This window comes from Paraburkholderia sp. A1BS-2L (assembly GCF_051125205.1).
GTDB lineage: Bacteria > Pseudomonadota > Gammaproteobacteria > Burkholderiales > Burkholderiaceae > Paraburkholderia.
Map to the genome: position 1 here is coordinate 973590 of NZ_CP120428.1, position 114835 is coordinate 1088424.

Annotated in this window: 98 protein-coding genes, 1 tRNA gene and 3 pseudogenes (1 of these 102 running past the window's edge); 49 read left to right on the top strand and 53 right to left on the bottom strand. The window is 66.5% G+C overall.

All coding sequences use genetic code 11. The annotated features are described in order from the left end of the window. Positions 1–610 precede the first annotated feature (610 nt). From P5W98_RS04340 to P5W98_RS04365, 6 genes and pseudogenes are all read right to left on the bottom strand, one after another. The gene (locus tag P5W98_RS04340; RefSeq protein WP_156992751.1) at positions 611–766 is read right to left on the bottom strand and encodes a hypothetical protein; all 156 of its coding nucleotides are present in this window, start codon (positions 764–766) and stop codon (positions 611–613) included. A 562-nt stretch (positions 767–1328) separates the two neighbouring features. Further along, positions 1329–1691, bottom strand: coding sequence for an HNH endonuclease (locus P5W98_RS04345; RefSeq protein WP_434662032.1), 363 nt, complete (start codon positions 1689–1691; stop codon positions 1329–1331). Between the two features lie 10 nt (positions 1692–1701). Then, positions 1702–1855, bottom strand: a pseudogene (locus tag P5W98_RS04350) (IS6 family transposase); the annotation flags it as partial. Between the two features lie 849 nt (positions 1856–2704). After that, positions 2705–3874: an IS91 family transposase gene (locus tag P5W98_RS04355; RefSeq protein ID WP_434718073.1), complete on the bottom strand. Its 1170-nt coding sequence runs from the start codon at positions 3872–3874 to the stop codon at positions 2705–2707. Between the two features lie 18 nt (positions 3875–3892). Continuing rightward, positions 3893–4768, bottom strand: a complete 876-nt coding sequence (locus P5W98_RS04360) for a tyrosine-type recombinase/integrase (RefSeq protein ID WP_434718074.1) — start codon at positions 4766–4768, stop codon at positions 3893–3895. Between the two features lie 447 nt (positions 4769–5215). Beyond that, positions 5216–5788, bottom strand: coding sequence for a Spy/CpxP family protein refolding chaperone (locus P5W98_RS04365; RefSeq protein ID WP_434718371.1), 573 nt, complete (start codon positions 5786–5788; stop codon positions 5216–5218). 231 nt (positions 5789–6019) lie between these two features. On the opposite strand from P5W98_RS04365, the gene P5W98_RS04370 reads away from it, so the two are divergent. Together P5W98_RS04370 and P5W98_RS04375 are read left to right on the top strand one after the other, a co-directional pair. Next, complete coding sequence (locus tag P5W98_RS04370) at positions 6020–6751, top strand: response regulator (RefSeq protein WP_421023434.1); 732 nt, start codon at positions 6020–6022, stop codon at positions 6749–6751. Next, a complete protein-coding gene (locus tag P5W98_RS04375; protein ID WP_421023435.1) occupies positions 6735–8051 on the top strand; it encodes an ATP-binding protein in 1317 nt (438 codons plus the stop codon). Before P5W98_RS04370 ends, P5W98_RS04375 begins: the two co-directional genes overlap by 17 nt. 82 nt (positions 8052–8133) lie before the next feature. On the opposite strand, the gene P5W98_RS04380 is transcribed toward P5W98_RS04375, so the two are convergent. Both P5W98_RS04380 and P5W98_RS04385 read right to left on the bottom strand, forming a co-directional pair. Then, positions 8134–8400, bottom strand: a complete 267-nt coding sequence (locus P5W98_RS04380) for a double-stranded DNA-specific endonuclease (RefSeq protein WP_028219326.1) — start codon at positions 8398–8400, stop codon at positions 8134–8136. Positions 8401–8584: 184 nt separating this feature from the next. After that, positions 8585–10279: a sensor domain-containing diguanylate cyclase gene (locus P5W98_RS04385; protein ID WP_434662038.1), complete on the bottom strand. Its 1695-nt coding sequence runs from the start codon at positions 10277–10279 to the stop codon at positions 8585–8587. Between the two features lie 333 nt (positions 10280–10612). Here P5W98_RS04385 and P5W98_RS04390 point away from each other — a divergent pair, with 333 nt between their 5' ends. Both P5W98_RS04390 and P5W98_RS04395 read left to right on the top strand, forming a co-directional pair. Further along, complete coding sequence (locus P5W98_RS04390) at positions 10613–12385, top strand: ABC transporter permease (protein WP_434662040.1); 1773 nt, start codon at positions 10613–10615, stop codon at positions 12383–12385. Between the two features lie 30 nt (positions 12386–12415). After that, on the top strand, positions 12416–13771 hold the full coding sequence (locus P5W98_RS04395; protein WP_421023439.1) for an ABC transporter ATP-binding protein: 1356 nt from the start codon (positions 12416–12418) through the stop codon (positions 13769–13771). A gap of 62 nt (positions 13772–13833) precedes the next feature. Here P5W98_RS04395 and P5W98_RS04400 read toward each other — a convergent pair whose 3' ends face one another. From P5W98_RS04400 to P5W98_RS04410, 3 genes are all read right to left on the bottom strand, one after another. Next, a complete protein-coding gene (locus P5W98_RS04400; RefSeq protein ID WP_434662041.1) occupies positions 13834–14346 on the bottom strand; it encodes a hypothetical protein in 513 nt (170 codons plus the stop codon). 59 nt (positions 14347–14405) lie between these two features. Then, positions 14406–15035, bottom strand: coding sequence for a hypothetical protein (locus tag P5W98_RS04405; RefSeq protein WP_434662043.1), 630 nt, complete (start codon positions 15033–15035; stop codon positions 14406–14408). Positions 15036–15260: 225 nt separating this feature from the next. Next, a complete protein-coding gene (locus tag P5W98_RS04410) occupies positions 15261–16397 on the bottom strand; it encodes a sigma-54 interaction domain-containing protein (protein ID WP_434662044.1) in 1137 nt (378 codons plus the stop codon). Between the two features lie 397 nt (positions 16398–16794). Here P5W98_RS04410 and P5W98_RS04415 point away from each other — a divergent pair, with 397 nt between their 5' ends. The 5 genes from P5W98_RS04415 (at position 16795) to otsA (ending at position 21182) form a co-directional block, all read left to right on the top strand. Continuing rightward, positions 16795–17148 (top strand): hypothetical protein, encoded by a 354-nt coding sequence (locus P5W98_RS04415; protein WP_421073804.1) that lies wholly within the window; start codon positions 16795–16797, stop codon positions 17146–17148. Positions 17149–17469: 321 nt separating this feature from the next. Then, positions 17470–18855 (top strand): sigma-54-dependent transcriptional regulator, encoded by a 1386-nt coding sequence (locus tag P5W98_RS04420; protein WP_421023444.1) that lies wholly within the window; start codon positions 17470–17472, stop codon positions 18853–18855. Between the two features lie 123 nt (positions 18856–18978). Further along, positions 18979–19197, top strand: a complete 219-nt coding sequence (locus P5W98_RS04425; protein ID WP_434718372.1) for a hypothetical protein — start codon at positions 18979–18981, stop codon at positions 19195–19197. Positions 19198–19340: 143 nt separating this feature from the next. Beyond that, complete coding sequence (locus tag P5W98_RS04430; protein ID WP_434718373.1) at positions 19341–19577, top strand: hypothetical protein; 237 nt, start codon at positions 19341–19343, stop codon at positions 19575–19577. Between the two features lie 162 nt (positions 19578–19739). Continuing rightward, positions 19740–21182 (top strand): alpha,alpha-trehalose-phosphate synthase (UDP-forming), encoded by a 1443-nt coding sequence (otsA, locus tag P5W98_RS04435; protein WP_421023447.1) that lies wholly within the window; start codon positions 19740–19742, stop codon positions 21180–21182. 118 nt (positions 21183–21300) lie between these two features. On the opposite strand, the gene P5W98_RS04440 is transcribed toward otsA, so the two are convergent. From P5W98_RS04440 to P5W98_RS04480, 9 genes are all read right to left on the bottom strand, one after another. After that, positions 21301–21858, bottom strand: a complete 558-nt coding sequence (locus P5W98_RS04440; RefSeq protein ID WP_421023448.1) for a glycine zipper domain-containing protein — start codon at positions 21856–21858, stop codon at positions 21301–21303. 163 nt (positions 21859–22021) lie between these two features. Next, entirely contained in the window at positions 22022–23461 is a 1440-nt protein-coding gene (locus tag P5W98_RS04445; RefSeq protein WP_434718374.1) for an MFS transporter, read from the bottom strand. A gap of 113 nt (positions 23462–23574) precedes the next feature. Beyond that, positions 23575–24078: a YbhB/YbcL family Raf kinase inhibitor-like protein gene (locus P5W98_RS04450; RefSeq protein ID WP_421023450.1), complete on the bottom strand. Its 504-nt coding sequence runs from the start codon at positions 24076–24078 to the stop codon at positions 23575–23577. A gap of 179 nt (positions 24079–24257) precedes the next feature. Then, positions 24258–24707 carry a very short patch repair endonuclease gene (locus P5W98_RS04455; protein WP_421044176.1) on the bottom strand — a complete coding sequence of 150 codons (450 nt, stop codon included), beginning with the start codon at positions 24705–24707 and terminating at the stop codon, positions 24258–24260. A 33-nt stretch (positions 24708–24740) separates the two neighbouring features. Beyond that, a complete protein-coding gene (gene dcm, locus P5W98_RS04460) occupies positions 24741–26066 on the bottom strand; it encodes a DNA (cytosine-5-)-methyltransferase (RefSeq protein WP_434662052.1) in 1326 nt (441 codons plus the stop codon). A 94-nt stretch (positions 26067–26160) separates the two neighbouring features. After that, positions 26161–26427 (bottom strand): hypothetical protein, encoded by a 267-nt coding sequence (locus P5W98_RS04465; protein WP_421023453.1) that lies wholly within the window; start codon positions 26425–26427, stop codon positions 26161–26163. A 125-nt stretch (positions 26428–26552) separates the two neighbouring features. Then, the gene (locus tag P5W98_RS04470; protein ID WP_434662054.1) at positions 26553–26828 is read right to left on the bottom strand and encodes a hypothetical protein; all 276 of its coding nucleotides are present in this window, start codon (positions 26826–26828) and stop codon (positions 26553–26555) included. A 75-nt stretch (positions 26829–26903) separates the two neighbouring features. Continuing rightward, positions 26904–26978: transfer RNA gene (locus P5W98_RS04475), tRNA-Arg, on the bottom strand. Positions 26979–27156: 178 nt separating this feature from the next. Continuing rightward, a complete protein-coding gene (locus tag P5W98_RS04480; RefSeq protein ID WP_213296839.1) occupies positions 27157–27339 on the bottom strand; it encodes a rubredoxin in 183 nt (60 codons plus the stop codon). Between the two features lie 230 nt (positions 27340–27569). Between P5W98_RS04480 and P5W98_RS04485 the strand changes: the two genes are divergently transcribed. Both P5W98_RS04485 and P5W98_RS04490 read left to right on the top strand, forming a co-directional pair. Next, positions 27570–27983 carry a DUF4399 domain-containing protein gene (locus tag P5W98_RS04485; RefSeq protein ID WP_434718375.1) on the top strand — a complete coding sequence of 138 codons (414 nt, stop codon included), beginning with the start codon at positions 27570–27572 and terminating at the stop codon, positions 27981–27983. A 144-nt stretch (positions 27984–28127) separates the two neighbouring features. Next, positions 28128–30056: an ATP-binding cassette domain-containing protein gene (locus P5W98_RS04490; protein WP_434662056.1), complete on the top strand. Its 1929-nt coding sequence runs from the start codon at positions 28128–28130 to the stop codon at positions 30054–30056. 346 nt (positions 30057–30402) lie between these two features. Here P5W98_RS04490 and P5W98_RS04495 read toward each other — a convergent pair whose 3' ends face one another. After that, positions 30403–30693, bottom strand: coding sequence for a nucleotidyltransferase family protein (locus tag P5W98_RS04495; RefSeq protein WP_434662058.1), 291 nt, complete (start codon positions 30691–30693; stop codon positions 30403–30405). 341 nt (positions 30694–31034) lie between these two features. Between P5W98_RS04495 and P5W98_RS04500 the strand changes: the two genes are divergently transcribed. From P5W98_RS04500 to P5W98_RS04510, 3 genes are read left to right on the top strand one after another with little or no spacing between them, the layout of a single operon-like run. Next, on the top strand, positions 31035–33026 hold the full coding sequence (locus P5W98_RS04500; protein WP_421023458.1) for a DNA topoisomerase IV subunit B: 1992 nt from the start codon (positions 31035–31037) through the stop codon (positions 33024–33026). 42 nt (positions 33027–33068) lie between these two features. Beyond that, positions 33069–35390 carry a DNA topoisomerase IV subunit A gene (parC, locus tag P5W98_RS04505; RefSeq protein WP_434718376.1) on the top strand — a complete coding sequence of 774 codons (2322 nt, stop codon included), beginning with the start codon at positions 33069–33071 and terminating at the stop codon, positions 35388–35390. Between the two features lie 24 nt (positions 35391–35414). Continuing rightward, the gene (locus tag P5W98_RS04510; protein WP_421023460.1) at positions 35415–35873 is read left to right on the top strand and encodes a CopD family protein; all 459 of its coding nucleotides are present in this window, start codon (positions 35415–35417) and stop codon (positions 35871–35873) included. Between the two features lie 47 nt (positions 35874–35920). On the opposite strand, the pseudogene P5W98_RS04515 reads toward P5W98_RS04510, so the two are convergent. After that, positions 35921–36604 (bottom strand): annotated as a pseudogene (locus P5W98_RS04515) (substrate-binding domain-containing protein); the annotation flags it as partial. 12 nt (positions 36605–36616) lie between these two features. On the opposite strand from P5W98_RS04515, the pseudogene P5W98_RS04520 reads away from it, so the two are divergent. From P5W98_RS04520 to P5W98_RS04530, 3 genes and pseudogenes are all read left to right on the top strand, one after another. Then, positions 36617–37276, top strand: a pseudogene (locus tag P5W98_RS04520) (MFS transporter); the annotation flags it as partial. 82 nt (positions 37277–37358) lie between these two features. Further along, positions 37359–38612, top strand: a complete 1254-nt coding sequence (locus P5W98_RS04525) for a Zn-dependent hydrolase (RefSeq protein ID WP_434718377.1) — start codon at positions 37359–37361, stop codon at positions 38610–38612. Positions 38613–38636: 24 nt separating this feature from the next. Then, positions 38637–39665: a histone deacetylase family protein gene (locus P5W98_RS04530; protein WP_434718378.1), complete on the top strand. Its 1029-nt coding sequence runs from the start codon at positions 38637–38639 to the stop codon at positions 39663–39665. Between the two features lie 60 nt (positions 39666–39725). On the opposite strand, the gene P5W98_RS04535 is transcribed toward P5W98_RS04530, so the two are convergent. The 4 genes from P5W98_RS04535 to P5W98_RS04550 form a co-directional block, all read right to left on the bottom strand. Beyond that, positions 39726–42086: a bifunctional diguanylate cyclase/phosphodiesterase gene (locus P5W98_RS04535; protein ID WP_434718379.1), complete on the bottom strand. Its 2361-nt coding sequence runs from the start codon at positions 42084–42086 to the stop codon at positions 39726–39728. A 399-nt stretch (positions 42087–42485) separates the two neighbouring features. Continuing rightward, positions 42486–43388: a PhzF family phenazine biosynthesis protein gene (locus tag P5W98_RS04540; RefSeq protein WP_434718380.1), complete on the bottom strand. Its 903-nt coding sequence runs from the start codon at positions 43386–43388 to the stop codon at positions 42486–42488. Positions 43389–43468: 80 nt separating this feature from the next. Further along, positions 43469–43933, bottom strand: coding sequence for a RidA family protein (locus P5W98_RS04545; RefSeq protein WP_421023467.1), 465 nt, complete (start codon positions 43931–43933; stop codon positions 43469–43471). Positions 43934–43994: 61 nt separating this feature from the next. Beyond that, a complete protein-coding gene (locus P5W98_RS04550; RefSeq protein WP_434718381.1) occupies positions 43995–45194 on the bottom strand; it encodes a PLP-dependent aminotransferase family protein in 1200 nt (399 codons plus the stop codon). 202 nt (positions 45195–45396) lie between these two features. Here P5W98_RS04550 and P5W98_RS04555 point away from each other — a divergent pair, with 202 nt between their 5' ends. The 8 genes from P5W98_RS04555 to P5W98_RS04590 all read left to right on the top strand — a co-directional run bounded on the left by P5W98_RS04555 (position 45397) and on the right by P5W98_RS04590 (position 54828). Further along, positions 45397–46890 (top strand): PLP-dependent aminotransferase family protein, encoded by a 1494-nt coding sequence (locus P5W98_RS04555; RefSeq protein ID WP_434718382.1) that lies wholly within the window; start codon positions 45397–45399, stop codon positions 46888–46890. Between the two features lie 129 nt (positions 46891–47019). Beyond that, a complete protein-coding gene (htpG, locus tag P5W98_RS04560) occupies positions 47020–48933 on the top strand; it encodes a molecular chaperone HtpG (RefSeq protein ID WP_434718383.1) in 1914 nt (637 codons plus the stop codon). Positions 48934–49099: 166 nt separating this feature from the next. Then, complete coding sequence (locus P5W98_RS04565; RefSeq protein WP_434718384.1) at positions 49100–49783, top strand: chorismate--pyruvate lyase family protein; 684 nt, start codon at positions 49100–49102, stop codon at positions 49781–49783. Next, positions 49780–50280, top strand: a complete 501-nt coding sequence (locus tag P5W98_RS04570) for a DNA-deoxyinosine glycosylase (protein WP_434718385.1) — start codon at positions 49780–49782, stop codon at positions 50278–50280. The genes P5W98_RS04565 and P5W98_RS04570 overlap by 4 nt, the downstream gene beginning before the upstream one ends. A 155-nt stretch (positions 50281–50435) precedes the next feature. Then, positions 50436–51356, top strand: a complete 921-nt coding sequence (locus P5W98_RS04575; RefSeq protein ID WP_421044153.1) for a spermidine synthase — start codon at positions 50436–50438, stop codon at positions 51354–51356. A 315-nt stretch (positions 51357–51671) separates the two neighbouring features. Further along, positions 51672–51914 carry a DUF3311 domain-containing protein gene (locus P5W98_RS04580; protein WP_434718386.1) on the top strand — a complete coding sequence of 81 codons (243 nt, stop codon included), beginning with the start codon at positions 51672–51674 and terminating at the stop codon, positions 51912–51914. After that, a complete protein-coding gene (gene mctP / locus P5W98_RS04585; protein WP_421023479.1) occupies positions 51911–53461 on the top strand; it encodes a monocarboxylate uptake permease MctP in 1551 nt (516 codons plus the stop codon). The genes P5W98_RS04580 and mctP overlap by 4 nt, the downstream gene beginning before the upstream one ends. Positions 53462–53598: 137 nt before the next feature. Then, positions 53599–54828, top strand: coding sequence for an FUSC family protein (locus P5W98_RS04590; protein ID WP_434718387.1), 1230 nt, complete (start codon positions 53599–53601; stop codon positions 54826–54828). Between the two features lie 55 nt (positions 54829–54883). On the opposite strand, the gene P5W98_RS04595 is transcribed toward P5W98_RS04590, so the two are convergent. The 5 genes from P5W98_RS04595 to P5W98_RS04615 all read right to left on the bottom strand — a co-directional run bounded on the left by P5W98_RS04595 (position 54884) and on the right by P5W98_RS04615 (position 60192). Then, on the bottom strand, positions 54884–55315 hold the full coding sequence (locus P5W98_RS04595; RefSeq protein WP_421023481.1) for a VOC family protein: 432 nt from the start codon (positions 55313–55315) through the stop codon (positions 54884–54886). Between the two features lie 335 nt (positions 55316–55650). Then, positions 55651–56610 (bottom strand): transaldolase, encoded by a 960-nt coding sequence (gene tal / locus P5W98_RS04600; RefSeq protein WP_434718388.1) that lies wholly within the window; start codon positions 56608–56610, stop codon positions 55651–55653. Positions 56611–56815: 205 nt separating this feature from the next. After that, positions 56816–58033, bottom strand: a complete 1218-nt coding sequence (locus P5W98_RS04605; RefSeq protein ID WP_421079183.1) for a benzoate/H(+) symporter BenE family transporter — start codon at positions 58031–58033, stop codon at positions 56816–56818. Positions 58034–58122: 89 nt separating this feature from the next. After that, complete coding sequence (locus P5W98_RS04610; RefSeq protein WP_434718389.1) at positions 58123–59295, bottom strand: vWA domain-containing protein; 1173 nt, start codon at positions 59293–59295, stop codon at positions 58123–58125. 45 nt (positions 59296–59340) lie between these two features. Continuing rightward, entirely contained in the window at positions 59341–60192 is an 852-nt protein-coding gene (locus P5W98_RS04615) for an AAA family ATPase (RefSeq protein ID WP_421079184.1), read from the bottom strand. A gap of 390 nt (positions 60193–60582) precedes the next feature. Between P5W98_RS04615 and P5W98_RS04620 the strand changes: the two genes are divergently transcribed. Both P5W98_RS04620 and P5W98_RS04625 read left to right on the top strand, forming a co-directional pair. Beyond that, complete coding sequence (locus P5W98_RS04620; protein ID WP_213296775.1) at positions 60583–60948, top strand: c-type cytochrome; 366 nt, start codon at positions 60583–60585, stop codon at positions 60946–60948. A 76-nt stretch (positions 60949–61024) separates the two neighbouring features. Next, positions 61025–61408, top strand: a complete 384-nt coding sequence (locus P5W98_RS04625; RefSeq protein WP_421023486.1) for a c-type cytochrome — start codon at positions 61025–61027, stop codon at positions 61406–61408. Positions 61409–61574: 166 nt separating this feature from the next. Here P5W98_RS04625 and P5W98_RS04630 read toward each other — a convergent pair whose 3' ends face one another. The 3 genes from P5W98_RS04630 to rsxB all read right to left on the bottom strand — a co-directional run bounded on the left by P5W98_RS04630 (position 61575) and on the right by rsxB (position 63653). Continuing rightward, entirely contained in the window at positions 61575–62009 is a 435-nt protein-coding gene (locus P5W98_RS04630; RefSeq protein WP_421023487.1) for a DUF1841 family protein, read from the bottom strand. Positions 62010–62106: 97 nt separating this feature from the next. Further along, positions 62107–62751 (bottom strand): endonuclease III, encoded by a 645-nt coding sequence (gene nth / locus P5W98_RS04635; RefSeq protein ID WP_421044146.1) that lies wholly within the window; start codon positions 62749–62751, stop codon positions 62107–62109. Next, a complete protein-coding gene (gene rsxB, locus P5W98_RS04640) occupies positions 62748–63653 on the bottom strand; it encodes an electron transport complex subunit RsxB (protein ID WP_434718390.1) in 906 nt (301 codons plus the stop codon). The genes nth and rsxB overlap by 4 nt, the downstream gene beginning before the upstream one ends. Before the next feature lie 394 nt (positions 63654–64047). On the opposite strand from rsxB, the gene P5W98_RS04645 reads away from it, so the two are divergent. Further along, positions 64048–64680, top strand: a complete 633-nt coding sequence (locus P5W98_RS04645) for a TetR/AcrR family transcriptional regulator (RefSeq protein WP_421044144.1) — start codon at positions 64048–64050, stop codon at positions 64678–64680. Between the two features lie 73 nt (positions 64681–64753). On the opposite strand, the gene P5W98_RS04650 is transcribed toward P5W98_RS04645, so the two are convergent. From P5W98_RS04650 to P5W98_RS04660, 3 genes are all read right to left on the bottom strand, one after another. Further along, positions 64754–66031 (bottom strand): polyhydroxyalkanoate depolymerase, encoded by a 1278-nt coding sequence (locus P5W98_RS04650; RefSeq protein WP_434718391.1) that lies wholly within the window; start codon positions 66029–66031, stop codon positions 64754–64756. Positions 66032–66318: 287 nt separating this feature from the next. Next, entirely contained in the window at positions 66319–68196 is a 1878-nt protein-coding gene (locus P5W98_RS04655; RefSeq protein WP_434718392.1) for a glycoside hydrolase family 15 protein, read from the bottom strand. A 115-nt stretch (positions 68197–68311) separates the two neighbouring features. Then, positions 68312–68470, bottom strand: a complete 159-nt coding sequence (locus tag P5W98_RS04660; RefSeq protein ID WP_421023493.1) for a DUF3096 domain-containing protein — start codon at positions 68468–68470, stop codon at positions 68312–68314. A gap of 136 nt (positions 68471–68606) precedes the next feature. On the opposite strand from P5W98_RS04660, the gene P5W98_RS04665 reads away from it, so the two are divergent. Continuing rightward, a complete protein-coding gene (locus tag P5W98_RS04665) occupies positions 68607–69896 on the top strand; it encodes a lactonase family protein (protein WP_434718393.1) in 1290 nt (429 codons plus the stop codon). 81 nt (positions 69897–69977) lie between these two features. Here the strand turns inward: P5W98_RS04665 and P5W98_RS04670 are convergent, their stop codons facing one another. After that, positions 69978–74762, bottom strand: coding sequence for a DNA translocase FtsK (locus P5W98_RS04670; RefSeq protein WP_434718394.1), 4785 nt, complete (start codon positions 74760–74762; stop codon positions 69978–69980). A 309-nt stretch (positions 74763–75071) separates the two neighbouring features. Beyond that, positions 75072–75749, bottom strand: a complete 678-nt coding sequence (locus P5W98_RS04675; protein ID WP_421023496.1) for an META domain-containing protein — start codon at positions 75747–75749, stop codon at positions 75072–75074. Between the two features lie 290 nt (positions 75750–76039). On the opposite strand from P5W98_RS04675, the gene purT reads away from it, so the two are divergent. From purT to P5W98_RS04695, 4 genes are all read left to right on the top strand, one after another. Then, positions 76040–77266 carry a formate-dependent phosphoribosylglycinamide formyltransferase gene (purT, locus tag P5W98_RS04680; protein WP_434718395.1) on the top strand — a complete coding sequence of 409 codons (1227 nt, stop codon included), beginning with the start codon at positions 76040–76042 and terminating at the stop codon, positions 77264–77266. Positions 77267–77492: 226 nt separating this feature from the next. Continuing rightward, entirely contained in the window at positions 77493–77639 is a 147-nt protein-coding gene (locus tag P5W98_RS04685) for a DUF6726 family protein (RefSeq protein WP_421079570.1), read from the top strand. Positions 77640–77726: 87 nt separating this feature from the next. Next, on the top strand, positions 77727–78158 hold the full coding sequence (locus P5W98_RS04690; protein ID WP_434718396.1) for an MliC family protein: 432 nt from the start codon (positions 77727–77729) through the stop codon (positions 78156–78158). Positions 78159–78701: 543 nt separating this feature from the next. Then, positions 78702–80183 (top strand): DEAD/DEAH box helicase, encoded by a 1482-nt coding sequence (locus P5W98_RS04695; protein ID WP_421044136.1) that lies wholly within the window; start codon positions 78702–78704, stop codon positions 80181–80183. A gap of 101 nt (positions 80184–80284) precedes the next feature. Here the strand turns inward: P5W98_RS04695 and gluQRS are convergent, their stop codons facing one another. Together gluQRS and P5W98_RS04705 are read right to left on the bottom strand one after the other, a co-directional pair. After that, positions 80285–81232, bottom strand: a complete 948-nt coding sequence (gene gluQRS / locus P5W98_RS04700) for a tRNA glutamyl-Q(34) synthetase GluQRS (RefSeq protein ID WP_434718397.1) — start codon at positions 81230–81232, stop codon at positions 80285–80287. Positions 81233–81250: 18 nt separating this feature from the next. Then, on the bottom strand, positions 81251–82144 hold the full coding sequence (locus P5W98_RS04705) for a sulfurtransferase (RefSeq protein ID WP_434662093.1): 894 nt from the start codon (positions 82142–82144) through the stop codon (positions 81251–81253). A 199-nt stretch (positions 82145–82343) separates the two neighbouring features. Here P5W98_RS04705 and dnaE point away from each other — a divergent pair, with 199 nt between their 5' ends. Then, on the top strand, positions 82344–85922 hold the full coding sequence (dnaE, locus tag P5W98_RS04710) for a DNA polymerase III subunit alpha (protein WP_434718506.1): 3579 nt from the start codon (positions 82344–82346) through the stop codon (positions 85920–85922). Positions 85923–85989: 67 nt separating this feature from the next. Here dnaE and P5W98_RS04715 read toward each other — a convergent pair whose 3' ends face one another. Continuing rightward, entirely contained in the window at positions 85990–86802 is an 813-nt protein-coding gene (locus P5W98_RS04715; protein ID WP_434662095.1) for a glycosyltransferase family 2 protein, read from the bottom strand. Positions 86803–87186: 384 nt separating this feature from the next. Here P5W98_RS04715 and msbA point away from each other — a divergent pair, with 384 nt between their 5' ends. Beyond that, the gene (gene msbA / locus P5W98_RS04720; RefSeq protein WP_434662443.1) at positions 87187–88941 is read left to right on the top strand and encodes a lipid A export permease/ATP-binding protein MsbA; all 1755 of its coding nucleotides are present in this window, start codon (positions 87187–87189) and stop codon (positions 88939–88941) included. 116 nt (positions 88942–89057) lie between these two features. Here the strand turns inward: msbA and P5W98_RS04725 are convergent, their stop codons facing one another. After that, positions 89058–90332: an O-antigen ligase family protein gene (locus P5W98_RS04725; protein ID WP_434662097.1), complete on the bottom strand. Its 1275-nt coding sequence runs from the start codon at positions 90330–90332 to the stop codon at positions 89058–89060. A gap of 265 nt (positions 90333–90597) precedes the next feature. Between P5W98_RS04725 and P5W98_RS04730 the strand changes: the two genes are divergently transcribed. Then, positions 90598–91680, top strand: coding sequence for a glycosyltransferase family 4 protein (locus tag P5W98_RS04730; protein ID WP_421023504.1), 1083 nt, complete (start codon positions 90598–90600; stop codon positions 91678–91680). A gap of 186 nt (positions 91681–91866) precedes the next feature. Further along, the gene (locus tag P5W98_RS04735; RefSeq protein WP_421023505.1) at positions 91867–92178 is read left to right on the top strand and encodes a DUF4148 domain-containing protein; all 312 of its coding nucleotides are present in this window, start codon (positions 91867–91869) and stop codon (positions 92176–92178) included. A 131-nt stretch (positions 92179–92309) separates the two neighbouring features. Here the strand turns inward: P5W98_RS04735 and mnmH are convergent, their stop codons facing one another. Continuing rightward, on the bottom strand, positions 92310–93386 hold the full coding sequence (mnmH, locus tag P5W98_RS04740) for a tRNA 2-selenouridine(34) synthase MnmH (protein ID WP_434662100.1): 1077 nt from the start codon (positions 93384–93386) through the stop codon (positions 92310–92312). Between the two features lie 115 nt (positions 93387–93501). Here mnmH and P5W98_RS04745 point away from each other — a divergent pair, with 115 nt between their 5' ends. Further along, positions 93502–93846 (top strand): hypothetical protein, encoded by a 345-nt coding sequence (locus tag P5W98_RS04745; RefSeq protein WP_434662102.1) that lies wholly within the window; start codon positions 93502–93504, stop codon positions 93844–93846. A gap of 71 nt (positions 93847–93917) precedes the next feature. Here the strand turns inward: P5W98_RS04745 and rng are convergent, their stop codons facing one another. The 9 genes from rng to upp form a co-directional block, all read right to left on the bottom strand. Beyond that, positions 93918–95387, bottom strand: coding sequence for a ribonuclease G (rng, locus tag P5W98_RS04750; RefSeq protein WP_421023508.1), 1470 nt, complete (start codon positions 95385–95387; stop codon positions 93918–93920). Positions 95388–95395: 8 nt separating this feature from the next. Further along, positions 95396–96019: a Maf family protein gene (locus tag P5W98_RS04755; RefSeq protein ID WP_421023509.1), complete on the bottom strand. Its 624-nt coding sequence runs from the start codon at positions 96017–96019 to the stop codon at positions 95396–95398. 142 nt (positions 96020–96161) lie between these two features. Continuing rightward, the gene (rlmH, locus tag P5W98_RS04760) at positions 96162–96632 is read right to left on the bottom strand and encodes a 23S rRNA (pseudouridine(1915)-N(3))-methyltransferase RlmH (RefSeq protein ID WP_213296718.1); all 471 of its coding nucleotides are present in this window, start codon (positions 96630–96632) and stop codon (positions 96162–96164) included. A gap of 123 nt (positions 96633–96755) precedes the next feature. Further along, positions 96756–97223: a ribosome silencing factor gene (gene rsfS / locus P5W98_RS04765; RefSeq protein ID WP_421023510.1), complete on the bottom strand. Its 468-nt coding sequence runs from the start codon at positions 97221–97223 to the stop codon at positions 96756–96758. Positions 97224–97225: 2 nt separating this feature from the next. Continuing rightward, positions 97226–98020, bottom strand: a complete 795-nt coding sequence (locus P5W98_RS04770) for a nicotinate-nucleotide adenylyltransferase (protein ID WP_421023511.1) — start codon at positions 98018–98020, stop codon at positions 97226–97228. A 4-nt stretch (positions 98021–98024) separates the two neighbouring features. Then, positions 98025–98999: an oxygen-dependent coproporphyrinogen oxidase gene (gene hemF, locus P5W98_RS04775; protein WP_421023512.1), complete on the bottom strand. Its 975-nt coding sequence runs from the start codon at positions 98997–98999 to the stop codon at positions 98025–98027. 363 nt (positions 99000–99362) lie between these two features. Then, positions 99363–100637 (bottom strand): phosphoribosylamine--glycine ligase, encoded by a 1275-nt coding sequence (gene purD, locus P5W98_RS04780; protein ID WP_421023513.1) that lies wholly within the window; start codon positions 100635–100637, stop codon positions 99363–99365. Between the two features lie 187 nt (positions 100638–100824). Further along, entirely contained in the window at positions 100825–101553 is a 729-nt protein-coding gene (locus P5W98_RS04785; RefSeq protein WP_421023514.1) for a YebC/PmpR family DNA-binding transcriptional regulator, read from the bottom strand. A gap of 574 nt (positions 101554–102127) precedes the next feature. After that, positions 102128–102778: a uracil phosphoribosyltransferase gene (upp, locus tag P5W98_RS04790; RefSeq protein WP_434662107.1), complete on the bottom strand. Its 651-nt coding sequence runs from the start codon at positions 102776–102778 to the stop codon at positions 102128–102130. A gap of 332 nt (positions 102779–103110) precedes the next feature. On the opposite strand from upp, the gene P5W98_RS04795 reads away from it, so the two are divergent. From P5W98_RS04795 to P5W98_RS04845, 11 genes are all read left to right on the top strand, one after another. Beyond that, a complete protein-coding gene (locus P5W98_RS04795) occupies positions 103111–103890 on the top strand; it encodes an SDR family oxidoreductase (protein WP_421023516.1) in 780 nt (259 codons plus the stop codon). Between the two features lie 74 nt (positions 103891–103964). After that, complete coding sequence (locus P5W98_RS04800; protein ID WP_421023517.1) at positions 103965–104354, top strand: methylglyoxal synthase; 390 nt, start codon at positions 103965–103967, stop codon at positions 104352–104354. Positions 104355–104410: 56 nt separating this feature from the next. Further along, entirely contained in the window at positions 104411–105385 is a 975-nt protein-coding gene (locus P5W98_RS04805) for a quinone oxidoreductase family protein (protein WP_434662109.1), read from the top strand. 187 nt (positions 105386–105572) lie between these two features. Further along, a complete protein-coding gene (locus P5W98_RS04810; RefSeq protein WP_421023519.1) occupies positions 105573–106634 on the top strand; it encodes an esterase/lipase family protein in 1062 nt (353 codons plus the stop codon). A gap of 118 nt (positions 106635–106752) precedes the next feature. Then, positions 106753–107670, top strand: coding sequence for a lipase secretion chaperone (locus P5W98_RS04815; protein ID WP_434718398.1), 918 nt, complete (start codon positions 106753–106755; stop codon positions 107668–107670). 185 nt (positions 107671–107855) lie between these two features. Next, positions 107856–107981 carry a potassium ABC transporter ATPase gene (locus P5W98_RS04820; protein ID WP_421023521.1) on the top strand — a complete coding sequence of 42 codons (126 nt, stop codon included), beginning with the start codon at positions 107856–107858 and terminating at the stop codon, positions 107979–107981. Then, entirely contained in the window at positions 107978–108070 is a 93-nt protein-coding gene (gene kdpF / locus P5W98_RS04825; RefSeq protein WP_027819619.1) for a K(+)-transporting ATPase subunit F, read from the top strand. The genes P5W98_RS04820 and kdpF overlap by 4 nt, the downstream gene beginning before the upstream one ends. Further along, positions 108067–109872: a potassium-transporting ATPase subunit KdpA gene (gene kdpA, locus P5W98_RS04830; protein WP_434718399.1), complete on the top strand. Its 1806-nt coding sequence runs from the start codon at positions 108067–108069 to the stop codon at positions 109870–109872. Before kdpF ends, kdpA begins: the two co-directional genes overlap by 4 nt. Before the next feature lie 16 nt (positions 109873–109888). Next, on the top strand, positions 109889–112000 hold the full coding sequence (kdpB, locus tag P5W98_RS04835; RefSeq protein ID WP_434718400.1) for a potassium-transporting ATPase subunit KdpB: 2112 nt from the start codon (positions 109889–109891) through the stop codon (positions 111998–112000). 44 nt (positions 112001–112044) lie between these two features. Then, the gene (gene kdpC / locus P5W98_RS04840) at positions 112045–112635 is read left to right on the top strand and encodes a potassium-transporting ATPase subunit KdpC (protein ID WP_434718401.1); all 591 of its coding nucleotides are present in this window, start codon (positions 112045–112047) and stop codon (positions 112633–112635) included. 134 nt (positions 112636–112769) lie between these two features. Beyond that, on the top strand, positions 112770–114835 hold the 5' portion of the coding sequence (locus tag P5W98_RS04845; protein WP_434718402.1) for a DUF4118 domain-containing protein. 766 nt of this gene lie beyond the right edge of the window; 2066 of the gene's 2832 nt are visible here — the first part of the coding sequence; the start codon lies at positions 112770–112772; its stop codon lies beyond the right edge, outside the window.

Here is a 114835-nt window from a genome sequence, read left to right on the forward strand (position 1 = left end):
TGGGGCCATTGACCGCTTGTGGGGTGCGCCGTGACAAGGCGGCGCTTTTTCCAGTGGGTGAACGCCCCAATGATCACAATGGGCCCGACTATGGGTGGCGGCTTCGGTATCGCATGGGGACCTGCCAGGCGCAACTGCCAGGCGCAACTGCCAAGCGCAACTGCCACTGACGGCGCAGCCCCTCCAACCGCGACCGCTCGTAACGGTGCTCCGCGCGCGCAAGCGCAGCGAGGGACGTCGCTGGATCGTGCTCCAGGCGTTGCAGATCTATGACGCAGAGAATCCGATTTGCGCCATGCGCGCGGCGCCTTCGATTGGCGTGTTAGCCGTTCCACGACTCGACGTTCAGGACGATCCGTGCAGCCCGCTGCACATCCCATGTGGATGGCGACGGGCTTTTAAATCGTGTGCGCGGGCGCTTTGGTGCACGCTCAGGGGGGGAGAAATGCAGACGTTCTTTCCGTGCAGCAATCCGGCGTGCGACGAGGGATTGGAAACGCTCAAACACGAGTTTGGCACTGCCTGCCAGCAGTGCGCGTGGTGCCGCGGGACGGGTGGCGACTGGCGCGAGAGCGCCGAGGACGACGCCGCCTGTCTTTGACGGCGGGGCTCAGCCGTTCAGTTGCGACTCAACGTTGAGGACAATCCGGGCGACCGGGTTGTTGTCGGCGGAATCCGGAGCGAACTTGATCTGGGCGAACGTGACAGCAGCGAAAGCGACGACGACGAGGGCAGCAGATGCGGCGATGCGGGGAATGTATTTCACAGGGACTTCCTTTCGAGGTGTAGGCAGAAACTGGCGAAGCTGACAGGGGGCCGAATCACTTCGGCGCCATGACTGTCGATAACCGGCAAGGCCGCACACGGGGTCCGATCGCGCCTGGCGATCTGGACCGCACTGCAAAAAGAGGGGCGACCCAAACCCAGCCACTATAAAGGTTTTACCCGTGTGTGCAGTGCGACACCCGGTCGCCGGTGGGTGCTTAATTCTTGAGCAGCGTTTCGTGATTGAAAGGTCTATGTAGGCCGTAACGAGCAGTGCGGCACTGTGCTTTAGACCACCATCGGCAATGTGTTAAAAATAGGCTTAACATGGGATACGCACGCCACCAATGGCGCGTAGGAGATTCCATGGACCATTACATTGTGCTAGCCGTGATTCTGCTAGTCCCTTCGATCGCGTTTGCGTCCGTGCTTTATACGGGCACGCACAAACGCCATTGAAGGCCAGTGGTGAGACTTTGCCGCTGGTTCAGGCGGCACGGGAAATCGGACGACCACCAGCCAGCCACGTAAGGCTCCCGGCGGGAACCCGCAAGACCTTCAGGCTAATTGCGCAGCTTGGAGGAGCGCTCCGTCTTCTTCGCAAGGAAGCGCTGGTAGTGCGCCCCCAGGTAGACAGCCTGTTCTGCCGTGGGTGTCTTGCGCAGGCGCGTATGGTCCCCCGCCAGACGGGCACGTTTTGCCGCGTCGATCGCATCGGAGAAGAGCAGCTCGCCAGTCTCGGGATGGACAGACATAAGGTAGCAGTCGTAGATCTTGTCCAAAGTGCACGCGAGCACCAAGCCATTGCTCGGGTCCAATTTCTCTACATCGGTGCTGTCCGTCCATGGATTGGCATGACTCGCGACCAGCGCTCCCAAGGTGTAAGCGCCAGTCACTGCGCACTGGCCTTCCCACAGTTCGATCATGTCCTTGAGGCGCCGTTACGTCGCGCCTGGCGCTGAGCATGAAGTTTATTGTCTGGCGGCTCGCCCGAACCACCGCCCGAAAGCGATTCCAGCGTTTGACAAACTCCGGCGCAAAGCGCCGCACCATGCAGGATCTTCGTGTGCGTGAGCGAGAGACTCCGTTCACCATCGTTTCGACCCGTAGAACTGAATGATCTTGTCACCAGCGCGGCCTTGTGGGGCTGCGATCGGAGCCGTGCGTATAGATTTAATGTGCTCTACGGCCGGCGCCGATGGCAACGCGAGCCTGCAAGCGAGGTACGGGGCCTTCTTGAGGTCCGCGCCTGCTCAAGTGTCGGTGGCAACGAAACCGTTACCGCCCGGCACCCCTCCCTGTGTCGGCTCTGTGCTCGCAAGCAGCTTTGCATGCGCCAGAGCTAGCAACGTCTCAATTCGCCCCCCTCGCATGGTCGCCCTCGGGCTGGCAGGGTTGACAGGACGACGCGCTTTTAAACTTTCGGCGTATCGCGGTTATGTTTGCAGTAGCTCAGGCAGGAGGCCGCAGCACAGTAGCGCATCTCCATCGAATGACTGGACTCGGCGGCGCCTGGGTCGTTCGAACCTGCATGGTGGCTCTCTCTTGGTGGTCGGCTAGCGCCTGACGCGGTCGGCCGGACCCGTTAAGGGTTATTCGATGCCTGCCCTCGTTGCCATTACGGTGAGCGCGCGATGACGCGTGCGGGCAGGCGGCGAATAAGCCTCGAGGGAGGAAACCGCGGAGTGATCCGAGGCGGTGGTAATTCTCGAAGGCTATGGCGATTGATGGCCCGGCGTCCTCAGCCTTGTTAGAGCGAGGCGGCCCAAACGGGATGCTGGAAGTGCCATGGTGCCTGGACGACGCGGAGTATTGGCGCGATGGCGGTGGTGAAGTGGACGTGTGAGGGAGAGCTTGATATGGCGGGCACGAACGTCCGCTCGCAGGCCGCGTTGCCGCAAGGCCGACGTTCGTTCTGGTAGGCACTGAACCGTAGCAATCATGTTGCGGCCCGCGGGATGGGTGGCGCACGGATCGGTGCGGTGCGCGCGAGAATGTCGATGACGATCATCGGGGCACCGCAGTGCCGGCAGATGAAGGTGGGCGGAGTGTCGATGACGGTGTGGTCGGATGGCGTGTCGAACTCCGGCACGACGTGCAGCAGCTCACGCACCTTCGCGAGACTGGCGCGACGCACCGGGTTGGCGAGCAGGCCGTAGTGGCGGATGCGATGGAAGCCGCCTGGCAGCACGTGCAGCAGGAAGCGACGCATGAACTCGCCGGCCTCCAGCGTCATGGTCTTGTAGCGGGTACGTCCCGTCGCACGGTAATCCTTCCAGCGGAAGGTCACGCCGCGCTCATCGAAGGCGAGCAGACGCTGGTTGGAGATCGCGACGCGGTGCGTATAACGCGAGAGGTATTCGAGTACGGCTTGCGGCCCGGCAAAGGGACGCTTGGCGTACACAAACCATTCGCAGGCACGCAGGGGCGCGAGCCACCGGGCGAAGGCGGTCGTATCGGCGAGCGCTGCATACTCGCCGAAGAACTGCAGTTCGCCGCGGTGGTGAACCGCCTGGAGGGCTTCGAGGAAGCGGCGCCGGAACAGGCGCGAGAGCACGCGCACCGGCAGGAAGAAGCCGGGCCGGCAGGCGATCCAGCGCTCGCCGTCGGGCGACAGCCCCCCGCCCGGGACGATGCCATGCACGTGCGGATGATGCGTGAGTGCCGAGCCCCAGGTATGCAGCACGAGTGTCGCGCCGATCTGGGCGCCGAGGTGTTTCGGATCGGCGGCGATCGTGCGCAGCGTGTCTGCGGCGATGTCGAACAGCAGCCCGTAGATGACCCGCTTGTTGTACCAGGCGATCGCGCTGATGGCCGCGGGCAGCGTGAAGACCACGTGATAGTACTCGAGCGGCAGCAGATCGGCCTGGCGTGCCTCGAGCCAGCGGCGTGCGGCACTGCCCTGGCACTTCGGGCAATGGCGGTTGCGGCAGGAGTTGTAGGCGATCTCGGTGCGCGCGCAGCCGGTACAGCGCAGCACATGTCCGCCCAGTGCCGCGCTGCGGCACTGTTCGATGGCTGACATGACCTTCAGCTGCCCGAGGCTCAGGCGTACCGTACGTCGCCACGCCGGACCGTGGGCGCGGAAGATGTCCGCGACCTCCAGCACGGGGAGTGCATCACAGGGCTAGTTGGCTGGCAGGCGCTCCAGGGGACTGGTGACTTCGCGCAGCAGGTCGGTGGCCACCTGCGCGTAAAGTGCGGTGGTCTCGAGCTTCTTGTGGCCGAGCAGCACCTGGATCACGCGGATGTCGACCTTCTGCTCGAGCAGGTGCGTGGCGAAGCTGTGACGCAGCGTGTGCATCGAGACGCGTTTGTCGATCTGCGCGGCTTCGGCGGCAGCATGGATGGCACGGTTGAGCTGCCTCGGCGTGAGCGGATCAACGGGGTCGAGCCCGGGAAACAGCCATCCGCCGTCAGGCATCTTGCCCTGCGCACGGGCCACGCGCCACCAGACGCGCAGGCGCTCGAGCAGCACCGGTGAGAGCATCGCGTAGCGGTCCTTACGGCCCTTGCCTTGTTCGATGCGCAGCGTCATGCGTTGGCTGTCGACGTCGGTGACCTTGAGCGTCACCACTTCGCTGGCACGCAGTCCGGTGCCGTAGGCGACCGAGAGGGCCGTCTGGTGCTTGAGGTTGCCCGTGGCGGCGATCAGCCGCCGCACTTCATCGGGGCTGAGCACGACCGGCAGCGTGCGGGGCACGCGCACCGGCTGCATCCGGGCCATGAGTTCCGGCTCGCGGAGCGTGATCTCGAAGAAGAACTTCAGCCCGGTGATCGCGGCGTTCAGCGAAATGGGTGACGTGCCGTGATCGACGAGATGCAGTTGGTAACCCCGCAGGTCCTCGACGGTGGCGGTATCAGGCGAGCGCCCGAGGTATCGGGCGAACTCGCGTACGATGCGCAGGTAGTTGGCTTGCGTCTTCGGAGCAAGCTGGCGCATGCGCATGTCGTCGATCATGCGCTGACGCAGCGGGCTGACGGCTGGTTGGGAGGAGGTCATGATTCGGCTCCTGTTGAAGAACGAGGCGGATTGCCTCATTCGCCAACATAAAACCGCGTGACCGGCTTCACCCTAACCTCCAGTGTTGGACCGGAGCCCCTACCGCGCGAGCGGTTTCGTTCATCGACCCACAACGGCCATCTGCTGTGCCGCATAGCGGTCAGTCGAACGCCCTTGAAAGGGTCTCCCCGAATGGCTAGGGCGGCGGTAAGCACCGCCGTTCAACTGTCACCATGGCTGCGCCGCGTTTTAACCGGCAAGCGTTTTATCCGGCAAGCGTCTGAATGCGACGGTTCGTAGTGAGTCGGGGACTCTTTGTCATGCTTTGCTCTAACTATGTATTTCAGGCCAGGGGTAATAATTCGCATCCCGCGGCGTTGTGCCGATGTAGTGCCAACGGTTGGCGCGCCAGCCGGCGCGCCGCCCGCGCTGCGCCTCGAGAGGCGCTTACTGCGCCGGCGCCGACGCCGCGCCCGGGTTCTCCTTCTGGTACTGCTCCCAACGCTCGCGCATCTTCTCGCGGCGCTGTTCCCTCTTCGCGAAGCGCTCCTTGAACGCAGAGCTCACCGTGGTCTTCTGCTGATCGTTCAGGCCGTTATAGAAGGCGAGCCACGCTTGCGCGGTCTGCTCGCGCAGTTGCGCGTCCTGCTGCTCGACTCTCTGATGCGTGGCGTGCAGCGCGCTCATGTCGAGGATCGGCTGGCTCTTCATCGAGTCGAACTGCTGCTTGATCTGCTCGCGGTTCTTGCGCATGGCTTCGTGGTTCTGCTTCATCGTGTCGAGCGCGGCTTGCCATTGCTTTTCCTGCGCGGCGTTCAGGTTCAGCTTGTCGTGCAGCTTCTTGAAACCCGTCATGAAGTCGCCGCGCGTGCCGTGGCCGTCATGCATGCGCGGGCCGCCGTGCATCATGCCGGGGCCGGCAGGGGGAGGCGGCGTTTGAGCGTTGGCGGCGGTGGCGCCGAAGCTGAGCGCAAACGTCGTGGCGGCGATGGCGAGAAGGCGCGAAGGGGTCTTAATCATGGTGAAGCTCCTGACAAATCCTTGAAGGTGTCCGGTCTGGCACGGCGCCAAGGGAAGTCGATGGCGTTCGCAACCGGTGTCCCTAGCGTATCGAGCAGACCCGCCCCGCGTGTTACCGCCCTGGCCGCCGGCATTACGCAACATTACGTGCGCCTTTCGCGGTAACACCCTGTAACCCAAAGCGCGTCCGTGTAAGCAAACGGCTTTCTCGCGCGCGTTAAACTTCGTCCCATGGCTACTCAAATTCTGGTCGTCGACGACGACGTCGAACTGCGCGACCTGCTGCGCGACTATCTGGCGCGGCAGGGGATCGAAGTGTCGGTGCTGCACGATGCGGGCTCGCTCGAGCGGCGGCTCGAGCGCGAGCGCCCCGACCTGATCGTGCTCGATCTCATGATGCCCGGCGTGGACGGGCTCACGGCGCTGCGCAAGCTGCGCGCCTCGGGCGACGATATTCCCGTGATCATGCTGACTGCGCGCGCGGACGACGTGGACCGCATCGTCGGCCTCGAGCTTGGCGCCGACGACTATCTCGGCAAGCCCTTCAACCCGCGCGAGCTGCTCGCGCGCGTGCAGGCCGTGCTGCGGCGGCGCCGCACGGTGCCCTCGGCCGCCGCGCCCGAGCAGCGCGAGCCGTTCTCGTTCGGCCGCTTCGTGCTCGACTTCCAGTCGCGCACGCTGCAGCAGGAGGGCAAGCCCATCATGTTGTCGGGCAGCGAGTTCGCGCTCCTGAAGATCTTTGTCAATCATCCGATGCGCACGCTCACGCGCGAGCGCCTGCTCGAGCTGCTGCATGGTCCGGAGTACGACGGCACCGACCGCGGCATCGACGTGCAGGTGTGGCGCCTGCGCCGCATTCTCGAGACCGACCCGTCCACGCCGCGCTTCATTCAGACAGTGCGCGGCCGTGGCTACGTCTTTGTGCCGGATGGCGAGCAGGCCAGCCATGCGCCGGCCGGTTGATTCGCTGTTTGGGCGGTTCGCGCTGCTGTTCATCGGCGTTCTGCTCCTGTCTCACGTCGCATGGTTCGCGCTCATGCGCCTCGAGCGCGACCAGATGCAGTCGCGCTACGCGGTGGAAGAGGCCGTGTTCCTCGTCGATGCCGTGCGTCAGCACGTGCAGCGCGAGCCCGATCAGCCGCTGCCCTCGCGCGTGCAGCTGGTCGACCCGGCGAGCGTCGCGGTGCCCGCGATCAAGCCCGACATGCCCGCCGGTCTGCGCCGCTTCATCGACGACCTGCGCGACCGCATGCCGACCGGCACCGACGTGCGCATCGGCCCGCCCGGGCATCCGCCCATGTTGTGGGTGCGCGGTCCGCAGGATGCGCGCTGGATCGTGGTGCCAGCGCAGCCGCTGCGCCCGATGCGCCCGATCGACCGCGCGGTGCCGTGGTTCATCATCATTTTCACGGCGGCGGTGAGCGCTGCGCTGGTGGCCGCCTGGATGCTCCAGCAGCCGCTGCGCGCGCTCGCCCAGGCGGTCGCGCGCTTCGGCCGCGGCCAGCCCGTGCCGCCCTTGCCCGAGCGCGGGCCGCGCGAGATGCGCCAGCTCACGCGCGGTTTCAACCAGATGGTGAAGGAGGTCGAGCGCACCGAGAAAGACCGCGCGGTCATGCTCGCGGGAGTCGCGCACGACCTGAAGACGCCGCTCGCGCGCTTGCGCCTGCGCGCCGAGATGATGGACGAGCAGAAGGTCCGTGACGGCGTGGTGCGCGACGTGGCTTCCATGGCGCATATCGTCGACCAGTTCCTGGTGTTCGCGCACGATGGCGCCGACCGCAGCGAGCCCGTTGAAGTGGACGACCAGTGCGAGCGCATCGCGCGCAACTACCGTACAGTCGGCGGCGAGACGCTCGTGATCGAACGCCGCCTGAATGCGGGAGCGGTGTTCCGCCTGCCCGCGGCCACGCTCGAGCGTGTGGTGTCGAACCTGCTCGACAACGCGCACGCCTACGGCGCGCCGCCCGTGGTGATCGAGACTGCGCGCGGGGCGCAGGATTTCACGCTCACCGTGCGCGACCACGGCGGGGGCATTGCCGACCAGGACCTCACGCAGGCGAGCCGCCCGTTCGTGCGGCTCGATCCGGCGCGCGGCGGCAACGGCCATAGCGGCCTGGGTCTCGCGATCGTCGAGCGGCTCGTGCGCCGCGCGGGGGGGGAGATCGCCATCGGCAATGGCGAGAGCGGCGGCCTCGAAGTGCGCATGGCGTTTCCGTTCGAAGTGGTCGAACGCACGGTTGCCGAGGCGGCGCAGATCTGGTGAGCGCCGGCGTGCGGCGCATATTGGCGGGGGAGAGTGCGGCGGGCAAGGCCGCCGGATGTCACGTGATATGCGTGCGGGTGCGTCAGGCCGAGAACAGCGTGTCGAGCGCGGCGGCGGCCTCGCTGTCCACGGTGTTGTAGACGACGCTATCGGCCTCGAAGATGTAGTGCGTCGTGTACTTGCCGAGGCGGGCAAGAATTTCTTCCTGAACCAGCTCGGGTGCGGCTTCGAGCTTCAGGTACCACGCGGTCGATGACAGGCGCGTCTGAAACGCTCCGTATTCGACCATCAGCTGGTCGAACGCGAGAGCATCCTGATCGCGGCAGACGATGACCAGATTTCCCTTCATGCATGCCTCCTATGTGCTGAGCGACTTGCCACGGCGATGCGCGCCGCATGATGCCGCGCGCTCGGATCGTTCGATGATACCGCGTTGGAGAGGAAAGCCCTGGACGGGTTCCACAATTAAGTGAGTGGTGACTTCCCCTCCTCATGCGTGAGCGCGCCTGAGCGCGCGCGGACGGTGGCGCGGATTACCAGGTCGCCGTGGCGGTGCGCGGCGGCGCGGCGCCGTCCGAAGCCATCGCTTCGCAGCGGTCGCGGCCTCCCGCCTTCGCCATATAGAGCGCGAGATCGGCGCGGCTCATCAGGCGTTCGGGCTGGTCCAGGGCCGCCGCGAGCTCCGTGATGCCGATGCTCACGCTCAGATACGCCTCGCTGGGCAACCCGGTGCAGACGTTCGCTTTCACGTGGCGGCGCAGCCGCTCGATCACGTCTTGTCCGGCGGCGAGCGTGGTGGCCGGCAGCAGGATGCCGAACTCCTCGCCGCCGAGCCGCCCGACCGCGTCGTCGGAGCGCAGCTCGGTGCGGCAGGTCTCGACGAAGTGCTGTAGCGCGCGGTCGCCGGCCGGGTGGCCGAAGCGGTCGTTGATCTGCTTGAAGTGGTCGAGGTCGGCGATCGCCATGCAAAGCGGCTTGCCGCTCGCGTAGGCCGCGTCGATTTCGTGGCGCAGCAGGTCGAGGAAATAGCGGCGCGAGAGCGCGCCCGTGAGCGCGTCGTGGCGCGCCTCGGCGGCCAGCAGCGAATTGGCGGCCTGCAGTTGTTCCGCGAGATCCCGGCTTGCGCGATGCAGGCGCCGCTCGCGGACCCACGAGATCGAGATCACGGCGGCGAGCGTGACGGAACCCGCCAGCGTAAAGAAGATCAGCAGCCGGTCGCGCCGGTGATTCGCGAGCAGTTCGGGCCACGCATTGAGCGGATCGACGAGATGGGCGGTGAGCCCCGAATTGAGCCCGCCACGCTGCTCGTAAAGCGCCGGGGTGCGCTGGCGGGGCAATTCCACGAGCGCCTGTGCCGCACTTTCCGATATCCACGGCGCTTCGTGCGCCGCCGCCTCGCCGGCGCCATGCAGCGGGAGTTCGCTAAAGCGTTCGCGCAGATAGGTGTTCACGCGGTCGACGGCGTTCATCTCCTGCACATGGGAGCCGGGCATGGCGAGCCCTTCGAGCTTGCTGTCGTGCGCCATGACGATCACGCCGTTGCTGTCGGACACAAAGGTGCCCGGGTGGGTGACCCAGTGGCGCAGCCGCGCGATGCTGACCTTGGCCAGCACCGCGCCCACCAGCAGGCCGTTGTCGTACACGGGCGCGGCCACGAAGATGCCCGGCTCGCCGCTCGAGGTGCCGACGCCATAAGTCTCGGAGAACGCGCCGAGCAGGGTGTCGCTCAGATAGTTGCGCGCCCGCATGTCGACGCCCACGTAGGAGATTTTCTCCATGGCGTTGCTCGACGCGATGCAGATGCCGTTGTTGTTCACGAGCCAGATGGCGTCGAAGCCGGAGAAGCCCTGGGCGTCGTGCAGGAAGCCGTTGACGGCCGCGAGCGTGGGAGCGTGCTGCAATGCTTCGCGCCGCACCAGTTCCGTGGACGTGCGCGACGCGGCATAATTCCCGGCCTCGACCAGCGCCTGCTGCACCACGCGGGTTTCGGCCATGGTCGCGGGGATGGCGCGCGACATCGAGAGATCGCTCGCGATGACCTCGGCCATGTTGTCGACGACCGAGCGCGTCATCTGCCGCTGCACGCGAAGCGCGGTGTCGAGCTCCTGGCGCATCATGCGGTTGGCGAGCCCGCCCGCGACCAGCCAGCACACGAGCGCGAGCGCCACGACAGCCGCCGCCGTGACCACGGGGGGCAAGGCGGCTTGACGCAAGAGTCTCCTGTTCATTGGCCTTCTGGTTCGGTCAGGCGCATGGCGCGCAGGGTGCAGATGGTGCGTTAGCGGGCGCGATGCCCGGCGTCCCGGTAAAGCGGGGGCAATCGGTGAAACATTAGGGGGCTGCGTGTGACAACCGTTTTACAGGTCGCCGCCGTTGCCGTGCGACGATTTTAACTCTCGAATGGAGCGATGGAGCCCGCGGACGCCTTGGGGCGGGCCGTGTCGATGCAACTCGCATGCTTCGCCATGAGGCGCAGGCATCGGACGCGAGGTTGAATCTGTCATGAAGGTTGTGTAGTGTCGTGCCGTTTCGGAAGCGGGCAAGCACGGGAGAGCGCCTGAATGGACTTCAGATTCAACCTGAACCGTACGGCCAACGCCTCGGCGTGGCGCGTGCTGCCCAATCGCTGGGACTTCGTGGCGTTCCCGCTGATCATCTGTTTGATCGCCATGGCCGTGGTGGGCTTTCACGAGACCATGGCGCCCATCGCCACGCTCAAGACGCAGACGATCTCGCTCGACCCGGCCAACCTGCCCGAGTACGCCATGCGCACCACGCTGCGCATGCTCGCGGCCATGGTCGCCTCGCTCGCGTTCACGCTGGTCTACGGCACGCTCGCGGCCAAGAGCCGGCGGGCGGGCCAGGTGCTGGTGCCGATCCTCGACATCCTGCAGTCGGTGCCGGTGCTCGGCTACATCTCGTTCACGGTCACCTTCTTTCTCGCGCTGTTTCCCTCGCGCGTGCTGGGCGCGGAGCTTGCGGCGATCTTCGCGATCTTCACGAGCCAGGCGTGGAACATGACCTTCAGCTTCTACCAGTCGCTGCGCACGGTGCCGCGCGATCTGGACGAAGTCTCGCGCGGCTTTCACCTCACGGGCTGGCAGCGTTTCTGGAAGCTCGAAGTGCCGTTCTCGATGCCGGGCCTCATCTGGAACATGATGATGTCGATGTCGGGCGGCTGGTTCTTCGTGGTGGCCTCCGAGGCGATCACGGTGGGCAACAACACGATCACGCTGCCGGGCATCGGCGCGTACCTGGCGCAGGCGATCACGGAGAAGAACCTGCACGCGGTGGGCTGGGTGATTCTCACGATGACCGTGGTGATCCTGGCCTACGACCAGTTCCTGTTCCGCCCGCTGGTGGCGTGGGCCGACAAGTTCCGCATGGAGAACACCTCTTCGGGCGACGCGCCCGAGTCGTGGCTGCTCGACCTGATTCGCCGCACGCATCTGATTCATCAGTCGCTCGTGCCGATGGGCTGGTTCTTCGCGAAGGCCGCGCGCGTGCCGTTGCGGCTGCCCGCCGCGCTGACCTCGTCACTGACGTCCATCGCGGCGCCCGCTCCGGCGCGCGGCGAAGGTCTGCGCGCGAAGATCGGCGATGTTATCTGGGCCGTGTTCGTGATCGCGCTCACGGTCTACGTGGTCTGGCGCGTGGTCGCGTTCGTGCGCACCGGCGTCACGCTCGACGAAGTCGGCCACGTGCTCGTGCTCGGCCTCATCACGCTGTTGCGCGTGGTGCTGCTAATCGCGATTGCCTCGGTGATCTGGGTGCCGCTCGGCGTGCTGATCGGCCTGCGTCCGGCGCTGGCCGAAAAGGTGCAGCCGCTCGCGCAGTTCCTCGCGGCGTTCCCGGCGAACCTGCTGTTCCCGGTGTTCGTGATCGTGATCGTGCGCTTCCATCTGAACCCGGACATCTGGCTCTCGCCGCTGATCGTGCTCGGCACGCAGTGGTATATCCTGTTCAACGTGATTGCGGGCGCCACGGCGTATCCGAACGACTACAAGGAAGCGGCCAGGAACTTCCGCATCCGCGGCTGGCAGTGGTGGCGCCAGGCGATGCTGCCGGGCATTTTTCCGTACTACGTCACGGGGGCGATCACGGCCTCGGGCGGCGCGTGGAACGCGAGCATCGTGTCCGAGTTCGTGCAGTGGGGCGACACCAGGGTCGCTGCGCACGGCCTGGGTGCGTATATCGCGCAGATGACAGCAGCCGGCGACTATCCGAAGATCATTCTCGGCATTGCCGTGATGTCGCTGTTCGTCACGCTGTTCAACCGCGTGCTCTGGCGTCCCCTCTACACTTACGCGGAGTCCCGGCTGCGGCTCGACTGATCGAATAATCGAAGGCTCGAAGGTAAAGCGATGCAAAACCCCAAGACCCTAAGCACTACGACTACGCTGGGCGACGCGCAGAGCGTCCCGATTCCGCCGCGCGTCGGCGAGGAAATCCTGCGCGTGCAGAACGTGTGCCGGGGCTTTAACAAGACCCAGGGCGAGTTGCTCGTGCTCGACGACGCCAATCTCTCGCTGCGCGAAGGCGAAATCGTCGGGCTGCTCGGCCGCTCGGGCTCGGGCAAGTCCACGCTGCTGCGCATCATCGCGGGGCTGATTTCTCCGACCTCCGGCGAGGTTGCGTGGCGCGGCAAGCCGCTCGAAGGGCCGGCCGAAGGCGTGGCGATGGTGTTCCAGACCTTCGCGCTGTTTCCGTGGCTCACGGTGCTGCAGAACGTGGAAGCGGGCCTCGAAGCGCAGGGCGTGGGCGCGCGCGAGCGCCGCGAGCGGGCGCTGGCCGCCATCGACCTGATCGGTCTGGACGGCTTCGAAAATGCCTACCCGCGCGAGCTTTCGGGCGGCATGCGCCAGCGTGTAGGCTTCGCGCGCGCGCTCGTGGTGGACCCGATGCTCATGCTGATGGACGAGCCGTTCTCGGCGCTCGACGTGCTGACAGCCGAGACGCTGCGTACCGACTTGCTTGATCTCTGGACGCAAGGGCGCTTGCCGATCAAGTCGGTGCTGATCGTCACGCACAACATCGAGGAAGCGGTGTTCATGTGCGACCGCATTCTGGTGTTGTCTTCGAATCCGGGGCGCGTGGTGGCCGAGATCAAGGTGCCGTTTAAGCACCCGCGCAACCGTCTGGACCCGGCGTTCCGCAAGCTCGTGGACGACATCTACGCGAAGATGACCGCCCGCCAGACCGGCGAGGCCACCCGCAAGGGGCTCGAGCTCGGCAGCTGGCTGCCGCGTGTGTCGACCAACCTGATGGCCGGTCTGATCGAAACGCTGGCGGCGGCGCCTTATCACGGCCGCGCCGACATGCCGGAAATCGCGCGCTCGCTGCACCTGGAAGTGGACGACCTGTTCCCGATCGCCGAAGTGCTCCAGCACCTCGGTTTTGCCGACGTGCGCGAAGGCGATGTGCTGCTTACGCCGCCCGCGCGCGTGTTCGCGGAATTCGGCACGCAGGAGCGCAAGATGATGTTCGCCGAGCATCTGCTGCGCCAGGTGCCGCTCGCGGCGCGCATCAAGAAGGTGCTCAACGAGCGCCCCGGGCACCGCGCGCCGCGCGTGCGCTTCGAGCAGGAACTGGAGGATTTTCTTTCGGACGGCGCCGCGGAAGAGACGCTCGACACCGTGATCGACTGGGGCCGTTATGGCGAGATCTTCTCGTACAACGACCAGTCGGAGATCTTCAGCCTGGAGGACGTGGAGTCCTGATCGGGCTGGACTGAGGCGCGTTCCACGCGCAATTCAGGTGCGCTTCAGGGGCGTTTCAGAGGCTATTGCAGCGTGCCCCAGCGCTCCACGGCCGGCTCGGCCGTGGCCCATTTCCAGCCGCCCTGGTCGTGGCAGGTGCTGGCCGTGTACCACTGCTCGGGCGCGTCGGCGGCTTCGCCGTCCTGCACCGAGAACACGAACTCCTTGCACAGCGCGAGCGCCGACGCAAAGGCGCGCGTCACGCGCACCTGGCCGTGACCGTTTTCCACCGGCAACTGGTGCTTGATGCGCCAGATGTCCATGGCGCCCACGGGCAGCCGCCCGGCCGTTTCGGCGAGCATTTCCTGCTGGTCGGCGTGCATGCTCTTCATGAAGCGGTTGACGGCCTCGTCGGTGGCCGCCTGCACCGCAATACCCACGCCCAGGCCCACTGCCGGGTTCGCCGTCACGATGCCGGTGGCGGCCGCCGCCGCGGCGCCGCTGGCCGAGCCGATCGACGAGCAGCCGCTCGACGCGAGCGCGACGCTCACGCATAGCGCGGCAAGCGCGACGACACGCGCAGCCGCACGTGGCATGACGTGTGCAGTGGCGCGCGGGATGCAGTGCCTGCGCATATCGAAGTCGTGCGCCCCGCTCATTGTAGCGCGCCCCAGCGGTCGGTCGCCGGCTCCGCCGACGCCCATTTCCATGTCTCGCCGTCGCGGCAGACCGAGGCCACATAGAACGCGCTGGAGGCCGCCGCGTCCCTGGTCGCGTTCTGATCGACGGAGAACACGATTTCCTTGCAGTCGAGCGCGCCGGTGCTGATCGTGCGGCTTACCGTGACGCGGCCATGCGCATCGTCCTCGATGGGAAACGAATGGCTGATGGACCAGGGCGCCACGCCGCCCACGTCGAGCGGGCCGGCGGCCTTCGCAATGCTGTCCTGGGTGTTGCGGTGTACCACGCGCTCCGAATACTGCACGCCGGCCTTCGCGGCGGCCACGGCGCCAAGGCCGATGCCGGTGGCGACCGCCGCGTTGCTCGTCACCTTCGAGGCGATGGCCGCGCCGGCAATGCCGGCGCCCGCCTGTGCGCCTTCGGAGTAGAGCGAGCTGCACGCGGAGCAGGCGAAGCTCGCCACGGCGGCGAGCAGCGTGAGCGATACCGTGCGTCGCCAGTGGGCACTCGAAGCGTGGGTGCGGGAGCGTGTCGCGATGGCTGAAGGCGCGATTCGCGGGGCCGACGTTGGTGCATTGCACGCCAGAGCACTTCGTTCTTGCATGTCATTTTCCCTGCCGCTAGCGGCTGGAAGCTGCCCGGCGCGGGCCTCCAGCACGTTTTCGTGCTGCGGATTGTGCAGGATGGCCTATACGAAGGGGATAGGGAAAGTGCAAGAAATTGCAAAACGTCGTGCGCCGTTTGTTGTTACATGCTTGCGTGCGCCACCATCGTGTTCGTTCTGAATCGATGCGTTCGTGCTGGCGTGTGGGTATCGACCTCAGTGGGTTTAGTGTGCGTTGTCCGTTTCGTCATCGCTCGTGCTTTCGTCGGGCGTGCTGGTGTCGCCGTCCTCGGCGCCGTAGCTGCCGAGCCGGTTGTAGAGCGTCTTCAGGCTCACGCCAAGCGTGCGCGCCGCGAGCCGCTTGTCGCCGCCGCAGTACTTGAGCGTGCCGAGGATGATCTGCTTTTGCGCGTCGGCGAGCGGCGTGCCGATCCACACGCTCATCGAGTCACCCTGGTTGACGGGCTTCTTCACGCGCGGCACGAGCTGCGGATGGGCGATCTCGACGGTCTTCTCCGCAAGGATGAACGCGCGGTACACGGCGTTCTTGAGCTCGCGCACATTGCCGGGCCACGACCAGTTGCGCACGGTCTCGAGCGCGCGCTTGCTAAAGACCTTTTGCGTGCCGCTTTCCTCGTTGAGTTCGGTGAGAAAGAGTTGGGCGAGCAGCTCGCGGTCGCGCTCGCGCTCGCGCAGCGGGGGCGCGCGCAGCGGAAACACGGCGAGGCGATACATCAGGTCCTCGCGCAGCGCGTTCTCTTTCACGGCGCTCACCGGATCGCGATTGGTGGCCGCGATGATGCGCACGTCGCCGCGTATCGCCTCGTTGCTGCCGACCGGATAGTACTCGCCGGTTTCGAGCGCGCGCAGCAGCTTGACCTGATGCAGCAGCGACATCTCGGTGACTTCGTCGAGGAACAGCGTGCCGCCGCGCGCATGTTCGAAGTGGCCGTCGCGGGCCTGCACGGCGCCGGTGAAGCTGCCTTTTTCGTGGCCGAACAGCTCGGCTTCGATCAGATCGTCGGGAATCGCGCCGCAGTTCACGGCGATGAACGGGCCGTCGCGGCGGGTGCTTTGCGCGTGGATCGTGCGCGCCACGAGTTCCTTGCCCGTGCCCGACTCGCCGACGATCAGCGCGGTGGCGTCGGTGAGCGCGACGCGCTCGATCTGCCCGTAAAGCTCGCGCATGATTGCCGACGAGCCGTACAGCAAGCCGTACGACTGCAAGCCGGCAACACGCGGGCCGGCAACACGCGGGCCGGCCGGGTCGCTGCGGCGCGCGTCGTTGCCCTTCTCGTGGCGCCCTTCGGCGCGCTCATCGTCTCGTTCGGCGGCGGGCAAGCCCGGCTCGATTGACGCCATGGCGTAGTCGTCCTGCATATTGGGGTGTGCGGCCAGAAGCCGGAAAACGCTCGCGATGCCAGTCGTAGAGGCGCGCGGTGCGTGGGCGAGGTCCGGGAGTGAAGCCGGCAGGCCGCTATCATCGGTTATACCGCAGTCTGTCTTGACAGGCCGCCCAGGACGTGCGCGGGCGATGCGGCGCCGACGGCTTCGGAATCTCCATCCCGTAAACATTTAACCATTGCCGCGCCTTGCACGGCAATGGACTCGCTCCCATGGCATGTCTCATGCTGTGCAACTCGGACCGGCGCAGCGCGTCTACGTTACTAGCGGGCGCGTATCCTGCGTGGCGTCTGGCCCGCGCAGGCCGAACTGTTCCGAACCCGCTTCGCCGGCGACGAAATTGGGAGAATGCGATATGGCAAGAAACAAGCCTGGACTGATTGGAACCCTGTTCGCGGTGGGTGCGCTGGGCGCGACGGCAGGGATGCTGGCGTTGCGCTGGTCGCAACGGCATCGCATGCAGCGGCAGAGTTTTTATCGCGATCTGAGCCGCTGGGAAGGCGAGGGCGGCGCACTGGTTGAGAACGGCGCGGGCATGCCGGGCGTGGCTGCTGCGGATAGCGGCGGCGCTAGCATGGCCGACCCGATCAAAGCCGCTCGCACGGTCAGCAAGACGGCGCGCGAGGCCCCCAACGGCGTGTCGAACGACGACCCGGGCGCGGCCTGGCCGTTTCCGCACGGAGGCAGCGACCCGGTCACGCGACACTGAAATCGCATGCGGTAACGGGTGCGCTGGCCGTGCTGTCGTACGTCGACAGGGCGCCGACAAACGTGCGCAAGCCTATCTCGATTAAGTCTATAATGGTCATATCCACAACAATCGAGGTTCGGGTTGCGTGCTGGCTGCGGTATTGTTGCGTAAGTGCAGCTAAAACCGCTCAATCGCCGTCTTGAGCGCCCCCGACCGTTTCGTACTCCCCTGCAGCGCGACAGCATGCGCCGCGAAATTTGCGGCGCGGGCTCACGTTGCCTCGCGGCCCGTGCTTGCCGCGCATGGGAGCCATTCATCTTTCAGGGCTGACGAGACGCGATGCCACATGTATTGATTGTCGATGACGATGCGCAAACCCGCGAAGCGCTCGCCGCCGTGGTGGCCGAAGACGGACTCACCACCGCGCAGGCCGGCGACCTGCGCGAGGCGCGCATCCAGCTGATCCGGCAGATGCCGGACGTCGTCTTCACCGATCTGAAGCTGCCCGACGGCAGCGGCACGGACCTGTTCCAGGACCTCGACCCGCGCTCGGGCGTGGAACTCGTTGTCATCACCGGTCACGCGAGCGTGGAAACGGCGGTCGATGCGCTCAAGTCGGGCGCCATCGACTATCTGGTCAAGCCGATCAACCTTCAGCGCGTGAAGGCGATCCTCAACCGCCTGCCGCGCGCGGGCGACCTCAAGGCCGAAATCGGCACGCTGCGTGGCGAGCTGCGCCGCATGGGGCGCTTCGGTCTCATGATGGGCAATTCGCCGGCGATGCAGGAGGTCTACGACCAGATCAGCCGCGTCGCACCTACGCCCGCGTCTGTGATGCTCGTGGGCGAGTCGGGCACGGGCAAGGAAGTGGCGGCCCAGACCATCCATCAGCTGAGCCTGCGCCGCAAGCACGAATTCCTCGCCGTGAACTGCGGCGCGATCTCGCCGAACCTGATCGAGTCGGAGATGTTCGGCCACGAGCGCGGCTCGTTCACGGGCGCGGATCGTCAGCACAAGGGCTATTTCGAGCGCGCGAACGGCGGCACGCTGTTCCTCGACGAAATCACCGAAATGCCGATCGAGCTCCAGGTGAAACTGCTGCGCGTGCTGGAGACCGGCATGTTCATGCGCGTGGGTACCACCAAGGAGATCGAGACTGACGTGCGCCTGATCGCGGCGACCAACCGCGACCCGGAGCAGGCCGTCGAGGAGGGCAAGCTGCGGCTCGACCTCTACCATCGGCTGAATGTGTTTCCGATCAGCCTGCCGCCGCTGCGTGAGCGCGGCAAGGACGTGGAACTGCTCGCCCAGGCGTTCCTCGACGAGCTCAACGAACGCCACGGCACGAAGAAGCAGTTCCCCGCGGCGGTGCGCGAGACGCTGGCCGGCTATCCGTGGCCGGGCAACGTGCGGGAGCTGAAGAACTACGTGCAGCGCGCGCACATCATGGCCGGCACCGAAGGCGATCTCACGGCGGCCGTGCCGCTGCAGATCTCGATTTCGAAGCCCGTGGCGGGCACGGCGGTGACGATTCCGTTCGGCACCTCGCTCGCCGATGCCGATCGCCAGTTGATTCTCGCGACGCTGGAGCAGTGCGGCGGGGTGAAGACGCGTGCGGCGGAAATTCTGGGCATCAGTCTGAAGACGCTTTATAACCGGCTCGTCGAGTACGGCAATGAGAGCGGCAAGGGCGACGCGCCCGCACGCGCCGCAGGCTGCGCCTGAGCGCCTGCGCCCGGCGACGGCCGCGCGCAGCCACGCGCGCGGCTCTGCACGGGTTTGCGCTCGGACAGATGCGCTGGTATGGGGTTTGTGACCTGCTCTGTGCAACCTCACGAGGAGCCACCGATGCTGACCTGCCGATTACCGAATCCCGCCGATCCTCCGCGCATGCCGCCGTCGCTTGCGCATACGCCGCAGCCCGACGACCCCCCGCCCAGCGAACCCGACGCGCCCGACGCGCCGCCCATCGGCGATCCGCCGCCCGAGCCCGGCGAAGCGCCGCGCGCCGATGGGCCGGGCACCGATGGGCCGGGCACCGCTGCGTCGCCGAGGCAAGTTCTCTGATTTCGCTGATACTCGTGCTTTTTATGTACGAGTTACAAACGCTTCGCCATTTTTACCGGCATTTTCACGCGACGGCCCCTAGACTGTAAGCACACCGCCGCCTTGGCCGCCGGTTCGCGGCCAAGGCCTCAGGAGGCATCGATATGAGACATCCCGCCATGCGCCGTTCGGCGCGCTACACGGGCAAGCGCGGCCCGCGCGACACCGCGCAAAAGAGCGGCGATCCCCCTGCCGGTCCGGCTTCCGGCGCCACCCACGATCCCGCCGGACAGAACCGCCCGGCACCCGGCGTGCCGCCCGATGGCGACCACAATCAGGGCGGCGCGCGCGCCGAGGGACTCGACTACCAGCGCGATCTGGGGTCCGAACAGGACGCATGATTTGCCGGGCTGGCCGGGCGCGTGGAGCGCATGCGGCTTGCACTTGCCGTGCGAGCCCGCCCTTCACTGCGATTCGCGTCTGGGTTCACGGGAGGCACGACTCTTGCGTGAGTTGTTCTTGCACCGTCCCCTGGACCCAACGAAACAGGAGGTACACCCGTAATGGGCAGACTGATCGTGGTATCGAATCGCGTTGCACCGACACAGGAAGGGCGCCCCGCAGCTGGAGGGCTGGCGGTCGGCGTGCTCGACGCGCTGAAGGAAACCGGCGGAGTCTGGTTCGGCTGGAGCGGCGAGACCGTGACGGAGCAGGCGGCCCCGGTCATCGAGCAGCAGGGCAGCGTCACGTACGCCACGGTGGGCCTCACCCGGCGCGACTATGACCAGTACTACAAAGGTTTCTCGAATACGACGCTCTGGCCCACCTTTCACTATCGCAACGACCTCGCGCGCTACGAGCGCCAGGAATACAGCGGCTATCTGCGGGTGAACGCGACGCTCGCGCGTCAGTTGCAGCCGCTGCTCCAGCCCGACGACATCATCTGGGTGCACGACTATCACCTGATCCCGTTCGCGCGCAGCCTGCGCGAGCTCGGCGTGAAGAACCCGATCGGCTTTTTCCTGCATATTCCGCTGCCGGTGCCGGAAGTGATGCGCTCGGTGCCGCCGCACGAGGAGCTGATGCGCTTCATGTGCGACTACGACGTGGTGGGCTTCCAGACCGACGCCGACCGTCAGGCGTTCCTCGACTACGTGGAACGTGGCGGCCATGGCACGTCGAGCGAGGACGGCATGGTCCACGCGTGGGACCGCTTCCTGAAGGTGGGCACCTACCCGATCGGCATCTATCCCGACGCGATCGCGAAGTCCGCCGTGCAGTTCTCCGACCGCAAGCCGGTACGCAGCCTGCGCGACGCCATGCGCGGGCGCAAGCTCATCATGAGCGTCGACCGGCTCGATTACTCGAAGGGGCTTGCCGAGCGCTTCCAGGCGTTCGAGCGCATGCTGCTGAACGGTCCGGGCTGGCATGGCCGCGTCTCGCTCCTGCAGATCGCGCCGCCCACGCGCTCCGACGTGCAGACCTATCAGGCGATCCGCCGCAATCTCGAAGGCGAGGCGGGTCGCATCAACGGCCGTTTCGCACAGCTCGACTGGACGCCGATCCAGTACCTGAACCGCAAGTACGAGCGCGATCTGCTGATGGCGCTGTTCCGCCAGGCGCAGGTGGGCTATGTCGCGCCGCTGCGCGACGGTATGAACCTGGTTGCGAAGGAGTACGTCGCATCGCAGGACCCCGAAGATCCGGGGGTGCTGGTGCTCTCGCAGTTCGCGGGCGCTGCCGAACAGTTGCCGGGCGCGCTGGTCGTGAATCCTTACGATCTGAACCAGACCGCCGAGGCGCTCGAGCGCGCGCTCTCGATGCCGCATGCGGAGCGCCGCTCGCGCTACGAGGACATGATGGCCTTGCTGCGCGAGAACAATCTCTCGGTGTGGCGCGACAACTTCCTCGCCGACCTGCGCAGCGTGGCGACGGCGGCTTCCGTCACCGCGAAGGCGCGCAGCGCCGCACCGGTGAAGGCCGCTACGACGAGCAAGGCGAACTGAGCCCGCGCGCGCTGATTGCACCAGGTGTGCCGGGCGCGCACGGCGCGAGCGCAACGATTCGGGCACGGCCGCGCGCCGTACCCGATGTGCCGCCGGCTTTCATCGGCAGCCGGCGTTTTCAGGCCCGCTGTGCGCCCGTCTGGCCATAGGGCGTGGGTGTCCGGGTCGGATCGAAGTCGGCCCAGTGGCCACCGCTCCATTGCCCCGAGGCGCGCTCGAGATCGTCGGCGCCGCCTTCGCGCAAGACCTCCGCAGCTGTTGCCTGATTCTCGGCGCTCACGTGCACGGTGAGCAGCACGCCCGACTGGCGCGCTTCACGATGCACGCGCTCCTCGTGCTCGGCATGGTGCTGCCAGCCCGCACCGATGCGTGCGCCAAGCCACGCACCCACGATCGCTGCAATCGCGGTGGACGGCAGCGATGCCATCAGCAACGCGCCGAACAGCGCGATGCCCACCACGGCGCCCGCGACCGCGCCGATGACGAGATTGCGCTTGCGGTGCGTCGATGCGGCGCTCGCGTGCACGGTATGCGCCATATGGCGCGCGTGCTGTCCGCGCGGATTGACGAAAAACAGGTTGACGTCTTCTTCGATGAAGCCGCGCGCGAACAGCTTTTCGGCTACGGCTTCGGCGGCGGGGAAGGTCGTGAACCGGCCAGCGACGATCAGAGACATGGGAATCCCCCTTTGCAAGGTTGACTCGCCTGGAGAACGGCGCCGAACCCTCGGCGGATGCCGGGGGCCGGCTACCATGCATCCATGTTAGTGCATGTTCGAGCGGGCTACCGGCGTACGGCCGATGCAGCGGGCCTGGCTGGGAACGGGGAGGGGTGTGTCGTTATTCCAGCGTGGCCGCGCCGCGCCCCGGCACGAGCCGCAGCACGCTCACCACCGCAGCAATGGCCGCGAAAGCGGTCGCCACATAGAGCGCCACGGTCGGCCCATGCTGCGGCGCGATGCCGAAGATCAGCGCGACCAGCGCCGCTCCGAGCGTCTGGCCGATGAGCCGCGCCGTGCCGAGCATGCCGCTCGCGCCACCGCTGCGCTCGCGCGGCGCGGCGGAGAGAATCTGCCGGTTGTTGGGCGACTGGAAAATGCCGAAGCCCGCGCCGCACAACGCCATGCGCCAGCTGATCTCGACGATGGTGGGCTGCGCGTGCAGCGTCGCGAGCGAGGCCAGCGAAACGAGCCCGAGCGCAAACAGCGCGAGCCCCACGCCGCCGAGCATGCCGGCCGGATAGCGGTCGGAGAGCACGCCCGCGAGCGGCGCCGCGCCGATGATCACGAGCGGCCAGGGCGTCATGAGCAGGCCCGTCTGCACCTGCGAAAAGCCGAAGGTCTCCTGCAGCAGAAACGGCAGCGCGACGAACGCGAGCATCTGCGCGCAGAACGAGCAGATCGAGGTGCCGATCGATAGCGCGAACACCGGGTTGGCGAGCAGGTCGACGGGCAGCAGCGGCGCGGGCTGCGTGAGTTGGCGCCGCACGAAGAACCAGCCGATCACGAGCGCCCCTGCGAATTCGAGCGCGACCCACGCGCGGCGCTCGCCGTGGCCGAGGCCATCGACAGCGAAGATCAGGAGCCCGAAGACGAGGGCGTTGAGCACCGCGCTCAGCAGGTCGTAGGGCGCGGGGTGCCGTTCGTTGACGGGCAGCGCGCGCAGGCCCAGCACGAGGGCCGCGATGCCGATCGGCACATTGATCGCGAACAGCCACGGCCACGAAGCGATCGCGAGCACGCCCGAAGCGAGCGTCGGGCCGACTGCGGAGGCGATCGCCACCACCATCGCATTGATGGCGATGCCGCGCCCGAGTTGCGCGCGCGGATAGATCATGCGCACGAGCGCGGTGTTCACGCTCATAATGCCGGCGCCGCCGAAGCCCTGCACCGTGCGCGCGATCGCGAGCTCAGGCAGCGAGGTCGCGAGCGCGCAGCCGAGCGAAGCGAGCGTGAAGAGCGCCATACCCCACAGGTAGACGCGCCGGTAGCCGATGCGGTCGCCGAGCGAGGCGAGCGGGAGCAGCGAGATCGTCACCGAAAGCTGATACGAGTTGACGATCCAGATCGAGCTCGCGGGACTCGCATTGAGATGATGCGCGATGGTCGGCAGCGCGACGTTGGCGATCGCGCCGTCGAGCACGGCGAGCGTGATGCCGAGCGCGACGACGAGGATCGCGTAATAGCGTTGCGGGAAGGGCAGCCCGGTCTCGAAGTCGTCGGAGGGATCGGCGGGGCTGGCGGGACCGGCGCGCGAGGCGGCAAGCGTGGATGTGGGCATCGATGAGAGGGGCGGCGCGCGTCAAGCCTGACGTGCGCCGCCGGACGTTTTCATGGTGCTGCGTTGTGTCGTGTTGCGGCGCGCTGCGTGCGCAAGCCGCGGTGACTTCCGCGTTACTTCAGCTCGTAGAGCCCGACCCAGGTGGTCGAGTCCATCTCGTTCAGGTGCGTCATGAAGCGGGCGACTGCGTTGGTGGTTTCCGGCGTGACCGGCAATTGCGCGACCTTCAGCGCATGGATTCGGAAGATGTAGCGGTGCGGCTTGTCCCCGCGCGGCGGCGCGGCGCCCCCGAAGCCCACCGTGCCGTAGTCGTTGCGCACCTGCACCGCGCCTTGCGGCAACAGGCTGCCATCGGCCTTGCCCGCGTTGAGCGCGAGCGAGCGCACGTCGGCCGGGATGTTGACGACCACCCAGTGCCAGAAGCCGCTGCCCGTGGGCGCGTCCGGGTCGTAGACGGTCAGCGCGAAGCTTTGCGTGTCGGCGGGCGGCGCGTCCCATTGCAAGGAGGGCGAAACATTGTCGCCATCGACGCCGAAGGCCCGATCGTCGAACTCCTGCGCCTTCGGCATGAAGCCGTTACTCGGAAAGTCATCGGACCAGAGTCGAAAATCAGCCATCGGTTGCCTCCTTCTCGTTCAATTCTGAAATGGATATGGCGGGCGTCGGACGCTGGGCGTCGCAGGTCGGGCGTCGCGTTGCAGGGAGCGCCGGCAGACGATCCAGTTTATCACTGCGGGGCCTCGCGCCATGGCCGTGCGCCGGCTGTGCCTGGGGCATGCCCGGGTCGTCGACGCGCTCAGGCACGCGCCTCGAACCAACTACTTGCCGGGTCTTCGAGCCAATGCGCGAGCCGCTCGACGACGGCCTGCGGATCCTGCGCGGCGCCGCGCAGCGCGCATTCCCAGATCACGGCGACGCGCCAGCCTTGGGCCGCGAGCGCGGCGAGGGCCTTGGCGTCGTTGGTGCGGTTGCGCGCGATCTTGGCGCGCCAGAATTCCGGCCGCGTGGCCGGCCACTTGAAGAGCGCGCATTGATGGCCGTGCCAGAAGCAGCCATGCACGAACACCACGGCGCGATAGCGGGGCAGCACGATGTCGGGGCGCCCCGGCAGCTCGCGCACGTCGAGCCGAAAGCGAAAGCCGCGCCGGTGCAACAGGCTGCGCACCAGCATTTCGGGCTTCGTGTTGCGCGCGCGGATGCCCGACATCATCCGGCTGCGCGTGGCGGTGTCGACGACATCGACCATGGCGCGCCTTTTGCGATTCGCCCGGGCCGGCGCTCAGGCCGGCGCGCTCGCCGGTTGGGACGCAGCCGCCGCGCGCGTCAGCGCCGCATCGAGGTGCGGCATCATCGTGCGCGCCACTTCGCGCATCACCGGCATCACGACGCTATTGCCGAATTGCCGGTACGCCTGGGTGTCGCTCACCGGAATGCGGAAAGTGTCGGGAAAGCCCATCAGGCGCGCGCATTCGCGCGGCGTGAGGCGGCGCGGACGCAGGCCTTCGCCCTGATGCACGAGGATCTCGCTGCCGTCCTTGTGATAGCGCGCGGAGAGCGTGCGCGTGACGCTGCCCGCAAACGCGAGGCCGTAGCCAAAGCCGTTGCCGGCCGCGCGGTGCTTCTCCGCGTATTGCTGCAGATAGGCCCACAGTCCCGGCGTGAGCGTGTATTTCGGCTGGACCCGGCGCGCCGCGTGATCGAAGAAGCGTTCGCCGTCCCATGGCAGGAGGGGCTCGCTGCCATCGGTGCGGTGCAGGATCGAACCGAGACGCGGACCTTCCTCGGGCAGGCTGAGCGCGTCCCACGTGAACGGCGTGGGCTCGCGAAAGCCGACGATGATGATGCGCTCGCGATGCTGCGGAGTGAAATGGCGTCCGTCGATTACGCGGTAATGCACGTCGTAGCCGAGTTCGTCGCGCAGCACCTGCAGGATCACGTCGAAGGTGCGGCCATGGTCGTGCGAAAGGAGATTCTTGACGTTCTCGAGCAGGAAGGCGGCGGGCCGCTTCTCGGCGATGATGCGCGCGACGTCGAAGAACAGCGTGCCTTGCGTCGTGCACTCGAAACCGTGGGGACGGCCGAGCGCGTTCTTCTTCGAAACGCCCGCGATCGAGAACGGCTGGCACGGAAAGCCCGCGAGCAGCACGTCGTGATCGGGCACCTCGGCGGCGGGAAACTCGACGATGTCGCCGACGAACGCATGGCCTTCGCCATCCGTCTGCGCGTAGTTTTCCAGATAGGTTTTCTTGGAGAACGGATTCCACTCGCTCGTCATGACGCAGGCGCCGCCGTGCGCCTCGAAGCCCTTGCGAATGCCGCCGATGCCCGCGAACAGATCGACGAAGCGAAAGCGCGCGGGCTGCCGGCTGGACGATTTCGCGCGGGAGCCCGGGCCCGTTTCGGCGCGGTGCAAGAGCTCGCGCAGCGCGGCTTCGAGCATGGCGGGGCACGGCGTTTCGCCTTTTTCCCAACGTCGCACGGTCTTGACGTCCTTGCCGACGTGGGCGGCGATCTGCTGCTGGGTGAAGCGCTGGCGTGCCTGCTGAAGCAGGTCTCGCGAATGGGCCGGGTGCACGAAGTCCTCTCTGGGTATTTTGGCGGACATTATGTCCGATGGACGACCCCGACACCAGGATTTCCGCGCGCGGCGGATGGGCGGCTCACGGCCGCTAGCAGTGGCTAGTGGCGATTAGTGGCGACTAGCGGCGGCCATCGCCGTTGCCGACGGCGCGCTTCGGGCTGGCCGTCACCGCCGATGCGGCATTCAGTTCGTACAGTTCGATCTGGAGCAGCAGGCTGTCGATATCGGCGAGTTGGCCTTTATTGACGTGGCCGGTGTCGAGCAGCCGGTGCAGGCGCATGCGCCAGTAGGAAGGGGCGAGGATCGGCCCGGCGAGGTCGCCCGAGAGCGAAAGCGGCATGACGCGCCGAATATGGGCGATATCCTGGTCGAGGAGAGTCGACATCAGGTGGCCGGCCGGAAGGGGACGTAGTTGGTCCATGTCCGAAGATTACGGCAGTTTCGGCCCCAGCTTTAGGTCCGGGCGGCTCCCTGTTTACCCGCAGTCGGACGCGGGTTCGGGCAGGCGGCTTATTCGGCCGGCGTCTCGGGCGTGGGCGCGGGCCCTTGCGCGGCGGTTTCGAGGAAGCGGCGCGTGGCCTCGAACGAATTGAGCATCTGCTCGGGCCAGGGCGTTTGCAGCATCACGGCCTGATGATTCTCGAACGCCGACGACAGCAGCTTGACGAGTTCCGGCGAGCTCAGATGACGCAGCAGAACGCTCACGGCGATGGCGGTTGCCTGGCTGGCGCCTGCGGTTTGCAGTTCGGAATGTGTGAGGGCGGCGAGTTGCTTGTTGATGTCCATGCGGAATCTGCCTGGAGTGAAGATGTTGCGAGGCGGGCGCGGGCGCGCGGCAAGGCGGGGATGGGTGCGGGCGGCTGGTCCCCCTGGCAGGAATCGAACCTGCATCTAGCGCTTAGGAGGCACTTGTTCTATCCATTGAACTACAGGGAGCCGTCAAATCCGCTGCGGGGCGCACGAATTCCCACTCCGCCGGATCGCCATGTTTCCCAAGTCACCCGTCATGGCGCGGAGTCGGTGCAGGCGCAAGAGTATAGCAAACGCCATTCACCTCGAAAACGTCGTTCCCGCGTGCCGCTGGTCGCGCACCGCGGGTCGCGAACCGCGCGCGTCAGAATTCCACGGCTACGAAGTCGCCCTTGCCCACGTCGCACAGCGGGCAGCGCCAGTCGTCGGGGATATCCGCGAAGCGCGTGCCTGCCGCGATGCCTTCGTCGGGCAGACCTTCCTCTTCGTTATAGACCCAGCCGCAGATCAGGCAGACCCAGCTTTTGTATTCGATCACTTCGCTCACAACACACACCTTTTCGTTCGGTTCGACGCGGTTTTGCCCGCTGGTTTGCCCGCCATATGGCCCCATGAACCCCGTTGCACGGGCCGGGGCGAGCGGCCGGCGACCCGCGATGTTACCGGAAACGGCGCACCCGCGGCGCGTGGCGTAGTTCTTGCGATGTATGCTGGGACGCGGACGCATCGCGCCGCAACCCACTGAGCAACCACCGGGCAATCCCCCAGGAGCGAACAATGACCAGAAGGACATGGCTGGCCGGCGCAGCGCTGATGGCCTCGACGACGGCACTCCTCGCGATGAGCAGCATCGCGCGCGCCGAGGGCGTCTACTTCGTCGAGCCGAAGAACGGTGCAACGGTGAGCAACCCGGTGCACGTGAAATTCGGCGTCGATGGCATGACGGTTGCGCCCGCCGGCACGGCCACGCCCAAAACCGGACATCACCATCTGCTGATCGACGGCGCGGCGCTGCCGCAAGGCACGGTCGTACCGGCCAGCGAGAAGTCGATCCACTACGGCAAAGGCCAGTCCGAAGCCGACGTCACACTGCCGCCCGGCGACCACACGCTCACGGCGCAATTCGCCAACGGCGCGCATCAGTCGTATGGCCCCGAGTGGAGCCAGACGATCACGTTTCACGTGAAGTAGGCCGCACGGGCGGCCAGTCCCGCGAACCTTGTCGCAACGGGGCGCGGGCTGGACACATGAGGGGCTCCCATGCGCCCCCTGTGCCCAGCGCGCGCCCCGGTACAATACGCGCTTGCTCTCCAACGCAGGCAACGCTCTCCACTCATGTCGCTTTACACCATTACCGGCGCGCAACTCGCGTTCGGCCACGTCGCGCTGCTCGATCTCGCCGACTTTTCGCTCGAAGCCGGCGAGCGCGTCGGGCTGATCGGCCGCAATGGCGCGGGCAAGTCGTCGCTGCTCAAGATCGTCGCCGACCTCGCCAGACCCGATGACGGCCTCGTCACGCGCCAGCAGGATCTCTCGACCGTCTACGTGCCGCAGGAGCCCGATTTCGACGCCGAGGCCACCGTGTTCGACACGGTCGCCTCGGGGCTCGAGGGCGTGCGCGCGCTGCTCGACGAATTCGACGGGGTCGCGCACCGGCTCGCGGACACGCCCGAAGGCGCGGAACACGACGCGTTGCTCTCGCGCATGAATGCGCTGCAGTCGTCGCTCGATCACGCCGACGCCTGGAACTGGCGCACGCGTGTGTCGACCACGCTCGCGCAGATCGGCCTCGAAGGCGACGCGCGCGTGGGCGCGCTCTCGGGCGGCATGCAAAAGCGCGTGGCGCTGGCGCGCGCGCTCGTCGTGCAGCCCGACGTGCTGCTGCTCGATGAGCCGACCAACCACCTCGACTTCGACGGCATCCGCTGGCTCGAAGAACTGCTCGTCGCGCAGCGCTCGAGCCTGCTCTTCATCACCCACGACCGCGCGTTCCTCGATCGCGTGGCCACGCGCATCGTCGAGCTCGATCGCGGCAAGCTGCTCTCGTATCCGGGAAACTTCTCGCAGTATCAGGAGCGCAAGGCGCAGCAGCTCGAAGTCGAGCGCGTGGAAAACGAGAAGTTCGACAAGTTGCTCGCGCAGGAAGAAGTGTGGATCCGCAAGGGCGTGGAGGCGCGCCGCACGCGCAGCGTCGGACGCATCGCACGGCTCGTGCAGATGCGCAACGAGCGCGCCGAGCGCCGCAACGTACAGGGCAACGTGAAGCTCGACGTCGCGCAGGGCGAGAAGTCGGGCAAGATCGTCGCCGAGCTCACCGACGTCGTGAAGCGCTATGGCGACCGCACGATCGTCGACAACTTCTCGGGCACGGTGATGCGCGGCGACAAGATCGGCTTCGTCGGCCCGAACGGCGCGGGCAAGACCACGCTGTTGAAGCTGATCCTCGGCGAGCTCAAGCCGGACGCGGGCACCGTGCGCGTGGGCACGAACCTCCAGGTGGCGTACTTCGACCAGATGCGCGCGCAGCTCGACCTCGAAAAGAGTCTCGCCGACACCATCAGCCCGGGCAGCGACTGGGTCGAGATCAACGGCGCGAAGAAGCACGTGATGAGCTATCTGGGCGACTTCCTGTTCGCGCCCGAGCGCGCGCGCTCGCCCGTGAAGTCGCTGTCGGGCGGCGAGCGCAACCGCCTGTTGCTTGCACGTCTGTTTGCTCGCCCCGCGAACGTGCTGGTGCTCGACGAGCCGACCAACGACCTTGATATCCCCACGCTCGAACTGCTCGAAGAACTGCTGACCGACTACGACGGCACGGTGCTGCTGGTGAGCCACGACCGCGCGTTTCTCGATAACGTGGTGACTTCGGTGATCGCGTCCGAAGGCGAGGGGAAGTGGCGCGAGTACGTGGGCGGCTTCACCGACTGGCAGACCCAGAGCGCCCGCGCGCAGGAAATTGCCGAGGCGCGCGCGCCGAAGGAAACCGCGAGCGTGGCCGTCGCACCGAAGGAGAGCGCGGCGGGCCGCAACGCGCAGCGCACCGTGAAGCTTTCGTTCAAGGAGCAGCGCGAGCTTGAGGAACTGCCCAAACGTATCGAGGCGCTGGAGACCGAGCAGAAAACAATCGGTGCGCAGATCGAGGACGGCTCGATTTTCGCGAAGGATGCGCAGGAGGGCGCGCGCTTGACCGAGCGGTATGCGGCGATCGATGAGGAATTGCTGGTTGCGCTGGAGCGGTGGGAAGAGTTGGAGAGCAAGCGCAAGTGATGTGATGCGCAGAGAAGGCGGCCTGATGAAGGCCGCTTTTTTATGTGGGCTTCAGCTTCGAGAGCTTGTGTTTCAGGTCGGGCAAGGAGGTCTGTACGGTGCTCCAGACAATGTCGATGTCGACGGCAAATAGCCGTGCGAGACCTGGTTGCGCATTCCGTACATCGCCTCCCACGGTATCTCCGGGTGCGCGGCCGCAAGGTCAGGATGTTTCGCACGACGGCATCGACAGCCATCGGTGTTGCCTCGAAGCTCTCGTGTGAAAGAGGCTCCGTGTATGTGCGAATGCGTTCGATGGCGTCGAGGATATGCTGCAAGTAATCCGGGGTGCGCAGATCTTTTTTCCTCATACCGGTACCGATTCGGCGACTACGCGGGCACGGAAGGTCTCGGGCAGCGCTTTGGGCGTAAGTACGTCCACTCGCACGCCCATGAGCGCTTCGAGGCGCAACTGAATTTGCGCGAGATCGATAAGCGTAGTTTCCGGCGTTGGATCGACGAGTAAATCGAGGTCGCTATCCTCGTTATCCTCGTCACGCGCCGACGAGCCGAACACGCGCGCATTCATCGCGTGATGGCTTGCGACAATTTCGCGGATCTCAGCGCGATGCGCGCGCAAGGCTTCGGACGGTTTCATAACAACTCCACGCTCCCAAACAGGGCGACAGGCCGGTTGAATTCCTGGCGGCAGGCAGCGCGCCGCACGTGCCCAATTCTTCGCGACTCCCGCACCTCGCTACCCCTCGGCCGAACGGCCGACCCTCTTCCAAATTGCCGCGCAAGCCCAAATCAGTACAATACCTCGCGCATTCGAACAACTGCGGGAGCGCGCGCCGGCCCGGCGAGGTTTGCACGGGCGTTGCGCAGCGCGCTCACCCCGTTGTTTCGACACGGTTTTTTTGAACACTCAACGCGTTTTCCCCGCAGATGTCCACAGGACCTGTGGACAAGCGCGCGGATAACCCCCTGCGGATCACCATGGCAACGAAGAAGTCAAACGCTGCAAACGCTGGATATAGCGAAGCGTCGATCAAGGTGCTCAAGGGCCTCGAGCCCGTCCGGCAACGGCCGGGCATGTACACGCGCACCGAGAATCCGCTGCACATCATTCAGGAAGTCATCGACAACGCGTCCGACGAAGCGCTCGGCGGCTTCGGCAAGCGCATCACCGTCACGCTGCATGCCGACCATTCCGTGTCCGTCGACGACGACGGCCGCGGCATTCCGTTCGGCTTGCACCCCGAGGAGAAGGTGCCCGTCGTCGAAATCGTGTTCACGCGCCTGCATGCGGGCGGCAAGTTCGACAAGGCCGCCGGCGGCGCCTATACGTTCTCGGGCGGCCTGCACGGCGTGGGTGTCTCGGTCACCAACGCGCTTTCGACGCGGCTGGACGTGACCGTCTGGCGCGATGGCAAGGTCGCCGAAATCGGCTTTGCGGATGGCAACGTCGTCAAGCCCATCACCACGCGCAACGCCGCGCGCGACGAGAAAAAGACCGGCACGCGCGTGACCGCGTGGCCCGATCCGAAATACTTCGACTCGGCCAATCTGCCGCTCGGCGAACTGCAGCGGCTGCTGCGCTCGAAGGCGGTGCTGCTGCCCGGCGTCGAGGTCGAGCTCGTCAACGAGAAGACCGGCGAGCGCCTCTCGTGGAAATACGAAGACGGCCTGCGCGGCTATCTGCTCGAAGGCATGGGCGGCAGCGACTTGCTGATCCCGCTCTTCGAAGGCGAGCGCTACGCCGACGCTCGCACCACCGACGACACCTTCGCCGAAGGCGAGGGCGCCGCGTGGGTGGTCGCGTGGAGCGAGGAAGGCTCGCTCACGCGCGAGTCCTACGTCAACCTGATTCCGACGCCCGCGGGCGGCACGCACGAAAGCGGCCTGCGCGATGGCCTGTTCCAGGCCGTGAAGAGCTTCGTCGAATTGCACAATCTGCAGCCCAAGGGCGTGAAGCTGTTGCCCGAAGACGTGTTCGCGCGCGTCTCGTTCGTGCTCTCGGCCAAGGTGCTCGACCCGCAGTTCCAGGGGCAGATCAAGGAGCGACTCAATAGCCGCGACGCCGTGAAGCTCGTTTCGTCGTTCTCGCGTCCCGCGCTCGAACTGTGGCTCAACCAGCACGTCGAGCACGGCAAGAAGCTCGCCGATCTCGTCATCAAGCAGGCCCAGGCGCGCACGCGCGCGGGCCAGAAGGTGGAAAAGCGCAAGAGCTCGGGCGTGGCCGTGCTGCCCGGCAAGCTCACCGACTGCGAGTCGACCGACATCGCGCGCAACGAGCTCTTCCTCGTCGAGGGCGATTCGGCGGGCGGCTCCGCGAAGATGGGCCGCGACAAGGAATATCAGGCCATCCTGCCGCTGCGCGGCAAGGTGCTCAACACGTGGGAGACCGAGCGCGACCGTCTGTTCGCGAACAACGAGGTGCACGACATCTCGGTGGCGATCGGCGTCGATCCGCACAGCCCCGACGACACCGTCGATCTCTCGAACCTGCGCTACGGCAAGATCTGCATTCTCTCGGACGCGGACGTCGATGGTTCGCATATCCAGGTCTTGCTGCTCACGCTGTTCTTCAAGCACTTTCCGCAGTTGATCGAGCGCGGCCACGTGTGCGTGGCGCGCCCGCCGCTGTTCCGCGTCGATGCGCCCGCACGCGGCAAGAAGCCTGCGCAGAAGCTCTACGCGCTCGACGAAGGCGAGCTCGAAGCGATTCTCGACAAGCTGCGCAAGGACGGCGTGCGCGAAACGCAATGGACCATCAGCCGCTTCAAGGGTCTCGGCGAAATGAGCGCCGAGCAGCTCTGGGACACGACGATGAACCCCGACACGCGGCGCCTGTCGCCCATCTCGCTCGGCGAGCTCGACTATGAAGCCACCGTCGCACGCATGACGATGCTGATGGGCAAGGGCGAGGCGGCTTCGCGCCGCTCGTGGCTCGAAGAGAAGGGCAACGAAGTCGAAGCGGACATCTAAGTGCAACTGAGCGCACGCACACGAATACGGACTGATTGAAACATGGACGATCTTTTTGCTGAAGTCACTGATACCGGCGCCCCGGACGACGACACGCTCACGCTCGGCCACTACGCGGAACGCGCCTACCTCGACTACGCGGTGAGCGTGGTGAAGGGCCGCGCGCTGCCCGACGTCTGCGACGGCCAGAAGCCGGTGCAGCGGCGCATTCTCTACGCGATGAACGAGATGGGTCTCGGCGACAATGCCAAGCCCGTGAAGTCGGCGCGCGTGGTGGGCGACGTGCTCGGTAAATACCACCCGCACGGCGACCAGTCGGCGTACGACGCGCTCGTGCGCCTCGCCCAGGACTTCTCGATGCGCTATCCGCTCATCGACGGCCAGGGCAATTTCGGCTCGCGCGACGGCGACGGCGCGGCGGCCATGCGCTACACCGAAGCGCGCCTCACGCCCATCGCCAAGCTCCTGCTCGACGAAATCGACATGGGCACCGTCGATTTCATGCCGAACTACGACGGCTCGTTCCAGGAGCCGAAGACCCTGCCCGCGCGCCTGCCGATGCTGCTGCTCAACGGCGCATCGGGCATCGCGGTCGGTCTCGCCACGGAAATCCCCTCGCACAACCTGCGCGAAGTCGCGGCGGCGGCCGTGGCCATGATTCGGAACCCGAAGCTTTCGCACGCGGAGATCATGGAGCGTTTGCCCGGGCCCGATTTCCCGGGCGGCGGCCAGATCATTTCGAGCGAGGCGGAAATCGCGGCGGCTTATGAGTCGGGCCGCGGCAGCCTCAAGGTGCGCGCGCGCTGGAAGATCGAGGACCTCGCGCGCGGCCAGTGGCAGCTCGTGGTGACCGAATTGCCGCCGAACACTTCGGGCCAGAAGGTGCTCGAAGAGATCGAGGAGCTGACCAATCCGAAGCTCAAGCTCGGCAAGAAGACGCTCACGCCCGAGCAGTTGCAGAGCAAGCAGTCGATGCTCGCGCTGCTCGACGCCGTGCGCGACGAGTCGGGCAAGGACGCGCCCGTGCGCCTCGTGTTCGAGCCGAAGACGAGCAAGATCGACCAGGGCGAGTTCGTCAATTCGCTGCTCGCCAACACGAGCCTCGAATCGAATGCGTCTTTGAATCTCGTGATGATCGGCGCAGACGGCCGTCCGCGCCAGAAGGGCATCAGCGAGATCCTCGGCGAGTGGATCGGCTTTCGCTTCGCGACGGTCACGCGCCGCACGCAGCATCGCTTGACGAAGGTCGACGACCGTATCCACATCCTCGAAGGGCGGGTGATCGTCTTCCTCAATATCGATGAGGTCATCCGCATCATCCGCGAGTCGGACGAGCCCAAGAGCGCGCTGATGAGCGCGTTCGGCCTCTCCGAGCGCCAGGCCGAGGACATTCTCGAAATCCGTCTGCGCCAGTTGGCGCGGCTGGAAAAGATCAAGATCGAGAAGGAGCTCGCCGAGCTGCGTGAAGAGAAGGCGAAGCTCGAAGAGTTGCTCGCGAACGAGTCGTCGATGAAGCGGCTCATCGTGAAGGAAATCGAATCCGACGCCAGGCAGTACGGCGACGACCGCCGCACGCTGATCCAGCAGGAAAAGCGCGCGAGCTTCGAAGTGCGCGTGGTGGACGAGCCGATCACGGTGGTGGTCTCGCAGAAGGGCTGGGTGCGCGCACTCAAGGGCCACGGGCTCGACCAGCAAGGCTTCACGTTCAAGGCCGGCGACGGGCTCTATGCGGCGTTCCAGTGCCGCACGCCCGACACGCTCATCGCGTGGGGCAGCAACGGGCGCGTCTATTCGGTGTCGGTTGCGCAATTGCCGGGTGGCCGCGGCGACGGCGTGCCGGTCACCTCGCTCATCGAGCTCGAAGCGGGCACGCATCTGCTCCATTACTTCGCGGCGAGCGCGGACCAGCAATTGCTGCTCGCGTCGAGCAACGGCTTCGGCTTCATCGCGAAGATCGGCGACCTCGTGAGTCGCGTGAAGGCCGGCAAGGCGTTCATGACGATCGACGAGGGCTGCGTGCCGCTCGCGCCGATGCCGATGCTGCCCAATGCGATCCAGGTGGCGTGTCTTTCGTCGGGCGGGCGCCTGCTCGTGTTCGGCCTCGACGAGATGAAGACGCTTTCGGGCGGCGGGCGCGGCGTCATTCTGATGCAGCTCGAGGAGAAGGAGACGCTGGTGCAGGCGCTCGCGATCACGGCGGCGGGCGTGGTGCTCGAAGGCACGGGCCGCGGCGGCAAGGCGGGCGAGGATCAGATGGCGGGCGCGGTGCTCGCGCCGCAGATCGGCAAGCGTGCGCGCAAGGGCCGTGCGCCGGATTCGAGGCTCAAGGTCATCACGGGCATGCGTCCGGTGCTGGCGCAATAACTCTACGTACAAGGAATCTCAAGCATGGCTCACGCGATCGAAATCGCGCTCTTTCTGCACTTGCTGAGCGTTGCCGTCTGGGTGGGCGGCATGGTGTTCGCCCACTTCTGCCTGCGTCCGGCGCTCGAAGACCTCTCGCCGCAATTGCGGCTGCCGCTCATCGAGTCGGTGTTCGGCCGCTTCTTCAACTGGGTGGGCATCGCCGTGATCGTGATCCTGCTCACGGGCGGCTTTCTGCTGATGAAGTTCGGCGGCGGTCACGCCACCTGGCAACTGCACGCCATGGCCGGCCTCGGCGTGATCATGATGCTGATCTTCGGCCATATCCGCTTCGCCGTGTTTCCGCGCATCCGCCGCGCGGTGCAGGCGCAGAAGTGGCCCGACGGCGCGCGCGCCGTGGGCACGGTGCGCCGGCTCGTGATCGTCAATCTCGTGCTGGGCGTCGTGACGATTGGCGTTGCGGTGATGGCGCGGGGGTTCTGAGCTTTCGGGCTGGCCCACGCTCGCGGCGCGCGCTTTAAAGCCACGCTTTATAGCCGCTCCGCGAGCGCATAACGCTGCATGCAGCGCTCCATCGCGTCGAAGAACGCTTTTTCCGCCGCATTCTGTTTGCGGTCGCGATGCCACAGCAAGTGGATGTCGACATCCACGAGCCCTTCCTCCGGCGGCAGCCGCCACAGGCGCTGCCGCGCCAGATCGTCCTTCACGATGTGCTCGGGCAGGCAGCCGATGCCATAGCCCGCGAAAATGAGCCTCCGCACCTCGTCGAGGCTCGGCGACGACGCCACGATTCTCCCCGTAAAGCCGCGCTGGTCGCGAAACACCGTAAGCGGCGAGAGGCTGTCGCCAATCTGATCGCTCGTGAACGACACGAAATTCTCCGCGAGCAAGTCTTCCATCGTCAGCTGCGAGAGGCCGAATAGGCGGTGGTGCCTGCCGCAGAACATCGCATAGCGCTGGCGCAGGAAGCAGCGCATCTCGAGCTTTTCGACCGGCGTGCGGCACAGGCTCAGGCCCGCGGTCGCGGTCTTTTGCAGCAGCGACGAGATGATGTCCGACGAGCGCATCACTTCGATCTGCAGATCGATGCGCGGATACGCCGAGTGGAGTTCGGCAAGGAACTCGTCGTAGACGCGCGACTCGATCCGGCTGACCGTGAGCAGGCGGATCGAACCGGTGATGTCGGCGGTACGCGCGTCGAGCCCGGTTTCGAGAAGCTCAAGGACCAGCGCCGCACCGTGAAGCTGCCGGTCGCGGAAGTGTTCCGCTCGGCGCGGGGGCTCGTGCTGCTGTGCATCGGCGCGAATACCATCGGCATCGCGGGCGTGTACTTCACCAACACCTTCATGATCGCGTACACGACGCAGTACGTCGGCATCACGCGCTCGCTCATTCTCGACTGCCTGTTCGCGGTGGCAATCATCCAGTTCCTCGCGCAGCCGCTTGCGGCGTGGATCGCGGAGCGCATGGGCGGCGCGCGTTTCCTCAAGTGTGCGGCGCTGGCTGCCATGCTTTCGCCGTACCCGATGTTCGTGCTCGTGCAAAGCGGCAAGGTCGTGCCGATGGTGATCGGCATCGCCATCGCCGTGGTCTGCATGGCGAGCTTCTACTCGGTGATCGCGGGCTTCGTCTCGGGCGTGTTCCCCACGCGCGTGCGCTACTCGGCCATCTCGCTCGCCTATCAGGTGTGCGGCGCGGTGGCCGGCGGTCTCACGCCGCTCGTCGGCACCTGGCTTGCGCATCGCTACGTGGGCCAATGGTGGCCGCTCGCGGTGTTCTATACATGCCTCGCAGGCGTGTCGCTGGTGTGCATCATCGCGCTCGATGCGCGCCGTGCCGCTCAATCGCACGACGAAGCGGTTGCCGAAGCGCTCAGTTCGCGTTGAGGCAATACGGATGCCGCACAGATGCCGCATTGAGGCATCCGTGCAGATATGAGCCATTATCAGATCGGAGCTGGGCTTACAGATGAATGACCTTTTGCATATCGACGGCCCGCGCCTGTGGGCGAGTCTCACGGAGATGGCGCGCATCGGCGCGACGGCGGGCGGCGGCGTTCGTCGCCTCGCGCTCACCGAAGAGGACCAGCGCGGCCGCGAACTGTTCGCGCACTGGTGCCGCGAGGCCGGTATGACGGTGTGGACCGACGAGGTGGGCAATCTCTTCGCGCGGCGCGAGGGTGCCGACCCGCAGGCCGCGCCTGTGCTGATGGGCAGCCATCTCGACACGCAGCCCGAGGGCGGGCGCTTCGACGGCGTCTACGGCGTGCTGGCCGCGCTCGAAGTGGTGCGCGCGCTCAACGACGCGGGCGTGGTGACCGACAAGCCCATCGAGATCTGCTCGTGGACCAACGAGGAAGGCGCGCGCTTCACGCCCGCGATGCTCGGCTCGGCGGTGTTCGCGGGTGCGATGACGCTGGACGATGCGCTCGCGCGCCGCGATGCGCAAGGCGTGACGCTGGGCGAGGCGCTCGACGCATGCGCGGCGCGCGGCACGCGGCCCGTGCAGGGCGTGGCCGTCGATGCGTACTTCGAGGCGCATATCGAGCAGGGCCCGATCCTGGAGGCGAATGGCACGACCATCGGCGTGGTGACGGGCGGCCAGGCGATCCGCTGGTTCGACGTGACAGTGTCGGGCGTGGCCGCGCACGCGGGCACCACGCCGATGCGCTACCGCAAGGACGCGTTTTTCGGTGCGGCGCACATGGCGCTGGAAATCGAGCGCGCGATGGCGCCTCACGCGCCGCTCGGCCTCGTGACGATCGGTCAGGTGCAGATCGCGAAGTCGTCGCGCAACACGATCGCGGCCAGCGTGACCTTCACGGTCGATCTGCGCCATCCCGACGACGCCCAGCTCGACGCGATGGAGCAGGACCTGCGCGCGGTTTGCGCGGCAGTGGGCGGCACGCGCGGGCTCGGCGTGGAGATCGCGCATTGCTGGACTTCGCCCGCCACGCGGTTCGACCCGGCGTGCGTCGCGCTCGTGGCCGACGCGGTCGAGCGCCTCGGCTATCCGAACGAGCGTATCGTGAGCGGCGCGGGCCACGACGCGATTCACCTCGCGCGCTATTGCCCGACGGCGATGGTCTTCATCCCTTGCGTGGACGGCCTTTCGCACAACGAGGCCGAGGATGCCTTGCCCGAGGATGTCACGGCGGGCACGAACGTGCTGCTCAACGCGGTTGCCGCGCGCGCCTGCGTACGCGAACACGCGAGTGCATGAGACCCATCTAAAGGATTACTGAACATGAAGACCTGGTTTCATCCCGAACAGCTGCTCCATCATCCCCGCACCTATCTTTCGCGCGGCCAGATGCGCGAGCCGCAGGAAGTGCCCGAGCGCGCCGCGCGCCTCGTTGCTGCTGCGCACGCGCTCGGCTTCGAGGTGAGCGAGCCCGCCGACTTCGGCACCGCGCCGATCGCCGCCGTGCACGACATGAACTACCTGCGCTTCCTGGAGGAATCGCATGCTGAGTGGAAGCGCATGCCCGAAGATTGGGGCGACGAAGTCATGTCGAACATCTACGTGCGCGATCCGAATCCGCTGCGCGGCGTGCTTGCCCAGGCGGCGCGCTATCTCGCCGACGGCAGTTGCCCGGTGGGCGCGAACACGTGGCGTGCGGCGTACTGGTCGGCGCAGAGCGCGCTGGCGGCGGCGGCGACCGTCAACGACGGCGCGCGCGCGAGCTATGCGCTGTGCCGGCCGCCCGGCCACCACGCGCGCGCGGATGCGGCGGGCGGTTTCTGCTACCTTAACAACGCGGCCATTGCGGCGCAGTCGCTGCGCGGCCGCTTCAAACGTGTGGCGATCCTCGACACCGACATGCACCACGGCCAGGGCGTGCAGGAGATTTTCTACGGCCGCGACGACGTGCTCTACGTGTCGATCCACGGTGACCCGACCAACTTCTATCCGGTGGTCGCGGGCTACGAGGACGAGCGCGGCGCGGGCGCGGGGGAGGGCTACAACGTTAACCTGCCGATGCCGCACGGCGCGTCGGAAGAAGCGTTCTTCGAGCGCGTGGGCGCGGCGCTGCGCGTGCTCAAGCGCTTTCAGCCCGACGCGCTCGTGCTGGCGCTCGGCTTCGACATCTACAAGGACGATCCGCAGTCGAAGGTGGCGGTGAGCACCGGCGGGTTCGGCAAGCTCGGCCAGGCGATTGGCGCGCTGGGCCTGCCTTCGGTGATCGTGCAGGAAGGCGGCTATCACCTCGAAAGTCTCGAGGCCAACGCGCAAGCGTTCTTCGGGGGCTTTGCGAGGGCGGGCGCGCGATAGGGCGCCGGGCGCAAGAAATCATGCAGTAAAGCGGCGCTGGCGGAACACGCCGCGCGCCGCTCAACGCGATTGCGGCGCGTCGCTCACGCGTTCGTTGCGCGCGTCTTGCGCGCCCGGCAGCGCCGCGCCGCACACGCCGAAGCGTTCGATCAGCGCGGGCACGCCCTCCACCGGCACGGGCCGCGAGAACAGGAAGCCCTGCGCCTCGATCGGACCGAGCGCGGAGAGCCACGCGATCTGCTCCTCGGTCTCGGTGCCTTCCACGACCACTGTGAGGCCGAGCGAGCGCGCGAGATTGACGATGGCCGCGACCATCACGCAGACGCTGCGGTCGGCCGGAATCGCCTGCACGAACGAGCGGTCCACCTTGAGCGTGTCGACGGCGAAGCGGTTCAGGTAGGACAGCGACGAATAGCCGGTGCCGAAGTCGTCGAGCGCCACGCGCACGCCGAGGCGCTTCAACGCGAAGATCTTCTCCGAGACGAGCTCGGGATACTCCATCATCGCGGTCTCGGTGATCTCCAGTTCGAGCTTGTGCGCGGCGATGCCGGTTTCCTCGATTGCGTGCGCGACCGTCTCGTAGAGGTCGCCGCGCCAGAATTGCACCGCCGAGATATTGATCGCGAGCGAGAGCGTTTCATAACCTTGCTGTTGCCACTGCGCGAGCTGCGCGCACGCGGTGCGGATCACGAAGTCGCCCACCGGCACGATCAGGCCCGTGGACTCGGCCACCGGAATGAATTCGCTCGCTGGAATCAGCCCGTACTGCGGATGATTCCAGCGCACCAGCGCCTCGAAGCCCGTGATGCAGCGGCGGCGCAGATCGATCTTCGGCTGATAGGCGAGAAAGAGCTGCCCTTCGCCGAGCGCGATGCGCAGTTGCTGCTCCCACTTCATCAGGTGGTCGGCGCGGTGCGCGAGCTGCGGCGAGTAAAAGCGAAAGCAGTTGCGGCCGGCTTCCTTGGCGGCGTACATCGCGAGGTCCGCCTTCTTGAGCAGATCGATTTCGCTCTCGTGCGCCACGGCGAACAGCGCGATGCCCGTGCTCGCATGCAGCACGAAGGCGCTGCCGCGCACATCGAACGGATGCGTGAACGCAGCGTTGGTCACTTCGGCGAGCGCGCTCGCGCGTTTCTCGATCTCGTCGCCCTTGACGATCACCACGAACTCGTCGCCGCCGATACGCGCGAGCGTGCCTGCGCCACCCACCGCGTCGGCGAGACGCGCGGCGCTCATCTGCAGCACGATGTCGCCGGCGTTGTGGCCGAGCGTGTCGTTGACCGTCTTGAAGTTGTCGAGGTCGATGAAGAGGATCGCGAGGTGTCCGAGGTTACCGGGCTGCGAGACTTCGTGGCGCAGCCGCTGCAAGGTGGCGTAGCGGTTGGGCAGGCCCGTGAGCAGGTCGTACTGCACGAGTTGCGACATCTCGCGCTCGCGTCCGAGCAGCTTGCCGATCAACCCCGTGGCCACGGCGAAGAACGACAGCATGGCGAGCGAGATGAACGTCGCCATCATCAGGTAGACGTTGCGCGTGTGGTTGTAGTCGGCGAACTGCTCGGCTTGTGACAGGCCGACCAGCACCGCGAGCGGATAGCCGTCGATGTGGCGGTACGAGACGATGCGCGTGACGTGGTCGATCGGATCGGTGTAGGTGCCCGAGACGTGCTCGGCTATCGGGTACACGCCGCTGGCCGAGAACGCGCCGCTCGCGCGCTCGGCGTTACCGGTGCGGCGCGCGAGCACGGCGCCGGTGTCCGAGATCACGGCGATCACGCCGTCACGGCCAATCGCGGCGTTGTTGTAGAAGTCGCTCGTGAAGTAGCTCGGGTCTTCGGAGACCACCACCACGCCCGCGAACGACCCGTCCGGGTGATTGAGGCGGCGCGTCATCTGCAAGGTCCAGTGGCCCGACACGCGTCCGAGCACCGGCTTGCTGATATAGAGCTGATCGTCGTTCTCGTGCTCGTGCACCTTGAAGTGCTCGCGATCGGAGAGGTCGATGGGCTTGGGATTCGGGTCCACGGTGTTGGCGACGAGCGTGCCGTGCTCGTCGATGATCGACACCTGCACGAGCGAGTCGCTCTGCACCACGCCTTTCTCGACCGTGCTCGAGAGATTGAAGTGCTCGGGCGTCTTCTCGAACTCGTACTTCACGAAGCGCGTGATCTGGTCGACCTGGTGGATCGCCTTAACCGTGTGTTGCTCGAGCGCCGACGAGAGGATGGCCGCCGAAGCCGTGGCCTCGCGCTGGGTGGCTTCCTTCTCGACCGCGAGGCGCGTAAAGATCACGGCCCACAGCAGGATCAGCACCAGCACGCCGAGCGCCGGGATGGCCAGCAACGTGCGCGGGCGCGTGTAGGCCGGCCCGGGTGCGTCGCGCAGCGCGGCGTCGCGCGAGAGCAGGCGCCGGTGCGTGCTCATGGCGCCCGCCGTACGCGCGCACCGCGGCGCCGCTGATGCGGCGGCCGGGACGGCAACAAGGCGCTCGGTTGGATCGGCGGCATCGAAACGGCTGTGGAAATAGCGCGGAGTGCGCGAACGAGAACCCTCGGATGCATCGTTGTATCCGATGTCTGGATCTTAATGGTTGGACAATGAATTAGGAAGCTATCCCTCCCTGGGTATACGCGAGTCGAGGCGCCCGTCGAGGGCAAACGTCGACACCCGTTATTCGTCGCGCATAGGCGGGATGCCGCGCATCGGGCGATAGGCGCGAGTTCACGCAGAATGCATGCCCGCGGGCACGGACGCGCCACGTGCGGTGAATGCGCGCCCCAAGTGTTCAGAAGAGCGATCGCAAGGGTGCCGATCGCGTGTCGCTCATGCGAGCTGAATCGTGCCGTCCACCACCGTGAGCGACGCGCCGCCGATCCAGATCTTGCCTGCCGCATCGTCGTAGTCGATGAAGACGCGGCCGTCGCGCCCCATCGCGGTGCCCTGGCGCACGGTATAGCCGCTGCCGGGGCGGCGGTCTTGCTGCGCGAGCAGCATCGCAATGGCAGCATTGGCGCTGCCGGTCACCGGGTCTTCGCCTATGCCCAGACCCGTCATGAGGCAGCGCACCTCGAAGGTGGCGGGCCCCTGCGCAGCATGCGCGCCATAGGCCGCGAGCCCTTGCGCGCCCACACTCGTGGCAACCCTCGCCAGCGCTTCGTAATCGATGTCGAGCGCGAGCACCGCCTGCGCCGAGGCGAGCCGCACGACGAGCCACGGCGCGCCGTTGTCGACACCGCACGGCGGCGCGCTGAAATCGATCGCATCCGTGCGCAGGGCCGCGCGCAGCGCGTCGTATCGCGCCTCGGGCAGCGGGGTCATCGTTGCGGGCGGCGCGGCGAAGGCCCAGCGCGGCGCACCATCGTCCTCGTGTCCGGCCCGCTGCTTCGCGGCCAGCTCGATAAGGCCCGCGCCGCATTCCTGCACGAGCCGGCCAGGCGTTTTTGGCTGCCGACCGCTGTCGAGGAACGCATGCGCCGTGCCGAGCGTCGGGTGGCCCGCAAAGGGCAATTCGCCTTGCGTCGTGAAGATGCGCACGCGATAGTCGGCGCGCGCATCGGTGGGGGCGAGCAGAAACGCGGTTTCGGAGAGGTTGGTCCAGCGCGCGATGCCTTGCATCTGCGCCGTATCGAGCCCGTCCGCGTCGAACACGACCGCGAGCGGATTGCCTTTGAAGGGATGCGACGTGAATACGTCGACCTGTTTGAAGCGGACGTTGCGTAGGGCCATGGCGCGAGAACGGGGAGCAGAAGGAAAAAAAGCCCGGCCCGGTCGCGACGGACCAGGCCGGGCAGCTATACACCGAATGCTTACTCGACTTCGGCGATCAGCTCGATCTCCACGCACGCGCCGAGCGGAATCTGCGCGACGCCGAATGCCGAACGCGCGTGCTTGCCTTTCTCGCCGAACACCTCGGCAATCAGTTCGGATGCGCCGTTCGTGACGATGTGCTGCTCGGTGAAGGTGAGCGTCGAGTTCACGAGGCTCATCAGCTTGACGATGCGCTTGACCTTGTTGAGGTCGCCCACGTGGGCATGCAGCGTGGCGAGCAGGTCGATCGCGATCGAGTGAGCGGCGGCCTTGCCTTCCTCGGTCGTGAGCGACTCGCCCAGCTTGCCGGCCCAGACCTTGCCGTCCTTCTTCGCAATGTGGCCCGAGAGGTACACGGTGTTGCCGCTTTGCGCGCTCATCACGTAGGCCGCGGCGGGGGCGCCGGCGGTCGGCAGTTCGATGCCGAGTTCTTTGAGGCGGTCGTAGACGTTGAGGTCAGCCATGATCAGGAGTCCTTTCGCAGTAAAAGTGAAAATGAAGATGGGTTTGAGTAGCGCGCTCGCCTCAGAGGCGCGCGCGGATGAGTTTCGCGAGCGTCGCCACGCCTTCCTCGATCTTTGCGGGCGGCACGGTCACGAACGACAGGCGCAGCTTGTTGTGCTGCGGCTCGCTCGCGAAGAAGGGCGCGCCCGGCACGAAGGCCACGTTTTGCGCGACCGCTGCTTCGAGCAGTTTCATGGTGTCGATGCCCTCGGGCAGCGAGACCCACACGAACATGCCGCCTTCGGGGCGGTTCCAGCTCACGCTCTCGGGCATGTTGCGCGCGAGCGCATCGAGCATCGCTGCGCACTGGTCGCGGTAGAGCGCGCGCACCTTGGGAATATGGGTGTCGAGAAAGCCGTCCTTCACGACCTCATGGACGACGCGCTGGGTGAAGCTCGGCGTGTGCAGGTCGGTGGCCTGCTTGGCCTGCACCAGTTTGAAGTGCAGCTCCTCGGGCGCGATGATGTAGCCCACGCGCAGGCCCGGCGCCAGCACCTTCGAGAACGAGCCCAGATGGACGATGCGTTCGGGCGCCATCGAGAGCAGCGTGGGCAGCGGCTGGCCCGCGTAGTCGAGTGCGCCGTAAGGATCGTCCTCGATGACCGGGAAGGGCGCGCCCTGCGCGAAGCGGGCGAGCGCCTCGCGCCGTTCGAGCGGCAGGCGGCGGCCCGTTGGGTTCTGGAAGTTTGGGATGGCGTAGAGCAGGCGCGCGCCCTGGGTGAGTTCCGGCGTGAGGCTTTCGGGCACGAGGCCATGCTCGTCGGTGGGGACCTGCACGTAGCGCGGCTCGTAGAGCGAGAACGATTGCAGCGCCCCGAGGTAGGTGGGCGTTTCGACCAGCACGGGGCTGCCCGGCGAGACCAGCACCTTGCCGAGCAGGTCGAGCGCCTGCTGCGAGCCCGTGGTGATGAGCACCTGCGACGCGCGGATCCTGGCGCCGCCCACCGAGTAACGCTCGGCGACCCATTCGCGCAGCGGCAGGTAACCCTCCGTCGCGCTGTACTGGAGCGCGCCGGTGGGGTTCTCGCGCAGGATGCGGTCGGCGGCTGCGCGCATTTCCTCGACCGGGAAGGACGCCGGCGCGGGCAGGCCGCCCGCGAATGAAATGACCTCGGGCCGTTCCGTTACCTTCAGGATTTCGCGAATCGCCGAGCTGGTCAGCTTGATCGCACGCTCGGACAGTTGCCACGCGGGGGCAGCCTTGAGATCGCTTTGGTCCATGAGGTCTCCTTGTTGAGGTCGGGAACGAGGGCTTGAACGGGCGCCGAACTTTCAATTATGGCGCGAAACCTGCTCGCGCGGATGTATTGCACGACAGAGGAATGCGAGCCTTACCGGTCGGTATTCGAAGAAATGTACCGGTATGGTCGCAGACAGTAACGGTACAATCGCTCCGATAGTGTTCTGTACAGTTGGAGCCGCCATGTCGTCCGTACCCCATGCGTCTGTCCCTCTTGACCAGATTCCGGCGCCGCACGACGCCGCCACGACCACACTCGTCGATCAGCTGGTCCAGTGGGGCCGCCGCCGCATCGAAGAGCGCGTGTTCCGCCCCGGCATGCGCATGCCGTCCATCCGCAAGCTCGCGCTCGACAAGGGCGTCTCGCGCTTCACGGTGGTGGAGGCCTACGAGCGCCTCGTCGCGCAGGGCTACCTGGATTCGCGGCGCGGCTCGGGTTTCTATGTGCGCGAGCGGCTTGCGGTGGTGGCGCCGCTGGAGCACCGTCCCGCTGCGCCCGACAGCGGCGTTGATGCGGCGGCCGAGCCCGCGCCGCCGCCCACCCTCGACGTCGTCTGGCTGCTGCGCAACATGCTCCATTCGTCGACGCACCCGGAAAAGGGGCCGGGGCTCGGCTACCTGCCCGCGCGCTGGCTCGACGGTGAGCTGCTGGCGGGGGCGATGCGCTCGCTCGGACGCCAGAGCGGCGCGCAGCTGCTCGGCTTCGGTTCGCCGCAAGGCTTCCTGCCGCTGCGCCAGCAGTTGCAGACGCGTCTTGCCGAGTTCGAGATCGGCGCGACGCCCGAGCAGTTCGTGATGGTCTCGGGCGTCACTCAGGCCATCGATCTGCTGGCTCGCCTGTACGTGCGGCCCGGCGACACCGTCGTGGTGGGCGACCCCGCGTGGTTCCAGATGTTCGGCCGCTTCGTCTCGCAAGGCGCGCGCCTCGTGGGCATGCCGTACACGCCCGAGGGGCCGGACCTCGACGCGCTCGAAGCGCTGGTGGCGACGTGGCGGCCGAAGCTGCTCGTCATCAACTCGGTGCTGCAGAACCCCACCGGTACTTCGCTCACGGCGGCGCAGGCATTTCGCATCCTGCGCCTCGCGGAGCAGTACGACTTTCTCGTCGTCGAAGACGATATCTACGGCGATCTCTGCCCGGCGGGCTATCCGGCCACGCGCCTCGCGAGCCTCGACCAGCTGCGCCGCGTGATCTATCTCGGCAGCTTTTCGAAGACGCTCGCGCCCAATTTGCGCGTGGGCTTCATCGCGAGCGCGCTCGACGTGGCGCAGGCGGTCGCGGACCAGAAAATGCTGGTGGGCATGACGAGCCCCGAGCTCAACGAACGAGTGCTGTTTCGCGTGCTTACCGAAGGCCATTACCGGCGCCACGTAGAGCGCCTGCGCGCGCGGCTGGACGCCGTGCGCGACAAGGCCGCGCGCATGCTCGAGCGCGCAGGCTGCAAGCTCTTCGTCGCGCCGGGCGCGGGCATGTTCCTGTGGGCCGACACCGGCGTGGACGCCGACGCCCTCACGGCCGCGGGCCACGAGGCAGGCTTCCTGCTCACGCCGGGCAGCCTTTTTTCGCCGCACCAGTCGCCCACCACGTGGATGCGCTTTAACATCGCGAACTGCGGCGACCCGGCGCTGCCGACCTTTCTCGCCGGCTATCTGGACGGGGCGGCGCGGCGCGCCTGAAATTCGCCTGAAACCTGCCTGAAAACCCTTGAAACCGGCGCGGCGCGTCCCCATATGCGCGCCCAAAGCGCTGCGCAACGGGCACGCGCGGCCGATCTTACTTACTGCAACGAACGAGGACTCCCGACCATGGCACAAGAAACCATGAGCTTCCAGGCGGAAGTGAAACAGCTTCTGCACCTGATGATCCATTCGCTGTACAGCAACAAGGAAATTTTCCTGCGCGAGCTGGTTTCGAACGCATCGGACGCCGCCGACAAGCTGCGCTTCGAAGCGCTCGCCAACAGCGCGCTTTATGAGAGCGATCCGAACCTGCGCATTCGCGTAGGCTTCGATAAGGCCGCGCGCACCATCACCATCGACGACAACGGCATTGGCATGAGCCACGACGAAGCCGTGGCCAACCTCGGCACGATCGCGCGCTCGGGCACCAAGGAATTCTTCGGCAAGCTCTCGGGCGACCAGCAAAAGGACGCGGCGCTGATCGGTCAGTTCGGCGTGGGCTTCTACTCGGGCTTCATCGTCGCCGACAAGATCACCGTCGAAACGCGCCGCGCGGGCCTGCCCGCAAGCGAAGGCGTGCGCTGGACGAGCGCCGGCGAGGGCGAGTTCTCGGTCGAGATGATCGAGCGCGCGCAGCGCGGCACCACCATCACGCTGCATCTGCGCGAAGGCGAAGACGAACTGCTTTCGGCATGGAAGCTCAAGTCGATCATCCAGAAGTACTCGGATCACGTCGGCCTGCCCATCGAGATGAAGAAGGAAGAGTGGGACGCCGAAAAGAAAGAGATGGTCACGAAGGACGAGTACGAGACCATCAACCAGGCGAGCGCGCTGTGGACGCGCGCGAAGAACGACATCAGCGACGAGCAGTATCAGCAGTTCTACCAGCACCTCGCGCACGACCACATGAATCCGCTCGCGTGGACGCATAACCGCGTCGAGGGCCGCAGCGAATACACGCAACTGCTCTACGTGCCGTCGCATGCGCCGTTCGACATGTGGAATCGCGATCACAAGAGCGGCCTGAAGCTTTATGTGAAGCGCGTGTTCATCATGGACGAAGCCGAGCAACTGCTGCCGAATTACCTGCGCTTCGTGAAGGGCGTGGTCGATTCGAGCGATCTGCCGCTCAACGTCTCGCGCGAAATCCTGCAGGAAAGTCGCGACGTGAAGGCGATTCGCGACGGCGTGACCAAGCGCGTGCTGTCGATGCTCGAAGAGCTCGCCTCGGCGCAAACCGATGCCGAAGCGAAGGAAGAGGACAAGGCGAAGTTCGCGACCTTCTGGACCGAGTTCGGCCAGGTGCTCAAGGAAGGCGTGGGCGAGGACCAGGCGAACGGCGAGCGCATCGCAAAGCTGCTGCGCTTTGCATCGACGCACAACGACACCGATGAGCAGACTGTCTCGCTCGCTGACTACGTCGCGCGCATGAAGCCCGAGCAGACGAAGATCTACTACGTGACCGCCGATACCTGGCAGGCCGCGAAGAACAGCCCGCACCTCGAAGTGTTCCGCAAGAAGGGCGTGGAGGTGCTGCTGCTCACCGATCGCGTGGACGAATGGATGCTGTCGTTCCTGAACGACTTCGACGGCAAGCCGCTCGCGAGCGTGGCGCGCGGCGACCTCGATCTGGGCGCGCTCAACGACGAAGAAAAGCAGCAGCAGGAGAAGGTGGGCGAAGAGCTCAAGCCGCTCGTCGAGCAGATGAAGGAAGCGCTCAAGGGCAAGGCCAAGGACGTGCGCCTCACGTTCCGGCTGACCGATTCGCCGAGCTGCCTCGTGGCCGATGAAGGCGACATGAGCGGTTACCTGCAGCGCATGCTCAAGGCCGCGGGCCAGCAGGCGCCGCAGATGCAGCCGATTCTCGAAGTCAATCCCGAGCATCCGCTCGTGAAGGCGTTGCGTACCGATAGCGCGGACTTTGGCGACTGGTGCCATCTGCTGTTCGATCAGGCGATGCTGGCCGAAGGCGGGGCGCTGGAGGATCCGGCGAGCTTTGTGAAGCGGACTAATGCGTTGTTGCTGGCGCGGGCGGGTTAATGTAGAAAGCACACGCTTCGCTTGCAGGAGGCGTGTGTTGAATTGCCGATCCCCTTACAGCCTCGTGCGATAAGGGGATTTTTCTTTGACGCATGGTTTCTCGCCGCTGCGTTGCGACGCTGCGCCCCGCAGCGAATTGAAATGCGTGCAGCCTATAATGCGCGCCATGCTCATCCGATTCGATGCCGCCGACGCGCACTGGCGCGTCGCGCCCCTCGCGGCCTTCAGTGCCGACCAGAAAGACTGGCTTACCCGCGGTGGTTCGCTGACCGCGCATCTGCGCGCGCTCGGCCATGTCGTCGTGCGCGTGACGCGCGAAGCTGTCGACATGCCCTGGCCCGACGAATACGCCGCCCTCGGCCTCGCGCCGCGCGCACGCGCGTGGGTGCGCGAGATCGTGCTCGAAGTCGACGGCGTGCCGTTCGTGGCCGCGCATAGTGCGACGCCGAGCGCGGCGAGCCACGGTATCTGGCAAGCCATGCGCCGCCTGCGCACACGCCCGCTTGCGGAGTTGCTTTACACCGATAGCGGCGTCGCGCGCTCGGCGCTCGTGAGCCGGCGCGTGAATGCGCGGCATCCGCTGCATGCGCTGGCCGCGCGCGAAACGCAGGGACATGTGCCGCATGTCTTTGTCGCGCGCCGTTCCGTGTTCGAGCGCAATGGCGCGCCGCTCCTCGTGACGGAATGCATGCTGCCTGCGTTGTGGGCGCGTCTTGCGTGTCTGGCGGGCGATGCGCAACCGGCGGCGCCCGCACACGCCACTCACTCGGCACGCGAGCGCGGGCCGCTTGGCCATACGGCCTCGCGCGCCGCGCATGTGCCGCTTCCTCCAGCGGTTTTTCGAGGATGAGCATCAAGCGCTGCTTTGCGCCGGTCGTCGACGCGCATACGCGCGTACTGATTCTCGGCAGTCTGCCGGGCGAGGCGTCGCTGGCGCATCAGCAGTACTACGCGCACAAGCAGAACCGGTTTTGGCATCTGGTGGGCGAGGTGATCGGCGCCAACCTTCCAGCGATGGCCTACGACGCGAGGCTGCAAACGCTGCTTGAACATCGCATCGGTTTGTGGGACGTGGTCGCGCAGGCGCGGCGTGAGGGCAGTCTCGACGGCAATATCCGCGACCACGCAGGCAACGATCTCATCGCGTTGATCGAGGGGCTGCCCGCGCTCGAAGCGATCGCGTTCAACGGCGGCACGGCGGCGCGTATCGGCGGGCGCATTCTCGGGCCGCACGCGCAGCGCTTTCGCATCTTGCGGATGCCGTCCAGTAGTCCCGCTCATGCGTCGATGAATTTTGCCGCGAAGCTCGCGGCATGGCGCGCGCTGGGCGAGTTCGCCGTCGCCTAAAACCGGCCCGATGCGCCGCGAATGCTATGCTCTCGGTCGCCCGCGCAGTTGCGGCCGACATTGCATCCCAAGTTGCGTTTGAACTCGCACCCAAAACGCTGTGGATTGCGCATCCGCATCTGCTCCTCATAAGCAAGAAAGCAAAACATCTTCACATGACGACTCTCATCAAGCGTGCTTCGGCAGAAGCGCGCGCATTCAGCAAGACCCGCAGCAAGACCGCCTCGAAGCACGCCTCGAAGCACGCCGATGCCGACCTCGACAACGCACCGGTCATCGAAGCGCCGCGCAAGCCGCGCTTTGCACCTGTGACGTTCTCGGAAGAGGGCGGCGTGCGCTATCTGCATTTCGGCACCGAGTGGGTCCAGGGTGCGATGCGTCTGTCCAAACCGCAGCACATCGAGCTCGAATACGCTCAGCAGATGATGTCCTGGCTGCTGTTTCTCGCCACGCCGGCGCGCATCGTGCAGCTGGGCCTTGGCGCTGCGGCGCTGACCAAGTTCGCGCATCGCTACCTGCGTCCGGCGAAGGTCGAGGCAATCGAGCTGAACCCGGCCGTCGTGGTGGCCGCGCGCACGATGTTCGAACTGCCGCATGATGATGCACGCCTCACGGTGCGCGAACTCGATGCGTGGGACTTCGTGCACGACCGCGCGAACCACGGCACCATCGGCGCGCTGCAGATTGATGTTTACGACGCGACCGCGCGCGGTCCGGTGCTCGACAGCGTGGCGTTCTATCGTGCGGCGCGCGCGTGCCTCACCGATGCCGGTATTGCGACCATCAACCTGTTCGGCGACCACCCGAGCTATGTGCGCAACATGAAGCGCCTGAAGGAAGCGTTCGACGGCCGCGTGATCGCGCTGCCCGAGGTGCACGAGGGCAACCGCATTGCGCTGGCGTTCTCGGGTCCGGCGCTCGAAGTGAGCTGGGCGGCGCTCGAGAAGCGCGCGCGCCTGCTCGAAAGCAAGCTCGGCTTGCCGGCGCACCAGTGGGTGAAGGCGCTGCGTGAAGCCAACGCCGAAAACAGCAAGAGCAACAAGAACGACAAGGGCGGCGACACGTTCGCCATCTGACGCGCACCCCCGCGAGGCATCGCGGCGCGCAACGCAAGGCCGGCCCCATGACAAACGGGGCCGGCTTTTTTGTGTTTCGGATCACCAAGCTTTCTAAATGCTGACGACTCAGGGTCAAACGCACCGCCAGTCGTGTCTTGACAACATGATCTAAATTGGGGTCCGCCCTTCTTGACCCGTCGCTGCGGCATCGCTACTCTTTTCTGCGCTTTCGGGGACCTTGCGAGGCACGATCTCGCGGGCCAGGGGCCGCTCGATATCGGGCGGCGGACCACCTCGAAAACCCCATAACTACATAAGTAACGAGGAGACGTCATGGCTCACGACGCCGACGCCGCAAAAGCCAGCAAGCACTGGCTATGGCTGTTGATCTTGCCCTGGATCGCAATGATCTGGGTGCCGTCGTACAACAAGGTCGAGCCCACGCTGTGGGACTTCCCATTTTTCTACTGGTATCAGCTGCTCTGGGTGCTGATCAGCGCGATCATCACCGTGTTCGTCTATCTCAAGACCAAGGGTCGCTCGAAGAACCGCGGCAAGGCAGGGGGTGCGCAATGAACGTTACGGCAACCTTCGTCTTCGTCCTGTTGTTCATCGGCGTCACGATCGTCGGCTTCCTTGCCGCCCACTGGCGCAAGGGCGACCTCGCCCATATCGACGAGTGGGGGCTCGGCGGCCGGCGCTTCGGCACGATCGTCACGTGGTTCCTGCTCGGCGGCGATCTCTATACCGCGTACACCTTCGTGGCGGTGCCGGCGCTCGTGTTCGGTGCGGGGGCAACGGGTTTCTTCGCTCTGCCCTATACGATCCTGATCTACCCGTTCGCGTTCGTGGTGTTTCCCAAACTCTGGGCCATCGCCAAGCGTCACAGCTACGTCACTTCGGCCGACTTCGTGAGCGCGCGCTACGGCAGCCGCGTGCTCGCGCTCGCCGTCGCGGTCACTGGCATCGTCGCGACCATGCCTTACATCGCGCTGCAGCTGGTGGGCATCGAAGTGGTGATCGGCGGGCTCGGTTTCGACACCACGGGCTTCATCGGCGACCTGCCGCTCATCATCGCGTTCGCGATTCTTGCGGCCTACACCTACACTTCGGGCCTGCGCGCGCCGGCCATGATTGCCGTGGTGAAGGACGTGCTCATCTACATCACGATCATCGCGGCCATCATCGTGATCCCCGCGCAGCTGGGCGGCTTCGGCCATATCTTCGGCGCGGTGCCGCCGGCCAAGCTGCTGCTCAAGGCTCCTGATGCGACGAGCCTGAACGGCTATAGCGCTTATGCGACTCTGGCGGTGGGTTCGGCGCTCGCGCTGTTCCTGTATCCGCACTCGGTCACGGCGATTCTTTCGTCGTCGTCGGGCAACAGCATCCGCCGGAATATGGCGATGTTGCCCGCGTACTCGCTCGTGCTCGGCCTGCTCGCGCTGCTCGGCTACATGGCGCTCGCTTCGGGCGTGAAGGACATGCCGCAATATGCGCCGTACTTCAAGGCTTTCGGCCCGAATTTCGCGGTGCCGGCGCTGTTCCTGCAGTATTTCCCGTCGTGGTTCGTGGGCGTGGCGTTCGCGGCTATCGGCATCGGCGCGCTGGTGCCGGCGGCGATCATGTCGATCGCGGCCGCCAACCTCTACACGCGCAATATCCACAAGGAGTTCATCAACCGCAACATGAATCACGAGCAGGAGACCAACGTGGCCAAGCTGGTTTCGCTGATCGTGAAGGTGGGGGCGGTGGCGTTCATCCTGGGCCTGCCGCTCACGTATGCGATCCAGCTGCAGCTGCTCGGCGGCATCTGGATCATCCAGACGCTGCCCGCGATCGTGCTCGGCCTCTACACGCGCATGCTCGACTGGCGCGGCCTCCTGATCGGCTGGGCGGCGGGCATCGTCACTGGCACATGGATGGCGATTTCGCTGCACCTCAAGGGCTCGATCTTCGTCGTGCACCTGTTCGGCGTGGCCGTGCCGGGCTATGCGGCGGTGTGGTCGCTGATCGTGAACCTCGTGGTTGCCGTGGCGGTGTCGGTGCTCGTGCATCTGTTCGGCATGCAGAAGGGCGTGGACCGCACGCGGCCCGAGGACTATCTCGACGTGCAGGAAGGCTGATCCGCCGCGCAATTCGCGTTGCGCCTGCAATGCCCGCAACTTCACGGTTGCGGGCATTTGTTTTTCCGGTGCACCCTGCTTGCAGGGGCCGCTTTTTCCGCTAACTCGCGTCACGTCCAGCAGGCTGCTAGCGCACCATGACTACGTCCGATCACGACCACGATACCGAACCCGCAGCCGCTTCGGGCGATGCAGCGCGCCACGGCGCCAACGCTGCCTCGTATGGGAAGCCGCCGCGTCGGCGCTCGCGCGTGCGGGTGCGCGTGGAGAATTTCTGGCGCGCGCTCACCTCGCCGTTTTACCGCTATCGCAACGCCGGAATCATTCACGGCGTGCGCGTCGGGCTCGCGATGCTCGTGTCGATTCTCGCCACCACGGGCATCAACATTCCGCACGGCATCTGGGCGTCGGTCACGCTGCTCGTGGTGATCGGCGGGCTCCAGCACCACGGCAACATTCGCAAGAAGGCCGCCGAGCGCGCGCTCGGCACGGTGCTCGGCGCGCTCATCGGCCTCACGCTCATCATCGTGCAGGCGGTGACGGGCTTCACGTGGCTCACCTATTCGCTCATGGCGATCGTCGCGGCGGTGTGCAGCTACTATGCGATCGGCAAGGAGGGCTACGTGCCGCTCCTCACGGCCATCACGATGTGCATCGTCGCGGGCCACGGCGACAACCTCATCGACACGGGCTTGTGGCGCACGCTCAACGTGATGATCGGCATCGTGATCGCGCTGGCGTTTTCGTTCGCGCTGCCGCTGCATGCCACCTACTCGTGGCGCTACCGGCTCGCCGACAATTTGCGCGAGATTGCGCGCGTTCATGCCCAGGTGGTGAGCGGCGCGCAGGTGGATCCCGATGCGCAGGTCGAAGCTTTCCGGCGCCTGAACGCCCGGCTCGTGCAATTGCGCGGGCTGATGCCTTCGGTGGCGCGGGAAATCGATGTGCCGCTCGCGCGGCTCGAGCAGGTGCAGCGCCTGCACCGCGCGCTGCTCAGTTCGCTGGAAATGATGGCTACCGCCTTGGGCCATTACGAGCAGCAGCGCGTGCGGGCGGCCTTCGCGGGGTACGGCGAGAGCGTGCGCGTCGCGCTGCTGGCGACGGCCCGGGCGCTGCGTTTTGGCGGCACGCGGCATCATCCGGAGGCGGCGGCGCGGGCGCTGCGCTCGAGCCCGCTCGACGCGGCACCGGGTGCGATGCCCGCAGTAGTGCCGCCGCAGCAGCAGCCCGACACCGCGTCGCAGATGCAAGGGCCTTACTGGCTCGAACAGCGTTTCGAGGAGCAGGTGGGACAACTGCGTGCCTTGCTCCTCGAAACCGAGCCGAGATGGAACATCGAGCGCGCGCATTGGCGCCGCATGGTGTGATGTGCGCGCTCGCGAGCGTGCCGGGGCCGCTCAGGTGTGACTACCTGGTTGCCAATCAGGCGGTGGGACTTTCGGAATGCGGCGCGCTGACCATCCACGGCACGCCGAACTTGTCGGTGAGCATGCCAAAGCCCGGAGACCAGAAGGTCTTCTGGAACGGCATCGTCACCTGGCCGCCCTTGGCGAGCGCGTCGAAGTAGCGCTGCGCGGCGGCTGCGTCGGGTCCCGTGAGCGAGACGCCGAAGCCGGCGAACTTGTCGTTCTGCGTCATGCAACCGCCGTCCGACATCATGAACTGCGCGTCGCCGATCTGCAGCGTCGCGTGCATGATCTTCTCGGCGAACTCGGGCGGCATCGGGCGCTCGGGGTCGGGCGGGGCGTCCTTGAAGCGCATCTTGAACAGCTCCTGCGCGCCGAGCGCTTCGCGGTAGAACGCGATCGCCTGCTCACAGGTGCCGTTGTAAAACAGATAGGGCTGGATTTGCATCGTCGATTTCCTTGCGGACTTGTCCGGTGGGCGGTCCCACGATGGCCGGTCCCGTGAAGAAGCGTCGCGCAACCTGGGTGACGGGCGCGGCAGGGCGGGGCCGGGGATGGCGCGGCATGTTGCGCCGCTGGCCTGATTCTAGGCGCTTCGGGTGACCGTATGCGCGTTTCGGGAGCCGGTGTCGCCAGGGTTTGCGAGAGCGCATGCGGGAATGGCATTTGCGCCCAGCTGCGGGCTGTCGTGCCATGCAAAAAGGGCCGCACAGGGTGGATGTGCGGCCCTTTAAAAGGAATCGGCTGCTGCGGCCAGGTACGCTTTCGCGTGCTCGTGCGCGCTTAACGCGCGCGCAGCTCCTCGATCATCTTTTCGAGCTTGATCGCATCGGCGGCGAAGGCGCGGATGCCTTCCGCGAGCTTCTCCGTCGCCATCGCGTCTTCGTTGAGCTGGAAGCGGAACGACGGTTCGTCCACGGCCACGCGCGCGATCTGTGCGTCCTTGAACGCTTGCGTCGGGAGCTTGCGTTCGACCTTCTCGTTGCTGTCGTGCAGCTTTTGCAGCAGGTCCGGGCTGATCGTGAGCAGGTCGCAGCCGGCCAGCTCGACGATCTGGCTGGTGTTGCGGAAGCTCGCGCCCATCACCTCGGTTTGGTAGCCGAACTTCTTGTAGTACGCATAGATCTTGCGCACCGACTGCACGCCCGGATCATTCGCGCCGCCGTCCTTCGCGTCGTCCCAGTCGGCGCCCTTGGCCTTCTTGAACCAGTCGTAGATGCGGCCGACGAACGGCGAGATCAGCTGCGCGCCCGCCTCGGCGCATGCGGCGGCCTGCGCGAGCGAGAACAGCAGCGTCATGTTGCAGCGGATGCCGTCCTTTTGCAGCACCTCGGCCGCGCGGATGCCTTCCCACGTGGATGCGAGCTTGATCAGCACGCGCTCGCGCGGGATGCCGGCCTGCTTGTACAAATCGATGATGTGGTGCGCTTTGTCGATCGACTTCTTCGTGTCGAACGAGAGGCGCGCGTCCACTTCGGTCGAGACGCGGCCCGGAATGATCTTGAGAATCTCGGTGCCGAAGGCGACCAGCAGATGGTCGATGATCGACTCGACTGATTCGCCCGCGTGATCGCGCACGGTTTTTTCGAGCAGCGGCCGATACTCGGCCTTCTGCACGGCCTTGAGGATCAGCGACGGATTGGTGGTCGCGTCCTCGGGCTTGTACTGGACGAACTGCTGGAAGTCGCCCGTATCGGCGACGACGGTGGTGTACTGCTTGAGCTGATCGAGTGCGTTAGTCATGTCAGGCCTTGTGGGCGCATGTGCGCCGGCATCGGTGGGAGTTGAACGGCTTCGCGCTGTTGGCGTGGCGCCGGGCGCGAAGGGCGGCACACGATGCCGTGCCGGAAGGCACGGCTTACCTCATCATTTTATGGCGGATCGGGTGGCGATGCGATTACGCGAGCTTCGGCCACCCTCACGCGCCCTCAGGCACCCTCAGGCCCCTTCACGCCCGCCGCGCGTTCAGGATCACCTGGGTGATCACGCCTGCCACGAGCCCCCAGAACGCCGCGCCGATCGAGAGCAGCGTGAGCCCCGAAGCGGTCACCATGAAAGTCACGAGCGCCGCTTCGCGCTCGTGTGGGTTCTGCATCGCGTTGGTGAGTCCGCTCATGATCGAGCCGAACAGCGCGAGCGCCGCGATGGAGACCACCAGCGCGGGCGGAAACGCCGCGAACAGCGCTGCGATCGTCGCACCGAAGACACCCGCGATCAGATAGAAGAAGCCGCACCAGACAGCCGCCATATAACGCTTGGTGCGGTCTTCGTGGGCATGCGGGCCGGTGCAGATCGCCGCGGTGATGGCCGCGAGATTGATGCCGTGCGAGCCGAACGGGGCGAGCACGAGCGAGGCGATGCCGGTCGTGGCGATGAGCGGCGAGGACGGCGTGTTGTAGCCGTCGGCGCGTATCACGGCGATGCCGGGCACGTTCTGCGAGGCCATCGCCACGACGAAGAGCGGAATGCCGATGCTCACGATCGCCGACGCCGAGAATGCGGGCATGGTGAACACGGGCTTCGCGAGCGCCACATGGAAGTGGCTGAAGTCGAGCAGCCCGAGCGCGGCGGCGGCCGCGACGCCCACCACGAGCGTGCCGACGATCGCGTAGCGCGCGACCCAGCGCTTCATCAGCAGGTAAGCGAAGAACATCGTGAGCACGAGCGGCGTTTGCACCTGCGCGGCGTGGAAAATCTCGATGCCGATCTCGAACAGGATGCCCGCGAGCAGCGCCGCCGCAATGCCGGCGGGCACGCGTTTCATGAGCGCGTCGAACCAGCCGGTCACGCCCACGGCCGTGAGCAGTAGCGCGCACACGATATACGCGCCGATCGCCTCGGCATAGGGCACGTGCGGCAGCGAGCTGATCAGCAGCGCCGCGCCCGGCGTCGACCAGGCAATGACGGTGGGGGCGCGGTACCAGAGCGACAGCGCGATGGTGGTCACGCCCATGCCGATCGAGAGCGACCAGATCCACGAGGAGATCTGCTCGGGCGAGAGGTGCGCGGCCTGGCCGGCCTGGAACATCAGCACGAGCGAGCTGGTGTAGCCGGTCATCATCGCGACGAAGCCCGCGACGATCGTGGCAACCGAGGTGTCGGCGAAGGGGCGCAGCGGTCCGGGCCGGAATGTCGATGGCAGGTCCGGGGACGAAGGCGCGGTCATGCTGGAAATCTCCTTGTTTTATGGTTGTGTGCGCAACGGTCTGGCCGCGAGTGCGCGGCGCGGCGCTTCGATGCAGGCGGGCCGCGCGGCTATTTGCTCAGCACGCGCATGGCGGTTTCGAGCCCGGCGACGGTGAGCGGATACATGCGATGCCCGAGTATCTCGCGGATGATCGACACCGACTGGCGATACTCCCATAGCCGCTCGGGCTCGGGATTGAGCCACGCGAAATGCGGGAACTGGTCGGCGAGACGCCGCAGCCACACGGCGCCGGCCTCGGGGTTGTTGTACTCGACCGAGCCGCCCGGCTGCAGCACTTCATAGGGGCTCATGGTGGCGTCGCCGACGAAGATCAGCTTGTAGTCGGGCGTGAACTTGTGCAGCAGATCCCAGGTGGGCGTGCGCTCGGCGTGGCGCCGGCGGTTGTTCTTCCACAGGTAGTCGTAGACGCAGTTGTGGAAGTAGTAGAACTCGAGGTGCTTGAATTCGGCCTTCGCCGCCGAGAAAAGCTCTTCGGTGCGCTTGATGTGATCGTCCATCGAGCCGCCCACGTCGAGCAGCATCAGCACCTTCACGTTGTTGTGGCGCTCCGGGACCATCTTGAGGTCGAGCCAGCCCGCGTTGGCCGCCGTGCTGCGGATCGTGCCCGCGAGATCGAGTTCCTCAGCGGCGCCTTCGCGCGCGAAGCGGCGCAGGCGCCGCAGCGCGACCTTGATGTTGCGCGTGCCTATCTCGACCTGGTCATCGTAGTCGCGGTAGGCGCGCGCGTCCCACACTTTCACGGCGCTGCGCTGGCCGCCTTCGCCACCGATGCGGATGCCCTCGGGGTTATAGCCGCCGTTGCCGAACGGCGAGGTGCCGCCCGTGCCGATCCACTTGCTGCCGCCTTCGTGGCTCTCCTTCTGTTCCTCGAAGAGCTCCTTGAGGCGCTCCATGAGCTTGTCGAGCCCGCCCATCGCCTCGATCTGCGCGCGCTGCTCAGGCGTGAAGTCGCGTTCGAGCCGCTTCTTGAGCCAGTCTTCGGGAATCTCGAAGGCCAGCTCCGATTTTTTCTCGATGCCGCGAAAGTACGCGCCGAAGGCCTGGTCGAAGCGGTCGAAGTACTGCTCGTCCTTCACGAGCGTCATGCGCGCGAGGTAGTAGAAGTCGTCGAGCGAAGGCGCGATCACGCGTTCCTTGAGCGCTTCGACGAGCGTGAGGTACTCCTTCACGGAGACCGGCAGCTTCGCGTCGCGCAGCGTGTAAAAGAAGTCGATCAGCATGCAGGTTCTCCGGCCTTGCGAGCTTGCTCCGCGCTTGGCGCGTGGTCAGCGGTTATGACGGTTCATGTAGATGAGCCGCTCGAAGAGCGTCATGTCCTGCTCGTTCTTGAGCAGCGCGCCGGCGAGCGGCGGCATCGACTTCGAACCGTCCACCGCGCGCAGCGCGTCGGGCGGAATGTCTTCGGCGAGCAGCAGCTTGAGCCAGTCGAGCAGCTCGGAAGTCGATGGCTTCTTCTTCAGGCCCGCGACGTTGCGCAGCTCGAAGAAGCTTTCCATGGCCGCGCTGAGCAGATCCTTGCGAATGCCGGGGTAGTGCACCTCGACGATGCGCTGCATCGTGGCCGGGTCGGGGAAGCTGATGTAGTGGAAAAAGCAGCGGCGCAGGAACGCGTCGGGCAGCTCCTTCTCGTTGTTCGACGTGATGATGACGAGCGGGCGCTGCTTCGCTCTCACGAGCTCGCGCGTTTCGTACACGTAGAACTCCATGCGGTCGAGTTCGCGCAGCAAGTCGTTGGGGAACTCGATGTCGGCCTTGTCGACCTCGTCGATTAGCAGCACGCTTTGCTGCTCCGACTCGAACGCCTGCCACAGCACGCCCTTCACGATGTAGTTGCCGATATCTTTCACGCGCTCGTCGCCGAGCTGCGAGTCGCGCAGGCGCGAGACCGCGTCGTACTCGTAGAGGCCCTGTTGCGCCTTCGTGGTGGACTTGATGTGCCACTGCATGAGCGGCATGTCGAGCGCGGCGGCCACTTCCTCGGCGAGCATGGTCTTGCCCGTGCCGGGCTCGCCCTTGATGAGCAGCGGCCGTTTGAGGGTGATCGCGGCATTGACCGCGAGCTTGAGATCGTCGGTGGCGACGTACTGCGAAGAGCCTTCGAAACGCGTGGCGCGCATGATGAACCGCTCGCTAAAAAAATCTCAGTATAAGTCAGAAGGGGTGTTGGGCCGGGAGGGGCTCGCGTATCGTTGGGTCCGCCCGCGATGTGGACCTTTGCGCCACTCGTTTGCGGCTCGCAAGCAGTGCGCGAGACGCATCAGGGATGACCCGCACGTCACGCGCCAGGCCGCTCGCGAATATTTCACTCACGCCCGAGCCCCGTCCGGCGGGCGTCAGCGGGCCTTGCCCGGGCGGCAGCCCGGTGGACGTGCGGCGGGGCGTCGCGGTATACTCGGACCGATTTTTTTCGGCCTGCACGGCGACCCAAAAGTAAAACAGCAGTCATGCGTCGCAGGCCGTGGCCTGCGGTTCGGGCGTTCGAATCCCCTCAAGCCAGGTTGGATGCTATGAAAAAAATTGTCAGCAAGCACGTCATGTTTGGCGCATTGACAGTGCTGGCGGGCTTCGCGGCCTCGGCCCACGCGGATGTCGTGGGCGACGCGAAGGCAGGGCAGGGTAAGGTTGCGATGTGTATCGGCTGTCATGGTATTCCCGACTACCGCACCGCTTATCCCGAGGTCTATCACGTGCCGATCCTGGGCGGCCAGAACGCGCAGTACATCGCTAGCGCGCTGCACGGCTACAAGAAGGGTGATCGCCACTTCGGGACCATGCACGCGATCGCGGCGTCGCTGTCCGAGCAGGACATCGCCGATATCGCGGCTTATTACTCGTCGCAGACGGCCGCCACGAAAAACAATCCCGAGAAGTAACCGGCACGGGCGCTCTAGCGCAATGGGACCAGAGCAAGGCGCTAAAGCGCCAACTCTGGCCGACACAGGAGAATTCATGAACAAGCCCTATACGGCTGCGCGCGCGTCGCTTCTGAAGGCCGCCTCGGCGGCCGCCCTCACGCTTGCGTTCGGCGTGCAATCGGCGCAGGCCGCCGATGCCTCCAACGGCAAGGTGCTCGCCGACAGCCACAACTGTGCGGCCTGCCACGGCGTGAACCTGAACAAACCGGTGAGCCCCGATTACCCGAAGCTCGCGGGCCAGCATGCCGACTACATCTTTTGGGCGCTGCGCCAATATCAGATGGGCAACGGCAACGCGAATTTCGGCCGCAGCAATCCGATCATGCAGGCGCAGGTGCAGAGCCTCTCCGAGCGTGACCTGAAGGATCTGGCTGCTTACGTTGAATCGCTCAAGGGCGATCTGGTCGAGAAGAAGTAAGCGCAATCCGGCATGCGCCATGCGGCATGCATGGCGTTTGTGCGCGATGCGCTTGCGATTCATGCAAAAACACCCCGTGCGAGACGCGCTTCAGGCGCTTTCTCGCACGGGGTGTTTTTGCATGGGCCTGCGCGCTTTCGGCCCGCTCGCCGGCGGCGGCCCGGACTCAGTCGCGCGAGGCGCGCCGCTCGATGCGCGCGAGGTAAGCGTCGGTGTCGGGCGGCGTGTTGGTGCGCTGCGCTTCCCAGATCGTCTCGCCGAGACATTCCATGATGGCGTGCTGCGCGTCGTGGGTCGAGCCCATGCGCGCCGCAAGCCGGTCGTGGGCCGCGCGGATGCCCGGCGGCTGATCGATCGAAAGCTGCTCGCTGATCGCGAGATGCATCGACAGATGCAAAAAGGGATTGCTCTGCCCGCGCTCGGGTGAATAGTCCTGCGCGGAGGCGGCTTGGGCATCGGCGAGTTGCGCGTGGTACTCGGGATGCTCGACGATCCAGTCGGCGGCCATCGCCTCGAGCGGCGTGAGAATCTCGCCCGCGCGCTGCTTGCGCCAGGTCTCGGTGAAAAAATGGCGGACTTCGTCGCGGCTGGGATTGAACATCGGGTGCTGGATCGTGCAGTGGTGAGGGCGGGGTGGTCGGAGCCTGATTCCATGTGATGCGGTGGCTCAGGCCTCGATTTTACGCCGGGCCGGTTCGTCAGAGTTCGGGGGGCGGCGTCTTCGGCTTGAACTCGCACAGCGGCTCGATCACGCAATGCCAGCACTCCGGGCGGCGCGCCTTGCACACGTAGCGGCCGTGCAGGATCAGCCAGTGATGGGCGTCCTGACGGAACTCGGCCGGCGTGAACTTCTCCAGGGCGGTTTCCACGGCCTTGACGTCCTTGCCGGGCGCGAGGCCGGTGCGGTTGGCGACGCGGAAGATATGCGTGTCCACGGCGATGGTCGGATGGCCGAACGCCGTGTTGAGCACCACGTTCGCGGTCTTGCGCCCGACGCCCGGCAGCGCTTCGAGCGCTTCGCGCGTTTGCGGAACCTCGCCGCCGTGCTGCTCGATCAGGATCTTGCAGGTGGCGATGACGTTCTTCGCCTTGGTGCGATAGAGGCCGATCGTCTTGATGTAATCGGCGACGCCTTCCTCGCCCAGCGCGAGCACCGCCTGCGGCGTGTTGGCCACCGGAAACATCTTGCGCATGGCCTTGTTCACCGAAACGTCGGTGGCCTGCGCCGAGAGCATCACGGCGATCAGGAGTTCGAAAGGCGTCGTGAACTCCAGCTCGGTCGTCGGGTTTGGGTTGATGCTCTGGAGCGTCTCGTAGATGGCGCGGCGCTTGGTGGCGTTCATGCGGGCTTGTCGTTCTGATCGGCGTCCGGCGCGGGCTGTTCGGGCGTGGCTGCGCCCTCGGCCTTGCTGTCGGCCGAGCCCGCGTCGGCGGCGATGCCGAGACGCCGGCGGCGGGCCTCGGCGGCGTCGATTTGCGCCTGCACATCGGCGCTCACGTGCTCGGTGTTGCGCGGGCCGACGCCGCGTTCGGCGAGCTCCAGTTTCTTGCGCCGCGCGCGTTCGAGCGCGGCCTGGATGATGGCTTTTTTCTTTGCTTCGGCGTCGTCGGCGGGCGAGGCCGCAGCCGGCGAGGCTGACGCGGCCGAAGCGCCGGACGCATCGGACGCATCGGAAGCAGCTCCGGCGGGCGCCACCGCTGCGCGCCGCGCGGCAGCGCGCGCTTCCGCGGCATGACGCTCGGCGGCGAGCCGGGCCTGGCGGCGGTCGTGGCGCACGCGTGCTGCATCGGCTTGTTGCTGGGTCCACGCGTCCCAGCCCGTTGCGTCGCCGGTTACCGGAATCATCGCGATGCAGTCCACGGGGCAGGGCGCGACGCACAGGTCGCAGCCCGTGCATTGATCCTTGACGATGGTGTGCATCTGCTTGGGCGCGCCGACGATCGCATCGACCGGGCATGCCTGCATGCACAGCGTGCAGCCGATGCACAGTTGCTCGTCGATGAAGGCCACCGGGCGCGGCCGCTCGACGCCGTTCACGGGGTTGATCGGAATGACCGGCTTGCCGAGCAGCTTCGCGAGGCGCGCGACGCCCTCGGCGCCGCCGGGCGGGCACTGGTTGTAGCTCGCGGCGCCGGCGGCGACGGCTTCGGCATAGGGCCGGCAGCCGTCGTAGCCGCACTTGGTGCATTGCGTCTGGGGCAGCAGATCTTCGATGAGATCTGCGAGTGTCTTGGAATCGTTCACGGTTGCGATTGCTTGGCCGGCGGCGGCGTGGCTGCGCGAGCGCACGCCTGGGGCTTGCACGCCCAGGGGCTGCTCGCCCCGCGCCAAAGCCCGCATTATCGCCGATTTCCCGCATTGCCATCGGCGGGCCATGTGCCATAATCAAAGCGCTTAATTCGAATGTTCTCGCAGCGCTTGCATCATCGGCGCATGGCATTGGATCGAGTCCGCAGGACGGCGTCACATCTGCAGCGTCGGGCGAGGGGGCAAGACGACTGCAAACCAAGAAAAATCGAGAAGCGAAGGGTGTAGGTTCATTAACCCGGCGCGCTCCATGCACGCTGCCGCACGATGGGTTTGGAGAGGCCCGGCAGCGCAACGTGGAAAGCCGCGCCTATCGAGCGATCCTGCCACCATGAATCAGACGAAAATCAAAAGAGATCCTGAAGGCACGCGCCGCCGCATCCTGCTTGCCGCAGCGGAAGAGTTTGCGAATGGCGGCCTGTTCGGCGCCCGCGTCGACCAGATCGCGCGCCGCGCGGAAACCAACGAGCGCATGCTGTACTACTACTTCGGCAGCAAGGAGCAGTTGTTCACTGCCGTGCTGGAGCATGCATTCGGCGCGCTGAACGAGGCCGAACGCGCGCTCGATCTGGCCGGGCTCGCACCCGTCGAGGCGATCACGCGGCTCGCGCATTTCGTGTGGGATTACTACCGCGACCATCCCGACCTTCTGCGGCTCATAAACAACGAGAACCTCCACGAGGCGCGCTACATGCAGAAGTCCACGCGCATTCACGAGATGATCTCGCCGATCATCGCGACGCTCGGCGCGATCCTCGCGCGTGGCGAGGCCGCGGGGCTGTTTCGCGCGAACGTCGATCCGCTGCGTCTTTACGTGACGCTCTCGGGCATGGGCTACTACATCGTGTCCAACCGCTACACGCTCAACGCCACGCTCGGGCGCGACTTCAGCACCGCCGCCGAGCGCGCCGAGATCATCCAGCTCAACACCGAGATGCTGCTTGCGTTCTTGATGCGCAAATGAAAAACCCCGCGCCCGGTGCGAACCAGGCGCGGGGTTGGGCGTTGCGTGCTGCGCGTGCGCCTTCTCAGGCGACTCACGCCACGGCGCTTTCCTTGGCGGTCTTCTTCGCGCGCTGGTGACCGCGGATGAAGTCGCGCAATTGCGGATAGATGATGGTGCGCCAGCGGCGGCCCGAGAAGATGCCGTAGTGGCCGCACTTTTCCGCCGTCAGGCGATGCTTGTGCTCCTCCGCGATGCCCGTGCACAGGTCGTGCGCGGCGTGCGTCTGGCCCGAGCCCGAGATGTCGTCGAGTTCGCCTTCGATCGTGAAGAGCGCGGTCTCGCGAATGTCCTGCGGCTTCACGCGCTCGCCCGCGACGTCCCACGTGCCTTCGGCGAGGCTGAACTCCTGGAACACCGTGCGGATGGTTTCGAGGTAGTACTCGGCGGCCATGTCGAGCACCGCGTTGTATTCGTCATAGAAACGGCGATGTGCTTCGGCATCCTCTTCGTCGCCGCGCAGCAGGCTCTTGTAGAAGTCCCAGTGCGCGGTGGTGTGGCGGCCCGGATTCATCGCGACGAAGCCTGCATGCTGCAGGAAGCCCGGGTAGACCGCGCGCCCTTCGCCCGGGTAGTTGGCGGGCACCGTGTGAATCACGTTGTTCGCGAACCATTCCATCGAGTGCTCGGTGGCGAGCGAGTTGACCGTCGTGGGGCTGCGGCGCGCGTCGATCGGGCCGCCCATCATCGTCATGGTGAGCGGGGTGGCCTCGCCGCGGCTCGCCATCAGCGAGATGGCCGCGAGCACCGGCACCGTGGGCTGGCACACCGAAAGCACGTGCAGGTTCCTCGCGCCGATATGGCGGATGAATTCCTGGATGTAGGCGATGTAGTCGTCCAGATGGAACGGGCCGGCTTCGAGCGGGACCATGCGCGCGTCGATCCAGTCGGTGATGTAGACCTTGTGGTCCTGCAGCAGCGTGCGCACGGTGTCGCGCAGGAGCGTCGAGTGGTGGCCCGAGAGCGGCGCGCACACGAGCACTGCGGGCTCGTCCTTGAGCGCCGCGACGGCGGTCGTATCGTCGGCGAAGCGCTTGAAGCGAAGCAGCCGGCAGAACGGCTTTTCGATGATGGTTTGCTCGACGATCGGAATGTTGAAGCCGTCTTTCTCGATCTGGCGGATGTCGAATTCGGGCTTCTCGTAGTCCTTGCCGAGGCGGTAGAGCAGCTCGTAGCCCGCCGCGAGGCGGGTGGCGCCCGGCACAAGCGAGAACGGGCTCGCCGGATTCGAGAACGACTTGGAGGCGGCCTGCGCCCACGCGGTAAGCGGGCTCAGCAGGGCGCGTTGAAATTCACGGATTTGGTAGAGCATGGGTGCTCCAGCATCGGGGACGGTTCGCGCCCGCGCAGCACGGAACGCGGCCTGTAGTTGGTCGGTTAGCCTGTTTATCGGCTTTGCAGCCTGCCGCCTGAACGGCGCGGCGTACGGTTTGCCGCAAGCAGATGCGGATCCCGGCGCCAGGATCGGACCTCCCGTGCCTGGCGGCTTCCGGATCGTTGTGCAATGCAGCAACCCAATTCCCGAGTGTAGCGCACTTGGCGCAGGCGCATGGGGGTTTTCGTGCGCTTGCGCACCTGTTTGGCATCGATTTCGTACTTTTACGATGCCTCGTTTGCCGCCGTCGCGAGATCCGGATCGATCGGCGGATCCCCGGCAACGGCCGGATGCCCGGTCGCCCGGGCCATGTCCTGCTCGTGGCGCATCAAATTCAGCCCCGTATGAACGAGGGCCACATGAGAAAACGCTTGTGGAAAATTCCCCACAAGCCGGCCCGCCGCCGGGTCGTACTCCTCGGCGAGCAGTCCTACGTCGTTGGCGAGCGCAAGCAGACGCTCGTACATCTTGCGCGCGTCGTCTACGCGGCCCTGGAGCGCGAGGTTGTCCACCATCCAGAAGCTGCAGGCGAGGAAGGTACCCTCGCCGGGCGGCAGGCCGTCGTTGAAGTCGGTGGTGCGGTAGCGCATCACGAAACCTTCCACCATCAGGTCGCGCTCGATGGCCGCGACCGTGCCCGCGATGCGCGGGTCCGAGGCAGGCAAAAAGCCCACCAGCGGCATCAGCAGCAGGCTCGCGTCGAGGTCGGTGCCGCCGTAGATCTGCGTGAACGAATTGAGCGAGGGATTGAAGCTGCGCTCGCAGATGGTCGCGTGAATGGTGTCGCGCAGCGTGCGCCAGTGATCGAGCGGGCCGGGCAGCTCGAACTTCTCGGCCGAGCGGATGCAGCGGTCGAACGCCACCCACGCCATGACCTTCGAGAACGTGAAGTGCTGACGCCCGCCGCGGGTTTCCCAGATGCCTTCATCGGGCTCGGTCCAGACTTTTTCGAGGTGCTCGAGCATCGTGCACTGGATCGACCACGCGGTTTCGTCGGCCTGCAGGCCGCCCACGCGCGCGAGGTGCAGCGCGTTCATGACTTCGCCATAAACGTCGAGCTGCAACTGCCCGACCGCGTTGTTGCCCACGCGCACCGGCTTCGCGCCTTCGTAGCCGGGCAGCCAGTCGAGCTCGAACTCGGGCAGGCGGCGCTCGCCGGCAATGCCGTACATGATCTGCAACTGCGAGGGCGAGCCCGCCATCACGCGGCCGAGCCATGCGCGCCAGGCGCGCGCTTCGTCGTAGTAGCCGCCGCGCATCATCGCGAGCAGCGTGATGGTGGCGTCGCGCAGCCAGCAGTAGCGGTAGTCCCAGTTGCGCGTGCCGCCCAGCTGCTCGGGCAGCGAGGTGGTGGGCGCGGCGACGATGCCGCCGGTGGGCTCGAACGCGAGCGCCTTGAGGGTGATGAGCGAGCGGCGGATCGGCTCGGCCCAGCGGCCTTCGACGGTGCTGCGCGCCGACCATTCCTCCCAGAAGTTCTCGGTGCGCGCGAGCGCCGTGAAGGGGTCGCGCGGCGGCGGCAGGCGCAGATGCGAAGCCGCGTAGGCCATCGAGAACGGCAAGCGCTCGCCTTCGCTCACATCGAATTCGGCGACGGTGCGCATGTTCTCGCCTTGCAGGTCGACGGGCGTGCGCAGCACGACGGTGTCGGGGCCGACCGTCGCCTTGATGCCGCTCTCGTAAGCGAGGCGGCTCACCCAGGGCACCGAAAAACCGTAGTCGAAGCGCAGCACGAGTTCGCAGTGCATGCGCACGGTGCCGCGCCGGCCCACCACGAGCCGCACGAGTTCGCTCCAGCCATTGCCGGGCGGCATGAAATCGATGAGCGTGACGGCGCCCTCGGGCGTTTCGAAATCGGTTTCGAGAATCAGCGTCTCGCCGCGGTAACGGCGCGTGGTTTTGATCGTGGCCTGGGAGCCGTCGGCCGGCGGGACCGGCGCGATCAGCCAGCGGCCGTTGTTCTCGGTGCCGAGCAGCGCCGCGAAGCACGCGCCGGAATCGAAGCGCGGCCAGCAGAGCCAGTCGATGGAGCCCTCGCGGGACACGAGCGCGGCCGTGTGGCCGTCGCCGATCATTGCATAGTCTTCGATGAGTGCGGGCATGGTAAGCAGATTGACAGCGTTGCGCCTGGAGCGGAAACGGCAGATGCACGCACAAGATTAGTGGGTGCGGGGGGACTCGCGCAACGCGTTTTGCGGCATGCCATGCACGCCTGCATCAAAAATGCCCGAAGTGGCCGCCGGTGCCGAAGAGCCCGACCAGCCCGATGATGATGAGATAAAGGGCAACGATGTAATTGAGCAGGCGCGGCGCAACGAGAATCAGAATGCCGGCGATGAGCGAGACGAGCGGGCCGATCGCAAGATGGATGTTCATTGACTGGTTCCTCCCTGGGCAGAGCGGGCCTGGCCTGGCGGCCAGCGGCCAGCCTGGCGCAAGCTCTCCTATACTGGGCCGCGAATCCTCACGTCGCCGATGCGCTCGCGCTTCGACAAGAAAAATGGAGGTCGACATGTTTCAGGTCCATGACGCAGCAATCGCCGTGCCCGCGCGCCGGCTCGATCGCCGCCATCGTAACCATGCGCCGCACGCGAAAAGGCGCGCGCTCATTCATCAGATCATCAAGGGTATCGTCATCATGGCTTCAGTCGCCGCCACCCAGGCGTTCGCTCAGACCAGCGGCGCATCAGCCGATACGGCAGCCAATGGCGTGTATGACTTGATCGTCGGCACCTATACCGGCGGCAAGAGCGAGGGGCTTTACGTCTATCGCTTCGACTCGAAAACCGGTGACGCCCGGCAGGTGAGCGTCGCGAAGACGGTGAATCCGTCGTATCTCGTGGTCAGCAAGGACAAGCGCTTCGTCTACGCGGTGAACGAGCTGCCCGGCGACAATGGCCCGGCGACCCAGCGCGGCGACGTGAGCGCATTCGGCTTCGACGCCGCGAGCGGCCAGCTTACGTTCCTCAACAAGGTGTCCGCGCAAGGCAACGACCCATGCTATCTGAGCCTTTCACCCGATGGGCGCTATCTCCTCGTCGCCAACTATTCGGTGGCGGCGGACCCCGGCGGCAGTTTCGCGGTGCTGCCCATTGAGCAGGACGGCAAGCTCGGGGCCTCGGTGCTCACCGTGCATCACGAGGGCAGCGGTCCGGTGAAAGGGCGTCAGGACAGCGCGCACGTGCATTCCACGGTGTTCTCGCCGGACGGGCGCTATCTCTTCACCCAGGATCTCGGCACCGACAAGCTCTGGACCTACCGCTACACGCCGGACGGCAGCCGCGGTCTCGTGAGCCCGACCGAGTGGCGCTACACCGACGTGAAGGCCGGCACGGGACCGCGCCACCTCGTCTTCGGCAACGACGGACGCTTCGCCTACCTCACGAGTGAACTGGCCGCCACGGTGAGCGTGTTCGCTTACCACGACGGTCGCCTGACGCTCGAACAGGTCGAAAAGCTGACGGAGCCGGCTTTCAAGGGCGCGGTGGGTGCGGCGGCGCTGCATCTGTCGCCGGACGGCAAGTTCCTGTACGTCTCGAATCGCGGCGACGCCAACGACATTACGATCTTCGCCGTCGACGCGCACACCGGCAAGCTCAGGCGCGTGGGCCGTCAATCGAGCCTCGGCAAGGCGCCGCGCGAGTTCGCGATCGATCCGAGCGGCCAGTGGCTCATCGTCGGCAATCAGAACAGCGACACGGCCTGGGTGTTCCGCCGCAATCAGGAAACGGGCCTGCTCGAGCCGAATCCGAAGCGCATCGACATCGGCTCGCCCGTCGACTTCAAGTTCGTCGCGCCGTAAAAAGCAAAGCGCCGCGCAGGATCGATCCGGCGCGGCGCTTTGCGTTCAGGCGTTCGTGTCTCACGGCACGCATCGCGAGGCTTACTCGGCCTGGCCTCCTGGAACGAGCACTTCGCGGCTGCCGTTGATGCCCATCGGCGAGACGAGGCCCGCCGCTTCCATCTGCTCGACGAGGCGCGCGGCGCGGTTGTAGCCGATGCGCAACTGCCGCTGCACCGAGGAAATCGACGCGCGCCGCGTGCGCACGACGAATGCGACCGCTTCGTCGTAGAGCGGATCGGCTTCCGCATCGGGCGATTCGCCGATCAGATCCTGCGGCGCGCCTTCGCTGGCGGGGCCGTCGAGGATGCCTTCGACATACTCGGGCTCGCCGAACTGCTTCAGATACTCGACCACGGCGTGCACTTCCTCGTCGGCGACGAACGCGCCGTGCACGCGCTGCGGGTAGCCCGTGCCCGGCGGCAGGAACAGCATGTCGCCCTGGCCGAGCAGCGACTCGGCACCCATCTGGTCGAGAATCGTGCGCGAGTCGATCTTCGACGAGACCTGGAACGCCACGCGCGTCGGAATGTTCGCCTTGATGAGACCGGTGATGACGTCCACGGAAGGGCGCTGCGTCGCGAGGATCAGATGAATGCCCGCAGCGCGCGCCTTTTGGGCGAGACGCGCGATCAGCTCTTCGATCTTCTTGCCCGCGACCATCATGAGGTCGGCGAGCTCGTCGATCACCACCACGATCATCGGCAGCGGCGAGAGCGGCTCGGGCGCCTCGGGCGTGAGCGAGAACGGATTGCCGATCTTCTTCTCGTGCGCTTCGGCGTCGCGAATCTTCTGGTTGAAGCCCGCGAGATTGCGCACGCCCACCGCCGACATCAGCCGGTAGCGCTTCTCCATCTCGCCCACGCACCAGTTCAGCGCGTTGGCGGCGAGCTTCATGTCGGTGACCACGGGCGCGAGCAGATGCGGAATGCCTTCGTACACCGAAAGTTCCAGCATCTTCGGGTCGATCATTATGAGCCGCACGTCTTCGGGCGTGGCCTTGTAGAGCAGCGAGAGGATCATCGCGTTGATCGCCACCGACTTGCCCGAGCCGGTCGTGCCCGCGACGAGCATGTGCGGCGCCTTGGCGAGGTCGGTGACGATCGGGTGGCCGACGATGTCCTTGCCCATCGCGATCGTGAGCTTCGACTGCGAGCGGTGGTACGGCGCCGATTCGAGAATCTCCGAGAGGCGGATCATCTGGCGGCGCGCGTTGGGCAGTTCGAGCCCCATGCAGGTCTTGCCGGGGATGGTCTCGACCACGCGGATCGACGTGAGGCCGAGACCGCGCGAAAGATCCTTCATGAGGCCGACGATCTGGCTGCCGCGCACGCCGAGCGCGGGCTCGACTTCGAAGCGCGTGATGACCGGGCCCGCCGACGCGCCCACTACGGTCACGGGCACCTTGAATTCCTGCAGGCGCTGCTCGATCAGCTGGCTCGTTTCGGCGAGCTTTTGCTCGGAGACGGGCTCGATTTCGGACGAGGCGCGCTCGAGCAGTTCGATGCCGGGCAACTCGACCGCCGATGCGCTGAGCGGCTGGAACTCGAACGAGGTCGGCGCGTGGCCGCGCACGGGCTGGCGCGGCGCGGGGGCTTGCTGGACGTCGGGCTGAACTTCGGGCTGAACTTCGGGCTGAACTTCGGGCTGAACTTCGGGCTGGACCTCGGGCTGGACCTCGGGCTGGACCTCGGGCGGTGTGGCGGGCGGTATAGCGGGCGCGCCTTTGCCGTGGTCGAGCGGGGTTGCGGTTGCCTGCGCCCACGGCGGTGTCATGCTGGCGTAGCCGCCTGTTGCAACCGGGGCGGGCGACAGTGGCGCAGGGGCCTCATGCGCGGCGGTTTGCTGCGTGGCTTCGACTGCCGGGGCAACGAACGGCGCTGCCGCTGATGCCTGAATCGCGGCGACGGCGGGCGCGCTTGCGGAGCCGATCGATGCAAATGGCGGCGTCGCGGTGATTGCGGGCTGCGCAGGGGCCTCGGGCTTGGGTTCCGCGGGCGTGGCAGGCGCGGCAGCGAACGGGGCCGGCGTGGGCAGAGCACGGGCCGCCACGGGCGAGCAGGGCGCGAAACTCGCCGGCGCAATGGGCGTCGTGGCCATGGCGCCCGGCGTTGCGTCGGGCATCGTGCTGGATGCAGTATCGGGCACCCGAGCCAGAAACGAAGGCACTTCAACGGCGGGTGCCGGTGCAAAAGCGCGGGCCTGGTGCGCGGGCAGCGAGGCGTCGTGGCCGGCTCGCGTGTCGTCCGGTTGCACGGCGTTCACAGGCGATGTCTCTGCGATCGCGTCATGGCTTGCCGGCGTGGACGGCACGGCGTGCAGCGCTACCGTCGCAACGCGCGGGAATTGGACGACGTTTTCGGCGCTTTGCGGTTCCGGTACATCGGGCGTTACGTCCAGCGTTGCTTCAGGCTGCGGCGGCTCGCTCGTCACGTCGACGGCATCGTGATGCGGGAGCGGCGTGGCAGGCGGCAGCGCGGCGCGGGTCTGGGCAACGTTCTCCGACGGCGCAAGGCTCGCGGCTCGAGCCGTGGGCTCGGGCGCCGAAGCGGCCTGGTCAGGCGCTGCGTCGGCTGGTTCGGAGGCTTCCGGTTCGTCGTCGAGCATGACCCACGGCATGCCGTTGTCGAAGGTCGGCCAGTGGACGGGCGAAGTTGCGAGCGGCTGTGCGGGCGGCGTTGCGGTTGCAGCGGGCGCTGCAGGCTCTGGCAGCACGTCTTCCTCTTGCGCATCGATGAGGAACGCGGGGAGGGCGCTCGGGTGGCGCGGGTTCGGGGCATCGTCGGCGTCAGTCCACGGCGCGATCGATTCGGCAGCGGAGGGGGTGACCGACGGCATCGCGGCGGTCGATGCAGCGGACGCCAGGCCGGATTCAGCGGTTTGTTCCGGTTGCGCGGGAGCCGGCGACGCGTCGCGGCGCACGCTCGCGGGCGTTTGGGCGAGTTCGGCCGGCGCATGCGCCAGAGGCGCTGCGCAAGCCAGCGGAGGCGGTTCGTTCGCCGCATCTGCGGGAGCCGCGCTATCGAGCGCTGCCGCTTCGGGCAGCGGAGCGATCTGCGATTCGACAAGCGGCGATGCCGCGTGCGCTGCCGTGGCGAGGCTCGCGTCGCTGGCCGGCAGGTCAGCGGCGGTATCGGCGTTCGCGCGCAATTCCGTTTGCGTTGTAGCCTGGTCGATCGTGTTGCGGCGCGCGAGGCTCGCGCCCGCGAGCGTCGTCCAGCGCGCGGCGTTTTCCTCGATCGAGCGCAGCGTTTCGAGCACGCCGGTCGAGAGGGGCGCTTGCGGCGCGGATGCCGTGCCCTGCGCTGGGCGGGAGTAGGCCGGCGTGGCGGTGCCCGCGAGCGGCGTCGTTGCGGGCGCACCGAACCGGGTGCTGAATGACGAGTCGGGCGCGCGCTGTGCCGGGTTGGATGCGCCCTTGGCCGGCCAGACGAACGGACGCTGCGGTTTCTGCTGGCGTGCTTGTGGCGCGGCTGCGGCCGCTGCGCGCGCGGCGGTGCTGCCCGCGACGGGCGGCGGCGCGCTACGGCGTGCCGGGGCCGGTTGCGCAAACGGCGAAACCAGCGGATCGCGCGGCGCGGACAAGCCGCGCGGCGTGACCGCAGTCGTCGATGCGAGTGTGGCGGCGGCTGCCGCCTGGCGCATGCCCGGCGCGCTCATGGGTGAAATCGGCGGCGACATCGCGGAGGAGAGCGGGGCGGCAATGGGGGCAGCCGGGGGGATCGGGGCCGCGCGCCGCGTCGTCGTGCTGCCGGCTGAGCCGGCAAGCGCCGCGCCACCTGCCGGAGCCCCGCCGAACGGTGCGCCGCCGATGTCGGCCAATGCCTGGCGGCGCGAGTCGGGGGGAAAGCCGGCTGGTGGGGTAGTGGACGGTGCACCGTTCGCGCCCGCTGCCGGGCTGCGGCGCGCATCGATCGGTTGACCCTCGCGTAGCCAGCCAGCCGGGGCGGTCGGTTCGGAGCGCGCCCATGCGGCGGCGGGGCTTGGCTCCGGCGACGCGAAATCCGGTTCTGTACGCCACGGCGAGGCGCTGCTACGCGTCCCGCCATTCACCGCGAATGCGCCATCCGCGTCCCGAGCCGTCGCGCCCGCCGCCGCACTTGCCACGCCGGCGGCGCTCGCCGCGCGTTTGCCCGGCATCTGCGGACGCCATACGGTTGGACGTTTGCGGCGTGCTCCATCGAGCGGTTCGGCAAAGCCGCCTGCACCAGGCGTGCCGCTTGCGCTGCTGGCACCGATGCCCTGCGCCGGCCTCGCGCCCGAAGCCGTCCTGCCCCCGAGCCCCAGGCCGCTGCCAAGGCCGCTAGCCAGCTTGCCGAGGCCGCCCAGGCCGCTCATGCCATGCGAGCCCGAGCCCGAGCCCGAGCCCGAGCGCGCCGCGCCGTGCGGCTGCGCGGCGTCCTGTCTGGACGCGCGGCGGCTGCGGCGTTCATCGTCGTCTTCTTTGTTCGACGGACGGATGTTGAGCCCGAGGCCGAGCGAGACGTCGGCCCAGGCGAAGAAGTCGCGCCAGCGGAAATCGATGAGCCAGGGCAGGCTCACGAACAGCAGCGCCGCCATCGCGAGCGGCGCGGCGATACGCCCGATCAGCTTGCCGAGCCCGCCCGCGAGCGCATGCCCGAGCGCATCGAAGCCGTCGATGTTCAGGAGCGTGGCTTCGAGCGCGCAGCTTGCCAGCAACACGCAGACAAAGCCGAGCCAAAGCCGGATCGTGCCAGGCCCGTGCAAGCCCGCGCCGCCAGGCAGCACCGACTTCACGAGACGCCAGATCAGAGGGACGAACCAGATGGCGGATAAGCCGAACCAGCCAGGGACTACCGTGTGCATGCCAGAGATCAACGCTTAAAAGATGTGCAACGTATCGAGTGTAACCGCCAGGCCCCTGCGCACCGCAATGCGCGTTGCCGCGCCGCAACCGGGGTGGCCGCTCAGGCGCCTGGCGAGCGTGCTGCAAGCCCGGCGCGCACGGCTATAAGCAGGGCGCGCCGCTGCGGGAAACCACGCCGGAAACCGTGCGGAACTCAGCAGGAAGAAGACTGTGAGACTGTGGACCAGTGTGCCGCACGCAAGGTGCGAGACGGTGCGCCAAAAAGAGCTGCGCCGCAAGCGGGCGCGGCTGCCGGATGGCGCGGCGCCTCACTTGCCCTGCTTCGCGGGCATGGCGGCGGAGGCGGACGCTGCGGACGGCGCGCTTGCGGGCGCACCGGCCGCAGCGGGCCCACCCGCTTGGGCGAAGGTCAGGCGGTCGCCGTTTTCGAGCACGACCAGAAGTGCTTGCGGTTCGCGCATTTGCACGCCCGAACGCTGGATGTGCGCGAGTGCGTCGAGATACGGACCTTCGATTTCGCCGCCCGTGCCGATGCACGCCATGCGCGTGCCCGCGAGCTGGCCAAACGAGAGCAGCCCGTTCTTGAGCGAGTAGCTGCCCATGTAGCGATTGCAGCCCGAGAAGCCGCTCGCACGGCGCTGGCCGCTGCCGGTCGAGAGATCGAGCGTGATGGGCCGCGCGGCTCGAACATCAGGGGCGCCGCTGTCGGCGGATGCGCTCGGCACTGCGGGCACCGCGCGCTGCGTGCCGTCGGCGCGTTTCCATTCGACGAGTTGCCAATGCGTGTTGTCGAGCAATTGAGTCGTGGCGGGATTGAACGGGTCGGGCGGCGGTACGGACGTGTCCTGGTGAACCGGCAGCTTGCAGGCGGCAAGCAGGAGCGCAGCCGCAGCGGCGGCCGCGAACGGCGCGGTGTATGACGCACGCGAGGCGAGCAGGCGCGCAATCTTGCGTGCGGCGGGGCGTGTGCTCGAGCGGTGGGGCATCGCATCGTTCCTTATAACTGGCGAAGGCGTAAGCGTAACGCACCAAGGGGCCGCATGCGAGCGCAAAGGCTCGCTGGAGATCTGCAAAAGCCTGCCTCACGCGCTCGATCGAGGCGCCTGGGGCCTGCGTGGGACCTGCGTGGGACCGATTTCTCGCGCAAGGCCCGCTCAATTCACGCACGGGTGGCGCGAGACCGGGCACGGGGTGTTAACATCGGCGCTCCCTCGCATTCGCATTCCCTTGAAGCGCGCGAATCACGCGCCGCCTCGCTCTCATTCCTGGAGATGGTATGGACCCCTCCCTCTCGCGTCGCATCGGCACGCCGCTTTCCGCTTCCGCCACCCGAGTCATGCTGCTCGGCGCCGGCGAACTCGGCAAGGAAGTGATCATCGCGCTGCAACGCCTTGGCGTCGAAGTAATCGCCGTCGACCGCTACGAAAACGCGCCCGGCCATCAGGTCGCGCATCGCGCCCACGTCATCGACATGGCCGATCCCAAGGCGCTGCGCGCGCTCATCGACGCCGAGCGGCCGCACCTTGTGGTGCCCGAGATCGAGGCCATCGCCACCGATGCGCTGGCGGCCGTCGAGGCCGAAGGCGCAGCCGTGGTGATCCCCACCGCGCGCGCCGCGCAGCTCACCATGAACCGCGAAGGCATCCGGCGTCTCGCAGCAGAGGAACTGGGCCTGCCGACCTCGCCTTACGCATTCGCGGATTCGCTCGACGAACTGAAGGCCGGCATCGCCACGGTCGGCTACCCGTGTGTGGTGAAGCCGGTGATGTCGTCCTCGGGCAAGGGGCAGTCGGTGCTCAAGAGCGATGCCGATGTCGAGCGTGCCTGGCAATACGCGCTCGCGGGCGGACGCGTGAATCACGGCCGCGTGATCGTCGAGGGCTTTATCGACTTCGAATACGAAATCACGCAGCTCACCGTGCGCGCGACCGATCCGGCGAGCGGTGCCGTGCAGACGTACTTCTGCGATCCGATCGGCCACCGCCAGGTCGACGGCGACTACGTGGAGTCGTGGCAGCCGCAGCCGATGAGCCCGAAGGCGCTCGAACGCTCGCGCGAGGTTGCGCACAAGGTGACCGAGGCGCTGGGCGGCCGCGGCCTCTTTGGCGTCGAGCTGTTCGTGCGCGGCGATGACGTCTGGTTCTCGGAAGTGAGCCCGCGTCCGCACGACACGGGGCTTGTCACGCTCGCGTCGCAGCGCTTCTCCGAGTTCGAACTACATGCGCGCGCGATTCTCGGGCTGCCGGTCGATACGACGGCGCGCGGGCCGGGCGCATCGGCGGTGATTTACGGGGGCATGGATGCGCGCGGCATTGCCTTCGAAGGCGTGGCAGAAGCCCTGGCCGTGCCGGGTGCGGACCTGCGCCTGTTCGGCAAGCCCGAGAGCTTCGCGAAGCGCCGCATGGGCGTCGCGCTCGCGACGGGCGTCGATATCGACGAAGCCCGCTCGCGCGCACGTGCGGCGGCCTCGGCGGTGCGCCCGGTGCCGGGGAGCCCGTCGTAACAAGCGCTGGCGTGGCGACGCCTGACTTGAGGCCGTGTTGATCGGGCGCATTCGTGCTGCCGTCGTAGCGCCGGATAATCGCTGTTCTTTCCGCTCGGTCCGCGCTGCCGCAGTGCATGGCCAGGCATGCACGGGGCGCGGCGCGATGCGCCGGGTTATCGTGTCAAGCCATTGCAGGAAATTGGGAATGATGAAGTCGATCGCGTTGTGGTGGCCGCGTGGGCTGATGGTGGTGTGCGCTTTCGCGCTCTCGGGCTGCGGCCTCGCTGCCGCGCCGTGCCGCGTGGTGTCGGCGGGCTTGAAGATCGTGCCGGTGGTCGGGCACGTGGCCGCCGCGCCCACCGACGCCTGCGCCGACGTGATCGACCCCTGACCCGTGAAGCCCGTGCAGCGGCGCAACACGGCCAATCACCACGCCGGCGCAGCGCGCCGGTCCAACCGGGTATCGGGAGAACACGCCATGATCCGCGGATGCGACGCCGCCCTTCGTCTTGCCGCCCGTCTACGCACGCCGCGCCGATTTGCTGCGGGCGTGCTCGCGTTCGCCGTCCTCGGCGCCGGCGCGAGCCTTGCGGCAACTGCCGCGCAAGCCGCCTCGCTCGACGTGCGCGAGATCCAGACCCAGTCTCGCCACACCTATCGCTATACCTGCGCGGACGGCAAGACCTTCAAGGTGACCTACATCAACGGCTCCAACGGGCAGAGCTTCGCGCTCGTTCCCGTGGCGGGCCGCACGCTGCTGTTTGTCGGTGTGATTGCCGCGTCGGGCGTGAAATACGTCGCCGACCGCTATACCTGGTGGACCAAGGGTCCCGGCGCCGACCTCTACGACGACATGTCCGAAGCCAGTCCCAAGCCCCTCGTTTCCGGTTGCGCCACGATCATGCGCTAGGGCCCCCCGGCGCTTTGCGCCCGCGCCGTTCCGGTGAGCGGCGTGCAGAAGCCGGACTGCCCGGCCATAGGGATTTATGCCAAGGTGTTACAATACCGGCCTTTCGCCGAATTGCGCCTGCTCTCGTGGCGGGTTCTGGCCGGCGACGGGGCAGACTGCCGCGCCCGCGAGCGCCGGGACGAGGCAGACGCCCAGGCGTTACGACATCGACTGAAACAGCCGGGCGCACCGGCTGGCAACAAGGGAACGAGCGGGTCGAGCGCGGCCGTGCAGCCGGCGCTCCCTGCACACCGCGATGGGTTGACTCGATGGCGTTCCCGCGCGAATCTGCCGGCATTTTTCGCGAGCCGTCTGCTGGACGGCCAACGCGGCCGCTGCGGCCGGCAGCCAGGCGGAAAAAGCCGCTGCGGCCCCGCAGCGCCGTAACTCAGTAACGCTCGCCCAGTTTGCCCGCACTTTTCGAAGCAATCCGGCAGTACCCTGCAGTGAATATTTGAGGCGCGTCGCGCCTCGCGCGCATAGCGCCTTTATAGCGAAGCCACCATGTCCGACACAGCCGTCAAGCCCAGCACCGAGACCTTCGATCAGTTCGGCCTCGCACCCGAGATCCTTAAGGCGATCAAGGAGCAGGGCTACACGACGCCCACGCCCATTCAGGCGCAGGCGATTCCCGTGGTCCTTACGGGCCGCGACGTGATGGGCGCCGCGCAGACCGGCACCGGCAAGACCGCGAGTTTTTCGCTGCCGATCATTCAGCGTCTGCTGCCGCTGGCAAGCACGAGCGCCTCGCCCGCGCGCCACCCGGTGCGCGCGCTGATCCTCACGCCTACGCGCGAGCTGGCCGACCAGGTCGCCAACAACGTGCGCACCTACGCGCAGCACACGGCGCTGCGCAGCGCGGTGGTGTTCGGCGGCGTCGACATGAATCCGCAATCGGACGAACTGCGCCGCGGCGTGGAAATCCTGATTGCGACGCCGGGCCGCCTGCTCGACCACGTGCAGCAGAAGACCACGAATCTGGGCCAGGTGCAGATGCTGGTGCTCGACGAAGCCGACCGCATGCTCGACATGGGCTTCCTGCCGGACCTCCAGCGCATCCTGAATCTGCTGCCGAAGGAGCGCCAGACGCTGCTGTTCTCGGCGACCTTCTCGGGCGAGATCAAGAAGCTCGCCGCCACCTATCTGCGCACGCCGCAGACCATCGAGGTCGCGCGCAGCAACTCGACGGCCACCAACGTCACGCAGGTCGTCTACGAAGTGGCCGAAGGCGACAAAACCGGCGCGGTCGTGCAGCTAATCCGCGAGCGCGGCCTGAAACAGGTGATCGTGTTCTGCAACAGCAAGATCGGCGCGAGCCGTCTTGCGCGCCAGATCGAGAAGCAGGGCATCGTGGCCGCGGCGATTCACGGCGACCGCTCGCAAAACGAGCGCATGCAGGCGCTCGACGCGTTCAAGCGCGGCGAGATCGAGGCGCTGGTGGCGACCGACGTGGCCGCGCGCGGCCTCGACATCGCCGAATTGCCGGCCGTGATCAACTTCGACCTGCCCTTTAACGCCGAAGACTACGTGCACCGCATTGGCCGCACGGGCCGCGCGGGCGCCTCGGGCGACGCGCTCTCGCTGTGCAGCCCGAGCGAGAAGAAGCAGCTCGCCGATATCGAAAAGCTGATCAAGCGGCCGCTGACGGTCGAGCGTCTCGTGGTCGACACGCCGGTTGCGCATCACGAAGGCGGCAGCCGGCGTCGCGAGCGCGACAGTCATGAAGGCCGCGAAGGACGCGGGGAGCGCGTCGGCCATCGCCGCGCCGGTGCGTACGAGCGGCCGCATCACCACCGTCCGGCGCAGCCCGTCGACGACTTCTTCCTGAAGCCGTACGAGCCGTCGCCGAGCGCGCGCAGCGCGGCCGAAGACAAGCCCGCGCCGGCCGCCGCCGCGTCGCAAAAGCAGAAGCAGCCGCTCGCGGCGCTGCTCGGTGGACTGGGTTCGTCGTGGCGCAACAAGCCGACCTCGTCTTCGTCGTCCTGAAGCTGATGGACTGGCGAGGCTTCGGCTTCGCGCGATGAAAAAAAGCGGCGTGCCGGTTTCGACCGGCACGCCGCTTTTGCATTTCGCCTGCAATCGTGTGGCTATGCGCTCATTTCATCGGGCCGCTCTAATTGCGCGAGGCGGCGCCTCCATGCGTCGATCGCATCGGCCTGAAAGGCTTCGAGCGTCGCGGGCGCGGGGTCGCGCAGTTCGAGCCCGAGATGGCGCGCGGCGGCGAGCAGCGCCACGAGCGGCCGCTCGGCGTCGAGCGCTTGCGCGCCGGTCTGCTTCGAGAGCTTTTCGCCTTCCTCGTTGGTAACGACGGGCACGTGCAGATACACGGGCGTGGGCACGGCGAGGCACCGCTGGAGCCAGATCTGGCGCGCCGTGGAGTCGAGCAGGTCCGCGCCGCGCACGACATGGGTGATGTTCTGCGCGGCGTCGTCGACCACCACGGCGAGTTGATACGCCCACTGGCCGTCCGCGCGCAGCAGCACGAAGTCGCCGACTTCGGTCGCCAGATCCTGCGCCTGCGGTCCTTGGCAGCGGTCGTCGAAGCGGATCAGCGCGGGGTTGCTCCCGGCCCCGGGCGTGTCGTCCGGCACGCGCAGGCGCCACGCGCGCGCGGGCTTGCCGTGCAGTCCCGCGCGGCAGGTGCCGGGATAGATCAGCGTGGTGTTGCGCCGGTGCGCGTGCAGTTGCGAATCGGCGATTTCCTTGCGCGTGCAGCCGCACGGATACACATGGCCCGCCGCAATCAACCGGTCGAGCGCCGCGCGGTAAAGATCGAGGCGCTGGCTTTGCCATTGCGGCGGCTCGTCGGCGTGAAAGCCGAAGCGCTCCAGCGTCGCGAGAATATCCTCGGCGGCGCCGGGGACCGTGCGCGGGCCGTCGATGTCCTCCACGCGCACGAGCCACGCGCCGTCATGCGCGCGCGCGTCGAGCCAGCTCGCGAGCGCCGAGACGAGCGAGCCGAAATGCAGCGGTCCGGTAGGCGAGGGCGCGAAGCGCCCGCGATACCCCTGATGCGTTTGAGCCGGTGCGCTCACGCGCGCCTCACGCACACATCACGCAGCGTGTGCCGGCGCGGTGGCGGCGACCGCTTGAACAGGCTCCGCGCGCTCTGGATGGCACGCCGGGCAGCTCTTTCCCGCGACGTAAAGCGGCGAAGCCTGCCCGGCGGGCGTAACCACCGCGCGGCACGCAAAGCATTGCACGGTATCGGTCGCTTCGAGCTGCGGGTTGAGCGCGGTGCGCTGATCGAATACAAAGCAGTCGCCGTTGTAGTGCGCGCCGCCCACTTCCTCGAAATACTTGAGAATGCCGCCTTCGAGCTGATACACGTGTTCGATCCCCACTTCCTTCATGTGGATCGCGGCCTTTTCGCAGCGGATTCCGCCCGTGCAGAACGACACCACGGTCTTGCCTTGGAGATCGGCGCGGTTGGCCTCGATCACGCCCGGGAATTCGCTGAACTTGGCGATGCGGTAGTCGAGCGCCTGGTCGAACGTGCCGACGTCCACCTCGAACGCGTTGCGCGTGTCGAGCATGACGACCGGGCGGCCTTCGTCGTCGAAGCCGCGGTCGAGCCACGTCTTGAGCACGACCGGCGCGACCGACGGCGCGCGGCCTTCCTCGGGGCGGATCGCGGGCTTCTTCATGGTGATGATCTCGCGCTTCAGGCGCACCAGCATGCGGTTGAAGGGGCGCGTTTCCGAGAAGCTTTCCTTGAACTGCAGGGTCGCGAATTTGCCCTCGAACAGCGGATCGTGGTTGATGTAGTCCATGAAGGCGCGCACGTTGCCTTCGTCGCCCGCGACGAACAGATTGATGCCTTCCGGCGCGAGCAGGATGGTGCCCCGCAAATCGAGCGACTTGCAGCGTTCGAGCACGAGCGGACGCCATTCGGCGGTCTTGTCGAGTGTCGCGAACTGGTAGGCGGAGAGATTGAGAATACGCATGGCCAACTTGAAAACCTGAATCCGATGGGCCCGCGGCGCGGCGGGCGTAATCCGCTATTATCCCTCAACCGGGCCATGCAGCGCCTGCAGCGCGTTGCCTCGCTCTCCGCAAGCCTTGCGCGTGTCCGATGCCGCAGGGCCTTATCCGAATGGTCGGGCACGCAGGCCACGGCAAAAATCGCGTGACCGTGGAGGTACAATCACGCCCATGTCAGATCCCCGCTTCGTCCATCTCCGCGTCCACTCCGAATTCTCGATTGCCGACGGCATCGTGCGCCTCGACGACCTCGTCAAGGCGGCGGCCAAGGACGGCCAGGGCGCGCTCGCGCTCACCGACCTCGGCAACGCATTCGGCCTCGTTCGTTTCTACACGGAAGCCCGTGGCAAAGGGGTCAAACCCATTGCCGGCTGCGATGTCTGGATCATGAATCCGGACGACCGCGACAAACCTTCGCGTCTGCTTCTGCTCGTGAAGGACAAACGCGGTTATCTCAATCTCTGCGAACTGCTGTCCAAGGCATGGCTCACGAATCAATATCGTGGGCGCGCGGAAGTCGACGTCGCGTGGCTCAAAAGCGGGCTGGGCGAAGGGCTGCTCGCGATCTCGGGCGCGCAGCAGGGCGACGTGGGGCTCGCACTCGCGGCGGGCAACGTCGAAAGCGCGAAGCGTCATGCGCAGCGCTGGGCGAAACTGTTCCCGAACGGCTATTACATCGAGTTGCAGCGCTGCGGCCAGCCGGGCGCCGAACAGTACATCGAGCAGGCTGTGGCGATTGCGGCGGAACTGAAGCTGCCAGTGGTGGCCACGCATCCGATGCAGTTCATGACCGACGAGGAATACACGGCGCACGAAGCGCGCGTGTGCATCTCGGAGGGCGACATTCTCGCGAATCCGCGCCGCCAGAAGCGCTTCACGACCGAGCAGCGGTTTCGCACCCAGGACGAAATGGTCGCGCTGTTCGCGGACATTCCCTCGGCCATTGCGAACACCATCGAAATCGCGCGGCGCTGCAACCTCACGCTCGAGCTCGGCAAGCCGAGGCTGCCGCTCTTCCCGACGCCCGACGGCATGTCGCTCGACGACTATCTCGTGCAGCTCTCGAAAGAGGGGCTCGAAAAACGCCTCGTGCAGCTTTATCCCGATGAAGCCGAGCGCGAGAACGAGCGCGCACGCTATAACGAGCGCCTCGAATTCGAGTGCGGGACCATCATCAAGATGGGCTTCCCGGGCTACTTCCTGATCGTCGCGGACTTCATCAACTGGGCCAAGAACAACGGCGTGCCGGTGGGACCGGGCCGGGGCTCGGGCGCAGGCTCGCTGGTGGCTTACGCGCTCGGTATTACCGATCTGGATCCGCTGCGCTACAACCTGCTGTTCGAGCGCTTCCTGAATCCGGAACGCGTCTCGATGCCCGACTTCGACATCGACTTCTGCCAGCACGGGCGCGACCGCGTCATTCAGTACGTGAAGGAGAAGTACGGCGCGGACGCCGTCTCGCAGATCGCCACCTTCGGCACCATGGCCGCGAAGGCCGCGGTGCGCGACATCGGCCGCGTGCTCGACCTCGGCTACAACTTCACCGATGGCGTGGCCAAGCTCATTCCGTTCAAGCCGGGCAAGCACGTCACCATCGCCGACGCGATGAAGGAAGAGCCGCTGCTGCAGGAGCGCTACGACAACGAAGACGAAGTGCACCAACTGCTCGACCTCGCGCAGCTCGTGGAAGGTCTCACGCGTAACGTCGGCATGCACGCGGGCGGCGTGCTGATCGCGCCCGGCAAGCTCACAGACTTCTGCCCCCTCTACACCCAGGGCGACGAAAGCGGCGTCGTGAGCCAGTACGACAAGGACGACGTGGAAGCCGTCGGCCTCGTGAAGTTCGACTTTCTGGGCCTCACCACGCTCACGATTCTCGACTGGGCCGAGCGTTATATCCGCATGCTGGATCCGTCGAAGAAAGACTGGTCGCTCGCGCAGGTGCCGCTAGACGATCCCGCTTCCTTCCAGATCCTCAAGAAGGCCAACACGGTTGCCGTGTTCCAGCTGGAAAGCCGCGGCATGCAGGGCATGTTGAAGGATGCGCAGCCCGACCGCTTCGAGGACATCATCGCGCTCGTGGCCTTGTATCGTCCGGGCCCGATGGACCTGATCCCGAGCTTCTGCGCGCGCAAGCACGGCCGTGAAGTGGTGGAGTATCCCGATCCGCGCGTCGAACCGGTTCTGAAAGAGACCTACGGCATCATGGTCTACCAGGAGCAGGTGATGCAGATGGCGCAGATCATCGGCGGCTACTCGCTCGGCGGCGCTGACCTTTTGCGCCGCGCGATGGGCAAGAAGAAGCCCGAGGAGATGGCCAAGCACCGCGAGATCTTTGCGGAGGGCGCGGCGAAGAACGGTCTCACGCGCGAGAAGGCCGACGAGACCTTCGACTTGATGGAGAAGTTCGCGGGCTACGGCTTCAACAAGTCGCACGCGGCCGCCTATGCGCTGCTCGCCTATCACACGGCGTGGCTCAAGGCGCACCATCCGGCCGAATTCATGGCGGCCAACATGTCGCTCGCCATGGACGACACCGACAAGGTGAAGATCCTGTTCGAGGACTGCGCCACCAACGGTTTGAAAGTGCTGCCGCCGGACGTGAACGCGTCGGCGTATCGTTTCGAGCCCGTGGCCGATGCTCATGTGGCCGAAGGCAAGCGCTCGCGCACCATCCGTTATGGCCTTGGGGCGATCAAGGGCAGCGGCCAGAACGCCATCGAAGAAGTCCTGCGCGCACGCAAAGAAGGCGGGCTCTTCAAGGACCTGTTCGACTTCTGCGAGCGCATCGACCGCCGCCTTGTGAATCGCCGCACGATCGAGGCGATGATCCGCGCGGGCGCGTTCGATTCGATCCACGCGAATCGCGCGCAACTGCTCGCGTCGGTGCCGATGGCGATGGAGGCCGCCGACCAGGCGAGCGCCAACGCCATGCAGGCGGGTCTGTTCGACATGGGCGACGCGCCGCTGGCCGCGCACGAACTCGTGGACGAACCCGCCTGGGGCGACAAGCGCAGGCTGCAGGAAGAGAAGGGCGCGCTCGGCTTCTATCTGTCCGGGCACCTGTTCGATGCCTACAAGGACGAAGTGCGCCGCTTCGTGCGCCAGAAGATCGGCGATCTCAAGGAAGGGCGCGACAAGCTCGTCGCGGGCGTGATCGCCTCGCTGCGCACGCAGATGACCCAGCGCGGCAAGATGCTGATCGCGCTGCTCGACGACGGCACCGGCCAGTGCGAAGTGACGGTGTTCAACGAGCAGTATGAGGCACACAAGGCGCTCTTCAAGGAAGACGAACTGCTGGTCGTGCAGGGCGGGGCGCGCAACGACGCGTTCACGGGCGGCATCCGCTTCACGGTGGACACTGTGATGGATCTGGAGCGCGCCCGCAGCCGCTACGCGCAGGCCGTGAAGGTGCAGATGAACGGCAATGCCAATGCGCTCGCGCTGCGCTCGGTGCTCGAAGCGCATCGCGCGAAGCCCGATGATTCGCTGCCCGCGCCGGTGGTGGAAACGCGCGGGCGTGGCGGACGCGACGGCGGCGGAGGTTATGGTGGAGGCCGGGGTCGCGAGCGCGAGCAGGTGGCCATTCCGAACGGCCTCGCGGTGCAGATCGTCTATAGCAACGAACGCGCGCAAGGCGAAGTGCGTCTGGGCGACGCCTGGCGCGTGAAGCCCACCGACGAACTCATTGCGGCGCTGCGCGGCGAGTTCGCGGGCAGTTCCATCGAAATCGTCTACTGACGATGTCTTTTCTGGCAGCGCGAGCGGCAATGGCTGCTGCTTGCGCTGCCTGTCCTTCCGCCCCGATTCAGCGTTTCTTCGCGACTTTGCCGTCGCGCGTGAGCAGCGCGAGCTTGACGTAGCGGTAGTACGTGGTCTCGGCGTTGTTGATCGCGAGCATCAGTCCCTCGGCGCCGTCGAGAAATCCCGCGCGTATCACCCAGGTGCGAAAGAACGCCCAGAAGCCCTTGCCGAGCGCTTTGGCGAGCGACGAGCGCTTGCCGTCCTCGGCCATCGTGAGCGCGCCGGCCGTCGAATAGGCGTTGGTCTTTTCGAGCGCTTCGTGCAGATCAGGCATCGAAATATGAATGATCGGGCCGTTGAGCTGGCCGATCGTGCCCTGAATCTCCAGGTGCGTGTGGGTGCGCACGTCGGTGAAGCGCGCGCTGCCGCGCCGGAACAGGCGCTCGATGCGGTCGGGCCACCAGCCCGAGTGCTTCATGAAGCGCCCGCAGAAGCTCGAGCGGCGCGGCGTGCTGAATGCGGCGTGCGTCGTGCCCTCGGCGAGCAGGCGTTCCAGTTCGGCGCGAAGCTCGGGGCTCAGACGCTCGTCGGCGTCGAGGCAGATCACCCAGTCGCCGCGCGCCTCGGCCAGCGCCCGGTTCTTCTGCGGGCCGTCGCCGGGCCAGTCGGTTTCGAACACGCGCGCGCCTAGCTCGCGGCAGATGTCGGGCGTGCCGTCGGTGCTGCCGGAATCGAACACGATGGTTTCCATCGCGAGCCCGCGCACCGATTCGAGGCAGTCGCGAATGTCGTGCGCCTCGTTCATCGCCACCACGATGACCGAAAGGGTGGCATGCGGTGAGCCGCTCGGGCTGATCGGAGAAAGTCCGTCGGACATGGAAAGACGCCTGTTCTGGAGGAATGTCGGAAGCGGTGTACCGCGCCGCGCCCGCTGGAGGCCAGCCGGGCGCGGAGGTGCGTATTCTAGACGATGCCGGACGATGTGCCGGAGCGGGCTGGGCGCTGGCGGGCGAGCATGCGGGGCCTGATCGCCGCTGTTGCATTCCCGGCGGATCGCACGGCGTGCTGCGTCAAGCGTATACAATGCGTACCGCGCCGCCGGGCCATCTGTCAGACGATCTGCCTTGAACCGGCCGGCGGCTGGGCTAGCGGCCCAGTCACGCATGCAGTCCCGCCGGCATTTCCACCCGCATTTCCAGCACACGCTTTTCCAGAGGATTCCTTGAGCGAGACCTCCCCACAATCCACTCTCAGCAAGCCGATCGGCTCCGGCACGAAGTCGACTGCCTCGTCGGTTGGCCGGCGCCTCTGGCCGTATATCAAGCCGCTCTTCTGGGTGGCGGTCGCCGCCATCGTCACGCTGGCGATCGTGGCCGCGACCGAGGCCGGCATTCCGGCGCTCCTCAAGCCGCTGCTCGACCACGGCTTCGGCACCAAGGGCAGCACGAGCGCCAGATGGATCGTGCCCGCTGCCGTGATCGGCCTCGCGCTCGTGCGCGGCCTGACGCAATACGCGTCCGGCTATCTGCTCCAGTACATGACCAACAAAATCCTGCTGGAGCTGCGCCTGAAGATGTTCGAGCGCATGATCCATGCGAGCGTCGGGTTTTTCCAGCGCGAGACGGCGAGCACAGTCATCAACGCCATCGTGTTCGAGGTCAACCAGATCCTGGGCGTGCTGCTGAGCGTGCTGGTCACGTCCGTGCGCGACTCGCTCACGGTGATCTTTCTGCTGGGCTATCTGTTCATTCTGAACTGGCGCCTAACGCTGATCGTGGCCGTGCTGCTGCCGGCCATCGGCTGGCTCGTCAGCAAGATCAACCGGCGCCTGCGCCGCCTGAACCGCGAGCACCAGGCGCTCACGAACGAGCTGTCGTACATCGTCGAGGAGACGGTGGGCGGCTACAAGGTCGTCAAGGTTCACAACGGCGAGCAGTACGAAATGGACCGCTTCGGCGAGATGAGCAAGCGTCTGCGCGGCTATCAGATGCGCATGACGATCTCGGGCGGCCTCGCGCAGCCGCTTACGCAGTTTCTTGCCTCGATCGCGCTCGCGGTCGTCATCACGATCGCCGTGGTGCAGGCCTCGCACGACCAGACCACCGTGGGCGGCTTCGTCGCGTTCGTGACGTCGATGCTGCTCGTGATCTCGCCGCTCAAGCATCTGATCGACGTGAACCAGCCGTTGCAGCGCGGCATGACCGCCGCCGAGCTGATCTTCGGCCTCATCGACGAGCCGGTCGAGCCGGCCGGCGGCGGCAAGCCGCTCGAGCGCGCGCGCGGCGAGATCGAGTTCCGCAACGTGTCGTTCTCCTATGGGCCCGGTGCGCGCTCGATCCTGGAGAGCGTGACGTTCAGCGCGGCGCCGGGCGAGATGATCGCGCTGGCGGGCCCGTCGGGCAGCGGCAAGACCACGCTCGTGAACCTGCTGCCGCGCTTTTTCGATCCGAGCGGCGGCGAGGTTCTCGTCGATGGCGTGCCGCTGCCCGAGTACGACATCCATGCGCTGCGCAGCCAGATCGCGATGGTGAGCCAGGACGTGACGCTCTTCAACGACACGGTCGCGAACAACGTGGCCTATGGCGAGAAGGCCGATCTCGCGCGCGTGGAAGAAGCGCTGCGCGCGGCCAACCTCTGGGACACGATCGCGGCGCTGCCCGAAGGCGTCGAGACGCGGGTCGGCGACAACGGCATGAAGCTCTCGGGCGGGCAGCGGCAGCGTCTGGCGATCGCGCGCGCGATCTACAAGGACGCGCCGATCCTGATTCTCGACGAAGCGACTTCGGCGCTCGATTCGGAGTCGGAGCGCCACGTGCAGGCAGCGCTCGAAACGCTGATGAAGGGCCGCACGACGCTCGTGATCGCGCATCGGCTCTCGACCATCGAGCGCGCGGACCGCATTCTGGTGATGGAGGCGGGCCGCATTGTCGAGCGCGGCTCGCATCAGCAGTTGCTCGAACAGCGCGGGCTGTACGCGCACCTGCACAAGATTCAGTTCCAGCAGAACGCCGCTTAAGAGATCACAGGCGTCGCAGAGAGGCGCCCGATGCCGGGCGCATGCTGGCTGTCTGATCGACTAGCTGATCGTGACTATCCGATTGGCCCCGATTGGCAGGCGCGTCGTCCGAATGATCAGCGGCTTGCCGCGCCGCCTTCGAGTTCGCGCTTGCGCGACACGACGATCGCCATGAAAACGACGGTGAGCAGCGAGATCAGGACGACCACCTGAATCGGCACCAGCACGTCGATGGTGAGCCCGAAAAGGATCGTGCTGAACGACACTGCGAGGCCGCTGCAGCCGGCAGTGCGGATGACCGAATCCGCGGCGCGGCACGCGCGCCAGAAATAGACCGACGTGCCGAAGTAAAGCAGCAGCAGGGCCGCCGCGCCCATCGCGCCCATTTCAGCGATGGCCGAGAAGAAGTCGCTGTGCGCGCGCTCATTGACGATCTGCTGGCTCGCCTCGCCGTGCTGGGCGAGATCGCCGAGCGCGTGTTCCAGCCGGCCCTTGCCCACGCCATAGGCCGGATGGCGCTCGAACAGCATGATCGAGGCGTTCCAGAGCTGCAGGCGCAGGCCCACCGAGGTGTCCTTGTTGCCGCGCTGCATGAGGGCGAAGTCGCTGCCGGCGTCGGCCACGCGGTGGCGGATGCCGTTGGTCGAGAACAGTGCGCCGGTCGCGGCGGCGAGCAGCACCAGCGTCACGACGACACGCTTCCAGTGCGAAAACCATCCGTACTGCACGCCGAGCAGGAGCGCGAACACGGGAACCGCGATCCAGCCGCCGCGCGTGCCCGACAGATAGGAGACGAAGCCGCCCGCGACGAGCGCGGCGAGCTTGACGACGAGCGCAAGCGGGCGCGCCTTGCGGTCCCAGCCGAAGGTGAACACAGAGAGGAAAGCGAACAGCAGGGCGGTGTCGCCGAATGGGATCGCGTTCGTGTAGTAGTTCGAGAGGCGCTCGGTGTCGTTCCAGCCGCCTGGGGGGCGGTCGATGAAAACCCAGGCGCTCGCCGCGAGCGCGCCCAGCGCGCAGCCCCAGCCGATGACCGTGAGATGGCGCGAAGGCAGGCGGCTTAGCAGCAGAAAGATCGGCAGCGCGAGCGTGAAGCGCGAAAGCGCGTCGAACTGGTGCGGCGCCCAGTAGCCGAGCAGCGGCTGCTGGAGCGCGACCACGGCGACCGGCGCGAGCATCGCGGCGGTGTACCAGCGGTATTCGCGCCAGGGTGCGAAATAGCCGCGGTCGTGCCGATTCACGTACGCGCCATGAAGCGCGAACGCGAGCAGCAGGAAAAAGCAGTAACCCGTTCCGCCGCGCCAGACCAGATTCGTGGCGGGTCCGATCACGAGCAGCAGGGTAACGATTGGAGCCAGGCGGCGAAGATAGGTCGTCGTATCGTAATTCATGTCGGCCGGCGCAAATCGGACGGGCAGTCAGTGGTCATGCCGGCGGAGCCGGACAGGCGCAACTGCCCCTAAACCGGTCGATTATACCGGAGCGGATTTTGGGTATGCGCGATGCTCTGACAGACATACGGCCCGCCGTATTGTGGGCGTCGTCCCGCATCGGGTGAGGCGCCGCCTGGTCCGCTGCGGCATTGTGTGGAACTGGCGCCTTATAATCGGCCCACGCGAGAACTGCGCACAAAATAATTCACATGTCGGACGGGTCATGAAGGTTGGAATCTCCTGCAACGCGCTCAAGCACAGCGGCGGCCTGGAACGCTACGCGATGGACCTTATCCGGGGTCTCGCCGCACGCGGCATGCGGCCCGTGTTTTTTGCGCGCAAGTTCGATCCCTCCGTGCCGGAATACGCGCTCGTGGAGCCGCACCGCATCAACGTTTCCTTGCTGCCGGGAAAGCTGCGCGACATGTGGTTCTCGCGGCGGCTGGTCACCTTGCGCCGTCGCGCGGGCGTGGACGTGCTGATCGGCTGTAACCGGGTGGATGGCTCGGAGATCGCCATTTGCGGCGGCACGCACCGCGGCTTTCTGCGTGCGATGGGGCGCCCGATGCGCGGCTCCGACAGCCGGCAAATCGCGCTCGAAAGTCAGCAATATGCGCGATCGCGCGTGATCGTCGCGCATTCTGAGCTGATGCGTTCCGAACTTCGCGAATTGTATGGGGTGGACGAGGCGAAGATCCGCGTGCTCTGTCCGCCTGTGGATGGCGAACGCTTCTCGCCCGTGGATGCCTGCACGCGCGCTGCGCTGCGCCGTCAATATGGGTTCGGCGACCACGAAACGGTCTTGCTGTTTGCGTCGAGCAGCCATGAGCGCAAAGGCTTGCCGCTCATCGAGCAGGCACTTGCCGCGCTGGATCTGCCGGTCGTGGTGGCCGTGGCGGGGCGTCCGCCTGAGCGCGCGAGCGCGCGCGTGCGCTATCTCGGCTATGTGAAGGATCTCGAAAACGCCTATCGCGCGGCCGATTACTCGATCCTCGCGTCGACCTACGAGCCGTTCGGGCTCGTTGGCATCGAATCGGTGATGTGCGGCACGCCGGTGATCTTTTCGTCGAATATCGGCTGCTGCGACGCCATCGGCGACAGCGCCAAATATCTGTTTCGACCCGGCGATGCCGCCGATCTGCGCCGTGCGATCGAGGCGGCCGTCGCGGCGCGCGGACGGCGCGTCGACCCGGCCGACGCGGGTGACCCATGCGGTCCACCTCCCGCGGTCCTGTACGACGCCACCGTGCAGGCACACGTGGACGCGCTGCTCGAACTCATGGCGGACATCTCCCCGACCCGCTAGTTCGGGCCTCGCGCCGCCCGCGCACGACGCGCGGCGTCTTCAGTGATTCTTCTGCGGTCTGGAAAAGTCCTCCATGGTTTTAGGCGTTAACCCTGGGTTCTGACAGGCATACGATGCGTACATCGGCCGCATGCACAGACAAACAGTCGCACATCGGCCGCCCTGAACCCACTGGAGGTCGTAATCATGAAGTCCCTGATTCAAGCCGTTGCTGTTGCCGCTGTCCTCGTTGCTCCCGTCGCTTCGTTCGCCCAGTCGCACTCGACCATCACCCGCGCTCAGGTGCGCGAAGAACTCGTGCAGTTGCAGAAGGCCGGTTACCACGTCGGGGACGGCGATCAGGTGCATTACCCCGAAGCGATTCAGGCCGCCCAGGCCAAGGTGGCCGCGATGAATGGCAACAGCGCCTACGGCGGTGTCGCGAACGCGACGGAATCGGGGGTGCGCGGCGCGAAGGTGTCGGCGGAGGACTGGAACGCGATGTATGCGCATCCCTAAGCCATCGGCGTCGCTCCAATACCGGCTCGAATGACCGCCGCGCCGCCAGAGGGCGCGCGGTCAAAGGACGGAGCGGCGCGTGAAGATTGCCCGCTGGCGATTGCCCGGGCCGCAGACAAACGCCGGCCTGGCTATCGCACCGACATCTCGCCGGGCAGATTCGTGGCGTGCAGTTGCGTGAGCAGCGCGCGCGCTTCTTCGATTGGCTCTCCCGTCATCGGATGAAACACGAAACGCAGCGCCGTCGCCAGCGTCGGATAGTGTTTGCGCGTGCTGCGTGAGTACGCGGGATCGTAGTGCTCGGTCACGAGCGTCTCGGACAGCGCCGCGTGGCGGCCTTCCTCCAGCAGACGGCACCACGACTCGATGCGCTCGCGTCCGTGCAGCGGCGTGAGCTTCAGCAATTGCTCGCGGAAGTAGGCCGCGTCACTGAGCAGGTGGCCATAATCCTTGAGCAGCAGCGCCACGCGCTCCTCGAGCGCGACCTCGACCATGACGCACGGTGCCGCGTGGATGCCCTCCACCAGCGCGACAGGCAGCGTGATCGCGCCGATGCGCCGGCTTTCCGCTTCCACGAACACGGGCTGCGCGGGGTCGAACGTGCGCAGTTGCTGCACGAGCGCCGTGTCGAACGACTTTTGCGCGGGCTGCGCGCGCGTGGGCAGCGCGCCGAGCAGCGAGCCGCGATGCGCGGCAAGCGCTTCGAGATCGAGCGTTTGCGCGCCGGCCTGGCCGAGCGCCTGCAACAGGCGCGTCTTGCCGCTGCCCGTGGGCCCCGCGAGCACGATGTAGCTCAAGCTACCGGGCAGCGTGCCGAGCGCCTCGACCACGGCGTTCCGGTAGGTCTTGTAGCCGCCTTCGAGCTGCCGCGCGCGCCAGCCGATCATGTTGAACATGGTCGTCATCGACCCCGAGCGTTTGCCGCCGCGCCAGCAATAGACGAGCGGGCGCCAGTTGCGCGGACGATCGGCGAAAGTCGTGTCCAGATGCATGGCGATATTGCGTGCGGCGATAGCCGCGCCTACGCGCGTGGCGTCGAAGGGCGAATTCCTGTACATCGTGCCGATGAGCACGCGCTCCTCGTTGCTGAGCACGGGGGCGTTGATCGCGCCGGGCACATGGTCCTCGGCGTATTCGAGCGGCGTTCTCACGTCGATGATCTCGTCGAACTCGCCGAGTTGGGAAAGGGTGGCGCGCTGGTGATTCAACTGCGGTGCTCCGATAGGGCGTGCGACGGCCCTGCGCTGGTATCGCGCAGGGCCAATAGCGAATGATATACGGTGCGAAGGCCGACGGCGGTGTGGGGGCAGGCGGCGGTGCGGCGTGCGGCTCCCACGATGTCAGCACAATGCCGAATGCAGAGTCCGGGTTTACTTCGCGCGCGCGTTCGACCGTGCGGCGGCGGGAGAGGACATCGAGGAACGGCCCGTCACCTTCATGTCGTTCGAGGAAATGACCGCCGCGCTGACGCCCCGGCGCATTGAACTGCTGCGTTATCTGCATCGCGAGGAAGCGGAGAGCGTGATAGCGCTCGCGCGGGCACTGAAGCGCGACTACAAGCGCGTGCGTGAGGACGTGGCGACAGTGGAGGCGGCCGGGCTTATCGTGCGCGAAGGCGGGCGGTTGCGCGCGCCGTGGGACACACTCTCGGCGGAACTCACGCTTTGAACGGCGTTGTGCCTGGAACCCCGTCTAGCGGGGTTTAGGGGCGCACACCGACTCGAGTAATCCCGCAGCGCCTACATCAGCACAATATCGTACTGCTCCTGACTCAGGTTCGACTCCACCTGCAACGACACGGGCTTGCCGATGAAGTCGATCAGCATCGCGAGATGCTGCGACTCTTCCTCGAGAAATAAATCGATCACCTGCTGCGAAGCCACCACGCGAAATTCGCGCGGATTGAACTGGCGCGACTCGCGCAGGATCTCGCGCAGCACGTCGTAGCACACGGTGCGCGCGGTCTTCACCTGCCCCTTGCCAAGGCAGGTCGGGCAGGGCTCGCACAGCACATGCGCGAGCGATTCGCGCGTGCGCTTTCTCGTCATCTCCACGAGGCCGAGTTGCGAGAAGCCGTTCACGGTCACGCGCGTGCGGTCGCGCGAGAGCGCTTTCTTCAACTCGCCGAGCACCTGATCGCGGTGCTCGACGTTCTCCATGTCGATGAAGTCGATGATGATCACGCCCCCCAGATTGCGCAGCCGCAACTGGCGCGCGATGGTGTGCGCCGCTTCGAGATTGGTCTTGAAGATCGTGTCGTCGAAGTTGCGCGCGCCCACGTAGCCGCCCGTGTTCACGTCGATCGTTGTCATCGCCTCGGTCTGGTCGATCACGAGGTAGCCGCCCGACTTGAGGTCGACGCGCCGCGAGAGCGCGCGCTGGATCTCGGCCTCGATGTTGTAGAGGTCGAAGAGCGGCCGCTCGCCCGTGTAGTGGTGCAGCTTCGCCAGCACGGCGGGTGTGAATTCGGTGGCGAACTCGGTGAGCTTCTGGAACGTTTCGCGCGAATCGACCTGAATGCGCGAGGTCTCGTCGTTCACGAAGTCGCGCAGCACGCGCTGCGCGAGATTGAGGTCTTGATAGAGCAGGCTCGTGGCCGGCATGCGCTGCGACTGCGCGAGGATCGTCGTCCACGTCTTGCGCAGGTACGCGACATCGGCGGCGAGCTCCTCGCTGGTGGCGTCTTCGGCGATGGTGCGCACGATATAGCCGCCTTTCTCGTCGGCGGGCAGCACGGCGGTCAGGCGCGCGCGCACGGCTTCGCGCTCCGCCTCGCTTTCGATCTTCTGCGAGATGCCGATGTGCGGCTCCTGCGGCAGATACACGAGTGTGCGGCCCGCGATGCTCACCTGCGTCGAAAGACGCGCGCCCTTGGTGCCGATCGGATCCTTCACGACCTGGACCATCAGCGTTTGCCCTTCGAACACGGTCTTTTCGATGGGCTGATGATGCACGCTCGCATGCGCCTCGCCCGCGATGCGCGGATGCCAGATATCGGCAACGTGGAGGAACGCGGCGCGCTCGAGGCCGATGTCGATGAACGCCGACTGCATGCCCGGCAGCACGCGCACGACCTTGCCGAGATAGACATTGCCGACGCGTCCGCGCGACAGCGTGCGTTCGACGTGAAGCTCCTGGACTGCACCTTGCTGGACCAGCGCAACACGCGTCTCCTGAGGCGTGACGTTGATCAGGATTTCTTCGTTCATGATTGCTTTTAGAAGTCGATGCCGGCGGCGCGCAGGAGGGCGGCCGTTTCGAAAAGCGGCAAGCCCATGATACCCGAATAGGACCCGTCGATTCGCTCGACGAACTCGGCGGCGCGCCCCTGGATGCCATATGCGCCGGCCTTGCCGAACGGCTCGCCGCTCGCGACGTAGCGTGCGAGCGCGGCGGGCAGCGCAGGGGCGAAACGCACGTGCGAGCGCGACAGCACAAGCGGCAGGCACACGCCTTCCGCGTTGACCACAGCCACGGCGGTGAGCACTTCATGCTCGCGGCCGGCAAGCCGTTCGAGCATCGCGTAGGCGTCTGCGGCGTCGTGCGGCTTGCCGAGGATATGGCCGTCGATGCTCACGGTGGTGTCGGCGGTGAGAATCGGCGCATGCTCGTGGGCGCCCGCAACGAGCCGGGCGCGCGCGGCATCGGCTTTGGCGGCGCACACGCGCTCGACATAGACGGCGGCGGACTCGCCGGGCAGCACGGCTTCGAGCGACTCGGCGTCTTCGTCGGGGCGCGGCAGCAGCAGCTCGAAGCGCACGCCGAGCTGTTGCAGCAGTTCCTGGCGGCGCGGGCTCTGTGAGGCGAGATAGACGAACGGATAGGGCGCGGTAGTGGTCATCGGGGCGTTTTTACGTCTTGATGAGGCGGGGATCGGGCTCACGCGGCTTTACGCAGCTTCACACGGGTTCGCACCTGCGAGGGCGGCCGCGGCACGTGGGTCTCCGCGGCGCGCATTCCGGCGGACGCCATGCGCGAGCGCTTCAAACGCGATGATAGGGGTGATTCTGCGTGATGGTCCACGCGCGGTAAAGCTGCTCGGCAAGCAGCACGCGCACCATCGCATGGGGCAGCGTGAGGGAGGACAGGCGCAGCAGCGTATCGGCGCGCGCCTTGATCTGCGGATCGAGCCCGTCCGCCCCGCCGATCAGGAACGCCACGTCGCGCCCGTCCTGCTGCCATCCGGGCAGCGCCTGGGCGAGCTGCATGGTGGTCCAGTCCTTGCCGCGTTCGTCGAGCGCAACGATGCGCGCGTTCTTCGGCAACGCGGCTTCGATGCGCGTGCGCTCGGCGGCCATCACGCTTTCGGCCGAACGCCCCGACGAGCGCTGCTCGGGCTTTACCTCGCGCAACTCGATGCGCAACTCGGGCGGCATGCGCTTCGTGTATTCCTCGAAGCCTTCGGCCACCCAGTCCGGCATCTTGTGCCCAACGGCGACGATATGCAGTTTCATGATGCTAAACGAATGCGTGTGGCCCATGTGGCGCGCCTGTGAGATCGCTGCGTGCTCAACGTATTGATCGACGTGCTCATCAACGTATTCAGCATGCGCGTTCACTTCGCGTGGATGGTGGAATTACTTCGCGCTGCGACGCGATGCGGCCTTGCGCGCGGGCTTCTTCACGGCGGGCAGGTCGACTTCTTCGTCGTCTTCATCGTCGATCGGCTCGCTCGGGCGCGCGCCCGTGAAGCCCGTGTTGGCCGCGAGCTTCACGCGCACCGGCTTGTCGCCCCAGATCTCTTCGAGGTTGTAGTACTGGCGCAGCGCGGGCTGCAGGATGTGGACGACCGCGTCGCCGCAATCGACCAGCACCCATTCGCCGATGTCCTCGCCTTCGGTGCTGACGATGTCGCCGCCGGCTTCCTTGACCTTCTCGCGCACGCTGTTGGCGAGCGCCTTGGTCTGGCGGTTCGAGGTGCCGCTCGCGACGATCACGCGATCGAACAGCTCGGTCAGATGGCTCGTGTTGAAGACGCGAATGTCCTGTGCCTTGACGTCTTCGAGACCGTCGACGATGGCGCGTTGAAGTTTGCGGATGTCCATATTTACCCGTGATGCCTGTACAAATGATGTTGAAGGATGTAGTCCCACACTGCTGCGGGGACCTTGTCGGCGGCGCTGCCGCCGCGTGGTTCAGTCGTCGAGGGCGAGTGTGCGGGCGCCCCGGCCTGTACCGCCCGGGTTGTCTGCGCCGCCACGCGCGCGCCCAGTTCGCGCCGGATTTCGGTGGCCGAAATGTCGAACGCGAGCGTGGCGTCGATCAGCAGATGCCCGCAGCGCGTGGCCGCGAGCGTGGCGGCGCTGGCGCGCCGCGCGGCCACTTCCGCCGACACGGCGTCTGGCAGCGCCGCGAAATTGAAGCCTGGCCGGCTCGCCACGCCCAGATGCGCGAGCGCGAACAGCTCGCGCCACGCATGCCACGAATCGAGGTGCAGCAGTTGATCGGCGCCCATCAGCAGCGTGAGCGCCGCCTGTGCGTTGCTTTCGCTGCGTGCGCGCCAGCGGCGCAGCGTCTCCACCGTATAGGTGGGGCCGTCGTGCTCGATCTCGTCGGTGCTCACGCTGACCGTGACGCCCGGCAGCACGAGCGAGGCCGCCGCCGCGCGCGTCATCGCAAGGCGATGAACGGCGGCGCTCACTTCGGGCTTCTGCCAGGGCTGGCCGGCGGGCAGCAGGATCAGTTCGGTCAGGCCGAGCACGCGCGCGAAATGGCGCGCGAGCGCGAGATGGCCCTCGTGTATCGGATCGAAGGTGCCGCCGAGCAGGCCCACGCGGCGCGCGAGCGCCGCAGGGGGGGCGCCGGCTGGCGCACTCGCGGTGGCGGACAGGTGTTGCGTCACGGCGTCAGATCCAGTCGCGCACCGGCAGGAAGTCGGTGTACAGGCGCGCTTCGGGCGTGCCCGGCTGCGGCTGCCAGTCGTAGCGCCAGTTCGCGGAGGGCGGCATCGACATGAGGATCGACTCGCTGCGCCCGCCGCTTTGCAGCCCGAAGTGCGTGCCGCGATCCCAGACCAGATTGAACTCGACGTAGCGGCCGCGCCGGTACGCCTGGAATTCGCGTTCGGCTTCGCCATAAGGCGTGGCGCGGCGCTTTTCGATAATCGGCAGATACGCCTTCAGGAAGCCTTCGCCCACGCTGCGCAGCATCGCGAACGCCTGGTCGAAGCCGCCTTCGGCGTAATCGTCGAAGAAGATGCCGCCCACGCCGCGCGCCTCGTTGCGGTGCTTGAGGAAGAAATATTCATCGCACCAGCGCTTGAAGCGCGGGTAGAGATCCGTGCCGTAGGGCGCGAGCGCGTCGCGGCAGACGCGGTGGAAATGCTGCGCGTCTTCCTCGAAGCCGTAATAGGGCGTGAGATCCATGCCGCCGCCGAACCAGAACACCGGCGCCTCGCCGGCTTTGGTGGCGAGCAGCATGCGCACGTTCATGTGCACGGTCGGGCAGTACGGATTGCGCGGATGCAGCACGAGCGAAACACCCATCGCCTCGAAGCCGCGCCCATTGAGCTCGGGGCGCGCGGCCGTGGCCGAGGGCGGCAGGGCGTCGCCCGCGACGTCGGAAAAACCGATGCCGCCGCGCTCGAAGAACTGGCCGCCTTCGAGAATGCGCGTGCAGCCGCCGCCGCGCAGCTTCTCGCCGGGCTCGCGCTGCCATGCGTCGGTGGCGAAGGGCGTGCCGTCGAAGGCACCGAGCGTGTCGGCGATCTGCGTCTGCAGGCCCGAGAGCCAGGCGCGTACGGCGGCGCTATCGTGGGTTGCGCCAGCGGTTGCGCCTGCGGGCGTCACGGGGCTAGAGCCGTTTTGAGTCGGTTCGGTCATCGGTGGGCGGGCGAGGCGGCGGGGCCGGCACTGCGCCAGGATTGGGTTCGGAATCGGGGTGCGGGTCGCGCGGCGCGGCCGCTAGCGGCAAGCTTACGCCGTTCGGCGCGGCTTCGCGGTTATGCCGCCCATGCGGCGGCCGCTTGTTGCACTGCTTGTTGTGCCGCTTACCGTGCTGCTTGGGGGCGGGCCGGCGCTACAGCGTTCGTCTTGCCTGCGTGGCGGGCAAGGGCAGGTTCGCCCGCTGTCGCCGGCCAGCGTGCGCTGGCTTCAGGCAGCTCGCCATGCGGTGAGGCGCCCGCCGCGCAGCCTGGCCGAAATCAGGCCGGGCCGCGCTCGAGCGCCGTGCCTGCGCCTGGCACCTTACTGCTTGCGCCCAGCGGCGCGATAGCCGATGTCGTGGCGATACTGCATGCCGTCAAACGAAATGCGGTTCACCGTTTCGTAAGCCACCTTCTGCGCGCTGCGCACGGAATCGGCGAGCCCCACCACGCACAGCACACGTCCGCCCGAGGTCACGAGCTTGCCGTCCACGAACTGCGTGCCCGCATGGAACGTAACCGAAGCATCGGTCTCGGCGGGGATGTCGTTGATGCGGTCGCCCTTGCGCGGCGTGTCCGGGTAATTGTGCGCGGCCAGCACGACGCCGAGTGCGGTGCGGCGGTCCCATTCGAGCTCGACCTGGTCGAGCGTGCCCGCAATCGCGTGCTCCACGACCTTCGAGAAGTCGCCCTTCAGGCGCGCCATGATCGGCTGCGTTTCCGGGTCGCCCATGCGGCAGTTGAATTCGAGCGTCTTCGGGTTGCCCTGCGCGTCGATCATCAGGCCCGCGTAGAGGAAGCCCGTATAGCGGATGCCCTCCTTCTCCATGCCCGCCACGGTCGGCAGAATGATTTCGCGCATCACGCGCGCGTGCAGCTGCGGCGTGACGATGGGCGCGGGCGAGTAGGCGCCCATGCCGCCCGTGTTCGGGCCCTGGTCGCCGTCCTGCAGGCGCTTGTGGTCCTGGCTCGAAGCGAGCGCGAGCACGTGCTTGCCGTCCACCATGACGATGAAGCTCGCTTCCTCGCCTGCGAGGAATTCCTCGATCACCACGCGCGCGCCGGCGTCGCCGAGCTTGTTGTCGGCGAGCATCATGTCGATGGCCTGATGCGCTTCTTCCAGCGACATCGCCACCACCACGCCCTTGCCCGCGGCGAGGCCATCGGCCTTGATCACGATGGGCGCGCCGTTTTTCTCGACGTAGGCGTGCGCGGCCGTGGCGTCCGAGAAGGTCTCGTAGGCGGCCGTGGGGATGTGGTGGCGCTTCATGAACGCCTTGGCGAAGTCCTTCGAGCTTTCGAGCTGCGCGGCCTCCTTCGTGGGACCGAACACCTTCAGGCCGCGCTGGCGGAACACGTTGACGATGCCGGCCGCGAGCGGCGCTTCCGGCCCGACCACGGTGAGGGCGACCTGTTCGCGCTCGGCGAAATCGGCGAGCTCGTTGATGTCCGTGATGTCGACGTTGGCGAGCCGCTCGTCCTGCGCGGTGCCGCCGTTGCCCGGTGCGACGTAGACGAGCTGGACGCGCGGCGACTGCGCAAGCTTCCACGCCAGCGCATGTTCGCGGCCGCCAGAACCGACGACGAGTAACTTCATGTAAATCCCCGAAAGACCAGAACCAGAAACAGTTGCGGCCGGCGCGTCAATGCGCCGGCCGTGAAAGCGTCGGTGCGGCGAAGCGCCGGGCGGCCACGCGCCGTGCGGCGAATCGCAGACCCGCGACTCAGGTGCGCCCGAGCGTGGCGCGGCCGGTCAGCCGCGGCGCCCGCCCGGCGCGAGCCGCTTATTCCTCGTCGATCGACGCGTTGGTATACACCTCCTGGACATCGTCCAGGTTTTCGAGCGCGTCGAGCAGCTTTTGCATCTTCACCGCGTCGTCGCCCGTGAATTCGACTTCCGTTTGCGGCTTCATCGTGACTTCGGCCATTTCGGCCTTGAAGCCCGCGCCTTCGAGCGCGTCCTTCACTTTCTGGAAGTCGTTGGGCGGGCAGATCACCTCGATGCTGCCGTCGTCGTTCGTGACGACGTCGTCGGCACCCGCTTCGAGCGCGGCGTCCATCAGCTTGTCTTCGGGCGTGCCCGGCGCGAACAGGAACTGGCCGACGTGATCGAACATGAACGACACCGAGCCGTCCGTGCCCATGTTGCCGCCGAACTTCGAGAACGCGTGGCGCACTTCCGCGACGGTGCGGGTGCGGTTGTCGGTCATGGTGTCGACGATCACCGCCGCGCCGCCGATGCCGTAGCCTTCGTAGCGGATTTCCTCGTAGTTCGCGCCGTCGACGCCGCCCACGCCGCGCTGGATCGCGCGGTTGATGTTGTCCTTGGGCATGTTGGCGTCATAGGCCTTGTCCACGGCCAGGCGCAGGCGCGGGTTCGAGTCGATCTCGCCTCCGCCCATGCGCGCCGCGACCTGGATTTCCTTGATGAGCCGCGTCCAGACCTTGCCGCGCTTCGCGTCAGCAGCCGCCTTCTTGTGCTTGATGTTGGCCCATTTCGAATGACCCGCCATACCTTTCTCCGTCGCACGCTTCACGCGTGCATGGTGCAGTTGTCGTTACCGCAGTTTTTAATACGATGCCGGGGCCGGCGTGGTGCGCTCATGCGTGCGCGGCCCATGCTTGCCTGCCGGTGTGTCCATCCGTGAGTGTCTGTCTGCCCGATGCCAGTCGCCCGCAGCCGGTCGCCCGTCGCTCACTCGTCGCTCACTCGTCGCGCGGCGGGCGACCGCGCGTGCGGCCGGGCTTGCCGGTGGCGCTTTGTGCGGGACGCGCGCCGCGGGCGCGTCAGGCGCATTGGGGCGCGTTTCGCGAAGTCCTGGGGACTTTTGGGACAGTCAGGCAGACCCGGTCGGGCCAGACCCGGTCGGGCAGACCTGAATTTTATCACGCCGGGCTCGCTCGGCCGCACCCCTCGACGGCCTGGATGCGCCAGAGCGGGGATTTCGCGCGCGCGAACGGCGGCGAAGCAGGGCCAACGCGGGCCCGAAGGGGATCGACGCGGGCCGGGAGGGGGGCGAAACGGGCACGAAGAGGGATCGACGCAGGCCCGAAACGGGGCGGCGAGGGCGCCGCCCCCCAGCGGCATCAGTTCTTGGTGCCGAACAGGCGGTCGCCGGCGTCGCCGAGACCCGGGACGATATAGGCGTGCTCGTTCAGGTGCGTGTCGAGCGAGGCCACGTACAGCCGCACGTCCGGATGCGCCTGCTGAAACACTTCGACGCCTTCGGGCGCGGCCACCAGCGCGAGGAAGCGAATGCGCTCGCCCGGCACGCCGCGGCGCTTGAGCACGTCGATTGCGTGCGCCGCCGAGTAGCCGGTCGCGACCATCGGGTCGCACAGGATGAAGGTGCGGTCCTCGAGGTCGGGCAGGCGCACGAGGTACTCGACCGGGCGGTGGTCGTCGGCGCGATAGACGCCGATATGGCCCACGCGCGCCGACGGGATCAGCTCGAGCAGCCCGTCGGACATGCCCACGCCCGCGCGCAGCACCGGCACGATCGCGAGCTTCTTGCCGGCGATCACCGGCGCGTCGATCTCGACGAGCGGCGTTTGCACGCGGCGCGTGGTGACCGGCAGCTCGCGCGTGATTTCGTAGCCCATCAGCAGCGTGATCTCGCGCAGCAGCTCGCGGAACGTGCGAGTGGACGTCTCCCTGTCGCGCATGTGGCTGAGCTTGTGCTGGATCAGCGGGTGATCGAGGATGAAGAGATTCGGAAAGCGGCTGTCCTGTTTCATGGCGGGGCGCACGAGGCTGCAAGGGGTGTGGGGGTGTCGGCCGCGGCGCTGCCGGCTGCCTGGGTTCGGCGGGGCTCGCGCGAGCGCTGGGCCGCGCTACAGGCGCAAGTATACGAGAACCGGGCAGGAACGGAGCGCGATTGGTGCCGTGCTGGGGGCGCGCCGGGGCCAGGCTGCGCGACCCGCGGCTCGCGGCGTCCCACGCGCGCCGCGCGATTCTTCTAGAATCGCAAAATTGGGCGCGCCGGTCGCCGCAATGGCGCGGTGGCGCGCGGTGGCCTCGCAATCCCCGCCGTCACCGATTCGTCACGCCAACTACAAGGACCGTAAAGATGGACATGGGTATCGCAGGACGCAGCGCACTGGTGTGCGCCGCAAGCAAGGGACTGGGGCGCGGCTGCGCCGAGGCGCTCGCGGCCGAGGGCGTGAACGTGACGATCGTCGCGCGCACGGCGCAAACGCTCGAGGAAACCGCTGCGCGGATTCGCGCGACGACCGGCGTCGAGGTCAAGGCCGTGGCCTGCGACATCACCACCGAGGCCGGGCGCGCCGCCGCGCTGGCCGCCTGCCCGGCGCCGGACATTCTCGTGAACAATGCGGGCGGCCCGCCGCCGGGCGACTTTCGCACCTACACGCACGAAGCCTGGCTCGCCGCGCTCGAAGCGAACATGCTGACGCCGATCGCGCTGATCCAGGCCACTATCGACGCCATGAGCCAGCGCGGCTTCGGGCGCATCGTCAACATCACGAGTTCCTCGGTGAAGGCGCCCATCGATGTGCTCGGCCTCTCGAACGGCGCACGCTCGGGCCTCACGGGCTTCGTTGCGGGCGTCGCGCGCCAGGTCGCGGCGACGGGCGTGACGATCAACAATCTGCTGCCGGGCTCGTTCGACACCGACCGCATCCAGGCCACCATCGTCGCGCAATCGAAGGCGAGCAATCTGTCGCTCGACGAAGTGCGCGCGCGCCGCGTGAAAGCGATTCCGGCAGGCCGCTTCGGCACGCCCGAGGAATTCGGCCGCGCCTGTGCGTTCCTGTGCAGCGTCCATGCGGGCTATATCACGGGACAAAACTGGCTGATCGACGGCGGCGCGTATCCAGGAACGTTCTGATCCGGTACGTTCTGTGTCGCGCGCGGTCACGCGCGCGACACACTCAAACTCATCGAAATACAAGGAAGAAGGCCATGCCTACCCGCGTCGCGCTGATCGCGCACGATCACAAGAAGGACGACATCGTCAAGCTCAGCGGCGAGTACGTCGACACGCTGCGCCGCTGCGAACTGCTCGCGACCGGCACGACGGGCGGGCGCATTGCAGCAGCACACGGCCTGAACGTCGAGCGCATGCTTTCGGGCCCGCACGGCGGCGACCTGCAGATCGGCGCGCAACTCGCCGAGGGCAATGTCGACGTGGTGATCTTCCTGCGCGATCCCATGACCCCGCAGCCGCACGAGCCCGACATCAACGCACTCGTGCGCGCCTGCGACGTGCATGACGTGCCGTGCGCGACCAACATCTCGACGGCGCGCATGATCCTCGACGTGCTCACGCTGCGTCTGAAAGACGAGATCTGAGCGCCGCGTCGCCCGGTTTGCAGAACGACCATCATTCACAGGACGAAGGAGGCAGCATGACCAAGGCTATCCGTTACGAGAAGACCGGCGGCCCCGAAGTGATGAAGTGGGTGGACGTCGAGGTGGGCACGCCGGGCGAGGGCGAAATCCGCGTGAAGCAGCGCGCCTGCGGACTCAATTACATCGACGTGTACTTTCGCACCGGGCTCTATCCGCAGCCGCTGCCCGCCGGGCTCGGCATGGAGGCCGCGGGCGAAGTCGTGGCGGTGGGCCCGGGCGTCACGCTCGTGAAGCCGGGCGATCGCGTGGCGTATGTCGGGCGTCCGCCGGGCGCGTATGCGCAGGAGCGCGTGCTGCGCGCGGACCAGGTGATCCGGCTGCCCGATGCGATCAGCGACGAGCAGGCCGCCTCCATCATGCTGCAAGGCCTGACCGCGCAATATCTGCTGCGCCGCACGTACCGAGTGAAGGCCGGCGACACGATCCTGATCCAGGCCGCCGCAGGCGGCGTGGGTCTCATCGTGTGCCAGTGGGCCAAGGCGCTCGGCGCGACCGTGATCGGCACGGTGGGCTCGGACGAGAAGGCCGCCATCGCGAAGGCGCACGGCTGCGATCATGCGATCGTCTATACGCGCGAGGACTTCCACAAGCGCGTGCGCGAGATCACGAACGGCGCGGGTGTGCCCGTGGTGTACGACTCGATCGGCAAGGATACGTACACGAAGTCGCTGGACTGCCTTGCGCCGCTCGGCCTGTTCGTGAGCTTCGGCAATGCGTCGGGGCCGCTGCCGCCCATCGACTCGTCGGAGTTCGCAGGGCGCGGCTCGCTCTTCTTCACGCGCCCGACGCTCTTCACCTACATCGCGAAGCGCGCCGATTATGAGGCGATGAGCGCCGAGTTGTTCGAGGTGGTCGCCTCGGGCAAGGTCAAGACCTCGATCAATCAGCGCTATGCGCTGCAGGACGTGGGCCAGGCTCATGCCGATCTCGAGGCGCGCCGCACGACCGGCTCGACCGTTTTGCTGCCCTGAGCGATAGACGATGCCCGATGGGGCGGGGCTGCCGGCTCCGCCCCGTTCGAACGGGCAGACGGCTTTCCATGTTCCGGCGCTGACTTATATCAGTTATTGACAAGACTGAAATTGGATCATTCCGTGCTCCTGATTATCCTGCGAGGCCGGCCTGCGCCGGATACGACCATGGGCAAGGAGATCCAGCATGATACGTTCAACCAGATTCTGTACCGCGGCGGGCGCGCTCACGCTCTGCGCCGCTCTGTTCGTTTCTCAGCCAAGGCCTGCCGCCGCCGCGCCCGCCGTCGACCAATATGCGGCAACCACGTATCCGATCATCCTCGTGCAGGGCCTGACCGGCACCGACAAGATCTTCGGCATGATCGACTATTGGTATGGCATCGCGTCGGATCTGCAAAGCCACGGTGCGCAGGTCTACACGGCGAACGTGTCGAGCTTCCAGGCCGACGACGGACCCAATGGCCGTGGCGAGCAGCTCCTCGCCTACGTCAAGCGTGTGCTCGCCGCGACGGGCGCGCAGAAGGTCAACCTCATCGGCCATAGCCAGGGCGGTCTCACGTCGCGTTACGTCGCCGCGGTGGCGCCGCAACTCGTCGCCTCCGTGACGACCATCGGCACGCCGCATCGCGGCAGCGAGTTCGCCGACTTCGCCGTCGACCAGTTGAACCGCGATCCCAGCGGCAAGTCGTCGGAGGCCGTAGCCGCATTCCTCAACATGTACGGCGTGCTTTCGAACAGCGCGCACATCACGAACCAGGATGCGCTGCTCGCGCTGCGCACCCTCAGAACCGACTCGGCCGCGCGCTTCAACCAGCGTTTCCCGAGTGCCGGCCTTGGCGCGCCCGGTTCGTGCCGGACCGGTGCGGCGAGCGAGACGGTTGGCGGCCACAAGCACCTGCTGTACTCGTGGTCGGGCTCGGCCATCCAGCAGCAGGCGCGTCTCGGCAGCATGGTCGTCGCGAAGGACACGAGCGTGCTGCCGCTGATCGATCCGGCCGTCGGCCTCGAAATGACGACACCTGCGCTGCTCCTGACCGGCACCGTGATGCTCGGGCGGAACTCGGGTGTGAATGACGGCCTCGTGTCGACGTGCAGTTCGTTGTACGGCCAGGTGATTGGCGTGAACTACAAGTGGAATCACGTGGACGAGATCAACCAGTTGTTCGGCATTCGCGGCGCCTACGCCGAAGACCCCGTCGCCGTGATTCGTACGCACGCCAACCGTTTGAAGTTGCAGGGCGTCTGAGTGATGGCGCCGGCAAGACGCAGCAGGCGGGGCGTCGTGGCGGTTGCCGCGAATGCGGCGGCGGCGGCCGTGGCCGCTTGGGTTGCATTGACCGGTGCGAACCGCGTGGAGCGTGACGATGGCGGGGCGCCTCACCGCATGGCGGCCGGTGCCGAGCGCACCGCCGCCGGCCTCGCGCGCGCTCCCGAGGCGGTGCCGCGGGCCGGGCCCGATCGGCTGCCGGCCGCGCTTGCCGACCGATGGCCGTGGCCATCTCGCGCGCGACCCGCAGGTGCGCCTCTTCTTCGATTACTGCGTGAGCGCGCAAACCGATCTGGGCGCGGCCGGGCTCGACGCCTTCGTTGCGCGCGAGATTGCCGCGCAGCTCGAAGGTACGCCGGCCCAAGCCGAGGCGCTCGTCGTCTGGCAGCGCTATCAGGCCTGGAGGGCCGCGCTCGCGCAACTGCCGGAGCCGGCTGCCGGCGCGGCCGCCAACGCCACCCGGATCGACATCGATGCGTTGCGCAATGCGCTCGCGCAGCGCGCGGCGCTCGCGAGCCGCGAACTCGGTGAATGGAGCGAGCCATTTTTCGGCGCGCAGTTCGCGTTGCAGCGTTACGAAGTCGAGCGCCTCGCCATCGGTCTCGATGGCGCGCTCCCGGAAGCCGAAAAGCGGGCGCGCCTTGCGGCGCTGGATCAACAGTTGCCGGCTGCCGAGCGCGCGCTGCGCGAGCAGGCCAGGGCGCAAGACGCGGTGCTCGACCAGATTTCCACCTTGCAGGACGCCCATGCATCGCCGGACCAGATGCGCTCGGAACTGACCTCCGTGCTCGGCGCCCGAGCGGCGGGGCGCGTGGCGCGGATGCAGCAGGACGACGACGCGTGGCGGGCAAAATATGCCGAGTACGCATCTCAGCGCATGCAGATCGAGGCGGCCCAGGCTGCCGGCGCGGCGCGCGATGCATCGATTGCGCAGTTGCGTGAACGCATCTTCACCGAGCCCGGCGAAGCCCTGCGTGCGGCCTCGCTCGATCGCCAGCCGGGTAGCGTCGACTAGCCGGCGGGCCTTTCTTCTTACCTCTCTCGCCGCTCCGTTTGCCTCATGAGCCGTGGATGGCGCCATCCACGGCGCCCGTCCGCGTTTACGCGATTTTTATACGCGCACCAAAACCTTTGATCCGGATTTAACGCGATACACCGTACCTTACCGCCATCCGTCATCCGCGAATGGAGAACACGACAATGGATGTGCTGTATATCGGGGGGCTGGCGGTCTTCGCCGCGCTCACTTACGCGTTGATCGCCGGCTGCGGGAAGCTTATGCAGGACCGTCGCGCGGATCGGGGCGAAACGGGGGCGCGCTCATGACCTGGATCTTCTGGCTATCGGGGGCGGCGACGCTGTTGCTGTTCGTTTATCTCGTCCATGCGCTGCTGCGCGCGGAGGATATCGAATGAACACCAACAATTTGTTGCAAGCGGGGATTTTCATCGTCGTCCTGCTGGCGCTTGCGGTGCCGGTCGCGGGCTATATCACGCGCGTGCTCGACGGGCGCTCGCGTGTCGTGCGTTGCTTCGCGCCGCTCGAGAATCTGCTTTACCGCATCGCGAGCGTCGACCCGAGCGCCGAGATGAACTGGAAGCGCTATGCGCTCGCCACCATCTCGTTCAACGTGCTGGGCGTGGGCCTTCTTTACGTGCTGCTGCGCGTGCAAGGTCGGCTGCCAGGCAATCCTCAAGGCTTCGGCGCGATGACGCCTGACGGCGCGTTCAACACCGCCGTGAGCTTCGTGACCAACACGAACTGGCAGGACTACACGCCCGAGCAGACCGTGAGCTACCTCACGCAGATGCTCGGCTTGACGGTGCAGAACTTCCTCTCGGCGGCCACTGGCATCGTCGTGGTGATCGCGCTGATTCGCGGCTTTGCGCGCCACTCGGCGCAAACCATCGGCAACTTCTGGGTCGACCTCACGCGCACGACGCTTTACATCCTCGTGCCGATGGCGGCGATCATCGCGGCGCTACTGATGAGCCAGGGCGTGATCCAGAACTTCAAGCCGTATCAGGCGGTGCCCACGCTCCAGACCACCACCTACGCCGCGCCCAAGGTCGATGCGCAGGGCAATCCGGTCAAGGATGCGCAGGGCCATCCCGTCACCGTCGACACGAAAGTCACTTCGCAGACGCTCGCCATGGGCCCGGTCGCCTCGCAGGTCGCGATCAAAATGCTCGGCACCAACGGCGGCGGCTTCTTCAACGCAAACTCGGCGCATCCGTACGAGAATTCCACGCCGTTCTCAAGCGTCGTCGAAACGTTGGCGATCCTGATCATTCCGGCGGCGCTGTGTCTCGTGTTCGGCAATATCGTGGGCGACCGCAGGCAGGGCGTCGCGGTGCTCGCGGTGATGACAATCGCATTCGCCGTCGCGGTGGGCGTCGAGCTTTCGGCGGAGCAGGCGGGCAATCCGCTGCTGGCGTCGCTGAACGTCGATCAGCACGCCAGCGCGTTGCAAGCCGGCGGCAACATGGAAGGCAAGGAAACGCGCTTCGGCATCGCGCAGACGGGCATCTTCGTCGTGGCGACCACGGCGGCTTCGTGCGGCGCCGTGAACGCGATGCACGACTCGCTCACGCCGCTCGGCGGTCTCGTGCCGATGCTCTTCATCCAGCTTGGCGAAGTGATCTTCGGCGGGGTGGGCTCGGGCCTCTACGGCATGCTCGTGTTCGCGCTGCTGGCGGTGTTCGTGGCGGGTCTGATGATCGGGCGCACGCCCGAGTACGTGGGCAAGAAGATCGAGTCGTTCGAGATGAAGATGGTGGCGATCGTCGTGCTGCTCACGCCGATGCTGGTGCTGCTCGGCACCTCGATCGCCGTGCTCGCCGACGCGGGCAAGGCGGGCATCGCCAACCCCGGCGCGCATGGCTTCTCCGAGATCCTCTACGCGTTCAGCTCCGCCGCCAACAACAACGGCAGCGCGTTCGCGGGGCTTTATGTCAACACGCCGTTCTACAACTGGCTGCTCGGCATCGCGATGTGGTTCGGCCGCTTCGGCACCATCGTGCCGGTGCTCGCCATCGCGGGCTCGCTCGCGGGCAAGAAGCGCATTGCCGTGACGGGCGGAACGCTGCCCACTCATGGACCGCTCTTCGTCGTGCTGCTGCTCGGCACTGTGCTGCTGGTGGGCGCGCTCACCTATGTGCCGGCGCTCGCGCTCGGCCCGGGTGTGGAGCATCTGATCATGATGGGCGTGCATTGAACGGGAACATCATCAAATGACACAACATAGTGCAACACGGTCCATGTTCGATCCGGCGCTCGTGCGCCCGGCCATCGTGGACTCGTTCAGGAAACTCAATCCGCGCACCCAGTTGCGCAACCCGGTGATGTTCTGCGTCTACGTGGGCAGCGTGCTCACGACGATCCTCTGGGGCGCCGCGCTCATGGGCCAGGCCGAGGCGCCCGCGGGTTTCATTCTCGTCATCGCGCTGTGGCTGTGGTTCACGGTGCTGTTCGCGAACTTCGCGGAGGCGCTGGCCGAAGGGCGCTCGAAGGCGCAGGCCGCATCGCTGCGCCAGGCCAAGAAAGACGTGATGGCCAAGAAGCTCAACGAGCCGCATCCGAAGGCGCCGATCCGCATCATGACCGCGTCCGATTTGCGGCGCGGCGACGTGGTGCTGGTCGAGACCGGCGACACCATTCCCGCCGACGGCGAGGTGATCGAGGGCGTGGCCTCGGTGGACGAATCGGCGATCACGGGTGAATCGGCGCCGGTGATCCGCGAATCGGGCGGCGACTTTTCGTCGGTCACGGGCGGCACGCGCGTGCTCTCGGACTGGATCGTCGTGCGGGTGACGGCCAACCCCGGCGAGGCATTTCTCGACCGCATGATCGCGATGGTCGAGGGCGCCAAGCGCCAGAAGACGCCCAACGAGATCGCGCTGACGATTCTGCTGGTTGCGCTGACCATCGTGCTGCTGCTCGCGACCGCGACGCTGTTGCCGTTCTCGATGTTCTCGGTCGGGGCAGCGAAGATGGGCCACGTGGTGACGATCACGGTGCTCGTCGCGCTGCTCGTGTGCCTGATTCCGACCACCATCGGCGGGCTGCTTTCGGCGATCGGCGTGGCGGGCATGAGCCGCATGATGCAGGCCAACGTGATCGCCACTTCGGGCCGCGCGGTGGAAGCCGCCGGCGACGTGGACGTGCTGCTGCTCGACAAGACCGGCACGATCACGCTCGGCAATCGCCAGGCGTCGGCGTTCGTGTCCGCGCCCGGCGTGACCGAGGAAGCGCTCGCGGACGCCGCACAGCTCGCCTCGCTCGCCGACGAAACACCGGAAGGCCGCAGCATCGTGGTGCTCGCGAAGCAGCGCTTCAACATTCGCCAGCGCGACATGGGCGGGCTGCACGCGGTGTTCCTCGCCTTCAGCGCGCAGACGCGCATGAGCGGCGTGGACCTGTCGCCCGAGGGCACGGCGCCCGGCACGCATGCCCGCGAGATCCGCAAGGGCGCCGCCGATGCGATCAAGCACTATGTCGAAGACCAGGGCGGCCGCTTTCCCACGGAAGTCAACACGGCAGTGGACGACGTGGCGCGCCGCGGCAGCACGCCGCTGGTGGTGGCGGAGATGCACGACAAGGTCGCGCGCGTGCTCGGCGTGATCGAGTTGAAGGACGTGGTGAAGGGCGGCATCAAGGAGCGTTTCGCCGAACTGCGCAAGATGGGCATTAAGACCGTGATGGTGACGGGCGACAACCGCCTGACCGCCGCCGCGATCGCCGCCGAGGCGGGCGTGGACGACTTCCTCGCGCAAGCGACGCCCGAGACCAAGCTCGCGACTATCCGCGCGCACCAGGCGCAAGGCAAGCTCGTGGCGATGACCGGCGACGGCACCAACGACGCGCCGGCGCTCGCGCAGGCCGACGTGGCGGTGGCGATGAACACCGGCACCCAGGCCGCGAAGGAAGCGGGCAACATGGTCGATCTCGACTCGAACCCGACCAAGCTCATCGAGATCGTCGAGATCGGCAAGCAGATGCTCATGACGCGCGGCTCGCTCACGACCTTCTCGATCGCCAACGACGTCGCCAAGTACTTCGCGATCATTCCGGCGGCGTTCGCGACGACCTATCCGCAGTTGCGCGTGCTCGACGTCATGCATCTGAGCTCGCCGTCGTCGGCGATTCTCTCGGCGGTGATCTTCAACGCGCTCATCATCGTGATGCTGATTCCGCTCGCGCTCAAGGGCGTGAAGTACCGGCCGCTCGGCGCCGCGACGCTGCTGCGCCGCAATCTGCTGATCTACGGCCTCGGCGGCATTCTCCTGCCGTTCCCGTGCATCAAGCTGATCGACATGGTGCTCACCGCGTTCGGCTGGGTTTGACAGTCGCGCGTTATCTGATGCTATCTGATGAACAGGAATCCAGAATGAAAGCGCAGTTTCGACCTCTTATCGTGATCTTCGCCGTGCTCACGGCGATCACCGGTCTCGTGTATCCGGCCGTGATGACCGCGTTCGGCCAGGCGGTGTTTCATCGCCAGGTGAACGGCAGTCTTGTCGAGGTGAACGGCAAGGTGGTGGGCAGCAAGCTGATCGGCCAGCAGTTCGATGCGCCCCAGTACTTCTGGGGCCGTCTCTCGGCCACGGCGCCGAATCCATACAACGCGGCCGGTTCCGGCGGCTCGAACCTCGGCCCTACCAACCCGGCGCTCGCCGACGAAGTCAAAGGCCGCATCGCGGCGCTCAAGGCCGCGGGCACCGATGTTTCGCAGCCCGGGTCGCAACCTGTTCCCGCCGATCTCGTGACCTCGTCGGCGAGCGGGCTCGATCCCGAGATCTCGCCGGCCGCCGCCGCGTACCAGGTGCCACGCGTGGCCAGGGCGCGCCACTTGAGCACGAACGACGTGCAGGCGCTCGTGGATCGCTATACCCGGGGACGCCAGTTCGGCGTGTTCGGCGAGCCGCGCGTGAACGTGCTCGAACTGAACCTCGCGCTCGACGGTAAGACGGCGAGCTGAACTATGACGCGACGCCGAAGGCTGATGGCAGCCGGGCGCCGCATGCCGCCTCGGCAGCATGCGGCGCCTGCTGTTTGCTTATTCAGTGCCACGGTGAGACGATCTTCCGCGACCCCCCCCCCCATGAAATCCGCATGAACCGCCCCGATCCCGACGAACTCCTCGACCGGCTCCAGCGCGACGAAGAAAAACGCCGCCGCGGCAAGCTGAAGATTTTCTTTGGCGCGTCGGCGGGCGTCGGCAAGACCTACGCGATGCTCCAGGCCGCGCGCCGCCGCCAGGAGGAGGGCATGGACGTGGTGGTCGGCATCGTCGAGACCCATGGGCGCAGCGAGACCGCCGCGCTCACGAGCGGCCTCGAAGAATTGCCGCGCCAGCGCATCGCGTACCGCGGGCGCATGCTCGAGGAGTTCGATCTGGACGCGGCGCTCGGGCGCAAGCCGCAACTCGTGCTGGTCGATGAGCTCGCGCATTCGAATGTGCAGGGCGCGCGCCACATGAAACGCTGGCAGGACGTCTACGAACTGCTCGACGCGGGCATCGACGTCTACACGACTGTCAACGTCCAGCACCTCGAAAGCCTCAACGACGTGGTGGGGCAGATCACCGGCATCCGCGTCTGGGAAACGGTGCCCGACCGCGTGTTCGACGGCGCGGACGAAGTCACGCTGGTCGACCTGCCCGCCGAGGAGCTGCTCGACCGCATGCGCGACGGCAAGGTGTACATGCCCGCGCAGGCCGAGCGCGCGGTGCGCAATTTCTTCCGCAAGGGCAACCTGATCGCGCTGCGCGAACTGGCGCTGCGCCGCACGGCCGATCGCGTCGACGCGCAGATGCACGAGTATCGCGCCGACCGCTCGATCCAGCACGTCTGGCAGGCGCGCGAGCGGCTGCTCGTGTGCGTGGGCCCGGGCCCCGAGGCGAGCGCGCTGGTGCGCGCCTCGGCGCGGCTCGCGGCGAGCCTGAAGGCCGACTGGATCGCCGTGTACGTGGAGACGCCCAGGCTTCAGCGCTTGCCCGACGAGGTGCGCCAGCGTACGCTCGGCGCCCTCAAGCTCGCCTCCGAACTGGGCGCGGAAACCGCCACGCTCGCCGGCGAGGACGCGGCCGTTACGCTCGCGGGCTATGCGCGGCTGCGCAACGTCTCGAAGCTCGTGGCGGGTGTTTCGGCGCGCAGAGGCGCATCGTGGTGGCGCTGGCTGCGCCGGCCGTTCGGCGAGCGCCTCGCCGAAAAGGCCGAGGGTGCTGACTTGACCCTGGTGCGCGCGAGCGCCGCCGATAACGACCGGCTCGTGGGCGCGCAGCGTGAGGCGTTGGCCGCGGCGCGCGCGGCCAACGCCTGGCGTGCGGCCATCGCGAGCGGCACTGCGAATCGCTCGCCGCCGCGCGCCTACGCGGCGGCGCTGCTGATCTGCGCGTCCATCACGGTGCTCGCGAGCACCGTGATGGACCGCTTCGCGCTCGCCAATCTCGTGATGCTCTATTTGCTCGGCGTGATCTTCACGGCGACGAAGCTCGGGCGCGGCCCCGGCGTGCTGCTCTCGTTCGCGAGCGTGGCCGCCTACGATTTTTTCTTCGTGCCGCCGCGCCTGTCGTTCTCGGTGAGCGACACGCAGTACCTGCTGACCTTCGTGGGCATGCTGCTCACCTCGCTCGTCATCAGCCATCTCACTTCGAGCCTGCGCCGCGAGGCGAGCGTCGCGCAGCGGCGCGAGCAGCGCACGGGCGCGATGTACGCGATGGCGCGCGAGCTGGCGGCCGCGCTCGCGACGGAACAGATCGTGGCGATCGGCAGCCGCCATGTGAGCGAGGTGTTCGGCGCGCGCGTGGCGATACTCCTGCCCGACAGCGCCGACAGGGTCCAGCAGAAGATCGAGGACCCCGATCCGCAGATCATGCTCGAACCGGGGAGCCTCGACATCGATGTGGGCCAGTGGGTCTACGACCAGCAAAAGCCCGCTGGCCGCGGCACCGACACGCTGCCCGCAGCGGCGGCGCTCTATCTGCCGCTCAAGGCGCCGATGCGCACGCGCGGCGTGCTCGCGGTGGTCACGCGCGACGCGCGCGAAATGCAGGTGCCCGAGCAGCAGCGCATGCTCGACGCGTTCGCCGCGCAGATCGCGCTCGCGCTCGAACGCGTGCACTACGTGGAGATCGCGCGCGACGCGCTCGTCAACATGGAGTCCGAACGATTACGCAA

Bases quoted from the DNA above. Each gene is read 5' to 3' on its own strand.
- P5W98_RS04345 (WP_434662032.1), bottom strand. From the start codon at position 1,691: ATGATCGAACTGTGGGAAGGCCAGTGCGCAGTGACTGGCGCTTACACC.
- P5W98_RS04360 (WP_434718074.1), bottom strand. From the start codon at position 4,768: ATGACCTCCTCCCAACCAGCCGTCAGCCCGCTGCGTCAGCGCATGATC.
- P5W98_RS04365 (WP_434718371.1), bottom strand. From the start codon at position 5,788: ATGATTAAGACCCCTTCGCGCCTTCTCGCCATCGCCGCCACGACGTTT.
- P5W98_RS04370 (WP_421023434.1), top strand. From the start codon at position 6,020: ATGGCTACTCAAATTCTGGTCGTCGACGACGACGTCGAACTGCGCGAC.
- P5W98_RS04375 (WP_421023435.1), top strand. From the start codon at position 6,735: ATGCGCCGGCCGGTTGATTCGCTGTTTGGGCGGTTCGCGCTGCTGTTC.
- P5W98_RS04380 (WP_028219326.1), bottom strand. From the start codon at position 8,400: ATGAAGGGAAATCTGGTCATCGTCTGCCGCGATCAGGATGCTCTCGCG.
- P5W98_RS04385 (WP_434662038.1), bottom strand. From the start codon at position 10,279: ATGAACAGGAGACTCTTGCGTCAAGCCGCCTTGCCCCCCGTGGTCACG.
- P5W98_RS04390 (WP_434662040.1), top strand. From the start codon at position 10,613: ATGGACTTCAGATTCAACCTGAACCGTACGGCCAACGCCTCGGCGTGG.
- P5W98_RS04395 (WP_421023439.1), top strand. From the start codon at position 12,416: ATGCAAAACCCCAAGACCCTAAGCACTACGACTACGCTGGGCGACGCG.
- P5W98_RS04400 (WP_434662041.1), bottom strand. From the start codon at position 14,346: ATGCCACGTGCGGCTGCGCGTGTCGTCGCGCTTGCCGCGCTATGCGTG.
- P5W98_RS04405 (WP_434662043.1), bottom strand. From the start codon at position 15,035: ATGCAAGAACGAAGTGCTCTGGCGTGCAATGCACCAACGTCGGCCCCG.
- P5W98_RS04410 (WP_434662044.1), bottom strand. From the start codon at position 16,397: ATGGCGTCAATCGAGCCGGGCTTGCCCGCCGCCGAACGAGACGATGAG.
- P5W98_RS04415 (WP_421073804.1), top strand. From the start codon at position 16,795: ATGGCAAGAAACAAGCCTGGACTGATTGGAACCCTGTTCGCGGTGGGT.
- P5W98_RS04420 (WP_421023444.1), top strand. From the start codon at position 17,470: ATGCCACATGTATTGATTGTCGATGACGATGCGCAAACCCGCGAAGCG.
- P5W98_RS04425 (WP_434718372.1), top strand. From the start codon at position 18,979: ATGCTGACCTGCCGATTACCGAATCCCGCCGATCCTCCGCGCATGCCG.
- P5W98_RS04430 (WP_434718373.1), top strand. From the start codon at position 19,341: ATGAGACATCCCGCCATGCGCCGTTCGGCGCGCTACACGGGCAAGCGC.
- otsA (WP_421023447.1), top strand. From the start codon at position 19,740: ATGGGCAGACTGATCGTGGTATCGAATCGCGTTGCACCGACACAGGAA.
- P5W98_RS04440 (WP_421023448.1), bottom strand. From the start codon at position 21,858: ATGTCTCTGATCGTCGCTGGCCGGTTCACGACCTTCCCCGCCGCCGAA.
- P5W98_RS04445 (WP_434718374.1), bottom strand. From the start codon at position 23,461: ATGCCCACATCCACGCTTGCCGCCTCGCGCGCCGGTCCCGCCAGCCCC.
- P5W98_RS04450 (WP_421023450.1), bottom strand. From the start codon at position 24,078: ATGGCTGATTTTCGACTCTGGTCCGATGACTTTCCGAGTAACGGCTTC.
- P5W98_RS04455 (WP_421044176.1), bottom strand. From the start codon at position 24,707: ATGGTCGATGTCGTCGACACCGCCACGCGCAGCCGGATGATGTCGGGC.
- dcm (WP_434662052.1), bottom strand. From the start codon at position 26,066: ATGTCCGCCAAAATACCCAGAGAGGACTTCGTGCACCCGGCCCATTCG.
- P5W98_RS04465 (WP_421023453.1), bottom strand. From the start codon at position 26,427: ATGTCGACTCTCCTCGACCAGGATATCGCCCATATTCGGCGCGTCATG.
- P5W98_RS04470 (WP_434662054.1), bottom strand. From the start codon at position 26,828: ATGGACATCAACAAGCAACTCGCCGCCCTCACACATTCCGAACTGCAA.
- P5W98_RS04485 (WP_434718375.1), top strand. From the start codon at position 27,570: ATGACCAGAAGGACATGGCTGGCCGGCGCAGCGCTGATGGCCTCGACG.
- P5W98_RS04490 (WP_434662056.1), top strand. From the start codon at position 28,128: ATGTCGCTTTACACCATTACCGGCGCGCAACTCGCGTTCGGCCACGTC.
- P5W98_RS04495 (WP_434662058.1), bottom strand. From the start codon at position 30,693: ATGAAACCGTCCGAAGCCTTGCGCGCGCATCGCGCTGAGATCCGCGAA.
- P5W98_RS04500 (WP_421023458.1), top strand. From the start codon at position 31,035: ATGGCAACGAAGAAGTCAAACGCTGCAAACGCTGGATATAGCGAAGCG.
- parC (WP_434718376.1), top strand. From the start codon at position 33,069: ATGGACGATCTTTTTGCTGAAGTCACTGATACCGGCGCCCCGGACGAC.
- P5W98_RS04510 (WP_421023460.1), top strand. From the start codon at position 35,415: ATGGCTCACGCGATCGAAATCGCGCTCTTTCTGCACTTGCTGAGCGTT.
- P5W98_RS04525 (WP_434718377.1), top strand. From the start codon at position 37,359: ATGAATGACCTTTTGCATATCGACGGCCCGCGCCTGTGGGCGAGTCTC.
- P5W98_RS04530 (WP_434718378.1), top strand. From the start codon at position 38,637: ATGAAGACCTGGTTTCATCCCGAACAGCTGCTCCATCATCCCCGCACC.
- P5W98_RS04535 (WP_434718379.1), bottom strand. From the start codon at position 42,086: ATGAGCACGCACCGGCGCCTGCTCTCGCGCGACGCCGCGCTGCGCGAC.
- P5W98_RS04540 (WP_434718380.1), bottom strand. From the start codon at position 43,388: ATGGCCCTACGCAACGTCCGCTTCAAACAGGTCGACGTATTCACGTCG.
- P5W98_RS04545 (WP_421023467.1), bottom strand. From the start codon at position 43,933: ATGGCTGACCTCAACGTCTACGACCGCCTCAAAGAACTCGGCATCGAA.
- P5W98_RS04550 (WP_434718381.1), bottom strand. From the start codon at position 45,194: ATGGACCAAAGCGATCTCAAGGCTGCCCCCGCGTGGCAACTGTCCGAG.
- P5W98_RS04555 (WP_434718382.1), top strand. From the start codon at position 45,397: ATGTCGTCCGTACCCCATGCGTCTGTCCCTCTTGACCAGATTCCGGCG.
- htpG (WP_434718383.1), top strand. From the start codon at position 47,020: ATGGCACAAGAAACCATGAGCTTCCAGGCGGAAGTGAAACAGCTTCTG.
- P5W98_RS04565 (WP_434718384.1), top strand. From the start codon at position 49,100: ATGCTCATCCGATTCGATGCCGCCGACGCGCACTGGCGCGTCGCGCCC.
- P5W98_RS04570 (WP_434718385.1), top strand. From the start codon at position 49,780: ATGAGCATCAAGCGCTGCTTTGCGCCGGTCGTCGACGCGCATACGCGC.
- P5W98_RS04575 (WP_421044153.1), top strand. From the start codon at position 50,436: ATGACGACTCTCATCAAGCGTGCTTCGGCAGAAGCGCGCGCATTCAGC.
- P5W98_RS04580 (WP_434718386.1), top strand. From the start codon at position 51,672: ATGGCTCACGACGCCGACGCCGCAAAAGCCAGCAAGCACTGGCTATGG.
- mctP (WP_421023479.1), top strand. From the start codon at position 51,911: ATGAACGTTACGGCAACCTTCGTCTTCGTCCTGTTGTTCATCGGCGTC.
- P5W98_RS04590 (WP_434718387.1), top strand. From the start codon at position 53,599: ATGACTACGTCCGATCACGACCACGATACCGAACCCGCAGCCGCTTCG.
- P5W98_RS04595 (WP_421023481.1), bottom strand. From the start codon at position 55,315: ATGCAAATCCAGCCCTATCTGTTTTACAACGGCACCTGTGAGCAGGCG.
- tal (WP_434718388.1), bottom strand. From the start codon at position 56,610: ATGACTAACGCACTCGATCAGCTCAAGCAGTACACCACCGTCGTCGCC.
- P5W98_RS04605 (WP_421079183.1), bottom strand. From the start codon at position 58,033: ATGACCGCGCCTTCGTCCCCGGACCTGCCATCGACATTCCGGCCCGGA.
- P5W98_RS04610 (WP_434718389.1), bottom strand. From the start codon at position 59,295: ATGCTGATCGACTTCTTTTACACGCTGCGCGACGCGAAGCTGCCGGTC.
- P5W98_RS04615 (WP_421079184.1), bottom strand. From the start codon at position 60,192: ATGCGCGCCACGCGTTTCGAAGGCTCTTCGCAGTACGTCGCCACCGAC.
- P5W98_RS04620 (WP_213296775.1), top strand. From the start codon at position 60,583: ATGAAAAAAATTGTCAGCAAGCACGTCATGTTTGGCGCATTGACAGTG.
- P5W98_RS04625 (WP_421023486.1), top strand. From the start codon at position 61,025: ATGAACAAGCCCTATACGGCTGCGCGCGCGTCGCTTCTGAAGGCCGCC.
- P5W98_RS04630 (WP_421023487.1), bottom strand. From the start codon at position 62,009: ATGTTCAATCCCAGCCGCGACGAAGTCCGCCATTTTTTCACCGAGACC.
- nth (WP_421044146.1), bottom strand. From the start codon at position 62,751: ATGAACGCCACCAAGCGCCGCGCCATCTACGAGACGCTCCAGAGCATC.
- P5W98_RS04645 (WP_421044144.1), top strand. From the start codon at position 64,048: ATGAATCAGACGAAAATCAAAAGAGATCCTGAAGGCACGCGCCGCCGC.
- P5W98_RS04650 (WP_434718391.1), bottom strand. From the start codon at position 66,031: ATGCTCTACCAAATCCGTGAATTTCAACGCGCCCTGCTGAGCCCGCTT.
- P5W98_RS04655 (WP_434718392.1), bottom strand. From the start codon at position 68,196: ATGCCCGCACTCATCGAAGACTATGCAATGATCGGCGACGGCCACACG.
- P5W98_RS04660 (WP_421023493.1), bottom strand. From the start codon at position 68,470: ATGAACATCCATCTTGCGATCGGCCCGCTCGTCTCGCTCATCGCCGGC.
- P5W98_RS04665 (WP_434718393.1), top strand. From the start codon at position 68,607: ATGTTTCAGGTCCATGACGCAGCAATCGCCGTGCCCGCGCGCCGGCTC.
- P5W98_RS04670 (WP_434718394.1), bottom strand. From the start codon at position 74,762: ATGCACACGGTAGTCCCTGGCTGGTTCGGCTTATCCGCCATCTGGTTC.
- P5W98_RS04675 (WP_421023496.1), bottom strand. From the start codon at position 75,749: ATGCCCCACCGCTCGAGCACACGCCCCGCCGCACGCAAGATTGCGCGC.
- purT (WP_434718395.1), top strand. From the start codon at position 76,040: ATGGACCCCTCCCTCTCGCGTCGCATCGGCACGCCGCTTTCCGCTTCC.
- P5W98_RS04685 (WP_421079570.1), top strand. From the start codon at position 77,493: ATGGTGGTGTGCGCTTTCGCGCTCTCGGGCTGCGGCCTCGCTGCCGCG.
- P5W98_RS04690 (WP_434718396.1), top strand. From the start codon at position 77,727: ATGATCCGCGGATGCGACGCCGCCCTTCGTCTTGCCGCCCGTCTACGC.
- P5W98_RS04695 (WP_421044136.1), top strand. From the start codon at position 78,702: ATGTCCGACACAGCCGTCAAGCCCAGCACCGAGACCTTCGATCAGTTC.
- P5W98_RS04705 (WP_434662093.1), bottom strand. From the start codon at position 82,144: ATGCGTATTCTCAATCTCTCCGCCTACCAGTTCGCGACACTCGACAAG.
- P5W98_RS04715 (WP_434662095.1), bottom strand. From the start codon at position 86,802: ATGTCCGACGGACTTTCTCCGATCAGCCCGAGCGGCTCACCGCATGCC.
- P5W98_RS04725 (WP_434662097.1), bottom strand. From the start codon at position 90,332: ATGAATTACGATACGACGACCTATCTTCGCCGCCTGGCTCCAATCGTT.
- P5W98_RS04730 (WP_421023504.1), top strand. From the start codon at position 90,598: ATGAAGGTTGGAATCTCCTGCAACGCGCTCAAGCACAGCGGCGGCCTG.
- P5W98_RS04735 (WP_421023505.1), top strand. From the start codon at position 91,867: ATGAAGTCCCTGATTCAAGCCGTTGCTGTTGCCGCTGTCCTCGTTGCT.
- rng (WP_421023508.1), bottom strand. From the start codon at position 95,387: ATGAACGAAGAAATCCTGATCAACGTCACGCCTCAGGAGACGCGTGTT.
- P5W98_RS04755 (WP_421023509.1), bottom strand. From the start codon at position 96,019: ATGACCACTACCGCGCCCTATCCGTTCGTCTATCTCGCCTCACAGAGC.
- rlmH (WP_213296718.1), bottom strand. From the start codon at position 96,632: ATGAAACTGCATATCGTCGCCGTTGGGCACAAGATGCCGGACTGGGTG.
- rsfS (WP_421023510.1), bottom strand. From the start codon at position 97,223: ATGGACATCCGCAAACTTCAACGCGCCATCGTCGACGGTCTCGAAGAC.
- hemF (WP_421023512.1), bottom strand. From the start codon at position 98,999: ATGACCGAACCGACTCAAAACGGCTCTAGCCCCGTGACGCCCGCAGGC.
- purD (WP_421023513.1), bottom strand. From the start codon at position 100,637: ATGAAGTTACTCGTCGTCGGTTCTGGCGGCCGCGAACATGCGCTGGCG.
- P5W98_RS04785 (WP_421023514.1), bottom strand. From the start codon at position 101,553: ATGGCGGGTCATTCGAAATGGGCCAACATCAAGCACAAGAAGGCGGCT.
- upp (WP_434662107.1), bottom strand. From the start codon at position 102,778: ATGAAACAGGACAGCCGCTTTCCGAATCTCTTCATCCTCGATCACCCG.
- P5W98_RS04795 (WP_421023516.1), top strand. From the start codon at position 103,111: ATGGACATGGGTATCGCAGGACGCAGCGCACTGGTGTGCGCCGCAAGC.
- P5W98_RS04800 (WP_421023517.1), top strand. From the start codon at position 103,965: ATGCCTACCCGCGTCGCGCTGATCGCGCACGATCACAAGAAGGACGAC.
- P5W98_RS04805 (WP_434662109.1), top strand. From the start codon at position 104,411: ATGACCAAGGCTATCCGTTACGAGAAGACCGGCGGCCCCGAAGTGATG.
- P5W98_RS04810 (WP_421023519.1), top strand. From the start codon at position 105,573: ATGATACGTTCAACCAGATTCTGTACCGCGGCGGGCGCGCTCACGCTC.
- P5W98_RS04815 (WP_434718398.1), top strand. From the start codon at position 106,753: ATGGCGGGGCGCCTCACCGCATGGCGGCCGGTGCCGAGCGCACCGCCG.
- P5W98_RS04820 (WP_421023521.1), top strand. From the start codon at position 107,856: ATGGATGTGCTGTATATCGGGGGGCTGGCGGTCTTCGCCGCGCTCACT.
- kdpF (WP_027819619.1), top strand. From the start codon at position 107,978: ATGACCTGGATCTTCTGGCTATCGGGGGCGGCGACGCTGTTGCTGTTC.
- kdpA (WP_434718399.1), top strand. From the start codon at position 108,067: ATGAACACCAACAATTTGTTGCAAGCGGGGATTTTCATCGTCGTCCTG.
- kdpB (WP_434718400.1), top strand. From the start codon at position 109,889: ATGACACAACATAGTGCAACACGGTCCATGTTCGATCCGGCGCTCGTG.
- kdpC (WP_434718401.1), top strand. From the start codon at position 112,045: ATGAAAGCGCAGTTTCGACCTCTTATCGTGATCTTCGCCGTGCTCACG.